Annotated in this window: 115 protein-coding genes, 5 tRNA genes, 1 other RNA gene and 1 other annotated feature (1 of these 122 only partly in view); of the genes, 103 read left to right on the top strand and 18 right to left on the bottom strand. The window is 48.0% G+C overall.

The window, feature by feature from the left end:
* The 23 genes from MUG84_RS06650 to MUG84_RS06540 all read left to right on the top strand — a co-directional run.
* On the top strand, positions 1-65 hold the 3' end of the coding sequence (locus MUG84_RS06650) for a GatB/YqeY domain-containing protein (RefSeq protein ID WP_244722174.1). The gene continues 379 nt to the left of window position 1, outside the view; 65 of the gene's 444 nt are visible here — the last part of the coding sequence; its start codon lies off the left edge, out of view; the stop codon is at positions 63-65.
* A gap of 163 nt (positions 66-228) precedes the next feature.
* Entirely contained in the window at positions 229-1,548 is a 1,320-nt protein-coding gene (locus MUG84_RS06645; RefSeq protein ID WP_244723341.1) for an NfeD family protein, read from the top strand.
* A 36-nt stretch (positions 1,549-1,584) separates the two neighbouring features.
* On the top strand, positions 1,585-2,583 hold the full coding sequence (floA, locus tag MUG84_RS06640) for a flotillin-like protein FloA (RefSeq protein WP_244722171.1): 999 nt from the start codon (positions 1,585-1,587) through the stop codon (positions 2,581-2,583).
* A gap of 13 nt (positions 2,584-2,596) precedes the next feature.
* Complete coding sequence (locus MUG84_RS06635; RefSeq protein ID WP_244722160.1) at positions 2,597-3,139, top strand: hypothetical protein; 543 nt, start codon at positions 2,597-2,599, stop codon at positions 3,137-3,139.
* 211 nt (positions 3,140-3,350) lie between these two features.
* A complete protein-coding gene (gene yqfC, locus MUG84_RS06630; protein ID WP_244722156.1) occupies positions 3,351-3,644 on the top strand; it encodes a sporulation protein YqfC in 294 nt (97 codons plus the stop codon).
* Complete coding sequence (gene yqfD / locus MUG84_RS06625) at positions 3,641-4,837, top strand: sporulation protein YqfD (protein WP_244722153.1); 1,197 nt, start codon at positions 3,641-3,643, stop codon at positions 4,835-4,837. The genes yqfC and yqfD overlap by 4 nt, the downstream gene beginning before the upstream one ends.
* A 6-nt stretch (positions 4,838-4,843) precedes the next feature.
* A complete protein-coding gene (locus MUG84_RS06620; protein WP_244722149.1) occupies positions 4,844-5,815 on the top strand; it encodes a PhoH family protein in 972 nt (323 codons plus the stop codon).
* A 14-nt stretch (positions 5,816-5,829) separates the two neighbouring features.
* Positions 5,830-8,085: an HD family phosphohydrolase gene (locus MUG84_RS06615; RefSeq protein WP_244722147.1), complete on the top strand. Its 2,256-nt coding sequence runs from the start codon at positions 5,830-5,832 to the stop codon at positions 8,083-8,085.
* Between the two features lie 2 nt (positions 8,086-8,087).
* On the top strand, positions 8,088-8,585 hold the full coding sequence (gene ybeY, locus MUG84_RS06610; RefSeq protein ID WP_244722144.1) for an rRNA maturation RNase YbeY: 498 nt from the start codon (positions 8,088-8,090) through the stop codon (positions 8,583-8,585).
* Positions 8,585-8,959 carry a diacylglycerol kinase family protein gene (locus MUG84_RS06605; protein WP_244722141.1) on the top strand — a complete coding sequence of 125 codons (375 nt, stop codon included), beginning with the start codon at positions 8,585-8,587 and terminating at the stop codon, positions 8,957-8,959. Before ybeY ends, MUG84_RS06605 begins: the two co-directional genes overlap by 1 nt.
* Before the next feature lie 39 nt (positions 8,960-8,998).
* The gene (cdd, locus tag MUG84_RS06600; protein WP_244722139.1) at positions 8,999-9,412 is read left to right on the top strand and encodes a cytidine deaminase; all 414 of its coding nucleotides are present in this window, start codon (positions 8,999-9,001) and stop codon (positions 9,410-9,412) included.
* Between the two features lie 138 nt (positions 9,413-9,550).
* A complete protein-coding gene (gene era, locus MUG84_RS06595; protein ID WP_244722137.1) occupies positions 9,551-10,453 on the top strand; it encodes a GTPase Era in 903 nt (300 codons plus the stop codon).
* Between the two features lie 111 nt (positions 10,454-10,564).
* Positions 10,565-10,720, top strand: a complete 156-nt coding sequence (locus MUG84_RS06590) for a YqzL family protein (RefSeq protein ID WP_244722134.1) — start codon at positions 10,565-10,567, stop codon at positions 10,718-10,720.
* A gap of 36 nt (positions 10,721-10,756) precedes the next feature.
* Positions 10,757-11,515, top strand: a complete 759-nt coding sequence (recO, locus tag MUG84_RS06585) for a DNA repair protein RecO (RefSeq protein WP_244722132.1) — start codon at positions 10,757-10,759, stop codon at positions 11,513-11,515.
* A 370-nt stretch (positions 11,516-11,885) separates the two neighbouring features.
* A complete protein-coding gene (glyQ, locus tag MUG84_RS06580; protein ID WP_244722129.1) occupies positions 11,886-12,773 on the top strand; it encodes a glycine--tRNA ligase subunit alpha in 888 nt (295 codons plus the stop codon).
* Complete coding sequence (gene glyS / locus MUG84_RS06575; RefSeq protein WP_244722126.1) at positions 12,766-14,841, top strand: glycine--tRNA ligase subunit beta; 2,076 nt, start codon at positions 12,766-12,768, stop codon at positions 14,839-14,841. The genes glyQ and glyS overlap by 8 nt, the downstream gene beginning before the upstream one ends.
* A 183-nt stretch (positions 14,842-15,024) precedes the next feature.
* Complete coding sequence (locus MUG84_RS06570) at positions 15,025-15,483, top strand: YaiI/YqxD family protein (protein ID WP_244722122.1); 459 nt, start codon at positions 15,025-15,027, stop codon at positions 15,481-15,483.
* A gap of 49 nt (positions 15,484-15,532) precedes the next feature.
* Positions 15,533-17,353 (top strand): DNA primase, encoded by a 1,821-nt coding sequence (gene dnaG / locus MUG84_RS06565; RefSeq protein WP_244722119.1) that lies wholly within the window; start codon positions 15,533-15,535, stop codon positions 17,351-17,353.
* Positions 17,354-17,394: 41 nt separating this feature from the next.
* Positions 17,395-18,531 carry an RNA polymerase sigma factor RpoD gene (gene rpoD / locus MUG84_RS06560; RefSeq protein WP_244722116.1) on the top strand — a complete coding sequence of 379 codons (1,137 nt, stop codon included), beginning with the start codon at positions 17,395-17,397 and terminating at the stop codon, positions 18,529-18,531.
* A 281-nt stretch (positions 18,532-18,812) separates the two neighbouring features.
* A complete protein-coding gene (locus MUG84_RS06555) occupies positions 18,813-19,589 on the top strand; it encodes a tRNA (adenine(22)-N(1))-methyltransferase (RefSeq protein WP_244722113.1) in 777 nt (258 codons plus the stop codon).
* The gene (locus tag MUG84_RS06550; RefSeq protein WP_244722109.1) at positions 19,565-20,686 is read left to right on the top strand and encodes a Nif3-like dinuclear metal center hexameric protein; all 1,122 of its coding nucleotides are present in this window, start codon (positions 19,565-19,567) and stop codon (positions 20,684-20,686) included. The genes MUG84_RS06555 and MUG84_RS06550 overlap by 25 nt, the downstream gene beginning before the upstream one ends.
* 97 nt (positions 20,687-20,783) lie before the next feature.
* Positions 20,784-21,193: RNase P RNA component class A (gene rnpB / locus MUG84_RS06545), an RNA gene on the top strand.
* A 206-nt stretch (positions 21,194-21,399) separates the two neighbouring features.
* Positions 21,400-21,645 carry a hypothetical protein gene (locus tag MUG84_RS06540; RefSeq protein ID WP_244722104.1) on the top strand — a complete coding sequence of 82 codons (246 nt, stop codon included), beginning with the start codon at positions 21,400-21,402 and terminating at the stop codon, positions 21,643-21,645.
* 123 nt (positions 21,646-21,768) lie between these two features.
* Here the strand turns inward: MUG84_RS06540 and MUG84_RS06535 are convergent, their stop codons facing one another.
* Positions 21,769-23,658, bottom strand: a complete 1,890-nt coding sequence (locus tag MUG84_RS06535) for a S8 family peptidase (RefSeq protein ID WP_244722101.1) — start codon at positions 23,656-23,658, stop codon at positions 21,769-21,771.
* A gap of 239 nt (positions 23,659-23,897) precedes the next feature.
* On the opposite strand from MUG84_RS06535, the gene MUG84_RS06530 reads away from it, so the two are divergent.
* The 6 genes from MUG84_RS06530 (at position 23,898) to thiI (ending at position 28,692) form a co-directional block, all read left to right on the top strand.
* Entirely contained in the window at positions 23,898-24,404 is a 507-nt protein-coding gene (locus MUG84_RS06530) for a YpuI family protein (RefSeq protein ID WP_244722097.1), read from the top strand.
* 154 nt (positions 24,405-24,558) lie between these two features.
* A complete protein-coding gene (locus tag MUG84_RS06525; RefSeq protein WP_244722086.1) occupies positions 24,559-24,780 on the top strand; it encodes a DUF1540 domain-containing protein in 222 nt (73 codons plus the stop codon).
* A 52-nt stretch (positions 24,781-24,832) separates the two neighbouring features.
* Positions 24,833-25,264: a DUF5353 domain-containing protein gene (locus tag MUG84_RS06520; RefSeq protein WP_244722082.1), complete on the top strand. Its 432-nt coding sequence runs from the start codon at positions 24,833-24,835 to the stop codon at positions 25,262-25,264.
* A 195-nt stretch (positions 25,265-25,459) separates the two neighbouring features.
* Positions 25,460-26,185, top strand: a complete 726-nt coding sequence (locus MUG84_RS06515; RefSeq protein ID WP_244722080.1) for a lytic transglycosylase domain-containing protein — start codon at positions 25,460-25,462, stop codon at positions 26,183-26,185.
* 128 nt (positions 26,186-26,313) lie between these two features.
* Positions 26,314-27,468 (top strand): cysteine desulfurase family protein, encoded by a 1,155-nt coding sequence (locus MUG84_RS06510; RefSeq protein ID WP_244722077.1) that lies wholly within the window; start codon positions 26,314-26,316, stop codon positions 27,466-27,468.
* Positions 27,469-28,692 carry a tRNA uracil 4-sulfurtransferase ThiI gene (gene thiI, locus MUG84_RS06505; RefSeq protein WP_244722074.1) on the top strand — a complete coding sequence of 408 codons (1,224 nt, stop codon included), beginning with the start codon at positions 27,469-27,471 and terminating at the stop codon, positions 28,690-28,692. It begins immediately after the preceding gene.
* A 62-nt stretch (positions 28,693-28,754) separates the two neighbouring features.
* On the opposite strand, the gene MUG84_RS06500 is transcribed toward thiI, so the two are convergent.
* Both MUG84_RS06500 and MUG84_RS06495 read right to left on the bottom strand, forming a co-directional pair.
* Positions 28,755-29,204 carry a hypothetical protein gene (locus MUG84_RS06500; protein WP_244722072.1) on the bottom strand — a complete coding sequence of 150 codons (450 nt, stop codon included), beginning with the start codon at positions 29,202-29,204 and terminating at the stop codon, positions 28,755-28,757.
* Positions 29,205-29,375: 171 nt separating this feature from the next.
* Complete coding sequence (locus MUG84_RS06495) at positions 29,376-30,071, bottom strand: TerC family protein (protein WP_244722069.1); 696 nt, start codon at positions 30,069-30,071, stop codon at positions 29,376-29,378.
* 132 nt (positions 30,072-30,203) lie between these two features.
* Between MUG84_RS06495 and MUG84_RS06490 the strand changes: the two genes are divergently transcribed.
* From MUG84_RS06490 to MUG84_RS06470, 5 genes are all read left to right on the top strand, one after another.
* The gene (locus MUG84_RS06490; protein WP_244722066.1) at positions 30,204-30,863 is read left to right on the top strand and encodes a TerC family protein; all 660 of its coding nucleotides are present in this window, start codon (positions 30,204-30,206) and stop codon (positions 30,861-30,863) included.
* Positions 30,864-31,034: 171 nt separating this feature from the next.
* Entirely contained in the window at positions 31,035-31,544 is a 510-nt protein-coding gene (locus MUG84_RS06485) for a hypothetical protein (RefSeq protein ID WP_244722063.1), read from the top strand.
* A 157-nt stretch (positions 31,545-31,701) separates the two neighbouring features.
* The gene (gene typA / locus MUG84_RS06480) at positions 31,702-33,543 is read left to right on the top strand and encodes a translational GTPase TypA (protein WP_244722061.1); all 1,842 of its coding nucleotides are present in this window, start codon (positions 31,702-31,704) and stop codon (positions 33,541-33,543) included.
* A 47-nt stretch (positions 33,544-33,590) separates the two neighbouring features.
* Complete coding sequence (locus MUG84_RS06475) at positions 33,591-33,887, top strand: YlaH-like family protein (RefSeq protein WP_244722059.1); 297 nt, start codon at positions 33,591-33,593, stop codon at positions 33,885-33,887.
* Positions 33,888-33,984: 97 nt separating this feature from the next.
* Complete coding sequence (locus MUG84_RS06470; RefSeq protein ID WP_244722057.1) at positions 33,985-35,061, top strand: LCP family protein; 1,077 nt, start codon at positions 33,985-33,987, stop codon at positions 35,059-35,061.
* A gap of 270 nt (positions 35,062-35,331) precedes the next feature.
* On the opposite strand, the gene MUG84_RS06465 is transcribed toward MUG84_RS06470, so the two are convergent.
* Positions 35,332-35,898, bottom strand: a complete 567-nt coding sequence (locus tag MUG84_RS06465; RefSeq protein ID WP_244722055.1) for a YhcN/YlaJ family sporulation lipoprotein — start codon at positions 35,896-35,898, stop codon at positions 35,332-35,334.
* 107 nt (positions 35,899-36,005) lie between these two features.
* Between MUG84_RS06465 and MUG84_RS06460 the strand changes: the two genes are divergently transcribed.
* Together MUG84_RS06460 and MUG84_RS06455 are read left to right on the top strand one after the other, a co-directional pair.
* The gene (locus tag MUG84_RS06460) at positions 36,006-37,337 is read left to right on the top strand and encodes a PhoH family protein (protein WP_244722053.1); all 1,332 of its coding nucleotides are present in this window, start codon (positions 36,006-36,008) and stop codon (positions 37,335-37,337) included.
* Between the two features lie 185 nt (positions 37,338-37,522).
* Positions 37,523-38,779 carry an extracellular solute-binding protein gene (locus tag MUG84_RS06455; protein ID WP_244722052.1) on the top strand — a complete coding sequence of 419 codons (1,257 nt, stop codon included), beginning with the start codon at positions 37,523-37,525 and terminating at the stop codon, positions 38,777-38,779.
* 9 nt (positions 38,780-38,788) lie between these two features.
* Here the strand turns inward: MUG84_RS06455 and MUG84_RS06450 are convergent, their stop codons facing one another.
* Together MUG84_RS06450 and MUG84_RS06445 are read right to left on the bottom strand one after the other, a co-directional pair.
* Positions 38,789-39,892, bottom strand: coding sequence for a coiled-coil domain-containing protein (locus MUG84_RS06450; protein WP_244722049.1), 1,104 nt, complete (start codon positions 39,890-39,892; stop codon positions 38,789-38,791).
* Positions 39,893-40,081: 189 nt separating this feature from the next.
* Positions 40,082-40,318, bottom strand: a complete 237-nt coding sequence (locus MUG84_RS06445) for a DUF2626 family protein (RefSeq protein WP_244722046.1) — start codon at positions 40,316-40,318, stop codon at positions 40,082-40,084.
* A gap of 347 nt (positions 40,319-40,665) precedes the next feature.
* Between MUG84_RS06445 and MUG84_RS06440 the strand changes: the two genes are divergently transcribed.
* From MUG84_RS06440 to MUG84_RS06260, 37 genes are all read left to right on the top strand, one after another.
* Positions 40,666-41,313: an RsfA family transcriptional regulator gene (locus MUG84_RS06440; protein ID WP_244722042.1), complete on the top strand. Its 648-nt coding sequence runs from the start codon at positions 40,666-40,668 to the stop codon at positions 41,311-41,313.
* A 171-nt stretch (positions 41,314-41,484) separates the two neighbouring features.
* Positions 41,485-42,465 carry a ketopantoate reductase family protein gene (locus MUG84_RS06435; protein ID WP_244722035.1) on the top strand — a complete coding sequence of 327 codons (981 nt, stop codon included), beginning with the start codon at positions 41,485-41,487 and terminating at the stop codon, positions 42,463-42,465.
* Entirely contained in the window at positions 42,462-42,860 is a 399-nt protein-coding gene (locus tag MUG84_RS06430) for a DUF3397 domain-containing protein (RefSeq protein WP_342346097.1), read from the top strand. The genes MUG84_RS06435 and MUG84_RS06430 overlap by 4 nt, the downstream gene beginning before the upstream one ends.
* Positions 42,861-43,006: 146 nt before the next feature.
* Positions 43,007-44,668: a peptide ABC transporter substrate-binding protein gene (locus MUG84_RS06425; RefSeq protein WP_244722030.1), complete on the top strand. Its 1,662-nt coding sequence runs from the start codon at positions 43,007-43,009 to the stop codon at positions 44,666-44,668.
* Positions 44,669-44,872: 204 nt separating this feature from the next.
* Positions 44,873-45,805 (top strand): ABC transporter permease, encoded by a 933-nt coding sequence (locus tag MUG84_RS06420; RefSeq protein WP_244722027.1) that lies wholly within the window; start codon positions 44,873-44,875, stop codon positions 45,803-45,805.
* Between the two features lie 2 nt (positions 45,806-45,807).
* Positions 45,808-46,755 carry an ABC transporter permease gene (locus tag MUG84_RS06415; protein WP_244722024.1) on the top strand — a complete coding sequence of 316 codons (948 nt, stop codon included), beginning with the start codon at positions 45,808-45,810 and terminating at the stop codon, positions 46,753-46,755.
* Positions 46,756-46,769: 14 nt separating this feature from the next.
* The gene (locus tag MUG84_RS06410) at positions 46,770-47,765 is read left to right on the top strand and encodes an ABC transporter ATP-binding protein (protein ID WP_244722021.1); all 996 of its coding nucleotides are present in this window, start codon (positions 46,770-46,772) and stop codon (positions 47,763-47,765) included.
* A complete protein-coding gene (locus MUG84_RS06405) occupies positions 47,762-48,691 on the top strand; it encodes an ABC transporter ATP-binding protein (protein ID WP_244722018.1) in 930 nt (309 codons plus the stop codon). The genes MUG84_RS06410 and MUG84_RS06405 overlap by 4 nt, the downstream gene beginning before the upstream one ends.
* 291 nt (positions 48,692-48,982) lie before the next feature.
* Complete coding sequence (bshC, locus tag MUG84_RS06400) at positions 48,983-50,614, top strand: bacillithiol biosynthesis cysteine-adding enzyme BshC (RefSeq protein ID WP_244722015.1); 1,632 nt, start codon at positions 48,983-48,985, stop codon at positions 50,612-50,614.
* Positions 50,615-50,640: 26 nt separating this feature from the next.
* A complete protein-coding gene (locus MUG84_RS06395) occupies positions 50,641-51,912 on the top strand; it encodes an adenosylhomocysteinase (protein ID WP_244722013.1) in 1,272 nt (423 codons plus the stop codon).
* A 217-nt stretch (positions 51,913-52,129) separates the two neighbouring features.
* The gene (gene mraZ, locus MUG84_RS06390; protein WP_244722010.1) at positions 52,130-52,567 is read left to right on the top strand and encodes a division/cell wall cluster transcriptional repressor MraZ; all 438 of its coding nucleotides are present in this window, start codon (positions 52,130-52,132) and stop codon (positions 52,565-52,567) included.
* Between the two features lie 20 nt (positions 52,568-52,587).
* Positions 52,588-53,538 carry a 16S rRNA (cytosine(1402)-N(4))-methyltransferase RsmH gene (gene rsmH, locus MUG84_RS06385; RefSeq protein ID WP_244722007.1) on the top strand — a complete coding sequence of 317 codons (951 nt, stop codon included), beginning with the start codon at positions 52,588-52,590 and terminating at the stop codon, positions 53,536-53,538.
* Between the two features lie 69 nt (positions 53,539-53,607).
* The gene (locus MUG84_RS06380) at positions 53,608-54,036 is read left to right on the top strand and encodes an FtsB/FtsL family cell division protein (protein WP_244722004.1); all 429 of its coding nucleotides are present in this window, start codon (positions 53,608-53,610) and stop codon (positions 54,034-54,036) included.
* A 19-nt stretch (positions 54,037-54,055) separates the two neighbouring features.
* Complete coding sequence (locus MUG84_RS06375) at positions 54,056-56,353, top strand: penicillin-binding transpeptidase domain-containing protein (RefSeq protein WP_244722000.1); 2,298 nt, start codon at positions 54,056-54,058, stop codon at positions 56,351-56,353.
* 86 nt (positions 56,354-56,439) lie between these two features.
* The gene (locus MUG84_RS06370) at positions 56,440-58,392 is read left to right on the top strand and encodes a stage V sporulation protein D (RefSeq protein WP_244721994.1); all 1,953 of its coding nucleotides are present in this window, start codon (positions 56,440-56,442) and stop codon (positions 58,390-58,392) included.
* 53 nt (positions 58,393-58,445) lie between these two features.
* The gene (locus MUG84_RS06365; RefSeq protein ID WP_244721992.1) at positions 58,446-59,933 is read left to right on the top strand and encodes a UDP-N-acetylmuramoyl-L-alanyl-D-glutamate--2,6-diaminopimelate ligase; all 1,488 of its coding nucleotides are present in this window, start codon (positions 58,446-58,448) and stop codon (positions 59,931-59,933) included.
* Complete coding sequence (locus MUG84_RS06360) at positions 59,933-61,336, top strand: UDP-N-acetylmuramoyl-tripeptide--D-alanyl-D-alanine ligase (protein WP_342346101.1); 1,404 nt, start codon at positions 59,933-59,935, stop codon at positions 61,334-61,336. Before MUG84_RS06365 ends, MUG84_RS06360 begins: the two co-directional genes overlap by 1 nt.
* A 20-nt stretch (positions 61,337-61,356) precedes the next feature.
* Positions 61,357-62,322, top strand: coding sequence for a phospho-N-acetylmuramoyl-pentapeptide-transferase (gene mraY / locus MUG84_RS06355; RefSeq protein WP_244721986.1), 966 nt, complete (start codon positions 61,357-61,359; stop codon positions 62,320-62,322).
* 3 nt (positions 62,323-62,325) lie between these two features.
* Positions 62,326-63,747: a UDP-N-acetylmuramoyl-L-alanine--D-glutamate ligase gene (gene murD, locus MUG84_RS06350; protein ID WP_244721983.1), complete on the top strand. Its 1,422-nt coding sequence runs from the start codon at positions 62,326-62,328 to the stop codon at positions 63,745-63,747.
* A 48-nt stretch (positions 63,748-63,795) separates the two neighbouring features.
* Positions 63,796-64,893: a stage V sporulation protein E gene (spoVE, locus tag MUG84_RS06345; protein ID WP_244721981.1), complete on the top strand. Its 1,098-nt coding sequence runs from the start codon at positions 63,796-63,798 to the stop codon at positions 64,891-64,893.
* A 5-nt stretch (positions 64,894-64,898) separates the two neighbouring features.
* Positions 64,899-66,008, top strand: coding sequence for an undecaprenyldiphospho-muramoylpentapeptide beta-N-acetylglucosaminyltransferase (gene murG / locus MUG84_RS06340; RefSeq protein ID WP_244721978.1), 1,110 nt, complete (start codon positions 64,899-64,901; stop codon positions 66,006-66,008).
* Between the two features lie 419 nt (positions 66,009-66,427).
* Positions 66,428-67,711, top strand: a complete 1,284-nt coding sequence (gene murA / locus MUG84_RS06335; RefSeq protein WP_244721976.1) for a UDP-N-acetylglucosamine 1-carboxyvinyltransferase — start codon at positions 66,428-66,430, stop codon at positions 67,709-67,711.
* Positions 67,712-67,771: 60 nt separating this feature from the next.
* Positions 67,772-68,542: a cell division protein FtsQ/DivIB gene (locus MUG84_RS06330; RefSeq protein WP_244721973.1), complete on the top strand. Its 771-nt coding sequence runs from the start codon at positions 67,772-67,774 to the stop codon at positions 68,540-68,542.
* A gap of 321 nt (positions 68,543-68,863) precedes the next feature.
* Positions 68,864-70,141 carry a cell division protein FtsA gene (ftsA, locus tag MUG84_RS06325; protein ID WP_244721969.1) on the top strand — a complete coding sequence of 426 codons (1,278 nt, stop codon included), beginning with the start codon at positions 68,864-68,866 and terminating at the stop codon, positions 70,139-70,141.
* A 61-nt stretch (positions 70,142-70,202) separates the two neighbouring features.
* Positions 70,203-71,318, top strand: coding sequence for a cell division protein FtsZ (gene ftsZ / locus MUG84_RS06320; RefSeq protein ID WP_244721966.1), 1,116 nt, complete (start codon positions 70,203-70,205; stop codon positions 71,316-71,318).
* A 260-nt stretch (positions 71,319-71,578) separates the two neighbouring features.
* Positions 71,579-72,550 (top strand): sigma-E processing peptidase SpoIIGA, encoded by a 972-nt coding sequence (spoIIGA, locus tag MUG84_RS06315; RefSeq protein ID WP_244723338.1) that lies wholly within the window; start codon positions 71,579-71,581, stop codon positions 72,548-72,550.
* Positions 72,551-72,718: 168 nt separating this feature from the next.
* A complete protein-coding gene (gene sigE / locus MUG84_RS06310) occupies positions 72,719-73,441 on the top strand; it encodes an RNA polymerase sporulation sigma factor SigE (protein ID WP_244721963.1) in 723 nt (240 codons plus the stop codon).
* Positions 73,442-73,519: 78 nt separating this feature from the next.
* Complete coding sequence (gene sigG, locus MUG84_RS06305) at positions 73,520-74,302, top strand: RNA polymerase sporulation sigma factor SigG (protein WP_244721960.1); 783 nt, start codon at positions 73,520-73,522, stop codon at positions 74,300-74,302.
* Positions 74,303-74,704: 402 nt separating this feature from the next.
* Positions 74,705-75,019, top strand: coding sequence for a YlmC/YmxH family sporulation protein (locus MUG84_RS06300; protein WP_244723335.1), 315 nt, complete (start codon positions 74,705-74,707; stop codon positions 75,017-75,019).
* A gap of 111 nt (positions 75,020-75,130) precedes the next feature.
* Positions 75,131-75,994 (top strand): peptidoglycan editing factor PgeF, encoded by an 864-nt coding sequence (pgeF, locus tag MUG84_RS06295; RefSeq protein ID WP_244721957.1) that lies wholly within the window; start codon positions 75,131-75,133, stop codon positions 75,992-75,994.
* Positions 75,991-76,683 (top strand): YggS family pyridoxal phosphate-dependent enzyme, encoded by a 693-nt coding sequence (locus tag MUG84_RS06290; protein WP_244721953.1) that lies wholly within the window; start codon positions 75,991-75,993, stop codon positions 76,681-76,683. The genes pgeF and MUG84_RS06290 overlap by 4 nt, the downstream gene beginning before the upstream one ends.
* Positions 76,683-77,129: a cell division protein SepF gene (locus tag MUG84_RS06285; protein WP_244721950.1), complete on the top strand. Its 447-nt coding sequence runs from the start codon at positions 76,683-76,685 to the stop codon at positions 77,127-77,129. The genes MUG84_RS06290 and MUG84_RS06285 overlap by 1 nt, the downstream gene beginning before the upstream one ends.
* A 4-nt stretch (positions 77,130-77,133) precedes the next feature.
* A complete protein-coding gene (locus MUG84_RS06280) occupies positions 77,134-77,403 on the top strand; it encodes a YggT family protein (protein ID WP_244723326.1) in 270 nt (89 codons plus the stop codon).
* Positions 77,404-77,405: 2 nt separating this feature from the next.
* On the top strand, positions 77,406-78,188 hold the full coding sequence (locus tag MUG84_RS06275; RefSeq protein WP_244723324.1) for a YlmH family RNA-binding protein: 783 nt from the start codon (positions 77,406-77,408) through the stop codon (positions 78,186-78,188).
* A 162-nt stretch (positions 78,189-78,350) separates the two neighbouring features.
* Complete coding sequence (locus tag MUG84_RS06270) at positions 78,351-78,854, top strand: DivIVA domain-containing protein (RefSeq protein ID WP_244721947.1); 504 nt, start codon at positions 78,351-78,353, stop codon at positions 78,852-78,854.
* 88 nt (positions 78,855-78,942) lie between these two features.
* Positions 78,943-79,242, top strand: a binding site (T-box leader).
* 480 nt (positions 79,243-79,722) lie between these two features.
* A complete protein-coding gene (ileS, locus tag MUG84_RS06265) occupies positions 79,723-82,815 on the top strand; it encodes an isoleucine--tRNA ligase (protein WP_244721944.1) in 3,093 nt (1,030 codons plus the stop codon).
* Between the two features lie 235 nt (positions 82,816-83,050).
* The gene (locus tag MUG84_RS06260) at positions 83,051-83,326 is read left to right on the top strand and encodes a DUF5665 domain-containing protein (RefSeq protein WP_425313179.1); all 276 of its coding nucleotides are present in this window, start codon (positions 83,051-83,053) and stop codon (positions 83,324-83,326) included.
* Here the strand turns inward: MUG84_RS06260 and MUG84_RS06255 are convergent.
* Complete coding sequence (locus MUG84_RS06255; RefSeq protein ID WP_244721921.1) at positions 83,323-84,072, bottom strand: TraR/DksA C4-type zinc finger protein; 750 nt, start codon at positions 84,070-84,072, stop codon at positions 83,323-83,325. The genes MUG84_RS06260 and MUG84_RS06255 overlap by 4 nt on opposite strands.
* 225 nt (positions 84,073-84,297) lie before the next feature.
* On the opposite strand from MUG84_RS06255, the gene lspA reads away from it, so the two are divergent.
* The 3 genes from lspA (at position 84,298) to MUG84_RS06240 (ending at position 87,073) form a co-directional block, all read left to right on the top strand.
* Complete coding sequence (lspA, locus tag MUG84_RS06250) at positions 84,298-84,795, top strand: signal peptidase II (RefSeq protein ID WP_244721918.1); 498 nt, start codon at positions 84,298-84,300, stop codon at positions 84,793-84,795.
* Positions 84,792-85,715: an RluA family pseudouridine synthase gene (locus MUG84_RS06245; RefSeq protein WP_244721915.1), complete on the top strand. Its 924-nt coding sequence runs from the start codon at positions 84,792-84,794 to the stop codon at positions 85,713-85,715. The genes lspA and MUG84_RS06245 overlap by 4 nt, the downstream gene beginning before the upstream one ends.
* Positions 85,716-85,819: 104 nt before the next feature.
* On the top strand, positions 85,820-87,073 hold the full coding sequence (locus MUG84_RS06240) for an LL-diaminopimelate aminotransferase (protein ID WP_244721912.1): 1,254 nt from the start codon (positions 85,820-85,822) through the stop codon (positions 87,071-87,073).
* A gap of 50 nt (positions 87,074-87,123) precedes the next feature.
* On the opposite strand, the gene ytaF is transcribed toward MUG84_RS06240, so the two are convergent.
* Complete coding sequence (ytaF, locus tag MUG84_RS06235) at positions 87,124-87,732, bottom strand: sporulation membrane protein YtaF (RefSeq protein ID WP_244721909.1); 609 nt, start codon at positions 87,730-87,732, stop codon at positions 87,124-87,126.
* Between the two features lie 161 nt (positions 87,733-87,893).
* Here ytaF and MUG84_RS06230 point away from each other — a divergent pair, with 161 nt between their 5' ends.
* The 9 genes from MUG84_RS06230 (at position 87,894) to pyrE (ending at position 97,960) form a co-directional block, all read left to right on the top strand.
* Entirely contained in the window at positions 87,894-88,535 is a 642-nt protein-coding gene (locus tag MUG84_RS06230) for a helix-turn-helix domain-containing protein (RefSeq protein ID WP_244721906.1), read from the top strand.
* A 141-nt stretch (positions 88,536-88,676) separates the two neighbouring features.
* The gene (tatA, locus tag MUG84_RS06225; protein ID WP_425313166.1) at positions 88,677-88,934 is read left to right on the top strand and encodes a twin-arginine translocase TatA/TatE family subunit; all 258 of its coding nucleotides are present in this window, start codon (positions 88,677-88,679) and stop codon (positions 88,932-88,934) included.
* 299 nt (positions 88,935-89,233) lie between these two features.
* Positions 89,234-89,791: a bifunctional pyr operon transcriptional regulator/uracil phosphoribosyltransferase PyrR gene (gene pyrR / locus MUG84_RS06220; RefSeq protein WP_244721903.1), complete on the top strand. Its 558-nt coding sequence runs from the start codon at positions 89,234-89,236 to the stop codon at positions 89,789-89,791.
* A gap of 2 nt (positions 89,792-89,793) precedes the next feature.
* A complete protein-coding gene (locus MUG84_RS06215; RefSeq protein WP_244721899.1) occupies positions 89,794-90,702 on the top strand; it encodes an aspartate carbamoyltransferase catalytic subunit in 909 nt (302 codons plus the stop codon).
* A gap of 112 nt (positions 90,703-90,814) precedes the next feature.
* Positions 90,815-92,095, top strand: coding sequence for a dihydroorotase (locus MUG84_RS06210; protein ID WP_244721896.1), 1,281 nt, complete (start codon positions 90,815-90,817; stop codon positions 92,093-92,095).
* A 125-nt stretch (positions 92,096-92,220) separates the two neighbouring features.
* The gene (locus MUG84_RS06205; protein WP_244721893.1) at positions 92,221-93,351 is read left to right on the top strand and encodes a carbamoyl phosphate synthase small subunit; all 1,131 of its coding nucleotides are present in this window, start codon (positions 92,221-92,223) and stop codon (positions 93,349-93,351) included.
* Between the two features lie 2 nt (positions 93,352-93,353).
* Entirely contained in the window at positions 93,354-96,569 is a 3,216-nt protein-coding gene (gene carB / locus MUG84_RS06200) for a carbamoyl-phosphate synthase large subunit (RefSeq protein WP_244721889.1), read from the top strand.
* A gap of 15 nt (positions 96,570-96,584) precedes the next feature.
* Positions 96,585-97,322, top strand: coding sequence for an orotidine-5'-phosphate decarboxylase (gene pyrF / locus MUG84_RS06195; RefSeq protein ID WP_280521199.1), 738 nt, complete (start codon positions 96,585-96,587; stop codon positions 97,320-97,322).
* Complete coding sequence (gene pyrE / locus MUG84_RS06190; RefSeq protein ID WP_244721886.1) at positions 97,319-97,960, top strand: orotate phosphoribosyltransferase; 642 nt, start codon at positions 97,319-97,321, stop codon at positions 97,958-97,960. The genes pyrF and pyrE overlap by 4 nt, the downstream gene beginning before the upstream one ends.
* Before the next feature lie 118 nt (positions 97,961-98,078).
* On the opposite strand, the gene MUG84_RS06185 is transcribed toward pyrE, so the two are convergent.
* On the bottom strand, positions 98,079-98,945 hold the full coding sequence (locus MUG84_RS06185) for a YitT family protein (protein ID WP_244721884.1): 867 nt from the start codon (positions 98,943-98,945) through the stop codon (positions 98,079-98,081).
* Between the two features lie 184 nt (positions 98,946-99,129).
* On the opposite strand from MUG84_RS06185, the gene MUG84_RS06180 reads away from it, so the two are divergent.
* The 6 genes from MUG84_RS06180 to MUG84_RS06155 all read left to right on the top strand — a co-directional run bounded on the left by MUG84_RS06180 (position 99,130) and on the right by MUG84_RS06155 (position 100,767).
* Positions 99,130-99,294 carry a hypothetical protein gene (locus MUG84_RS06180; protein ID WP_164766572.1) on the top strand — a complete coding sequence of 55 codons (165 nt, stop codon included), beginning with the start codon at positions 99,130-99,132 and terminating at the stop codon, positions 99,292-99,294.
* 96 nt (positions 99,295-99,390) lie between these two features.
* Positions 99,391-99,467: transfer RNA gene (locus MUG84_RS06175), tRNA-Met, on the top strand.
* 40 nt (positions 99,468-99,507) lie between these two features.
* Positions 99,508-99,584 (top strand) — tRNA-Ile (locus MUG84_RS06170).
* Between the two features lie 21 nt (positions 99,585-99,605).
* Positions 99,606-99,691: transfer RNA gene (locus MUG84_RS06165), tRNA-Leu, on the top strand.
* Between the two features lie 231 nt (positions 99,692-99,922).
* A tRNA-Leu gene (locus MUG84_RS06160) sits at positions 99,923-100,008 on the top strand.
* An 81-nt stretch (positions 100,009-100,089) separates the two neighbouring features.
* Complete coding sequence (locus MUG84_RS06155; RefSeq protein WP_280521198.1) at positions 100,090-100,767, top strand: uracil-DNA glycosylase; 678 nt, start codon at positions 100,090-100,092, stop codon at positions 100,765-100,767.
* A gap of 45 nt (positions 100,768-100,812) precedes the next feature.
* Here the strand turns inward: MUG84_RS06155 and MUG84_RS06150 are convergent, their stop codons facing one another.
* Positions 100,813-101,886: an AI-2E family transporter gene (locus tag MUG84_RS06150; protein WP_244721882.1), complete on the bottom strand. Its 1,074-nt coding sequence runs from the start codon at positions 101,884-101,886 to the stop codon at positions 100,813-100,815.
* A gap of 203 nt (positions 101,887-102,089) precedes the next feature.
* On the opposite strand from MUG84_RS06150, the gene MUG84_RS06145 reads away from it, so the two are divergent.
* Positions 102,090-102,236, top strand: coding sequence for a hypothetical protein (locus MUG84_RS06145; protein ID WP_244721881.1), 147 nt, complete (start codon positions 102,090-102,092; stop codon positions 102,234-102,236).
* 69 nt (positions 102,237-102,305) lie between these two features.
* Here MUG84_RS06145 and MUG84_RS06140 read toward each other — a convergent pair whose 3' ends face one another.
* Positions 102,306-102,467 (bottom strand): mechanosensitive ion channel protein MscL, encoded by a 162-nt coding sequence (locus MUG84_RS06140; RefSeq protein ID WP_244721880.1) that lies wholly within the window; start codon positions 102,465-102,467, stop codon positions 102,306-102,308.
* A 177-nt stretch (positions 102,468-102,644) separates the two neighbouring features.
* On the opposite strand from MUG84_RS06140, the gene MUG84_RS06135 reads away from it, so the two are divergent.
* Positions 102,645-103,379, top strand: coding sequence for a glycerophosphodiester phosphodiesterase (locus MUG84_RS06135; RefSeq protein WP_244721879.1), 735 nt, complete (start codon positions 102,645-102,647; stop codon positions 103,377-103,379).
* 59 nt (positions 103,380-103,438) lie between these two features.
* On the opposite strand, the gene MUG84_RS06130 is transcribed toward MUG84_RS06135, so the two are convergent.
* The 3 genes from MUG84_RS06130 to MUG84_RS06120 all read right to left on the bottom strand — a co-directional run bounded on the left by MUG84_RS06130 (position 103,439) and on the right by MUG84_RS06120 (position 104,345).
* Positions 103,439-103,594, bottom strand: coding sequence for a hypothetical protein (locus MUG84_RS06130; protein ID WP_244721877.1), 156 nt, complete (start codon positions 103,592-103,594; stop codon positions 103,439-103,441).
* A gap of 128 nt (positions 103,595-103,722) precedes the next feature.
* A complete protein-coding gene (locus tag MUG84_RS06125; protein ID WP_244721875.1) occupies positions 103,723-103,917 on the bottom strand; it encodes a hypothetical protein in 195 nt (64 codons plus the stop codon).
* A gap of 355 nt (positions 103,918-104,272) precedes the next feature.
* Positions 104,273-104,345: transfer RNA gene (locus tag MUG84_RS06120), tRNA-Val, on the bottom strand.
* Between the two features lie 199 nt (positions 104,346-104,544).
* On the opposite strand from MUG84_RS06120, the gene MUG84_RS06115 reads away from it, so the two are divergent.
* From MUG84_RS06115 to MUG84_RS06105, 3 genes are all read left to right on the top strand, one after another.
* Positions 104,545-104,718: a hypothetical protein gene (locus tag MUG84_RS06115; protein ID WP_244721872.1), complete on the top strand. Its 174-nt coding sequence runs from the start codon at positions 104,545-104,547 to the stop codon at positions 104,716-104,718.
* Between the two features lie 317 nt (positions 104,719-105,035).
* Positions 105,036-105,482, top strand: a complete 447-nt coding sequence (locus MUG84_RS06110) for a GNAT family N-acetyltransferase (RefSeq protein WP_244721870.1) — start codon at positions 105,036-105,038, stop codon at positions 105,480-105,482.
* Positions 105,483-105,564: 82 nt separating this feature from the next.
* The gene (locus MUG84_RS06105; protein ID WP_244721863.1) at positions 105,565-105,804 is read left to right on the top strand and encodes a DUF3892 domain-containing protein; all 240 of its coding nucleotides are present in this window, start codon (positions 105,565-105,567) and stop codon (positions 105,802-105,804) included.
* Between the two features lie 68 nt (positions 105,805-105,872).
* Here the strand turns inward: MUG84_RS06105 and MUG84_RS06100 are convergent, their stop codons facing one another.
* On the bottom strand, positions 105,873-106,610 hold the full coding sequence (locus MUG84_RS06100) for an MBL fold metallo-hydrolase (RefSeq protein ID WP_244721862.1): 738 nt from the start codon (positions 106,608-106,610) through the stop codon (positions 105,873-105,875).
* Between the two features lie 108 nt (positions 106,611-106,718).
* Here MUG84_RS06100 and MUG84_RS06095 point away from each other — a divergent pair, with 108 nt between their 5' ends.
* From MUG84_RS06095 to MUG84_RS06085, 3 genes are all read left to right on the top strand, one after another.
* Entirely contained in the window at positions 106,719-106,910 is a 192-nt protein-coding gene (locus MUG84_RS06095; protein WP_244721860.1) for a hypothetical protein, read from the top strand.
* Between the two features lie 207 nt (positions 106,911-107,117).
* Positions 107,118-107,627 carry a copper amine oxidase N-terminal domain-containing protein gene (locus MUG84_RS06090; protein WP_244723315.1) on the top strand — a complete coding sequence of 170 codons (510 nt, stop codon included), beginning with the start codon at positions 107,118-107,120 and terminating at the stop codon, positions 107,625-107,627.
* A 93-nt stretch (positions 107,628-107,720) separates the two neighbouring features.
* Positions 107,721-108,029, top strand: coding sequence for a DUF1292 domain-containing protein (locus tag MUG84_RS06085; RefSeq protein WP_244721858.1), 309 nt, complete (start codon positions 107,721-107,723; stop codon positions 108,027-108,029).
* A gap of 83 nt (positions 108,030-108,112) precedes the next feature.
* Here MUG84_RS06085 and MUG84_RS06080 read toward each other — a convergent pair whose 3' ends face one another.
* Positions 108,113-109,588, bottom strand: a complete 1,476-nt coding sequence (locus MUG84_RS06080) for an aminotransferase class I/II-fold pyridoxal phosphate-dependent enzyme (protein WP_244721855.1) — start codon at positions 109,586-109,588, stop codon at positions 108,113-108,115.
* 178 nt (positions 109,589-109,766) lie between these two features.
* On the opposite strand from MUG84_RS06080, the gene MUG84_RS06075 reads away from it, so the two are divergent.
* Positions 109,767-111,050 carry an MFS transporter gene (locus tag MUG84_RS06075; protein WP_244721850.1) on the top strand — a complete coding sequence of 428 codons (1,284 nt, stop codon included), beginning with the start codon at positions 109,767-109,769 and terminating at the stop codon, positions 111,048-111,050.
* Positions 111,051-111,141: 91 nt separating this feature from the next.
* On the opposite strand, the gene MUG84_RS06070 is transcribed toward MUG84_RS06075, so the two are convergent.
* Complete coding sequence (locus tag MUG84_RS06070; RefSeq protein ID WP_244721846.1) at positions 111,142-111,765, bottom strand: DUF1054 domain-containing protein; 624 nt, start codon at positions 111,763-111,765, stop codon at positions 111,142-111,144.
* A 337-nt stretch (positions 111,766-112,102) separates the two neighbouring features.
* On the opposite strand from MUG84_RS06070, the gene MUG84_RS06065 reads away from it, so the two are divergent.
* Positions 112,103-112,699, top strand: coding sequence for a hypothetical protein (locus MUG84_RS06065; RefSeq protein ID WP_244721843.1), 597 nt, complete (start codon positions 112,103-112,105; stop codon positions 112,697-112,699).
* A gap of 173 nt (positions 112,700-112,872) precedes the next feature.
* On the top strand, positions 112,873-114,285 hold the full coding sequence (gene gndA / locus MUG84_RS06060; RefSeq protein ID WP_244721840.1) for an NADP-dependent phosphogluconate dehydrogenase: 1,413 nt from the start codon (positions 112,873-112,875) through the stop codon (positions 114,283-114,285).
* A gap of 19 nt (positions 114,286-114,304) precedes the next feature.
* Here the strand turns inward: gndA and MUG84_RS06055 are convergent, their stop codons facing one another.
* Positions 114,305-114,613: a hypothetical protein gene (locus MUG84_RS06055; protein WP_244721836.1), complete on the bottom strand. Its 309-nt coding sequence runs from the start codon at positions 114,611-114,613 to the stop codon at positions 114,305-114,307.
* Positions 114,614-114,791: 178 nt separating this feature from the next.
* Here MUG84_RS06055 and MUG84_RS06050 point away from each other — a divergent pair, with 178 nt between their 5' ends.
* Entirely contained in the window at positions 114,792-115,307 is a 516-nt protein-coding gene (locus MUG84_RS06050) for a shikimate kinase (RefSeq protein ID WP_244721833.1), read from the top strand.
* Positions 115,308-115,343 lie beyond the last annotated feature (36 nt).

Genomic DNA, 115,343 nt, shown 5'->3' with positions numbered 1-115,343 from the left:
CGAAAGTCAAAGGTCGCTCTGACGGAAAAGTCGTGAACCAGGTAGTTCAACAATTTCTGCAATAAAACATAATGTAAAGCACCCCTTTTTAAGGGGTGTTTTTTCATTTTTCTGAAGATGGTAAACCTTTTCCTGTAAAATCACTGGCATTTACTGAGTAATATATTATAATCATGGGGAAAGGAGGGGAAAACATTGGACTTATCCAAATGGACCAAAAGGCTGACCATGTGGTTTGTTCTTCTTTTACTAGTTGGATGGACATCAGCGGCAGTTCCGGGAATGGCTAATGCGGAAACGGCAAAAACAGGGCCAGTATACGTGATTCCGGTGGATCAAAAAATTGAAACCGGGCTTGAAAAGTTTATGGAACGCGGATTTAAGGAAGCCGAGAAAATGAATGCCGGGTTGATCGTTCTTGAAATCAATACACCGGGCGGCTTGGTTAATACGGCACAGGATATCGGTAAAATGATTCGTGAAAGCAATATAACAACAGTTGCGTACATACGCGGCAATGCCGCCTCTGCCGGCAGCTATATCGCCCTGAATGCGGATAAAATCGCCATGTCGCCAGGCAGTATGATCGGGGCAGCAGCAATGGTGGACAGCACAGGCAAACGGGTGGATGATCCTAAGCTTGTCGCAGCCTGGAAATCCGAAATGACAGCCGCCGCGGAATCGAGCGGAAGAAACGGTGAAATTGCTGCAGGCATGGCGGATATCAATGCTGTTGTCGATATGCCGGAAATAGGAGAGAAGAAGGAAAAAGGCGAAATCATCGCCTTATCAAGCGAGCAAGCACTAAAGGTTGGATATGCCGATACGATTGCGTCGACGCCGGAAGAAGTTGTTTCCTGGATGGGATATTCGCCAGGCGATATGTTTCTCGTGCAGCACACAGGCGCGGAGAAGCTGGCTTCATTTTTAACGAATCCGGTCGTGATGACCATCCTGCTGTTTCTGGGGATTGCAGGCATTGTCATTGAACTTATCGTGCCTGGCTTCGGTGTACCAGGGATCGTCGGCGTGGCTGCTTTTGTTCTGTATTTCTTTGGCAACTATGTGGCGGGATTTGCCGGCAAAGAGACATGGCTGCTCTTTATCGTAGGTCTGATTCTGATGATTCTGGAGATGTTTATCCCGAGCTTTGGGATACTCGGGGTACTGGGCGCTATCAGCTTGGTTGCAGGCGTTGTACGGGCTGCCTATGACACGAGCCATGCGATGCTGTCACTGGGAATCGCATTTGCCGCTGCGGCCGTTGTCGTAATCGTTGTCGCCATCATATTCAAGGAGCGAGGCATATGGAACCGGTTTATCCTCAGCGAATCTCTAACCAAAGAGCAGGGATATGTTCCAACGGCTTCTAAAGAAGTTTTGCTTGGACGGGAAGGCGTCAGCGTAACACCATTGCGGCCTGCAGGAACGGCGGTGATCGGTCAGGAGCGTATTGATGTCGTCACGGATGGCGAGTTCATCGCTCGGGATACGGCGATTGTGGTTGTTCGCGTGGAAGGTGCGAGAGTTGTCGTAAAACCGAAATAAAAGCAATCATATTATAAAAAATGGGGGAATTCATTTATGTCGAGTTCGTTGATCTCGATTCTGCTCATTGCTGTCGTAGTTATTATCGTGCTGAGCGTGTTCTTCAGCTTCTTCCCGCTCACGCTCTGGATTTCCGCGCTGGCGGCGGGCGTCCGCATCAGCATCATTAACTTGGTAGCCATGAGGCTGCGCCGGGTTACGCCAAGCCGGATCGTCAATCCGCTGATCAAAGCGACCAAAGCGGGTCTTGGACTAAATATTAACCAACTGGAAAGCCACTATTTGGCAGGCGGTAACGTGGACCGGGTTGTAAACGCCCTGATTGCGGCACAACGCGCGAACATACCGCTTGAATTCACCCGTGCGGCTGCGATTGATCTGGCAGGACGCGATGTGCTGCAGGCCGTGCAAATGAGCGTTAACCCGCGTGTTATTGAAACACCTGTTGTGGCTGCAGTAGCGAAAAATGGTATTGAAGTGAAGGTTAAGGCGCGTGTAACCGTAAGAGCGAACATTGACCGCCTCGTCGGGGGGGCAGGTGAAGAAACGATCATTGCCCGTGTCGGTGAAGGTATCGTTACTACGGTCGGCTCCAGTGACTCGCATAAGGATGTACTGGAGAATCCGGACCGGATTTCGCGTACCGTTCTGTCCAAAGGGCTGGATGCTGGTACTGCCTTCGAAATTCTGTCTATCGATATCGCGGATGTAGATGTAGGCAAGAACATTGGTGCCTATCTGCAAACGGAACAAGCAGAGGCTGACAAACGGATTGCCCAGGCGAAGGCGGAAGAACGCCGTGCAATGGCTGTAGCACAGGAGCAGGAAATGAAGGCGCGCGTCATCGAAATGAGAGCGCGTGTCGTCGAGTCCGAATCCGAAGTACCGCTCGCGATGGCGGAAGCGCTCCGTTCCGGCAAACTTGGCGTTATGGATTACATGAACATGAAAAATATTGAAGCGGATACCCAAATGAGAGGCTCGCTTGGCAAGATGGGCGAAGGAGACCATAACGGTCCTCAAAATAACAAGTAGGGAATGATGCTCCATGTGGATCTTGGATAATTTTTATTGGATCCTGATCATTGGATTTGCGATTCTTTCCGCCCTGAGCAAAAGCGGCAAGTCGAAGCAAAAGCAGAACTCGCGGGGAATGCCCAGCTTTGACGGGAAGGGCGGTTTCGAGCGCAGAAACAAAGCTCCGGCTACAGTTGAAGCCCCCAGGGAACGTAAGGTCGAAAAGGAGCCGGATTTCGTGGCGGAACGGAAAGCTGCGGAAAGATCCTTTGAATTTCAAGGCTATGGTCCCGATTATGAAACCGGAGAGGGTGTATCCGGTATGTGGGAAGCAGAAGAAAAGCCGGAGACGCTCGCAGATTATGAAAGAGAAATGCAGCAGCATTTGAACCGGGTCAATGCCTCGCTAGACAGAATTGAAAAAGCGGCGACCGAATCATATTCCAAGCAAAAGCGCCGTACGGAACCTGCACAACCGGTATCGCCGCTGGCGAAAGAAGCCAGAAACGGTCTGATCTGGGCTGAAATTCTTGGGCCTCCACGCTCCAAGCGTCCCTATAGCGGGCGGAAATAATGTTGTAATCTACTACATTTTCTTAAGTCATTTAGCAGCAGCCTTTTCAGCTTGGCAGCGGATATTTAATATCCGTTGCCAGGCAGGAAAGGCTTTTTTGCTTGTCCACAGTTAGAGTTCTCTTTGAAAAATGATGCTGATCTTGAAAGCTCTCATAAAACCGCCGGACCGGGCATAAGTTGTAAAGTACAGGAAGGGGGAAGACCTTCGTATGACTCGGATCAGCCGCAGGCTGCGGAAATGGACAAATGAAATGCTGGATTTGCCGCAGGATGTTCTGCTCGATCTGCCGCGGATTACCTTGGTGGGAAACAAAGAGATTTCCATTGAAAATCATCGCGGTGTGCGGCATTTTTCAGAGAATAGGATGATTCTTTCCCTGAGCCAGGGCTCACTGGAAGTCGAAGGCACGGGACTCATGATCCGGGCGATACTGCCTCAGGAAGTCATGATTGAAGGAATCATCACCAATATAAAATATTCAGGAATGGGGGAGAGCTCATGAAAATACCCACACTTTCGGGCATACGCGGCTGTGTACGGATTACCGTCAAAGGAGAGCATGTCGATCATTTGATCAATGATTTGGCGGAGTCGGGCATTCCCGTATGGGATATCCGGCCCACCAGCAATCATACTGCCGATATGAAGCTGCTTCTGAGTGATTTTCATGCTCTTCGCCCTCTCCTTAAGCGGACAGGCTGCCGGATGCATGTCGCGGAGCGGATCGGGCTGCCTTTTCGTATCGTTAAACTGTATAAACGTAAATTTTTTGCTGCAGGCATTGTCCTGTTTTTTATCATGCTGCTGCTGCTCTCATCCTTGGTGTGGAACGTCAATGTAACCGGGAACGAAAAATTGGCGTCGGAGGATATCCTGAAGGTGGCAAGACAAGCTGGTATACGTCCGTTCCAATGGATTTTTCGTCTGGACGAGCCTGACAAGCTAGCACGCGAGCTGAGCATGAAGCTTCCTGGCACCTCTTGGGTCGGTGTGGAAAGAAAAGGAACCACGATTACAATTCAGATTGTTGAAGCCGCAGAGCCGGAGAAGACTCCGCTTGTCAGCCCGCGCCATCTGGTGAGCCGGACGGATGCGGTGGTAACGAGTATTTACGCAGAGCAGGGACGGCCTTTGGTTCAAAAAAACACGCGCGTCAAAAAAGGACAGGTGCTGATCTCTGGCATCTTGGGAGACGGGGCAGCGAATTCGCAGACCGTGGTGGCCAAGGGCGAAGTGAAGGGACTTGTATGGCATGAATACAATTTGCAGGTACCTCTTGTCCAAAAGCAAAAAGTATATACAGGCGAACGAAAAAATAAAAGCTACCTGGTGCTCGGCAATAGAGCGATCCAGCTCTGGGGTTACGGCAAAGAGTCGTTCGAGAAATCCGAGACGCTGACTGAACTTGATCCGCTCACCTGGCGTTCGATTGTTCTTCCGTTTGGCTGGATGACAGAGAAAGTGATGGAGGTTACGGAAGCACAGGAGACGCTGCAGCCGGAAGAAGCTAAAAAACTGGGATTACAAGGGGCTGTTCGTGATATTTTGGCGAAATATGGAAGCGACTCGCAGATTATCAGCCAAAAAATTTTGCATGAGAAGAAAGAGAATGGTAAAGTTTATATGAAAGTGCTTTTTGAGGTGGAGGAGAAGATCGCAGAAGAGCTTCCCCTAGTTCATAGTCAAGGAGAATGAGGCTATTTGTCAGAAAAAAATCACAGCGCGCAAATTTTATTGCACAGTGCAAGTGAAGGACTTTCCATTTTCGGACCTCAGGATACTTTTCTGAAAATGATTGAAACTGAAATCCCTGTCCAGATTGATTCCCGGGAAGCTGAGATTACGATTCGAGGCAGCCAGCACGACGTTCAAGTCGCGGAGCAGCTGTTTGAAGTTCTCCTGGAGCTTGTCCGAAACGGATACATACTTTCTGAGCGGGATGTGGCTTACGCAATCGAACTGGCCAAGGATTTTCGGGCGGATCAACTGCTTGATCTGTTCAAAGGGGAAATTACGACAACGTTCCGCGGCAAACCGATCCGTGTCAAAACGATTGGACAGAAGCATTATGTAACAACCATCCGCAAGCGGGATATCGTATTCGGTGTCGGCCCAGCTGGTACCGGTAAAACGTATCTAGCCGTTGTACTAGCGGTAGCCGCTTTGAAGGAAGGGTCCGTGAAACGGATCGTTCTTACGCGTCCGGCAGTTGAAGCCGGAGAAAACCTAGGTTTTCTGCCAGGTGATTTGCAGGAAAAGGTAGATCCTTATTTGCGGCCGCTTTATGATGCCCTGTATGATGTCATGGGTCCGGAGCAGACAGCCAAAGCGCTTGAAAGAGGACTTATAGAAATTGCGCCGCTGGCTTATATGCGCGGCCGTACGCTGGATGATTCCTTTATCATATTGGATGAAGCCCAGAATACGACTGCCGAGCAAATGAAAATGTTTTTAACCCGTTTGGGTTTTGGTTCGAAAATGGTCATTACCGGGGACGTAACACAGATCGATTTGCCGAAAGGCAAAAAGTCCGGTCTGGTTGAGGCCAAAAAGATTCTTAGCGGTATTGAAGAAATCGGCTTTGTCTTTTTTGCCGAACAGGATGTCGTCCGTCACTCCCTCGTTCAGAAAATTATCATTGCTTACGACAAAGCTGCAGAAAATCAAGATTAGAGGGGATTATCTTTATGACTTCGAAAGAAACGTCATCGGGCAAATCTTTCTCAATTAAATCTGGGGGCTGGAAACATAGCGCTGGAACACGCTATGTTCTCTTTTTATGTCTGACGGTGCTCTTTTATGTCAGTTTGGCTCCTAACCTGCTTCCTGAACGGTATAATATCCAGGTAGGGACACGCAGCGAGAAGGAAATCAGAGCGCCGATGCAAATTCCCAACAATAAGGCAACGTTGCAGGCCCAGGAACAGGCAGCGGAACGCGTGCAGCCGATTTATACGATTGTCACGATTCCTAATGAGAACTTGGTCGTTTCTATCCTGGACCGGATCGACCGGCTGAATCAGGACGACCAGGTATCACGAGAAGATAAAATCTCGATTTACCGGTCGGAGATTCCACAGCGATCCAAGGACTTTATACAAAACTTTGTTAATGCAAACCGGTCTTCAGGAAACTACTCGGACAAACTGTTGGATGAGATGCTGAAGGTAACTAACCAGCAGGCCTATAAAATACCGGAAGAAACATTTATAAAAATTCCCCGGCTGACCTCTCAGGATATCGCCGAGATGAAGCCGGTAGCCCGTGAGATCGTGTCGCGTTTTTCGAATGATCAGGTGGCGGAAGCTCAGGCCGCGCGTGCCAAGGTTGCTGAACTAGTCAGCGCGAGCACCCTGAGCGATCGTACAGCCCGCGAAGTCGTGCAGGAGCTGTCCAAGCTTGCGATTACAGCAAACAAATTCTACGACGAAGAAGCGACCAAGGAAGCCAAGGTTCAAGCCCGGGAAAATACGCAGACGGTTTATATTAAGCAGGGGGATGTACTGGTAGCCAAAGGTCAGCTGATTACAGAAGATTTGTACAATCTGCTGGACGATAATGGACTCCTTAAAAATGAAGTCAACTATAGGCCGCAGCTTGGCCTGCTTTTGCTGTCACTGCTTATGGCGGGTGGACTCTTCCTCTTTATGAGACAGGCTGATTCCGGGAAGTTCAGGTATAACAATTCCCAGCTGCTTATGCTGGTGCTTATTTTTATCATCACGATCATTTCCATGCATTTGGTCGGGATTTTACAAAGCAATGAGAGACCTTATGTAGGATATTTGGCGCCTGTTGCTATTGGGGCGACGCTGGTGACTTTGCTGCTGGATATGTCGCTTGCTTATTTCTGCACGATGGTGTTCAGCATCCTGTCAAGCGTTATACTGAATGTACATCAAGGCCAGATGTTTGACTTTAGCTTCGGTTTCTTTGCACTGGTTGTATCGTCCGTAGCCATATTCACGATACACCGGGCAAGCCAGCGCTCCACCCTGCTGAAAGGCGGGATTATGGTCTGCCTGTTTGGATCGCTGACGGTGTTTATCATGGCGCTGATCAATACCGGCCAGTGGAATCAGATGCAGACATTGTACGGTATTGGATTTGCTTTTGCCGGAGGCTTACTGACCGCCATTTTGGCAATTGGACTCATGCCGTTCTTTGAAGTCACGTTTGGGATTCTGTCAGCCCTTAAGCTGGTTGAACTGTCCAATCCGAATCATCCGCTGCTGCGGAAGCTGCTCACGGAGACGCCCGGCACGTATCATCACAGCGTTATGGTCGGTAATTTGTCCGAAGCCGCTGCGGAAGCCATTGGAGCGGACGGACTGCTGTGCCGCGTAGGCTCCTATTATCATGATATCGGCAAGACCAAGCGTCCAAGCTATTTTATCGAGAATCAGAACAATATAGAGAATCCGCATGATCATATTGATCCGAAGATGAGCAAATCCATTATCATCGCCCACGCACGTGATGGTGTGGAAATGCTGAAAGAGTACAAAATTCCGAAACCGATCAGGGATATCGCGGAACAGCATCACGGAACCACATTCCTTCAATTTTTCTACCATAAGGCGCTTCGCCTTGCGGAGGAGCAGGGTAGGGAGCCTGATTTTACTGAAGAGGACTTCCGCTATCCGGGACCTAAAGCCCAGTCGAAGGAATCGGCTGTGATCGGCATCGCCGATAGCGTGGAAGCTGCAGTCCGATCTTTGCGGAATCCGACGGTGGATCAGGTGGAGGCGATGATCGAAAAGATCATTAAAAGCCGCCTGGACGATCACCAGTTTAACGACTGCGACCTGACGATGAAGGAATTGGATATTGTTGCGAAGACGCTGAAGGAAAGCGTCATGGGGATCTTTCATTCAAGAATAGAGTACCCGGAAGAAATCATAAAGAACAAAACGAATGAAGACACAAGAAGGAGCGGTTAGTCATGGGGCTGCATCTGGCATGGAATAATGAGCAAGAGGAGCTTGCGATCAGCGAGGAGCTGATATCACTACTTGAGCTTGTGCTGCAAAAGGCTGGTGAAGCCGAAGGAGTTAAGGACGGAGAGGTGGCTCTCACGTTTGTTGATGACAAGCAAATTCATGAGCTGAACAAGGAGTACCGTGGAATTGACCGTCCTACAGACGTACTGTCCTTCGCTATGAATGAGTTTACAGATGAAGAGCTGGATATCGTCTATGAGCTGGAGGAAGATGAGGAGCTTCAGGACATGCCGGATATGCTCGGCGATATCATTATTTCTGTGAATCGCGCACAGGCGCAAAGCGAAGATTATGGTCATTCCCTGGAGCGTGAAATCGGATTTTTATTCGTCCACGGTTTCCTGCACTTACTCGGATACGATCATCAGGACAAAGAAAGTGAAGCCGAAATGATGGGCAAGCAGGAAGCGGTACTGGCTGAAGCCCGGCTTTCACGCTAATGCGAAGCGGATCCCTCATATCATCATTCGGGTATGCTATTCAAGGCGTTTGGTATGCACTCCGTACACAGCGTAATATGAGAATTCATGCAGCAGCAGCGGTCGTTGTCATTATAGCGGCAGCGCTGCTGCATTTATCCTGGATGAGGTGGGTGGTGCTTCTGCTCGCCATTACGCTGGTGATGGTTATGGAACTGATGAATACCGCACTGGAATCGGTTGTGGATTTGGCCTCTCCCGAGATTCACCCGCTAGCTAAGGCGGCAAAGGACACAGCTGCAGGGGCAGTGCTGCTGGCATCTGTATTCGCCCTCGTAGCAGGCATTATTGTATTTTACCGCCCGCTGGCAGATTTGCTTGGTTCGGGCGGTTAGTATAATATTGTCTTACTGAATTTGAGGAGGTTTTGAAATATGGAACCGGTACAATTACTACAAGAAGCAATCAAAGCACGGACAAATGCATATACACCTTATTCCCATTTTGGCGTAGGAGCTGCACTGCTGGACAAGGATGGCCATGTGCATCATGGCTGTAACGTCGAGAATGCCGCATACGGCCCTACAAACTGTGCTGAACGAACAGCATTGTTCCGGGCCATTGCGGACGGCCATAAGGCTGGGAGCTTTAAAGCCATGGCTGTCGTAGGCGACACAGACGGCCCAATTAGCCCATGCGGTGTCTGCCGCCAAGTAATCGTGGAGCTGTGTGATCCCGATATGAAAATCATTATGGGAAATTTGAAAGGCGATATGAAGGAAACAACTGTCCGCGATCTGCTGCCGGGCGCCTTTGGCCCTTCTGATCTGGAGAGCGCCAAGAAGTAACTTCTAAATCAACCATAAACATCAAATCCGGGGCCCCGTCTCCGCGGCCGGCATCTGTTTTCCTATTGCCGCTCACGGATTCAGGGCCCCGGGTAGTCTTCCCTAAGGGGAAGAAACATGAGGAGGATAAGATAATTCATGACGAAACCGTCATATAAATCAGGTTTTGTTGCCATCGTCGGCAGACCGAATGTAGGCAAGTCCACGCTTATGAACCAAGTGATCGGACAAAAGATTGCCATCATGTCGGATAAGCCGCAGACTACACGGAACAAAATCCATGGAGTCTATACAACGGACGAAGCCCAGATCGTATTTCTGGACACGCCAGGTATCCACAAAAGGCAGTCCAAGCTCGGCGATTTCATGAATCAGACCGCGTTTAATACATTTAAAGAGGTTGAAGCTGTGCTGTTTCTGGCTGACACGTCTGAAGGTTTTGGCGGCGGTGACCGTTTTATCATCGAACAGCTGAAAGATGTCAAAACACCTGTCATTCTGGTGCTGAACAAAATCGACAAAATCGAGCCGGATGCGCTGCTTCCGATCATTGAGCAGTACAGCAAGCTGCATAATTTTGCGGAGATCGTACCGATCTCGGCTTTAAACGGGAACAACGTAAACCGCCTTTTGGAGCAAGTAGAGAAATATTTGCCGGAAGGACCGCAATATTACCCGGCGGATCAAATCACAGATCATCCGGAGCAGTTCGTCTGCGCCGAGCTGATCCGTGAGAAAATTCTTCATATGACGCGCGAAGAAGTGCCGCATTCCATCGCGGTTACGATTGAGGATATGCGTGTGCAGGAGAACGGGGTAGTGCATATTTCCGCAGTTATTTTCGTGGAGAGGGATTCCCAGAAGGGCATTATCATCGGGAAGCAGGGAGCCCTGCTGAAAGAAGTCGGCAAGCAAGCGCGGCAGGATATCCAAAATCTGCTGGGCTCGAAGATTTTCCTCGAATTGTGGGTAAAAGTAAAAAAAGACTGGCGCAACCAAGAACGCGTGCTTCGTGATCTCGGCTTCCACCGCGACGCCTAATATTCACAATCAGCCGCCGCTGGCAGTATTTGCTTCACATACATCCGGTGCATTCGCCACATCCTATTTTTGAAGATGCAGACGCCATTTCCAAAGAAAGGATGAATACGAATGCGAGATTTTTCGTGGAAGTATTTTGTAATGACTGGAGATGTGGATGCTTATATGCTCTATAAAGAACACGGCGGCATAACCATGGCCGAAACGGCTGCAGCGCCGGAAGTGGCGGCCGGGGAAGAAGTGGAAAATCATGAAGAAAACGAATGATCTTTGGCTGCTCCGGGAATGGCTGGGGGAAGAGGCGTGCTATACAGGGTGGAAGGGATCGTCATCCGCAGCATGGACTACGGCGAAGGGAACAAAATCATTACGATTTGCACCGAAAATGCGGGCAAAATAGGCGTTCTTGTCCGCGGGGCAAAAAAAGTCAAAAGTCGCCATGCTGCCTTGACGCAGCTGTTTACAACAGCAGAATATGTATTTTTCAGAAATGGGACTGGCCTCGGAACACTGAATTCCGGCGAAATCAGCAGCTCACATCATGTGCTAAGGCAGGATCTTATTCTTGCGGCTTATGCATCCTATGCATGCGAGCTGCTGGACCGGGTGCTTCAGGACGAGGAAACAGGGAGCTTTTGGTATCATCAGCTGAAGGCTTGCCTGGATGCGCTGGAAGAAGGCAAAGATCCCGGAATCATTATCAATCTATATGAGATGAAAATTCTTCAATCTGCAGGATATGGACCTGAGCTCCTATCCTGCATTTCTTGCGGAAAGGATCTGTCTGAGGATGACAGTTCTGCAGTAAGCCCAAGGCTGGGCGGCGTGCTGTGCCGTTCCTGCAGACATCTGGACCCTCCGGCTTTGAAAATATCACCGAAAAGCCTGAAGCTTCTCCGTTTGTTCGCTCGTCTTGATCTAAGAAGGCTCGGACATGTCGATGTGAAGGAAGAGACTAAAGCGGAGCTTAAGACGGTCATGCGTGCTTTTATGGACATGCAGCTCGGACTGAACTTGAAATCGCAAAGCTTTCTGGACCAGATGGAGAAATATGGACTTTAAAAGCATTTGACTTCTCGCTGGATATCCGGTAGTATTGATTAAGTTTCTTTCAAATTGTCTGACATGCGTTGAACGGAGAAGTAGTGGATTTGGATTCCTTATAGCGAGCCGGGGAAAGTGGAAGCCTGGTGGAATGGATTCATGAAAGGCGACCGGGAGCATGATATGAAATCGGCTAAAAAGAGGATTGCAGGCTTCCCACTACGGGGCTCGCAGTCAAGTAGGGTGGAACCGCGGGAATAACAGCTCTCGTCCCTATGTCTGTACAGCAGGCATGGGCGGGAGCTTTTTGATGTCCCGGAAAAGACCTGCGGCAGACCAAGCAAGCTGGTAGTGAACATGCTCATTCAAAAGAAAAGGAGAGTCGCATATGAATTTTCAGCAGATGATTTTGACACTGCAGCAATTTTGGGCAGCGCAGAACTGCATTATCGTGAACCCTTATGATACGGAAAAGGGAGCAGGCACGATGAACCCGATGACCTTTTTGCGTTCACTCGGACCTGAACCATGGAAGGTTGCATACGTGGAGCCTTCCCGCCGTCCTTCCGACGGACGTTACGGTGAAAACCCGAACCGCCTGTACCAGCATCACCAGTTTCAGGTGATTATCAAGCCTTCCCCAGACAATATTCAGGAGTTGTACCTGGAAAGTTTGAAGGCGCTTGGCGTGGATGCGCTGCATCATGATATCCGTTTTGTAGAGGACAACTGGGAGAATCCTTCGCTTGGCTGTGCCGGTCTCGGATGGGAAGTATGGCTGGACGGCATGGAAATTACCCAGTTCACATACTTCCAGCAGGTTGGCGGGATCGAAACGCATCCGGTAGCTGTTGAAATTACCTACGGTATGGAGCGCCTTGCTTCCTACATTCAGGAAAAAGAAAACGTGTTTGATCTGGAATGGGTTGACGGAATCTATTACGGGGATGTATTCCATCAGCCGGAGGTTGAGCATTCCAAGTACACCTTTGAAGTATCGGATGTCAAAATGCTCTTTACGCTCTTCAACATGTATGAGCAGGAAGCCAAAAAAGCAATGGATCAAAACCTGGTTTTCCCGGCTTATGATTATGTTTTGAAATGCTCGCATACCTTTAATCTTCTGGATGCCCGCGGCGCTATCAGCGTAACCGAACGGACAGGTTATATTACCCGGGTACGTAATCTGGCCCGCCAAGTGGCCGCAACCTATGTGGAGGAACGCGAGAAGCTTGGATTCCCGCTGCTGAAGAAAGGAGACGATCTGCATGTCTAAGGATCTATTGTTCGAAATCGGACTTGAAGAGGTGCCGGCGCGTTTCCTGCGTGCGGCGATGGATCAGCTGAAGGATAAAATGGTGCAATGGCTGGAGCAATCCCGCTTGTCCCATAGTGAAGTTCAGGCTTATGCAACACCGCGCCGCCTTGCGGTTTTGGTTAAAGGAGTAGCGGAAAGACAGGACGATGTTGAGGAAGAAGTGAAAGGCCCTTCCCGTAAAATCGCCCAGGATGAGAACGGCAACTGGAGCAAAGCTGCTCTCGGCTTCGCGCGCGGACAAGGCGTGGAACCGGAGCAGTTCACCTTCAAGGAACTGAACGGCGTTGAATATATTTATGTAACAAAAAGCAGCACAGGTGTAGAAACAGCTTCGATTTTGGCAGAAGGACTGCTAGGCATTCTCTCCTCGATGACCTTCCCGAAAAATATGCGCTGGGGCAGCTACGATTATAAATTCGTCCGCCCGATCCGCTGGATTGTCGCATTGTTTGGATCGGATATCATCGATCTGGAAGTGACCGGAGTGAAATCGGGCAATGTGACGCGCGGACACCGGTTCCTCGGTACAGATGCTGTCGTATCTGAGGCAGCTGCTTATCCGGAGGTGCTTCGCTCCCAGCATGTCATTGTGGACGTGAAAGAACGCGAAGGCATGATTTTGGAGCAGATTAAAGGGCTGGCAGAGGAGAAGAACTGGAAAATCGCGATTAAGGACGATCTACTGGAAGAGGTACTCTTCCTTGTTGAAACGCCAACCGTGCTTTTCGGTACGTTTGATCCTTCCTTCCTGAATATTCCACAGGAAGTACTGATTACCTCCATGAGAGAGCATCAGCGCTACTTCCCTGTACTCGATGAACAGGGCAAATTGCTGCCATTCTTCGTCACCGTTCGCAACGGAGATAACAATTCTCTGGACGTTATCGCGAAGGGGAATGAGAAGGTGCTGCGCGCACGGCTGTCGGACGCGAAGTTCTTCTATGACGAGGATCAAAAGCTGGAGATCAAGGATGCCCTCTCTAAACTGGAAAGCATCGTTTTCCATGAAGAGATCGGAACGGTCGGGGATAAAGTACGCCGCATCCGCAAAATTGCGGATCAGCTGAGCGAAGCGCTCCACATTTCCGGAACGGAGCAGGAAGCAGTCAGCCGCGCCGCCGATATTTGCAAATTCGACTTGGTAACGCAAATGGTATACGAGTTTCCGGAGCTGCAAGGCGTCATGGGTGAGGATTATGCCCGTAAGGCCGGCGAGAGCGAAGCTGTTGCCAAAGCGGTATTCGAGCATTACCAGCCGCGTTCTGCTTCCGATGATCTGCCGTCCTCGCTGGTAGGATCCATTGTAAGTATTGCGGACAAAATCGACACGATTGTAGGCTGCTTCTCCATTGGCATTATCCCGACGGGCTCGCAGGATCCTTACGCGCTCCGCCGCCAATCGCAGGGCATCGTACAAATCCTGTTGTCCAAGCAAATGTCTGTTACGCTGTCTGAGGTATTTAATATAGCGATTGATGTACATGATCAGTTCCGGGAAATGAAACGTTCGGGCAGTGAAATACGTAAAGATCTTGAGGAGTTTTTCAACCTTCGCGTCAAGAAGCTTCTGTCCGAGAATTTACGCTATGATGTCGTGGACGCGGTCATTGCTGCCGGGTTTGATGATGTGATGTCCGTCGTATCCCGCGGGGATTCCCTGATGAATGCTGTGGGCAGTGGAGATGATTTCAAAACTACGGTTGAATCCTTTAACCGGGTGAGTAATTTGGCAGCAAAAGCCACCAAGGCTGCAGTCAGCGAAAGCCATCTTCAGGAAGATGCGGAGAAGGAATTGTATGCGGCTTGGCTCGAGGTGCAGAAGCCTTATTCTATCGCTCTTGAAGAAAGAGACGGAACAAAGGCGCTTGAGCTTCTGGGACAAATGAAGCCGGCGATCACACATTTCTTTGATTCCGTCATGGTTATGGCAGAGGATGAGAAAGTTCGCGCCAACCGCCTGGGCATGCTGGCTCAGATTGACCAGGGACTCAAACAATTCGCTGATTTCAATAAGCTGGTCTGGTAGAAAACGGGTTCAGTTGGGTATTAACATTCGGAACAGGATGAACTTGGTGAGGTTCTCCTGTTCCATACATTTTCGCTTGCAAATTGTAAAAAGTTGTTAGCTGACAGAAAGAGGATTTTAGGTTCCCTTAAGCGTATATAATAATACGGTAAACCATGAAAACAGGGTGATCTTCTGGCTGAAATGCATACGATACACATTGTCGTTGACGGGGACGCTTGTCCCGTGAAGCATGAAATTGGAGAAGCTGCCAGAGCCTTTCGTATCCCTGTGCTAATGGTTTCTTCTTATGACCATTTTATACAGGACGAAGAAGGTGTGCAGACCATTCAGGTAGACCGTAGCGACCAAAGCGCCGATCTTTATATTGCGAATCATATCAGGCGCGGCGATGTCGTTGCGACACAGGATTACGGATTGGCTGCTCTCGCACTCTCAAAGGGCTGTCATGTCATATCATTTCGGGGACAGAGCTACACAAGTGAGAACATCGAGTTTATGCTGGACCGGCGGCATCACCAGGCCAAAGCGCGAAGAAGAGGCAGCTATGGCAAGGGGCCAAAGCCGATCACACAGGCTGACAAGATTTTTTTTCAACAGAAACTGACAAAACTTTTGCAGAGATTGCAGGAGAATGTTTAACGGTAGCGAATAATATTTTACGTGCCAAAAAGAGATGAAGGTGGTTTAGATGAATGCCGGACAAGGCAACATACCGGAAAAAGTTATCGATGTCGTGCTTCAGCAGCATGATATCGTCGATACGGTTAGCAGGTACGTTCATCTGACCAAGCAGGGGAAGTACATGAAGGGCCTCTGCCCGTTTCATTCGGAGAAGACCCCCTCTTTTACGGTAACACCGGATCGTCAGATTTTCTATTGCTACGGTTGCGGCAAGGGTGGAAATGCCATCAAATTCAGGATGGAAATCGAGGGACTATCCTTCCCCGAAGCCGTTAAGATCATGGCAGAAGAAAGTCATATTGTGCTTCCGGAAGGACAAGGGGCTGTGGTTAACCCTCCGAATCCGGAGAGAGACCGACTGCTTCAGGCCTACGAATGGACTGCCAAGTTCTATCACTTTTTGCTCAAGAATACGGAGCACGGCAAAGCAGCGATGGATTATTTGCGTTCACGCGGCTTTAACGACAAGGTGATCGACCAATTTCAAATCGGCTTTGCGCCGGACCGCTGGGACACGCTGGTTCAGTTTTTAACCAAAAGGTCCTTTGATTTGCACGAGATGGAAAAAGGCGGACTTTTGACCAAACGGCATGACAGCGAGGAGGATTACCTCGATCGTTTCCGCGGGCGCGTCATGTTTCCCATCAGTGACCGCAATGGCAGGATCATTGCTTTTGCGGGAAGAATTCTGGGCGAAGGGCAGCCGAAATATTTAAATTCACCGGAAAGCAAGCTGTTTAACAAAAGCCGGATTCTGTACAATCTCCATCAGGCCAAGCCGTCAATCCGCAAACTGCGGCAAATCGTTTTATTCGAGGGATATGGGGACGTGATATCGGCCTGGGAAGCAGGAGTACAGAATGGCGTTGCTACCATGGGTACTTCCTTGACGGAAAGCCATGCAGCATTGATGAAGACAATGGCTGACGAAATTGTGATCTGCTACGACGGCGACCGTGCCGGGCAAGCTGCCGCCATGAAGACGATTCCGCTGCTGGAAAGTATAAGCTTAAACGTCAGAATTTCTGTTTTGAATGACGGTCTGGACCCAGATGAATTCATACAGAAATATGGAGCTGACCGCTTTAACCGGCAAATCATCGATGGTGCGGTATCCACCACAAAATTTAAGCTTATATATCTGAAAAAAAACCATATACTGCTAGAAGAAGATGGGAAGATCGCGTATACGAAGGAAGTGCTTCCAATTATAGCGGCTCTGGCTTCATCTACCGAGAGAGAAGTTTATTTAAGGGAGCTTGCCTCCGAACTTCAGCTTTCATTTGAAAGCCTCAAGCAGGATTGCAACGAGATCCGCCAGTCCATGCAAAAAAACATGACGGATGGGGATAATAACGACAAAAGGTGGAATAATGGTAGGCAAAAAGGGCAGGTTTCTGCTCCTACATTGCTGCCGGCATACCATACCGGAGAACGGCGCCTTTTGGCAATGATGCTGCAGGATGCCGAAGCCGCAAGCTATGTGGAAAAACGGCTAGGCGACGCATTCAACATTGATGATCATGCAGCGATTGCTGCTTATCTATATGCCTATTACGCACAGGGCAAACCCCCGGATATCAGCCGTTTTATGTCTTCCTTGCACGATGATCGTCTGGAAAAGACGGTTAGCTCCATCTCCATGATGGACACTCCGCCGGAGTGGAACGTTCAGGAGTTGGATGATTGTATCCGGGAAGTACAGAAAGTTCCGCAGAAGCGGCAGATCGATAAGAAGAAAGAAGAAATGATCAATGCCGAGCGGTCAGGGGACTTTTTGCGTGCTGCACAAATTGCAAGTGAGATTATAGCCCTAGAGAGACAATAAAGAACAGGCTTGAATGTTTCTAGGGAGGAGGGAGTCGAGTTATGGCGAATGATCAGCATACTGAACTAGAGACAGAATTTACGCTTGATCAAGTAAAAGACCAGCTGATTGAACAGGGTAAAAAGAGATCTTCTTTAAATTACAAAGAAATTATGGAGAAATTATCGCCATTTGATCAAGACCCTGAACAGATGGATGAATTTTATGAACATCTGAGTGATTTGGGAATCGACGTGGTCAACGAGAACGATGAAGATGAAAGCGGCCTTCACCGCCAGTCCGATGATCACGACAGCAATGATAATGACGACTTTAACTTTGCCGACGACTTGTCCCTGCCGCCGGGTATTAAGATTAATGATCCGGTACGGATGTACTTGAAGGAAATTGGTCGGGTTCCTCTCTTATCGGCCGATGACGAGGTCGAGCTTGCGAAGCGGATCGAGAACGGTGATGAAGAAGCGAAGCGGCGTCTGGCTGAAGCGAACCTGCGTCTGGTTGTCAGCATCGCCAAACGTTATGTTGGACGCGGCATGCTGTTCCTGGATTTGATTCAGGAAGGCAATATGGGTCTGATCAAAGCGGTTGAGAAGTTTGACCACAAAAAAGGATACAAGTTTAGTACCTATGCGACATGGTGGATTCGTCAGGCGATTACCCGGGCCATTGCGGACCAGGCCAGAACCATCCGGATTCCGGTGCATATGGTTGAAACGATAAATAAGCTGATTCGGGTATCCCGTCAGCTGCTTCAAGAATTAGGGCGTGAACCGACGCCGGAAGAAATTGCGGCCGAAATGGAGCTCAGCGTGGAGAAGGTTCGGGAGATTATGAAAATCGCCCAGGAGCCGGTATCGCTTGAAACGCCAATCGGTGAAGAAGACGATTCGCATCTTGGCGATTTTATCGAGGATCAGGAAGCTTTGGCTCCGGCGGATGCGGCAGCTTACGAGCTTCTGAAGGAACAGCTTGAGGACGTGCTGGATACACTGACAGAACGCGAGGAAAATGTTCTTCGTCTCCGCTTTGGTCTTGATGACGGCCGGACGAGAACGCTGGAAGAAGTGGGCAAAGTGTTTGGCGTAACCCGTGAACGGATCCGCCAAATTGAAGCCAAGGCGCTTCGCAAACTGCGTCATCCTAGCCGCAGTAAACGTCTGAAAGATTTTCTCGAATAACCAATCATCTGACCTTCTGCAATGTGCAGCAAGGTCTTTTTTTCAAAGGAAATGTGAATTCGACAAGAAAAGATTTCTTTCTTTTAGAACTATTTCCTTTATTTGTTTTTATTTTAGCTCTTTTTAAAGACCAATGCAAATGATTATTGCTAACTGCTACAGCAGAGAACCAAGAGCTGAACGGGGAGAATTCGTGTTTATTTACATATTTTCCTGCTCATTTGTTAAGATTATTAATTTATAAATTTGCATACAAAATAATAGGGATATGTGGGTGCGACATGAAGTTATCAAGAAGACTGGAAATGATTATGGAGCTGATTCCTGAGCAGAGCAGACTAGCTGATATCGGCTCGGATCATGCATTGCTGCCTGTGGCGGCCGTACAAACTGGCCAGGTGGTGCAGGCTGTTGCGGGCGAGGTAAATCCGGGTCCTTTCAAAGCGGCTGCCAAGCAGGTGGCTGAAGCCGGACTACAGCATCAAATCTCAGTACGATGCGGCGACGGACTTGCCGTCATCGAACCCGGAGAAGTCGATGTGATTACCATCGCAGGCATGGGTGGCAGCTTAATCGCAAGCATTCTGGACAACGGCCAAGACAAGCTGACAGATGTGCAGCTGCTGATTTTGCAGCCGAATGTGGGCGAAGACATCCTACGCCGGTGGCTGATGGAACATGGCTGGCTGCTAACGTCCGAGAAAATTCTCGAGGAAGACGGAAAAATCTACGAAATTCTGACGGCTGTACCGGAGCAGGAAGATGCGCGGATCAGCAGCAGGCTGTTATATGAGAATCAGGAATGGCCAAGCAGCAGTGGAGACGGGAATTTTACCGTTACCTCAGAGCTGCTATTGCGAATGGGACCATGGCTTCTAAAAGAGCCTACTCCGGTTCTGATGGACAAATGGAACAGCGAGCTAGATAAGCTACATAGCATCCTTAATTCCCTGTCAGCTTCGAAGCTGGAATCCGCGGAAGCGAAATCGAGTCAATTGAAGCAGGAAATCGCACAAATTAAGGAGGTTCTTGCATGTTTGCAAAAGGACAGACTGTAATTCAGTATATGGAGCAGCTGGCTCCCAAGCATTTGGCCTATCCTGACGATAAAGACAGAATCGGGCTGCAGCTCGGAAGCTTGCAGAAAGAAATCCGGACCGTTCTGATCGCTTTGGATGTAAACGATGAGGTTGTCGAGGAAGCGATACGCGCCGGGGCTGATCTGATTATTGCCCATCATGCGATTATTTTCCGTCCGCTCAAACAGATCAACACCGATTCCCCCGCAGGGAAAGTCTACGAGAAGCTGATTAAAAATGATATAGCCGTCTATATTGCGCATACGAACCTGGATATTGCCGAAGGTGGAATGAATGACTGGATGGCAGACGCGCTTGGCATTCAAAATGCGGTGCCGATTGAGGAGACTCAGCGTGAGCAGCTGTACAAGCTGGTTGTATTCGTCCCAGCGTCCCATGCCGAACAGGTGCGTGAGGCTGTGCTGGGTGCCGGCGCGGGAGCCATCGGCAATTACAGCCACTGCAGCTTTAATACGGAAGGAACGGGGACTTTTCTGCCGCAGGAAGGAACACAGCCATTCGTTGGATCGGCAGGCAAGCTCGAAAAGGTTGAAGAAATCCGAATTGAAACGATTGTTCCTCAAGGGATTCGAAACAGCGTCATTCAGGCGATGATTAAAGCTCATCCTTATGAAGAGGTGGCTTATGATCTCTATCCGCTTGATCTAAAGGGACGCGTATATGGACTTGGAAGAGTCGGTAAGCTGGAACAAGAGCTGACGCTAGCTGCTTTTGCTGAGATCGTAAAGGAAAAGCTGGATGTGCCATACGTTCGAGTGGTTGGAGATCCTGACCGTGTTCTCAAGAAGGCGGCCGTCATTGGTGGTTCCGGCAGCCGGTATTACCCGGCTGCACGCTTCCGTGGTGCGGATGTTCTGGTTACTGGGGATGTAGATTATCATACAGCTCAAGATGCCCTGAGTGTCGGTATCACACTGATTGATCCGGGACATAATGCGGAGAAGATTATGAAGGTCAAGGTAGCAGAGTGGATGAGTGCAATACTCGAGAAGAACCGGTATGAAACCAAGGTTATCGCATCTACAATTGACACAGAGCCGTTCCGATTTATGTAAATATGAATGGGCTGGAAGGAAAAAACCAGTAACACTGGAAGGCGATAAGGATTGAAACCTTTCTGATTTCCATGTATACTATAAAACAGTTGTCCGGAAAGTTTGACAGACAATCGCTGGCGGCGCGTAAGGCGCCGCGAGAGGAAAGTCCGGGCTCCATAGGGCAGGGTGCTGGATAACGTCCAGTCAGCGCGAGTTGAAGGATAGTGCCACAGAAATGGACCGCCGATGGCCGCTGCTTTAGCGGATCAGGCAAGGGTGGAACCGAGGTGTAAGAGACCCCGAGGAACGCTGGTGACTTCGTTCCTGGTAAACCCCACTTGGAGCAAGACCTAATGGAACGCAGCTTCTTAGAGAAGCAGCCTTAGCCCGAGGCGCGTTCGGGTTGGTCGCTTGAGCCAATTAGCAATAATTGGCCTAGATAGATGATTGTCGCTTATCCGCGGGAGGGTAGTTCCCGTCTGTACCGCGACGAGCACAGAACCCGGCTTACGTAAAACTTTCCTAACTGCAACCGTATTATGAATCATGATAAATAACTTTGAGGCGGCATCCCGGTTAACCGGTAGATGCCGCCTTTTTGCGTTCACAGCTTCTTTATTATCAGACGAGCCTGATTTAGTCAAATAACTGTTAACTAAGGACAAATGTACAAACGAAGGCGTTTCAACCATAATAAACTGTACTAAATCAACGAAAGGAGCTGCCTGAAAATGTATCCACATCCACATTGCTTCCACTGTCCGCCAGCGGACCCTGTTTATACAGATCCAACTGTTGTTGTTCAGGATTATTACCATCCTCAAATCGTTCCTGTAGTTCACACGGTTCAAATCGTAAAAAGACATCATTGCGTACCTGTGCCAAAGCATATCTGCAACTATGTCGTAAAAGAAGAATATGCGGCCCCCGTTACAACAAGCATGAGACGCGGCGGCGTAACTAGAGGAAGACGTTAATGATTCACTAATTAAAGTTCTCCTGTTGATATTTGAATGCTTCAGCTTCGATGGAATCGTATATAATCTGAAAAAAAGCAAAGCAATCCGCCGCAACAGGCTGGATTGCTTTTTTCTTAAAAACTATTTGGCTTTTTGAATCACGGACTCCATTTTCTTCTTTATCTGCTCTGGCCAAAATTGGAGTGGGGCTTCACTTTTACCTGCCTCCTGCAGCGCTTTGTAGATATCGACCTGACCATATCCGTAATATTTGTCCTTCCCTTTTGGGCCTAAATCTATCGTGCTGCTGCGCATAATTTCCATGATCTGTTTATTGGAGAGGCCTGGATTAGCCGACCTAATTAGGGCAGCCATCGCTGCAACATGCGGGCTTGCCATAGAAGTACCTGATAATGCAGCGTATTGGTTGCCCGGGAATGTGCTGGCGATGTTGGTTCCCGGTGCTGCTACATCAATATAATCCCCGAAGTTGGAGTAGGAGGCTCGTTTCATGTTGGAATCAGTTGCTGCAACCGCAAGCACTTCGGGATAAGCTGCAGGATAACCAGGCCGCTCGGTATTGTCATTTCCGGAGGCGGATACAAGCACAACATCCCGATCGTAAGCATACTTCACGGCATCATGAAGGAATTGGGAGTCGGCGTAATTGCCTAAGCTCATGTTGATGACCTTGGCTCCATTATCGGTAGCCCATATGATGCCCTCGGCAACGGCATAGGTTGTTCCGGATCCGGATTTATCAAGTACTTTTACGGGCAGCATTTTATTATACCAGCTGATTCCGGCAACACCTTCGTTATTGTTGACGAGCGCGCCAATGATACCGGATACGTGCGTTCCATGCCCTACATCATCGAGTGGAGCCGAGTCGGGATTAATCACGTTATAACCGGTTAGGAGCTGCCCATGCAGATCAGGGTGATTGAGATCTACGCCGGTATCAACGACACCTACGATTACATCACTGCTCCCCTTGGATAAATCCCAGGCCTGGTTTGTTTCAATCGCAGGCAGGTTCCACTGGTATTTGGCGAACAGCAAGTCATTTGGTACGTTAGGAAGACTGCTTGTTGATTCTTTTACCTTATCATTGGTCATATACAGATAATGGGGCTCAACATAAAGAGGGTTCCAGTTTTTTATGAAATATTGTTTCAGCTGGCTGTAGTCCATATCCTTGGCATGAAACACGTAGGAATAACCCATTTTTCTTTCGGAAGCTTTCAGTTCGCTCTTGATGCGGTTCATTTCCTGTGGAGTCGGATCCTTGCGGAAACGGACCACGATTTCGTTCTCATAAAAATGGCTTGCTTTTTCATTGTCATGTCCGGTTTTTACAGTTAAATCGCGCAGCGTATCGGCATGAACAGATTCAACCTTGTATTTGCCCTCTTTCGGATAAGGGATCAGTCGCAAATTCTTTTTTTGGTGACTTTCCACTTGGGCTAAAATTTCCTGGTTCATCAGAGCGATGACGCCCTGACCTGGTTTTTTCTGTGAAGGCTCAGCAATAACAAAATATTGCTTGTCATCCATTTTAAAAGAAGGGGATTCGTAGGAATGCTGTTTCCCGATGTTTTTCGTCGCCTGATCGATATATCCATCCAGCTTTTTCCGGTCGGCAGAACTCCAGTTGTTTTTCGTTAAGGTGTATTCCTGCCGCTTTCCTTTTTTGGTATCCACCCATATAATCATGGTAAAATGATCGTGTGATTTCTGAAGCTTTTGAACATAATCGGAGATCTGAGCAGGTCCGGCATCAGCCATCTTGTCGAGCATTGATGTCAGATGCTGCTTGGCGTCAAGGCGCGTTAAGTGATTGGTGGATTCAATATCTTGCGCCATCATGCTTTGTTTAGAGATATGTTCTTCTTTCGATTTTGGCTTGACCTCCTGGGAAGCAGCTTGTTTAGGGGGTTGTGTATTGGTGGAACGAGGCACTAGCATCACGATGATTAGCGCAACAATTACTGCTGCGATGCCAAGGCCTACCCATGTGCGACTGGACATAAAATATAACCTCCTGATAATGAAATTACCTTTATCGTGAGGAGAAAGGGCTTATTTTATACCCTGTTTTTAGCCGCCATAGCCCATTCCATTATTTGTCCAAAGGGATTACAGAAAGGGATACAAACTCACAGGGTTTTGTGTTAGGATAGTACATGGAAAAATGATGCTGTAAGCGATTTAATTGTATGATGTCAGCAATCGGTCTGAAGGAACCATTAAGGAGGAGCAAATTAGCGATGTCAGCAGGTAATGTTCAAAAATTGTGTGAGACCACGAAAGAGAAGCTTAAAATTGCGATCGATAAGCTTGAAGGATTTCTGAACGAGTATTCGCTTTCGCAGCTAGCGGCAGAACTGAATGAAGAAACACTGCATTTTTACAAAGGATTTCTTTCGGATTTGCGCCATCTGCTTGTATTTAGCGAAGTATCTTCGGAAAAGCTTGGGGTTGCGCTGCGCCGTGCCAATTTCGATATGGAATTTGCTGAGAAAGCCCTCTATAATGTATATCACCACTGCGTGAATAACTTTTTCTATCCAAAAAGTGAAAGCTATTCCGAAGATGGCCGTTATGCTTATACCGGACAAGATGCGATCCGTTTCAGAGTGAAACCGGTACGCCCGGTACGGGACATCATCTTGGACATTACAAAGGTGTTTGAAGACCTCAGAGATGATCTGACTTATTATGAAAGCGACTATTTGACAGAGCGTAGAATGCAAAGCCAGCGCACTCACGCTTAAGTTAAAAATAACGTAAAACGGGCCTAAACTTAGGCTCGTTTTTTTGTGCCCTTTACTTCCTTTCTTGGATTATGAATCTCCGCCAGCAACTGACATCTGTTTGCGGTATAGAGGAGGGTATGCCAGGAGACAATTGTATATGAGGTGATCCTTAATGAATGACCCAAGAACCATTGTTAAATGCAGCGTCAGCAACTGCAGCTTTTGGGGAGAGCAGAATGTATGTAAAGCAGATCAGATCCTGATTGAGATCGACAAGCATGCTTCCGCTAAATACAGCGAGGAATTCGGAAGCGAACATTTTGCCGAGCATAAGGATTATGCAAACAATTCATCTGCGACATGCTGCCTGACATTCAAACCCAAAACGACTTAAAAAAAGCAGTACCTGATTCTTTACAGACCATCCAATCGAGGGAGGTATTCTGATGGACGATTTCCAAGGACCTGAACAACAGGAAAAAGAAAAGGAAAGTGTACCGATGCGTACCCGTAGTGATTATCCCCGCTGTGATAATAACCACGAGGAAGAGTATTCCGCTGAGGTCGCTCCGACAAGATCAGACCGCCATGAGGAAGAGTATTCCGCAGAGGTTGCTCCGACAAGATCAGACCGCTACGAGTTAGAAGATGATGTGGACGAAGAGAATGATGGAACCGTAGGAAGAACTGCAGGTTATGTCGGGGTCGGCTTGGGCGTCGCGTCCCTGTTTATGTGGTCAATTGTGCTGGGACCGATCGCGGCAGTGACCGGTTACTATGCATACAGCCAAGGAAGTAAGACATGGGGAGCTTGGGGAATGGGTCTCGGCATTCTGGCGACTATCAGTTATTTCGTTCTTATTCCTTTTGCCCGGTAATTTTTGAAATCGACAGCAATGAAGCGTCCTACTCGGCTGCATGACAGCAGGAGGACGCTTTTTGCGTGTGAAAATGTGCTAGCCGCAATCATGTATTATATAAATTCTATGGATATATGGCGCAAACTCCCGTGAACATGTTAAAATGACTAAAATGAGGCAAACCATCACTTTGTAGAAAATGAGGTCTTATACATGCAAATCGATTCGGCAACCGCGAAGCAGCTGGCATCACTTCAGGATAATAGCCGTATTCAAAATAGAGATGAGCTGCTTCAGGATATTCTGAAGAATGGAAGCAGCTCAGATTTTGGCGTCATTTTGCAGCAATACGTTAATTCAAATGGTGACAATTCAGATGTAGATGGTTCAGCTGCACCCACAGTTCCTGGGGTTTCTTACAGCGACGGATTATTGTGGCAGCAGCTAGGAGCAGTTGCAGACAAGGGATCAACTTCCGAAATTCATTTTGAGAACAGCAGTGGTTTCACGACAAAGTCCGGTCCTACGGCTTATGATGATTTGATTCGACAAGCGAGTAAAAAATACGGAGTCGACGAAGCGCTAATCAAGGCGGTTATTGATACGGAGTCCTCCTTTAATCCAAATGTCGTATCATCGGCTGGAGCAAAAGGACTTATGCAGCTGATGGATGGTACGGCCCAGGGTCTCGGTGTAACGGATCCGTTTGATCCTGCGCAGAATATCGATGCGGGGACACGCTATCTTTCCTACCAGATTAAACGATATAATGGTCAGGAGAACATGGCTCTGGCTGCATACAATGCGGGACCGAACAGGCTGGCCAAGCTCGGAATATCCACGGATGAGGAACTGATGGACAAGCTAGATCTGCTGCCTGTGGAGACGAGAAAGTATATCGGCAAAATTGCGAATGCCCGCTCGAAATACGAAGTCTAATTTTATAGAACATTGATCATAGGGATCAAATGGGGAGAATGGCAGCGGATGTAGAGCTTGACGGTAGACCCCCTGTTTGATCTCTTTATATTGTCCAGGAAATCGTTAAGTGGAAGGGTGAATTTGGAATGATATATTGGGATCACGCGGCAAGTACGCCGCCTTATGATGAAGTCATCCAGACGATGACGGAAGTGATGAAAAAACATTACGGCAACCCCTCCTCCATTCACAGAATGGGTGAAGATGCCGCAAGGCTGATTAAAAGAGCTCGCGAGGTATGTGCCGCTTCTCTGCATGTCAAGCCGCCGGAAGTGATCCTGACAACAGGAGCCACGGAAGGCAACAATATGGCCATTAAGGGAACAGCCATGCAGTATGGAAGTCGGGGAAAGCATATCATAACGACACAGATCGAGCATCCATCCGTATATGACAGCTGTCTGGAGCTGGAGAAGCATGGATACGAAGTGACCTATCTGCCGGTTGATAGCAAAGGAATGGTCAATCCCAGCGAGGTTGCTTCAACAGTTCGGAAGGACACCATACTGGTAAGTGTAATGCATGTGAATAATGAAACAGGTGCTGTGCAGCCGCTTGCTGAAATTGGGCAGGCTGTGAAGCAGGCCAATCCCTTAACTATTTTTCATATTGACGGGGTTCAGGGCTTTGGCAAGCTACCGGTTCAGCTTGAGGAGTGGAAGGCGGATTTATATACCTTGTCCGCTCATAAAATCCGTGGCCCCAAAGGTACAGGTGTGCTGTATAAGCGGGAGGGCATTACGCTACATCCGCTCCTGTCCGGCGGAAAGCAGGAATCGGGACTCAGAGCAGGCACCGAGAATATTCCCGGATTTGTCGCGATGTCCAAAGCAATGCGGATGGCTGCGGAACAAACCGATACTTTTATGCGGGAAGTCGGTGCGCTTAAATCAGCTCTGCTTGCGTGGATTCGAAAGACGCCAAGTCTTGAGTTGAACAGCTTCGAGGAAGGGGCGCCACATATCGTCAATGTGTCTTTTCCAGGAATGAAAGCAGAGGTGCTGCTCCATACCTTGGAGGAACACGGAATGCTGGTATCCACCAAGTCGGCCTGCTCCTCGAAGACCGCAGAGCCAAGCCGTGTGCTGCTCGCTATGGGTCGCAGTGGGGATGCGGCCTCCAGCGCGATCCGGATCAGTATGGGAATGACTAATACACAGCAAGATTTAGACCGGTTGCTGGCAGCGCTTGAAACCGCAGTAAACCGGCTGCAGCCGCTTAGACAGGAAGGAATGAAATAAGTGAATTATGATATGCTTTTGCTCCGTTTTGGAGAGTTTACACTAAAGGGGAAAAACCGCAACCGTTTTGAAAAGACAGTACTGACACATGTGAGATCCGTACTCTCCTCATATCCTGCGGCCCAAATCCAGAAGGAATATGGCAGATTGTATGTTGCCTTAAACGGTGAAAACGCCAGCCAATTGATTGAAGAGTTGAAAAAAATATTCGGCATTATTTCAATCAGTCCCGTGGTTGTATGTCCTTCCCAGCTCGATAAAATCGTGGAGACGAGCACATCGTTTTTGGAGAATCTGGATCTTCAAAAGGAAACGACATTTAAGGTAACTGCCAGAAGAGTCTGGAAGGCGTTTCCACATCCCTCCCAGGAAATGAACCATTTGGTCGGTTCGCCGCTTCTGAAAAAATTTACCATGCTCAAGGTCAGCATGAAGGATCCGGAGCTGCAGCTGCGGGTTGAGATCAGGGAACAGGGAACGTACATTTACTGTGAGGTCATTCCCGCTGTAGGAGGATTTCCCCGTGGAAGCAATGGTAAAGGAATGCTGCTGCTGTCTGGAGGAATCGATAGTCCGGTAGCAGGTTTTACCAGCATGCGCCGGGGGCTGGAAGTGGAATGCGTTCACTTCTACAGTTATCCGTTTACCAGCCTCAAGGCCAAGGAAAAAGTCATGGAGCTTGCCAAGGTGCTCTCCGGATATGCAGGCGAAGTCAAACTGCATCTGGTTCCCTTCACGGAGATCCAGACCTCATTTACAGGTCTTGGCCAGGATAATCTGATCATTACATTGATGCGACGCTCGATGCTGCGTATTGCCACTATGCTGGCAGAACGAGAGGGCGCGCTGGCTATTGTCACGGGGGACAGCCTTGGACAAGTGGCAAGCCAAACGCTTTCGAGCATGAATGTGATCGGACGGACGACGGATCTGCCGATCCTGCGCCCGCTGATCATGATGGACAAGAGTGAGATTATCGATATCGCGAAGAGAATCGGTACGTATGAATTGTCGATATTGCCTTATGAAGATTGCTGCACCATATTTGTGCCGAAATCCCCGGCAACGAATCCGAATCTGCGTATTGTCGAGAGCATTGAAGCTTCTCTTGCGAATCTTCAGACCATGCTGGAGGAGGCGGTGGAGCGGACGGAAACCGTTGTGCTTACGCCTGAATCCATGATCGAAGCAGCAGAAGACGGCATCGATGAAGAATGGTTTTAATGAGCAATAAGGCTCTATAATGAAAAAGATGGCTTCTGTATTCATCAGAAGCCATCTTTTTTTTACTTTATGCTATTATATGACATTCGCGCTTTACTCAATTCCTTCATGTATCTATAAAAATGAAGTTCAAAACTAACTCCTGCTACGATAAGCGATGCTCCAAGGCCACTATAGAACATGGCGATAAAGGCATCCGAAACCAAACCTGACAAGCGGAGTGAAGCGCCTAAAGTGATCATAAATGCCATAATAAGATATGAATTCGTATCAAAAAATCGGAACACATTGTGCTTTTGTTCTTCGTAGCTTTTTATTCTGGCAGTATGCTTTTTTACCATTTTACGAAAAACTAAATTATGGAACAGAGAATAAACAACAAGGGCAACCAAAATAAAATACCACTCCCAGATTCCTCTGCCCGCATCCAGACCGATTCTCATAATATTAAAGCCTGCAATGAACCAAACGATACCGGCAATCATAATTAGAAATTTCTTTTCTACTTTCATGATGTTCATCTTCTTTCATTTAACTTTTAATTGCTTTAGTTCATTATGATCATTTGCTGAAGCACTTGTCAGTAATATTTTTTGCAGCAAACACAAAAACCCGCAAGCGCAGGCACTTTTTCTAAAGTGTCTAACTTGCGGGTTTCAGTTCATTGGTATAGGTCCTTTTGGTTAGCTGTATGAATTTTCGTTGTTCCTCTTTTGCTGGTCCGAACGCTTTTTCATATATCCGGCCCCCAGTATCGCAGCGATCACAACGATAATAAATACGATTCGAACTGTTGGGTGTTCCTCGAAGAAAGGTTTCAGATTTTTCTCTTCTGTGATCATATTGGCAGCGGTATATCCAAGAACTGCCGAGCCCAAATAAATAATCCAGGGAAAACGGTCGATCAGTTTAATGAACAGGGTGCTGCCCCAAACAATAATGGGAACACTGATCAAAAGTCCCAGAATGACCAAAATGATACTTTGCTGCGCCGCACCGGCTACCGCGATAACGTTGTCCAGACCCATGGCCGCATCGGCCACGATAATGGTACGTACCGCGCTCCAAAGCGTACGTCCCTCCTTGATGTCGGCATGCTCGTCATTGTCAGCCAGCAGTTTATAAGCAATTCCGATAAGCAGAATGCCGCCCACAAGCAGCAGCCAGGGAATCTGTAGGAGCCATACGACAACGATCGTCGCCACAATACGGAGCAGAACGGCCCCGCCGGTTCCATAAAAAATGGCCTTTTTCTGAGTCGAGGATGGCAGATTCCTCGCAGCAAGGCCAATGACAATCGCATTATCTCCGCCTAAAATAAGATCGAGAAATACGATGTTAGCTAGTTTTGCCAGAAAGGCAATTATGGATGTATCCACATCAGGTCACTCCTTATTATGACTGTATACGGAGTTTAAGCAAATCGGATTCATTATAGGATAATTTTTCAATGATAGTCAAGCATAGCTCGGCCGACAGGAGCATAGGAGTAGTAGTGGGGGTGTTGACTGTTGGAGTCGATTTGGCTGCTTGTACAGATCCTGATGATTAATCTGGTTCTGAGCGGAGACAACGCCGTGGTCATTGCGCTGGCAAGCAAAAACCTGCCGCCGAAACAGCGTAAGCAGGCTGTGTGGTGGGGAGCCTTTGGGGCGGTTGTTCTCAGATGCATATTGACGTTTGTGGCCGTTCTGCTTCTGAAAATACCTTTTGTGCAAGCGGTGGGGGCAATCATGTTGTTCTGGATTGCTTTCAAGTTGCTAGCGGACGATAAGGACGATGTCAGGATGGATGGATCAGCTTCCATCTGGAAAGCCGTGAGGAGTATCTTAGCCGCTGATTTTATTATGAGCCTGGATAATGTGCTGGCGCTTGCCGGAGTAGCTAATGGAGATTTGGCGCTTATTGGGATTGGAATTGCCATCAGCATTCCAATTGTCGTGTTTGGCAGCAACCTGATTGTCAATCTGCTTCACCGCTACCCTCTGCTGGTCTATTTAGGCGCAGGCATTCTTGGCTACACGGCTGGTGAAATGCTGCTTCAGGATTCCAGAATAGGCAAATTCCTGTCCTCCATCCAGCCTGAGATACATAGCCTGATTCCTGTGCTGCTGACCGTACTGGTCATTGCGGCCGGTGGCTTCAAGAAACTCTCGCTACGGCGTTCATAATCATGTCATAACTGCCGGTAAAAACCGGCTTTTTTGGCGTTTATGGGATGGAAAAAAATTCCGCGACGAATATGGTTTTTTCATTCTTTTTCAGATAAACTAAAGATGAAAACATGTCGTATCCTGCTGGAGCAGACGTGTACGGTATAGAGGAAAAGAGGGTGGGGAAAAATGTCCTCCAAGAACGATGTAAGGCTGGGTCTGTTTATCGTTGTAGCAGGTGTTGTGATTTTACTGGGGAAATTGGGTGTGTTTGGATTTCTGGGGCGTATATTATGGCCGATTGCCATATTGGCGGTCGGACTGCTGATTCATTGGATGTTTTTTAGCAAACGGGCACGTGCATACGTGCTCATACCCGGAGGCGTTCTGGTTGTTTACGGCGTGATGCTTGAGATTTGCAACCTATTCGGTTGGGGACTGATGTCGTATTTGTGGCCCGTATTTTTGCTCGGAATTGCGGTAGGGGTGTACGAATACCATTTGTTTTCGTCGCCTAAGCCGGAAGGCGTGCTACTGATTGCGTTATTTCTTGGATTAGTATCGATTATCCTTCTTTTCTTCACGCTGATGCATACCGGTGCCATCTATGTGCTGGCCATCCTGCTAATCGCACTTGGGATTTGGTTTATTTCTGGTAAAGGAAGACCGAAAGGGAGAAAATGGAATGGCGGCTGGTAACGATCGACTATTCTATTTTCTGTAAAAATGCTTGTCTTTTTCTGAAAATTCACTATAATGTAAGGGATATGTTGAAGCGTCGTCGGCAACCGCCCGGCGCTTCTTTTGGTGAAAGATACTGAATTGATTTGAAAGGGAAAGGATCTGGATAAAACCCATGCATTCAAGAGATAAAATTCGCAACATTGCGATTATTGCCCACGTTGACCACGGCAAAACAACACTGGTAGACCAGCTTCTGCAGCAATCAGGCATTTTCGGGAAACATGAGCATTTGCAGGAGCGGGCCATGGACTCCAACGACCTGGAGCGTGAACGCGGAATTACCATTTTGGCCAAAAATACGGCCATTACGTATAAAGATTACTTGATCAATATTTTGGATACACCGGGACACGCCGACTTTGGCGGTGAAGTGGAACGGATCATGAAAATGGTTGACGGCGTACTGCTGGTCGTAGACGCATATGAAGGCTGCATGCCTCAGACCAAATTCGTACTCCGCAAAGCCCTTGAGCAAAACCTCACCCCGATTGTTGTCGTTAACAAAATCGACCGTCCTGCAGCACGTGCTGCGGAAGTCATTGATGAAGTACTGGATCTGTTTATTGAACTCGAAGCTAATGATGATCAGCTCAACTTCCCGGTTGTTTATGCATCCGCTTTGAACGGAACATCAAGCCTTGATCCCGAGAAGCAAGATGACAACATGCTTGCACTGTATGAAACCATTACAGAGCATATTCCTCATCCTACTGAGAAAGTAGATGAACCTCTGCAATTCCTCGTTACATTGATGGATTACAACGAATACTTGGGTCGTATTGCGATCGGACGAGTCAACCGCGGTGTGATCAAACAGGGACAATCGGTTACAGTCATTATGCGCGATGGAAAAAGCAAAACAGCTCGTATTGAGAAGTTGTTTGGCTTCCAAGGTTTGAAGCGCATTGAGATGGAAGAAGCCGGTGCAGGTGATATCGTCGCTATTGCGGGCATCAAAGACATCAATATTGGTGAAACGATTGCTGATCCACAAAACCCTGAAGCACTTCCAGTTCTTAAAATTGATGAGCCAACACTGCAAATGACGTTCCTTGTTAACAACAGCCCTTTCGCAGGTCGTGAAGGCAAATGGGTAACATCCCGTAAGCTGCGTGAGCGCTTGATGAAAGAACTTGAAACAGACGTGAGCTTGCGTGTGGATGAGACGGACAGCCCTGACGCGTTCATCGTTTCCGGACGTGGTGAGCTTCATTTGGGTATTTTGATTGAGAATATGCGTCGTGAAGGTTATGAACTCCAGGTATCAAAACCTGAGGTTATCGTACGTGAAGTGGATGGAAAGAAAATGGAGCCGATTGAACGTCTCCTGATCGATATTCCAGAAGAAAGTATGGGTTCCGTTATGGAAAGTCTCGGAACACGTAAAGCTGAAATGGTCAACATGGTGAATTCCGGTAATGGTCAGGTACGTCTGGAGTTCCTGATTCCAGCTCGCGGTTTGATTGGATACCGTACGTACTTCCTGACACTGACTCGCGGCTATGGCGTGATGAACCATGCATTCGACAGCTATGGACCACTTATTGGCGGCCAAGTTGGCGGACGTCACCAAGGTGTGCTTGTTGCAAGTGAAGGCGGAACGAGTACAACTTATGGTATGATGGGTATAGAAGACCGCGGAACTCTGTTCATGGAACCGGGAACCGAAATTTACGAAGGTATGATCGTTGGCGAGCATACCCGCGATAACGACATTGTCGTGAATATCTGTAAAGAAAAGGCAGTAAACAACATTCGCTCTGCCAACAAGGAAGAAACGGTAAGAATGAAAACACCGATTATCTTCTCAATGGAACAGGCGCTTGAATATTTGAATGACGATGAACTTTGTGAAATCACGCCTAAATCGATTCGCCTTCGCAAGAAAATTCTGAACAAGAGCGAACGTGAACGCGCCGAGAAGCATCGCAAAATGGCTGAAGCCAATCTGTAATGAACGTACAGGCATGTTGACCTGATACCGAAAGGAGTGTACCGCACGTGCAAGCCTGGTTTGCAGCGCATCCGCTTGTGTCTTACATTATCATTTTCGTGTTGATTACGTATGTCTATAACAAGGTGTTCCGCGTCAAACAGAAGCTTCCTTTACTGAAAGAAGTACTGCTTTATATTTTTATGGCGATTGGTTCCGGCATGCTGCTTGTGTTTCAGCACGACAAGCTTCCGATCATCCAGTGTTTGCTCGTTGCGGTCGCTCTAATGTTTATGGTACGCGTCCGCTATTTTGTGGAGGCTAGGCAGAAGAAAAAGGCAGAGACAGCAGCAAAACGAGGATAAGCAGCCGTATGAATCCCGGCTCTCCTTTCGCAACTTTTTGACGATTGGCATCGTTTATAGAGAGAATAACTCAAAATAAATGAAAAAGGTGTTTGAGATGAGTTCAAGCAATTCCAATCTACCTCCACGATCTCAAAGTGGCAGCAAACAGAACAAACAACCGCCAAAGAAGAAAAAAAAGAAGAGCGGATTTAAGACGTTTCTGAAATTAGTACTGATTGTTATTATTTTGGCTGTGTTGGCCGTAGGTGGTTACGCTGGTTACCTCTACTACAAGGCTGAACACGGCATATTGAATACCGGCAATAATAATCCGGTTCCGCCTGAGAAGTCAGCCAAGGTTAAGCCAGTGACCATGCTTCTGCTCGGTACGGACTACCGTCCTCAAACAGGCACACATTTGACCGATGTGATTATGGTAACGGCGTTTAATCCGGATACCCAATCGGTAACAGTCGTTTCGCTTCCGCGTGATACGAAGATTGAGCTAAAAGGCTACAAGTCCAATAAAGCTAACGCTTATTATCCGATTTTCCTCTCGGAAGAGAAAAAGACCGGCAAAAAGGCTGAGGATGAGATGAAGACCATGCTCAGCAAATATATGGATATTCCGATTGACTACGTAACGGTTATTAACTTTCAGGCCTTCCGTGATGCGGTTGACGCCCTTGGCGGTGTGGATGTCAATGTAGACATGAACATGTGTTACAAAGACACAGCTGACGGAACGGACATCAACCTGAAGAAGGGTCAGCAGACGCTCAATGGCAATGATGCGCTGGATTATGTGCGTTACCGCAAATCCAACTGCCATCCCAAAACACAGGCTTCCGATGACTTTGACCGCAATCGCAGACAAAACGAAGTCCTGCATGCCATGATCGACAAAATGCAAACATTTAAAGGTGTGACGAGTCTGGGCGGCGTTCTGGACGCCATGAATAAAAACATGCAGACCGATATCGAAAATGAACAAATGAAGAATATGATTGCGACCTATTGGAAGATCAATAAGGAAAACGTCAAATTCATGCCGGTAACAGGTACATGGAAGAGCCCTTACGTCTATGTGGATAATGCCGAGCTGGATAAGGCGAAGCAGGCGCTGAAGGATGAGATTGCCGGCAAAGGACAGCCGGCAGCGACCGATGGCGCAGCACAAGCAAATCCTTAAACTTGGGTGCAATATTTGTGAAGCCACCTAATATAATAGAGTACACTGGAACCTGTACAGGAGGTCGGGAAGATGTCCGAAGCAGTTGCACCATGCACTCAGTCGTTATATTTCCAATTGAATGCAGCTGCCGACCTGCCGGTTCTTGAGCAGGACGCATATCCATGCGTCCTGCTGCTGTATGACAAAAAGCCTAGTGAGAAACTCACTAGGCTTTTTGTTCATTCTATGCGGAAAGTGTTGAAATATGGTGAAAAGAGGCTGTTTGAATCAGTGCCCAGAGGTTGGTGGAGCCGGTGGAACATTTTTGGGTGCGACATCCTTAGGAAGCTGAGGAACGATTCGCCCGACGATGTCGGCGAGCTCGGATGCAAAGCCGGATACCGGCTCGCCTTTTTGAATATGCTGTCCGATTTCAGCGATTCTGTTCGACAAATCCATATCAGCGGTCACATAAGCGTTCTTGCCTCGCGGATCTTTACGCAGTGCCTCTGCTACGGAATACTTGATGTTTCCAACGCGGGAACGGCTAAGATTGCCATCAACGTCGAGCCCAACGACTGCAGAATTGCCAAACACGACGGCATGAGCGCTATTGACTCCGGCCACTCTCTCGGCCAACGCTTCGAGATGTTCTTTCTCGGACAAATCTGCCGGGTTCTGCGTAGCGTAGACGGTTGGTTTTCCTGCCGATTTTAACGATACCGAGTTGTAAACGGAGGAAGCAACCGAAGGTCCCTGAATACTCTGAGGAGAGGGTGATGCATTTTTATTCTGAGCATTGTTACAACCGCTGATAACAGCCAGTGACAGCACGACAAGCATGAGCATTCTCATATGTGATCGTCCTTTCCAGGTCATAGATTCTAATGGCGTATTGTAATTTAGGATGTCCATGATGGAACAATTTATGTGTTCAATATGAGTTAGTGGAGGGAGAAGGTATGAGAAAAATTTTTGTACTGGATACCAATGTGCTTCTTCATGACCCTGGAGCGATTTATGCTTTTGATGAGCATGAGGTCATTATTCCTGCCGTGGTGTTGGAGGAAATTGACTCCAAGAAACGCAATGCCGATGAAATTGGGCGCAATGCGCGAACGGTATCACGTGTGCTCGATCAATTGAGGGAAAAGGGACACCTGCACAGCGGGGTAGCACTCCATAATGGCGGAAGTCTGAAGGTTGAGCTGAATCATCGAAGTTTTCTCAAGGTTCAGGAGATGTTCGGAGAGATTTCTAATGACAACCGTATACTCGCCGTGGCCTTGAATTATCATATGGAAGAAGCGGATAAAGAGAAGCCAGCTCAAGTGGTGCTCGTTAGCAAGGACGTTTTGGTTCGGATTAAAGCGGATGTGCTTGGACTGAATACGCAGGATTATTTGTCAGACCGGACGGCAGGTCTTAATGAGTTGTATACGGGCAATCTGAAGCTGAAGGTTCATCCATCCATTATAGATGAGTTTTATTCCTACCGATTTCTGTCGGTTAAACCTCTTCAGTTGTCCTTTCCGCTGAATCCACATGAGTTTGTCATTTTGAAGGATGAAATGGGCAGTCAGAAGTCAGCACTGCTCAAAGTAAATACAGAGGCGACCAAGCTTGAGCCGCTGTATTTGAGCAATGATGCCGTATGGGGGATTTGCGCACGGAATGCCCAGCAGCGTATGGCGCTGGAGTTGTTATTAAACGATGATATACCTTTGGTGACGATTACAGGCAAGGCGGGTACAGGCAAGACATTGCTCGCTCTCGCGGCAGGACTTCTCAAAGTGGAGGATGAACATAAGTACAAAAAGCTGCTGATCGCAAGACCCGTGGTGCCTATGGGCAAGGATATCGGGTATCTGCCTGGAGAAAAAGAAGAGAAGCTCCGTCCATGGATGCAGCCGATCTACGATAATCTCGAGTTTTTGTTCGATACCAAAAAATCAGGAGACATCGATAAAATCCTTATGGGGCTCGGCAGCATACAGGTTGAAGCATTGACGTATATACGCGGCAGATCGATCCCCGGGCAGTTCATTATTGTGGATGAAGCGCAGAATCTGTCCCGTCATGAGGTGAAGACGATCGTTTCCCGGGTTGGTGAAGGCAGTAAAATCATTTTGATGGGCGATCCGGAGCAAATCGACCATCCCTATCTGGATGCATCAAGCAACGGCCTGACGTATATCGTGGAGAAATTCAAGCAGGAAGGGATCAGTGGGCATATTACACTGGAGAAAGGTGAGCGCTCTAAGCTGGCACAGCTGGCTGCCGATCTGCTCTAGATTTTTCCTATATTGACTAGAGTCCTGGATACTTCTGCTCAGCCCGGCATGAGGTTCAGGACTCTTGTCCATGATATCGACAAGAATCAAGTTAACATTTTCCAATAAAAAGTAGGACAAGCGTCCTATCCTTTTGATAAAATAATGAGTATGGAATGAAGCCATTGCCAGAGGAGGTCAGAGACTTGAAGCGGAAAAAATATTGGTTCTTGTTTGCTATTCTACTGCTGTCATTAACCAGCCTGTCCCAAGGTCAGAATTTAACTCTGAACAAAAGCAGCAGCGAAGAAAGAAAAACAATGTCCTTAAATCCGCAGCCCTCCTCACCACAGGATCCGATTGATCACCCCATTCGGGTTGTGACACATTTAAATGAATCCAATTACAAGGAACTCCTGAGCATGAATGATTCATTCATGAATAAAACCGGCACTCAGGTTCAAATCACCAATATTCCTGATGCCGATGCTTACCGCCAGCTGACTGAAGCACTTGAAGTAGGGGAAGGTCCGGATGTGATGCTTGTTAACAGCCCCTGGATAAAGTCCCTAGCTGTAGGCGGGTATATATTGCCGGTAGAATCCTATCAAAAGAGTACTAACGGAAGCGATGCGATCAGCTCGATCCTTCAATTGCTGGAATGGAACGGATACCAGTGGGGAATACCACTCGATATGGATCCTTATGTGCTTGTTTGGCAAGAGCATGCTTTGCAGACGATGGGAATTCCGGATATTCCGCAAGCGGGAAAGGCCTGGAAGGACCTCATGGCGAAGCAGGAGAGCAGAAAAGATAAGAAGCTGATTGCTGTACCCGCAGGCGATGCCTATGCTTTTGCCACTCTTATGGGCGTTATGGGTATTAATCCGGCCAATCCTTCGAATGAAGGGCTGGAATCCTTAAGCAAACTGCGGGCAGAACTGCAATTTATTGAATCCGTTAATGTCCAAGATGCGTGGACAAGTTTGAAGGAAGATGAACTCGTTATGCTGACTGTCCCAGCTTCGGCAGCGATGAAGGAAAATAGCAAAAGCGGCATGCTTGAGCTTCGTTTACCGGAACAGCTTTACGTCGAGAATCCTTTTTTGCTCCGGGGAAGATCCTTTGCCGTTTCCGCCCAAACGCAGCATCCGGAGAAGGCTGCAGAGTGGATTGCCTATATGACTTCAAACCATTCCCAGCAGCTTTGGTCGGATGCAACAGGCTGTCTTCCAGTTTTGAAGGAAATGTATGAGGGGGGCCAATTTCAATTCGTGCAGCCTCCAGTTCATCTCGATCAGCTGCTGAAGCCGGCGGAGGAAAAAACGGTGGACAGCCCGCTAGAGGCCAAGTGGGAAACCTTCTCGAAGACTGCAAAGATTTTCCTGAACGGAAAGAGTACCGAACAGGAGTATAGGGAGGCCATGGATGGCCACCCTAAAGAGAAAACATCAAATGAATAATGAATAGAATTATTTCATGGACAGCTTCAGCGTGACACGAAGGATTTTGTCGGTACTGGTCACTTCTGTGGCTTTAACAAAGGATACGATCTGCTCGGGATAAAAGCCCAGATCAAACTCATTTTCAAGCTGGCGGCAGGTTGTGTCCGGAAGTTCCAGACCATTGAACACAAGCTTGTCGACATGGAACAGAATTGAATTTTCAGGTTGGTTTTCGATGCTGTAATGTCCTTCAACTTGCAGACTTAGATTGCCGCTCTCACCGGCAGCTACAACTTTATTATCGCTGAAATGGAAAGCGAAATTGTTGAATAGCTCATTTTTGCTCTTCAGAAAATCGTTTAGGTCATCTTCTTGAATTTTGATGGAATACGTGGTGCCGTTCGTCCGGATGGCTCCTTTTTTGTTTTGAATAAATTCAGGAAGGTCATCCATCGCTGAGGCGAGGGCTGAAAAGTAACGTTTCACCTCATACATGCCCACGTTATCCCAATAGGATGTAAATTCCTTAATCAGTTTTTTCATGGCTTCAGGGTCGCTGCTGCCTGCTATGCTAGTATCCAGCTCCTTTTGCAGAGCCACTACCCTTTCTCTTTGCTTCACAAGATTATCTTTGATCTCGGTTAGCTTAGCATAAGAGCTTTCCATTCTCTGCTGTGTATCTTTAATGCTTTTATATTGGGACTGGTAAGCATCGAGTACCGTCTTGTCCTGATCCATAATCAATTCATAATAGCTGTAAATTTCCAGAAGGTTGCTTAAGTTTTGAGCTGAAAAGAGTATGGCAAATAGATTGTCCCGCTCTCCCATGTAATAGGAACGAATGACAGCCCCGGCACGCTCCTGGCGAATTTTGATCTGCTCTTGCTTCTCTTCAAGCTGAACCTGAAGCTTGTCTATTTCCGTTTGCGTTTCATCCTGCTGACGGGAGATTCGTTCGATTTCATGATCGATTTCTACGATAGAAAGGCTTTTTTGCAGCATTTGCTGCTGGTCAGCGTCTTCCGGTTTGACGGGATCGGCAAGAAGGTTATGCTGAGAATGAAGCATCGAGAGGAGCAGAAGCGGCACAAGCAGATATATCAGGCGCACATGTTTTTTGGCGGCCTTCATAGTTCTTCCTCCCCTCCAAATAAATCTTGGGCAAGGATTGATTCAATCCTCATGTAAATATATGCTTGTTTATAAAAAATATCATCCCTCTCTTATGAAGCCTAGGGGGATTTAATCAACGAAAAAAGACGCTCCGGCAACTGACGGATCGTCCTTTTTTGTAACTCTTCAAGTCCATCTGATCGGTAACTACAGCGGTAGACCCATTTTAAAGACTGTCCAGTAACTGAAACCGGAAAAAGTCACGATCATATAGCCCCAGAAGAGAAGAATGTAGGTTTTTTCCGTAAATTTCAGGTAGCCCAAAATTCCGAAAAATGCTGTCTGTAAGAAGAACAACAGAGCCATTTCCACCATGTTCCCGGCAAAAGCCATCAAACCGATAGCCAGTGTAAAGAAGCCCAGTACTCGAAACATGCGTGCCACGTAATATCCCCCTCTCCTTATGTACGGTCGCTTTACTACAGAACATTATAACGTTTTCACCAAATTGTGTAAACGAAAAGTGTTGAACAATTGTGAATTTTTTGAAAGTAGATGTATTTATTGTGATCATTCTAATTGAAAGTATTCAGGCAAGAGAGGTTTATTTACGCAGTAAGTAGTATGAGCTCTTTAAAATTTGGCAATACAATTTAGTATCAAATAGATTCTATGAACTCTATGAGAAGCATAGAAATGAAATAAGCAGCTGTTATACCTCATTCAAGCCCGGCAGGAAAGGAGGGTTTGGAGACGGTTATTTTAGGATGTTGTTAGGAGGGTTTTGTTGCATGACAGCAGTTAGACAGGATGCATGGAGTTTAGAGGATGATCTTATTTTAGCGGAGGTAACCTTAAGACATATCCGCGAAGGAAGCACGCAGCTTGCAGCGTTCGAGGAAGTGGGCGAAAAAATCGGCAGGACGTCCGCAGCCTGCGGTTTCCGCTGGAACAGCTGTGTCCGCAAAAAGTATGAGGAAGCCATCGGTCTGGCGAAAACGCAGCGGCAGAAGAGAAGCTATTACAAAAAACAGCCAGCAAATCCGCTGCAGGTGGCAGGTCTGGGATTGAATGATGCGGAGGCTGGATATTTTAAGGTAGATAGCGCAACCGAAGAATCACTGTCGATTGATGCGGTCATACGTTTTTTGCGGCAATGGAAAGGGAATCTACAGGAAAACGGTCGCCAGTTGAAAATGCTGGAGAAGGAGCTTCGCGAGAAGGAAGAGGAACTTGCTTCTTTGAGAAGAGTGAATGAGCAGCTGACTAAGGAAGTCAGTGAAGTCCAAACGGATTATCGGGTTGTCAATGACGATTACAAAGCGCTGATCCAAATCATGGATCGTGCCAGAAGGCTTGCTTTTTTAACGGAAGAAGAGGAAGAATTGAAAACTCGGTTTAAAATGGATGCAAACGGCAATCTTGAACGCATTGAATAGAAGACGCCTAGCATCATAAGCCATAACCCGAACACCCGTCCGGATGAGCGAAAGCTACAGCGCGCCGAACGGGTTTTTCCGTGTTCATCAGACATTTTTTCGTATTCGGGCATGAATATGCTATATAATATTTTTAGAATGGCAAGCACAGACAAAAGACAGGTGAAAACGATGATTATTGATTTGATTGGCGGCGGCTCGCTCGGCCTTTTATATGGAGGAAAACTCGCGGCTGCAGGTGTGAAGGTGCGTTTGTGGTGCAGAAGCGCTGAGCAGGTAGAGCAGCTGCAAATGAAAGGAATATTGATTCAAAATACATATGGTGCTGCAGAAGCATTGGCGAAGCCAGAAGCTTTCACCGCAGGAGTGATTGAGGAATTTGCGTCTTACTGGAAACAAGAGCCCGGTCAATGGATTTTCCTGATGACTAAGCAAAAGGATACCGAAGCCGTATGCCAGATGTCCGCAGGACTTCTTGAACAGGACAAGCTTGCGCAAGACCGTCGCCCTGGAGTGGTTGGCTTTCAAAATGGCTATGGGCACATGGAACGGATCGAAAGGATCCTTCCAGGCTGGCCGTTATATGCAGCTGTCACGACAGAAGGAGCGAAACGGACCGCACTTCACGAAGTATTGCATGCAGGCATGGGTACGACATGGATTGGGGTTACAGAACAGAGTAATATTGGAAGAGAAATTGCAGTAAATCCCGATCATTTGGTCAAAATGCTGCAAAAAGCAGGATTTTCGGCTGTTTTATCGAATGACATCGATAGCAGAATATACCGGAAGCTGTTAATCAATGCCGTCATCAACCCGCTCACTGCGCTGTGGGATATATCGAACGGGGAACTGCTTGCCTCTGACAAACGAATGCAGATGATGAGGATGCTGCTCGATGAGGCATTAGTTGTCTATGAAGCTTGCGGCATTTCTTGTGATGAAGACATATGGGAGCAGATTGTAGAGGTGTGTGCTGCAACTGCCGGAAATACGTCGTCCATGCGAAAGGATGTGCAGGATGGGGCGGCTACAGAGGTAGATTGGATTAACGGCAGCATTGTGGCACTAGCCGGGAAGGCGGGAATTCGCGCGGCAGCCCATGAAATGGTGACCGGTATCATCAAAGGCTTGACGATAAGAGAGGAGTGAATCATTTGGATTTCTTGAAAAATTCATTTATCTTCCTAAGCATCCTGCCATTTTTTCCCTTTTTGGTCGTATATTTTATCCATTATTGGTGGAAACATAACAAGAAAGCAGCACTGAAACTTGCCATGGATGTTACCACGCTGTTTCTGATCATTTCGGTTTCAGCATTATTTAATCTAACTTTTGATTCGAGGTTTGGATTTTACTTGATTTTGCTGCTTCTGCTTATCGCGATCGGCCTGATCGGAAGCGCACAAAATCGTCTCAGAGGTAGTATAGATATCCAGAAAATAGCAAAATTAATTTGGAGAATGTCATTTGTCATCATGAGCTTCAGTTACCTACTTTTTACATTTATTGGTTTGATTAAATACATATTCATAACAATGTCTTAATTATTTATACATCATACATATCAGAAAGAGTAAACAGAGTTTGGTTTGTGTCGGGTTTTTTAATGATTTTAGGTGTAGATTTTTTTAACCACTGGTTGTATAATCATTAAAACCGTATATCTAAATAACCTTAGGGGGATTACAGCATGAGAAAGAGGAAATCACTATTAACCCTACTAACGATGCTGCTTGTAGTGGGAACCGTTCTTGCGGGCTGCGGCTCCAAGTCGGATGGAGGCAACGGCTCGAAACAAAACACTGCCGCTGCCAAAGATCAAGTACTTCACATTAACCTCAGCGCTGAACCGCCAACATTTGACCCGGCGCTAGCGCAAGACAGTCAGGCTCATACGGTATTGAACATGATGTATGAAGGTCTGGTCCGCTTGGATGAAAACAGTCAACCAGTTCCTGGTGTTGCAGAAAAATGGGATATTTCTTCTGATGGACTGAAGTATGTTTTCCACCTCCGCAAAGATGCAAAATGGAGCAATGGTGATCCTGTAACGGCGAAAGATTTCGTCTTTGCATGGCAACGGGTTCTTGACCCGAATACAGTGCCAGCCCCACCTTACGCGTACCAATTATATTACATTAAAGGTGCCGAAGATTATAACACCAAAAAAACCACGGATTTCTCTCAAGTGGGCGTCAAAGCAACGGATGACTACACACTTGAAGTAACACTGAATAATCCGACTCCATATTTCTTGGGTCTGACTTCGTTCTACACGTTCTATCCGGTTCACCAATCCGTGAAGGACAATCCAAAATGGGCTGCTGATCCTAAAACCATGATCACAAACGGACCATTCACGATGACAACCTGGACAACAGGCCAAAAAATTGAAGTCGACAAAAATCCAAACTATTGGGATAACAAAGACATCAAGTTGAACAAAATTTCAATGTCTCTGTCCAACAGTGGCGCTACCGAGCTGTCCAGCTACAGAAGCGGACAATTGGATTACGCAGGTATGCCTAACGGTGAGATTCCTACCGACCAAATACCAGCCATTAAGAAAGAAATGCCGGACGAGCTTACAATGAACCCAGTCGGCAGCATTTACTACTATCAATTTAACACAACTGCCAAGCCGTTTGATAACGCAAAAATCCGTAAAGCTTTTGCAATGTCTATTAACCGCCAAGAGATTGTCGACAAGGTAACACAAGGTGGAGAACGACCTGCATTTGGAATGGTGCCACCAGGAATCGCTGGTGCCAAAGATGAATTCCGTACCGAGCACAAGGACGATTACTTCCAAGAAAACGTGGATGAAGCGAAAAAACTGCTTCAAGAAGGTATGAAGGAAGAAGGATACACGACTCTTCCACCAGTCAAATTGATCTACAACTCCAGTGAGAAGCATAAGAAAATTGCTCTGGCTGTAGCGGATATGTGGAAGAAAAACCTGGGCGTTGACGTGCAAACGGAAAATCAGGAATGGGGAGTGTTCCTCAAAAACCGTAAGAGCCTGAACTACCAAATCGCACGTGCAGGCTGGAACCCAGACTACAACGATCCGATGACTTTCTTTGATCTTTGGACTTCGAAGAGCGGCAATAACGACGTAGGTTTCAAAAACAAAGAGTACGATGCTCTTGTTAATGATGCTTTTACTTCCGCTGACAACAACAAGCGGATGGATGATTTCGCGAAGGCCGAAACCCTTTTGGTCAAGGATCAACAAGTTTTGATGCCGATTTACTATTACACCAGCGTGTCACTGCAAAAACCAAACCTGAAAGGTGTAGTTAAAGATTACGCAGGTGGAGTTGACTTTACACGCGCTTACTTCGAGTAATTCGTAAGTGTAGATTTGGATAAGTAAATTCGGGATATATATGTGGGTATTCCATATATATCCCGTTTTTTTTGCATCCTATAATCTTGTGGTAGAAATTTCTTTAATTAGTAATAAATAGATTGGACAAAACTACCCATTATTCCTTAAAATCAAAATATGTCGAATAATGTAGATAATTATTAGCGGGGAGGGTAATCGGGCATGGTTCGTTATGTAGCCAACAAGTTATTTTACATGCTGGTATCATTATTTATTTTGATATCGGCCACATTCTTTCTGATGAAAGTCATACCTGGGGATCCTTTTATGTCCGAGAAAAGTGTTCCGCCTGAAATACAAGCCCGTCTTATGGAGCAGTATGGACTCGATAAACCGATATATCAGCAGTATTTCAAATATCTGGGTGATATTGCCACTGGCGATTTCGGTATATCGATGAAACATCAAGACCAGGAAGTATCGGATATTATTAAAGAAACCTTTTCAGCTTCGCTGAAGCTCGGATTGTGTGCGATCGTGGTTTCGGTCATTGTCGGTATATTCCTAGGGATGCTCGCAGCCCTTTATCACCGGAAGCTGATCGATAACGTGGCGATGGTCCTTGCCGTTCTGGGAATTGCAGTTCCAAGCTTCGTACTCGCTTCTCTGATTCAGTTTATCTTCGCTGAGAAGCTCGGATGGTTTCATGTTATGGGCTTTGATAGCCCTCTGGATTATGTTCTTCCTGTCGCGGCGCTGTCTGCCCAGCCGATTGCCTTTATCGCGCGTCTGACGCGCTCCAGCATGCTTGAAGTGCTACATGCAGATTACATCAAGACGGCTAAAGCAAAAGGTCTGAACTGGTTTACGATTATGTACAGACACGTTATCCGCAACGGCATTTTACCTGTTGTCACCTATATTGGCCCAATGACAGCAAATATCATTACCGGTTCTGTCGTTATCGAACAGATCTTTGGTATCGGCGGAATAGGTAAAGTGTTCGTTGATTGTATCACGAACCGTGACTACACCATGATTATGGGTGTAACTATTTTCTATGGTGTCCTGCTTATGTCTGCACGATTTATAACAGATATTGTTTACATGCTGGTTGATCCGCGTATTAAATTAACCGGCGGGAAGGAGGGCTAACGATGGCAGTTAATGAAACAACTTTGACTAGCGCCAATGTAGAGCTGACGCCCGAAGACTTCCGCAAAATAGGCGTAGATGAAAAAGAGGCTGAAGTCATTCAGCGTGAAAGTATTTCGGCTTGGAAAGACGCTTGGCAGCGGCTGCGCAAAAACAAGCTTGCCATGGCTAGTCTGGTCGTACTTTTAATTATCGTTCTGATGGCAATTTTCGGACCTATGATGTCCAAGTACAACTACTATTCCAATGATTTGCTCAACTCGAACCAGCCGCCTTCCAAAGAACACTGGTTCGGCACGGATGACCTGGGACGCGATATGTTCGTACGTACCTGGATGGGTGCTCGAATCTCACTAGTCGTCGGCTTGGCCGCGGCGCTTATTGACCTTATGATCGGTGTAATCTACGGCGGTATCATGGGCTTCTTTGGTGGACGCGTGGATGCTATCATGAATAAATTTTCAGAGATCTTATACTCCATTCCTTATATGCTGGTAACGATTCTGCTGCTCGTAGTATTTAAACCAAGTGTAGGCACAATCATACTCGCGCTGACGATTACCGGTTGGATTAACATGTCATGGATTGTTCGCGGCGAAATTATGCAGCTCAAAAACAGGGAGTATGTACTCGCTTCCCGTTCCATGGGTGCCGGCTCCGGTCGTTTGCTGTTCCGGCATTTGCTTCCGAATGCAGTAGGTCCGATCATCGTTACGCTGACATTGTCTGTGCCAAACGCAATTTTCGCTGAAGCCTTCCTGAGCTTCCTGGGTCTTGGTGTACAAGCTCCGGTTGCATCTCTTGGTTCGATGATCAATGATGCGCTGACCGGCTGGATGTATTATCCTTGGCGGATGCTCTTCCCGGCTATTCTAATCAGCTTGACAATGCTTGCATTTAATATTTTCGGCGATGGCCTTCGCGATGCACTTGATCCGAAATTGAAATAACAGGAGGTGAGATCATGGAACCGATTTTACAAGTAAAAGACCTGCAAGTATCCTTTAAAGTAAAAGGTGGAGAAGTTAAAGCTGTACGCGGCATGAACTTCGAAATAGGTAAAGGGGAAACGGTTGCGATTGTAGGTGAATCCGGCAGTGGTAAGAGTGTTACCGCGCAAACGATTATGCGCCTCATTCCATCGCCACCTTCTCAAATCAAAAGCGGTGAAATTATTTTTCAGGGTCAGGATATCCTGAAGAAATCAAATAAAGAGATGGAGCATATCCGCGGTAAAGATATCGGCATGATCTTCCAGGATCCAATGACTTCCCTCAACCCTACGATTAAAGTAGGCAGACAAATTACGGAAGTACTGATGAAGCACCAGAAGATGTCGAAGACTGAAGCGAAAGAGCGTGGCATCGAGATGCTGAAGCTCGTCGGCATTAAAAACGCTGAAGAACGCTTCGGACAATACCCGCATGAATTTTCCGGCGGTATGCGCCAGCGGGTTATGATTGCGATCGCTTTGGCATGTAACCCGGCCCTGCTGATTGCGGATGAACCGACGACAGCGCTGGACGTGACGATCCAGGCGCAGATTATGGACGTCATGAAGGATATGCAGAAAAAGTTCGGTACCTCGATTATCCTGATTACGCATGACCTCGGTGTTGTCGCTGGCATGTGTGACCGCGTCATCGTCATGTATGCGGGTGAAGTGGTGGAGACCGGAACGAAATGGGAGATCTTCAAAAATCCACAGCATCCTTACACCAAGGGTCTGCTTCGTTCCATGCCGCGTCTGGACCAGAAGAAGAATGAGCCGCTCATTCCGATCATTGGTACACCACCGGATCTGATTAAGCCGCCGCTCGGCTGTGCATTCTGTGCACGTTGCAATGAGGCGATGAAAGTTTGCGAACGCATCAATCCAGGCACCACGGAATTCAGCGACACCCATATGGCCCGCTGCTGGAGCCTGCATGAGATGGCGAAGGAGGTTCATTCGTCATGAAAGAGAACCGTTTGATTGAAGTTGAAGGTCTGAAAAAATACTTTAACGTAGGCGGAGGCAAAATTGTCAAAGCCGTCGACGATATCAATTTTTACATTCGCGAAGGCGAGACACTGGGCATGGTTGGTGAATCCGGCTGTGGTAAATCTACCGCAGGCCGTACCATTCTCCGTCTGTACGAGCCTACGGCAGGTAGTGTCCGCTTTAACGGAACCGATATTTACAAGCTCTCCCCCAAGAAAATGAAGGCTATGCGCCGCGATATGCAGATGATCTTCCAGGATCCGTATGCATCGCTCAATCCGCGGTTTACCGTTTCCGATATCATCGGTGAGGCGTTGGATATTCATAATCTTGCGGGAAGCCGCAAGGAACGCAAGAAACGGATTGAAGAGCTGCTGGATATGGTTGGTTTGAATCCCGATCATGCCACACGTTATCCGCATGAGTTTTCCGGTGGTCAACGTCAGCGTATCGGTATTGCGCGTGCGCTTGCGGTCAATCCTAAATTCATTATTTGTGACGAACCGATTTCCGCGCTTGACGTGTCCATTCAGGCTCAGGTGGTTAACCTGCTGAAAGAACTGCAGGATCGTCTCGGACTGACTTATCTGTTTATTGCTCATGACCTGTCCATGGTCAAGCATATCAGTGACCGCGTAGCTGTCATGTACCTCGGTAAAATGGTAGAGCTCGCGGAAAGTGAAGAGCTTTATGCCAATCCGATCCATCCGTACACCAAGACATTGCTTTCAGCAATCCCAATTCCGGATCCGGAAATTGAGGAGAACAAAAAGCGGATCATCATGAATGATGACCTGTCTGGTCCGATTCATTCGGCTAAAGATGGAAAAGGATTGGTGCAGGAAGACACAAGACTGGTCGAAGTTTCGAAAGGTCATTGGGTTGCTGCCCCATACGCATAAGCCTGAAAAGGTGACCGCCGGTTTATCCGGCGGTTTTTTTCGTTTAGGCATGGCATACTGATACGTGAAGCGTTATAATAATTAAACTGTAACTGATTTTGAAGCATTTGAGAGCTGGTATAGCTTTTCCCCCTGTGTTGCTTTGACGGCAAAGTCATCTTTAGTTACAATCAAGGAAGATTTCGAAGTGGGAATGATGCAAAATCTGAGTAGAGTGTTTCATACGATTTTTGCAAAATCCTGATACGAATGCATGTGATATAAACAGGTACAGAATAGGAGGCAGACCTCATGAATGTTGTTTCAGATTCGCTGAAGAGCGGCTCCGCTCTTGCAGATAATTATATAAACCATTTTTCGCAGGTACAGGAGCTTTACGGCAACGATTTTCGCCAGAAAGAGTCCTGGAGCAGTCGTGCAGCTTGGTTGGACGAATCCGAAGAAACCCGTGTTAACAGAAAATCGCTGGTAGATTGTCTAAGACAATATAATAACAAGCATAACGACCACAAAGTGGTACATAACTCGCTTGATTTACTCGAGCAGACTGGTACGCTTGCCGTCGTTGGCGGACAGCAAAGCGGACTGTTTACAGGTTCGCTGCTTGTTGTCTATAAAGCTTTAACCATCGTTCTAGCCGCAAAGGAAGCGCAGGAAAAGCTGCAGCGGCCGGTTGTCCCTGTGTTCTGGATTGCCGGGGAGGATCATGACTGGGATGAGGTTAACCATACTTATGTCATGACTCCTGACCTGCAGGTAGCCAAAATAAAAATGGATTCTGTTCCCGGACCCAGAGACTCAGTAAGCCACATTAATCTGACTCCCGGGCAGTGGAACAAGTCGCTTGAGCACCTGGCCAGCCTGCTGCCGGATAGTATGAACAAGCCTGAGATTATGGAGATGCTCCATCAGGCCGCAGAAGAGTCAGGCAATCTGAGCGACGCATTTGCCAAGCTGCTCGGACGTCTTTTCGGCGAAATGGGACTGATTCTTCTGGATTCGGCTGATCCACTACTACGCAAGCTTGAGATCCCCGTATTTGAACGGATTATCAACCAAAATGATGAGCTCGGGCAAACCTACCAAAGGGCTGCTGCCCGCATTACGGGTCAGGGATATCCGCTCCAAGCCGATGTGACGTCTGATGGAGCCAATCTCTTCTATATTTACGAAGGAAACCGATTGCTGCTTCAGAAGCAGGACGGAAGCTTTACGGACAGGAAAGGCATTGTGAGCTTCACTAAGGAAGAACTCCTTACCCAGCTGAAAGATCATCCGGAACGGTTCAGCAATAACGTTTTGACGCGTCCGCTAATGCAGGAATCACTGCTTCCCGTTCTCTGTACCGTGCTGGGGCAGGGGGAAATCTCCTACTGGGCGATTACGAAGGACGCCTTCCCTGTACTCGGCCTAAAAATGCCAATTTTGCTGCCGCGCATGTCTTTTACGCTGGTCAGCGGAACGCTGCGGAAGTATATGGCTCATTTCGGACTGTCGTTTCAGGATGTGCAGCACCGGTTTGAGGACGCGCGCCAGAGCTGGCTGAACGCCGAGGCCGGCCTTCATATCGATCCGAAATTCGAAGAAACGCGCAGCGCCTTGGAAAAGCTGTATGAGCCATTAATCCGTGAGCTTGGAACCATCCAGCCCGGCTTGATCTCGCTGGGGGAGAAAAACAAGGACAAAATTCTCGAGCAAATATCTTATCTTGAACGCAAAACGAAGCAGGCGCTTGAAAAGCAGCATGAAGCGGCACTGCGTCAGTGGGATCAAATCTATGTATCGTTGTTTCCGATGGGCAAACCTCAGGAAAGAGTTTATAATACTTTCTATTATATTAACCGTTACAGCTTCGGCTGGATCCGGGACATTCTCGGAAGCTGCAGCAGCTACACGGCGGAACATCAGATCATTGAGATGTAATCGGACGAAGAAAAAGGAGGCTTTTTATGACCACGTTGTCTTTGGAAAACAGCATCGTTAAAGATATGGCGCTGGCCCCGGAAGGACATTTGAAAATTGATTGGGTGGAGGCGCATATGCCTGTCCTGAATCAAATCCGTAGACAGTTTGAGGCGGAACAGCCGTTCAAAGGCCTTAAAGTTACGATAGCACTGCATTTGGAAGCGAAAACGGCATATTTGGCCAAGGTCGTGCAGGCCGGTGGAGCCGAAGTAACGATCACAGGAAGCAACCCACTTTCAACCCAGGATGATGTGTGCGCGGCGCTGGTGGAGGACGGTGTAACCGTGCTGGCCAAGTACAACCCGGATCCGGAGGAGTACAAGGAGCTTCAGATCCGCGCGCTGGAAACCAAACCGGACCTTATCATCGATGACGGTGGCGACCTCGTAACCATCCTGCATTCGGAGCGTCCGGATCTGCTTGAGAATATCCGCGGAGGAGCAGAAGAGACAACGACGGGCATCATCCGCCTGAAGGCCTTGGAGAAGGAAGGCCTCCTCAAGCTGCCGATGGTTGCTGTTAATGACGGATACTGCAAATACCTGTTTGATAACCGCTACGGCACGGGTCAATCGGTTTGGGACGCTGTGAACCGTACAACGAATCTGGTCGTAGCCGGCAAAACCGCCGTAGTCGTTGGTTATGGCTGGTGCGGTAAAGGTGTAGCGATGCGTGCAAAAGGACTGGGAGCCAAGGTCATCGTGACCGAAGTCGATCCGATCCGCGCTGTTGAAGCGCATATGGACGGCTTTGAAGTGATGCCGATGATCGAGGCTGCGAAACACGGAGATTTCTTCGTGACCGTGACAGGCAACCATTCCGTGATTACCGGTGAACACTTTGATGTGATGAAAGACGGTGCGATTCTGTGCAACGCGGGACATTTTGATGTAGAGGTCAACAAAATCGAACTTTCGAAGCGGGCATCCTCCATCCGCACGGTCCGCCGCAACATTGAAGAGTATCAGCTTCAGGACGGACGCAAGTTGTATCTTCTCGCGGAAGGACGGCTGGTCAACCTCGGTGCAGGCGACGGACATCCGGCTGAAATTATGGATATGACGTTCGCACTGCAGGCGATGTCGCTGAAGTACGTGAATGACAACTACCAATCGATTGAAGCCAAGGTATTGAACGTACCGTTCGAAATTGATCAGCAGGTAGCCCGCTATAAGCTGGAAAGTCTGGGCATTCAAATCGATGCGCTGACCCCCGAGCAGATTAAATATTTGGACAGCTGGACCACTCAAGAATAGAAGGTAATTTTTGGACTTAATTTTATTTCCGAAAAACCCCTTGAATCCTTTTGGATCAAGGGGTTTCGTGCTGTCATATACCAGAATAGGCTGTATAGATTATCCAAAAAAACACAAAATTCAGGAAGGATTTTGATTTTGAATGGCGAATCTAGTATCCTTAAGTGGTGAGAAGTGGTGCAAAGTGGGGATTTAGGGTAAGGAGTTGAGTGGCCGAATGTTTATGGGGGAGTTTCAACACAGCATCGATGATAAAGGCCGCTTGATCATTCCTGCCAAATTCCGGGAGCTTTTGGGCTCATCCTTTGTGATCACCCGTGGCCTCGACCAATGTCTCTTCGTTTACCCGATGAATGAGTGGAGCATCCTCGAGCAGAAGCTGAAATCGTTACCGCTCATGAAATCGGACGCCCGTGCGTTTACCCGCTTCTTTTTCTCGGGTGCAACGGAATGCGAGTGGGACAAACAGGGAAGGGTAAATTTACCGGGGAACCTCCGTCAATACGCGAAGCTCGAGAAAGAATGCGTTGTTCTGGGCGTATCTAACCGCGTTGAGATTTGGAGTAAGGATACCTGGGAAACCTATTTCCAGCAATCTGAGGGAGCGTTTAACGAAATTGCTGAAAAGTTGGTTGATTTTAATTTTGAATTGTAATAAGTCTGGAGGGCTGCAGCTTGTTTCATCACATCACAGTGCTTAAAGAAGAAGCGACAGAAGGGCTGCACATCAAACGAGACGGCATTTATGTCGACTGTACGCTTGGCGGGGCGGGGCACAGCTCCCTGATTGCGTCCAAGCTTGGAGAATATGGCAGGCTAATTGCGCTGGACCAGGATGACTGGGCGCTGAATAACGCTAAGGAAAGACTAGCTCCCTTTGAGGACAAGGTTTCCTTGGTCAAGACGAATTTTAGACATTTGGAAGATACCTTAAAAGATTTGGCTGTTCCTATGAAAGACGGTGTTCCACAGGTTGACGGCATTTTGTTTGACCTTGGCGTTTCGTCTCCGCAGTTTGATGAAGGGGAGCGGGGTTTCAGCTACAACCATGATGCGCCGCTTGACATGCGTATGGACCAATCCTCTGATTTGACGGCATGGCATATCGTAAACGAATGGCCTGAAAAAGAGATTGCGCGAATTCTGTTTCAATACGGAGAGGAAAAGTTCTCCCGCCGCATTGCCAAGTTCATTATCGAACATCGAGAACAGAGTCCTATTCAAACGACTGGACAGCTTGTCGATATTATTAAGGAAGGTATACCTGCAGCTGCTCGCAGAACCGGCGGACATCCGGCGAAAAGAAGCTTTCAGGCGCTGCGTATCGCAGTGAATGATGAATTAGGTGCTTTTGAAGAGGCTCTTCATCAGGCTGTCCGCTGTCTGGCTCCAGGAGGAAGAGTTTCAGTCATTACCTTCCATTCGCTTGAAGACCGGATCTGCAAACAGATTTTCAGCAGCTATGTTGGGAAATGCACCTGTCCTCCTGACTTTCCGATGTGTGTTTGCGATGGGAAGGGCGAGCTCAAGCTGGTGAACCGAAAACCGATCGTTGCAAGTGTTGTGGAACTGGAACAAAATCCGCGTGCAAGGTCAGCCAAGCTGAGAGTGGCGGAGAAATTATAAACTTCTAAACATGACAAATCATTCTATGCTTATGAAAAAGCGTAAGACTACGATGAAGGGGAAGAAGACATGGCCTACACCCGTGGTAACTTGGCAGTAAAGGAACAATCACAGTCTGCAAAGCGCACATCCCCCGGTTATAGGGAGAAGACGATGGTGGTTACCCGCCGTACATCTCTTCCGATCAAAGAGAAGCTTCTGTATCTGCTTACTATTGTGGTATGTGTCATGGTGGCGAGCCTGATCATCTGGCAGAACGCGAACATTTACGGACTGAACAAGGAAACACAAAAGATCGCAAGAGATATCAAAACTTCAAAGTCGGAAATCAGCCGGCTTGAATTACAGAAGCAGCAGCTTGAAAATGGCATCCGTGAGAAAGCGATACAGCTGGGATACAAGGAACCAACCGATCAGCAGGTCATCAATGTGGAGCGTTCTAAGATATCTGCAAATACAGAGAACAATACCACCGAATCGGAAACGGCAAAAAAATAGAGCTTGTGAGGGTTAAAGGATGGTAAAAAGAATAAAACTTCGCACATTGCTTATAGGAGGATTCATCACCCTCCTTTTTGTTGTTTTGCTCATCAGAATGTTTACTCTACAGATTGTTCAGGGATCTTCCTGGCATGAAGCAGGAGTTAAAAAATGGTCCAAGGAATCGGTTATTCCGGCTGAACGCGGAACCATTTCGGACCGGAACGGAGATCCTCTGGCGATTAATGCGCCTGCTTATACCGTCGTTATCAGCCCTAAGGTCATCCATGCGAATGGAACCGAAGATATGGTGGTTGAAGGTCTTCATCGAATTTTAGGCAAAGACGTTGATGAGCTGCGAGCGCTTGTAAATGCGAAGGATAAAAACGGTGAGTACGCCAAGAGCCGTGAGGTCCGGAATGAAGGCTGGAGAATTGATGAAGCCAAGAAGAAACAGATCGACGAGCTGAATGACCAGCTCAAAGCGCAGTTTAAGGATAAGAAGAAAGTTCAGGAAACAGGTCTGGATACTCTGAAAGAGTCGAAACGCTATTATCCGAAAGGATCGCTGGCATCTCACGTGCTGGGGTATACAGACCGTGAAGGCAAAGCGGTAGCGGGGATTGAGGCTCAATTCGATGAAGAGCTAAAAGGACAGGATGGGCATTTGAATTACGAGACGGATGCCAACGGATATAAGCTGCCAAACGGTACTGAGCTTTATAAACCGCCTGTCAATGGTACAAATTACAAGCTGACGATTGACGATACGATCCAGTATTATATCGAAGACGCGATGAAAGAAGCGTATGATAAATACAATCCGATCAGTATGACCGTTATCGCGGCTGATCCGAAAACGATGGATATTCTGGGTATGGCCAATTTGCCTACATTTGATCCCAATAAATATTATGAAGTTAAACCGCAAGATTACGGTAACTTTGTTAATCATGCCATCAAGTCTTTGTATGAGCCGGGTTCAACGTTTAAGATTGTAACGCTGGCAGCAGCCGTTCAGGAGAAGCTCTTCCATCCTAATGACACATACCTTTCCGGTACAATTCAGGTCAAAGGAACCCATCAGATTCTGCATGATATCAAAAGATCCGGCTGGGGCAAAATTTCCTATCTGGAAGGCGTCAAAAGATCGAGTAACGTGGCTTTCGTTAAATTGGAAGAAATGCTTGGCAAGGACAAGCTGACTCAGTATATTAATGATTTTGGTTTTGGAACCAAGACTGGCATCGATCTTCCGGGAGAAGTTTCCAGAAAGGTTAATCTCCCAGGCCCAGTCGAAGCAGCGACGGCATCATATGGGCACGGTGTAGAGGTAACTCCGATTCAGCAACTTGCCGCCATAAGCGCAATTGCCAATGGAGGCAAGTTAATGAAGCCTCAAATTGTAAAAGAGTCGACCGATCCGAATACCGGTAAAACCACCGTGGTCGAACCTACAACGGTCAGACAGGTGATTTCACCAGAAGCAGCCAAGGAGACTGGGGAGTATCTGGAGCAGGTTGTCGCCGACCAGGATATCGGTACAGGCCGTAACGCTTATATTGACGGTTACCGTGTAGCTGGTAAAACCGGTACGGCTGTTAAAAATATTAATGGGCAATATGATTACTCTAAATCCGTCGTGTCTTTTATCGGCTACGCGCCGGTCAATGATCCGAAGATTGCTGTACTCGTCATTATAGACCAGCCTAATAGCGCGACGGTCGGCGGTGGTACGGCTGCCGCACCGGTCTTCAAAAAAATTGTATCTCAATCCCTTCAGTACATGGGTGTACCAAAGACATCCACTAAGCCGGATGAGAAGGGGAACAAAGCTGTCACACAAGCTCCAAGCCGTCCGCTTGCACCGGATTTAGTCAATAAAAACGTCAAGGATGCCGAGAAACAGCTCCTTAAATCCGGTGTTGCGTTTGATACGTTAGGAAAGGGAACATCTGTTATCAAGCAGTTTCCAGCCAAGGGTACACCGATGAGTCCTGGCCAGCATATCTATTTGTTGACCGAAACGGATAGTACGATGGAGATACCTGATCTTAAGGGAGAATCTCTACGGGATGCAATGGATGTGCTGACGCTGATGAAAGTACCGGTGAAGGTCAGCGGCGAAGGTTATGTCGTAGACCAGAAGGTTACCAATCAAGGCGGGAAGCGGACCGTCGAGCTGACCTTAAAGCCTGGAGATGAATCAAATAGCAATACAGATGGGGATGCAACGAAAGACAGCAGTCCAGGAAGTAACGGAGAGAAAGGACAATCCGGTGGAACCGGTAAGTCCTCCTCTGGTAAAACGAACGGCGAGAAAAACGATCAGTAAAACAGCTTGTTCTAGCCCCTGTTTGTCCCGAATATCATGATAGGAATAACGGTCATGAATATTAGGATAAGCAGGGAGGAATAAGAGTGAAGGTTTCGAACGTGACGCGCAGACGTAGACTCTTGGCGAGCTTGATGATACTTTGCTTGCTGTTTGTTGCTATAATAGTAAGGCTCGCGTATGTTCAACTGGGCAAGGGAGCAGAGCTATCGGCCAAGGCGGAAGAAAACTGGCGGAGAGAAATTCCGTCCACAGCCAAGCGGGGAGAGATCCAGGACCGGAACGGCACTCCGCTTGCATACAATATCAGTTCTCCGACCGTTATGGCGATACCCGTACAGGTGAAGGACCCGGGCAAGACGGCCAGGCTGCTGGCACCGCTGCTGGGGATGACAGAGGAAAAGGTTAAAAGCTTGGTTACCAAAAAAGCAATGAGTGTGAAACTTCAACCCGGTGGACGCAAAATTACGATGGAGCTTGCTCAGAAAATTCGTGATTTAAATCTGCCGGGTATCGTTGTTGCGGAGGACAATAAGAGGTATTATCCTTATGGGGATCTTGCAAGCCATATTCTAGGGTTTACCGGAATCGACAACCAGGGCTTAACTGGGGTCGAGCAGAAATATGACAGCAAGCTCAAAGGTATCAATGGCAGTATCTCTTATTTATCGGATGCGGGTGGACGCCTCATGCCGGGTTCATCCGAGAAATACGACGCGCCCAGGGACGGGCTGAATCTGCAGCTTACCATCGATAAATCCATCCAGTCGATTATGGAACGGGAACTCGATCAAGCAATGGTCCAGTATCAAGCCAGAGGCGCCTGGTCGATCGCCATGAACCCCAAAACCGGCGAAATTTATGCGATGGCGAGCAGACCGGGGTATGAGCCAGGGAACTATAAAGAATATGACCAGCAAGTGTATAACCGTAATCTGCCGATTTGGATGACGTACGAACCGGGATCAACGTTCAAGATTATTACACTTGCCGCGGCACTTCAGGAAAAGAAGGTGGATCTCAAGCACGAGCAGTTTTTTGATCCAGGGTACATTAAAATTGGCGGGGCAACTCTGAAATGCTGGAAGCGGGGCGGACATGGCAGCGAAACCTTCATGCAGGTGGTGGAAAACTCCTGCAACCCAGGGTTCGTAACGCTGGGCAACCGATTAGGGAAGGACACCCTGTTTAAGTATATCCGCGATTTCGGCTTCGGCTCGAAGACAGGCATTGATTTGAACGGGGAGGAAAACGGGATCCTGTTCAAGCTTTCCCGGGTTGGCCCTGTGGAACTGGCGACCACTGCTTTCGGACAGGGGGTGTCGGTAACCCCGATTCAGCAGGTGGCAGCCGTATCGGCTGCCATTAACGGCGGTAAACTGTTCAAGCCTTATGTGGCTAAAGCGTGGATAAACCCTGATACAGGCGAGACCGTCAGCGAGACCAAGCCGGAGCTTGTCAGACAAGTGATTTCGGAAGACACATCCAAGCAGGTACGCGAAGCGCTGGAAAGCGTCGTGGCCAATGGTACTGGACGGCCTGCATTCATTGATGGCTACCGTGTCGGAGGCAAAACGGGTACCGCACAGATCGTTGTTAACGGGCGGTATTCTTCGACGGAGCACATTGTTTCCTTTATCGCTTTCGCCCCGGCAGATGATCCGCAGATTGTCGTTTATACCGCAGTGGATAATCCGGCAGGCATTCAATTCGGGGGCGTGGTTGCCGCGCCAATCGTACAGAATATATTGAAGGACTCCCTTCAGGTTCTAAATGTGCCGCCGCGCAAGGATCAGCTGCCTAAGGTATATAAATATGGTGACACGCCGATTGTTACCGTTCCTGATTTGATTGGTGCAACCACGCAGGATTTGTATGAGGAATTGAATATGAACTTCAACCTGGCGAAGTCAGGTACGGGCGATACGGTGGTCAGCCAGGCTCCGAAGGCGGGAAGCCGTGTGGAACGCGGTTCTACCATCCGTATCTATATGGGAGCGGATCCTGAGCTGAAGAAACAGGGTAAAGTCCCTGAGTAAGACTGAATCATCGCAGCAGTGGACGATAATAGAATTAGAGCGAGGGATATGTTATGAAATTGAACGAACTGGCTTCAACACTAACAATTGCACAAATCACAGGAAGCGGGGATATTACCATCACCGGTCTTCAGACCGACTCGCGCAAGGTTGCTCCGGGCGATCTGTTTATCTGCTTGCCCGGACATACCGTGGACGGCCATGATTATGCTGCGCAGGCAGCTGAAAAGGGCGCAGCAGCGCTCGTTGTTGAGCGCCGGCTTGATATTGATTTGCCGCAGGTTATTGTCAAAGACAGCCGTTATGCAATGGCTGTTATGTCAGATGCGTTTTTCGGTTCCCCAAGTTCGCATATGAAAATGATCGGAGTTACAGGAACTAACGGAAAGACGACAACGACGTATTTGATTGAAAAAATGATGAATGATCATGGCGTGAGCACAGGCCTAATTGGAACAATTCAAACGCGTTATGGCGGCCGGACGTTTCCGATGTCTGGAACTACACCTGAAGCTCTTGAGCTGCAGCGCTCCTTGGATGATATGTCAGCGGGTGGCGTGCAGTGCTGCGTAATGGAGGTCTCCTCCCATGCGCTTGAACAGGGACGCGTGAAGGGTACTGATTTCCGCACCGCAATTTTTACGAACCTGACTCAGGATCACCTGGATTACCATCATACAATGGAGGATTACCGAGCGGCGAAAGGCCTCTTCTTCTCGCGGCTGGGCAATAAGTTTGCTCATCAAAAGAATCAGCGGAAATATGCCGTGTTGAATGTGGATGATGAAGCTTCGCAATATTTCGCGAAGGTAACTGCTGCCGAGGTGATTACATACGGATTAGCTGAAACAGCAGATGTCTGCGCATCCGAAATCTCCATCACCGCACAAGGCACGTCTTTTCATGTAGACACCTTCCAGGGCAGCACCGACATCCAGCTGAAAATGGTGGGTAAATTCAATGTGTACAATGCTCTTGCTGCGATCACAGCAGGCTTGCTGGAAGGTCTCGAACTGGAAAGCATCAAACGGAGTCTGGAGTCGGTTCCTGGCGTGGATGGCCGCGTTGAATCCGTGGATGAGGGTCAGCCGTTTGCTGTTATTGTTGACTATGCCCATACACCGGATGGTTTGGAGAATGTACTCAAAACCGTCAATGAGTTTGCGAAGGGCCGTGTTATCACCGTATTTGGCTGCGGGGGAGACAGGGACCGTACGAAGCGTCCGATTATGGGTAAACTTGCGGCGAAATACAGCGACGTTGTTATGGTTACATCGGATAACCCGCGTACCGAAAATCCGGATTTGATTCTGAAGGATATTGAGGCTGGACTGCTTGAAGATTCCGTACCGCAGGAAAAGTATCAACTCATTGTCGATCGGCGGGAGGCCATTCAAAAGGCTATTGAAATGGCAAGCCCGGACGATGTAGTATTGATTGCGGGGAAAGGTCATGAGACCTACCAAATCATTGGACATACGAAGCATGAATTTGATGATCGGGTTGTGGCCAAAGAAGCGATAAGGGGTATGAACAAGTGATTACGAAGAAGCTGGGCGAAGTGGCGGTCATGTGCGGGGGAAACCTTACACATGACCATGATTATGATATACAAGTGAAAGGTGTCTTTACGGATTCTCGTAAGCTGGTCAGCGGCAGACTGTTTGTTCCGCTGGTCGGGGAGAAGTTCGATGGCCATGCTTTTGCTGCGGCAGCACTTGAAGGCGGTGCATGCGGCGTGATGTGGCAGCGTGACCGCGGAATTCCGCCGGAAGGTCCTGTCATTGTGGTAGAGGATACGCTTGCCGCGTTGCAGGCTTTGTCCAAATCCTATCTCTCGGATGTCGGCTGCCGCGTTGTCGGCATTACAGGCAGCAACGGCAAAACGACGACCAAGGATATGATTTATGCACTGCTGGGGACTACTTTCAAGGTTCACAAAACCGGCGGGAACTTCAACAATCATATCGGGCTTCCTCTAACCATTTTGGAAATGCCTTCGGATACGGAAATTGCCGTGCTGGAGATGGGCATGAGCGGCCGGCATGAAATCGAATGTCTATCCGCCATTGCCAATCCCGAGGTGGCCGTCATCACCAATATTGGTGAAGCTCATCTGCTGCAGCTTGGCTCGAGACATGAGATTGCCCGCGCGAAACTGGAAATCATCAGCGGGATGAAGCCTGGCGGTCTTCTAGTTTACCACGGTGATGAGCCGCTGATTCCACTGGTGCTCAGCGAGACGGAAACCGCCCAGCCTGATGGACTTAAAACATTTACATTCGGTATGGATCAGGACAAAAATGACGATTATCCGACAGGCATGATGTTTCATAGCAAGGGCATTATCTTTACCTCGCACCGTCATCCGGGGGAAGGGCTTGAGCTGCCGCTGCTTGGCCAGCATAATGTCATCAATTGTCTCGCAGCTCTTGCGGTTGCGGATTATTTCGGTGTCAGCGAGGACCAAATCTGCGAAGGGATATCAGGGCTGCAGCTGACAGGCATGCGTATTGAACAGATCACCACTCCGAGTGGATTTACGCTGCTGAATGACGCGTACAACGCAAGTCCACTTTCCATGAAAGCGGCGATTGATGCACTGGACAGCCTAAAAGGCCATCGCCATAAAATCGCTGTGCTCGGGGACATGCTGGAGCTTGGGCCGAAGGAACTCGAATTTCATGCTGAAGTTGGAGAATATGCGTCAGAAGGCAAAGTGGATATGCTCTATACTTACGGACCCCTATCGGCAGAGGCGGCAAAAGCCGCTCAGCGGAGGCGTCCGGATCTGCCAGTTTTTCATTTTACCGATAAAAAAGAACTCGCGTCCCACCTCGCCTCGCAGGTGCATCCGAAGGATATTGTACTGATCAAAGCTTCGCGCGGTATGAAATTGGAAGAAATAGTGGATGCTCTTGTCAAGGAAGACTTGCATAATTAAACATACGGAGGGGTGAATCCATGGACTATCAACTACTACTATTAACTATAGGCGTTTCTTTTATTTTGGCTGTCATCGCCGCTCCACTGCTCATTCCTCTTTTGAGGCGCATGAAATTTGGACAGCAGGTGCGCGACGACGGACCGCAGAGCCATTTGAAAAAAGCCGGTACGCCCACGATGGGCGGCGTGGTTATCATTTTGGCGTTTACATTGTCGTTTTTGAAATTCTCAGTCATTAATACCGATTTCTATGTACTGCTTGTGGCGACGCTCGGTTTTGGTCTCATCGGATTTCTCGATGATTATATCAAAATCGTGTTAAAACGCTCGCTCGGGCTGACGGCACGGCAGAAACTGCTTGGCCAGCTGTTTTTTTCCGCCATCATGTGTTTTCTTTTGATTCAGAATGGACACAGTACGGCGATCAGCGTTCCTGGAACCTCCTGGTCCTTTGATTGGGGCCCCTGGTTCTATTATCCGTTTATCGTCATCATGATGCTGGCCATCAGCAACGCGGTGAACTTTACGGACGGACTTGACGGGCTGCTTTCCGGCGTCAGTGCCATTGCCTTTGCGGCTTTTGCACTTGTTGCCATGCAGGCGACGTCGTTATCCGCTGCCGTATGTGCTGCGGCCATGATTGGGGCAGTGCTTGGATTTTTGGTGTTCAATGCGCATCCTGCCAAAGTATTCATGGGCGATACGGGTTCGCTTGGCATCGGTGGAGCAATCGGGGCCATTGCGATCGTGACTAAAACCGAGCTGCTGTTCATTATCATCGGCGGCGTGTTTGTCATCGAAATGTTATCCGTAGTGCTTCAGGTGGGGTCGTTTAAACTCAGAGGCAAACGCATATTTAAAATGAGTCCGATTCACCATCATTTTGAATTGTCCGGCTGGTCGGAATGGCGTGTCGTCATCACCTTCTGGGCCGTGGGCATCATTCTTGCGGGTATTGGACTTTACTTGAACAAGGGGTTGTAGAAAATGAAGCATCCAGAGTCTTACAGGGATCAGGAAGTCATCGTGCTGGGTTTGGCTAAAAGCGGTGTACAAGTCGCCAAAGTTCTTCACAGTTACGGTGCGAATGTAACGGTTAACGATCAAAAAGACAGAGATCAATGTCCCGAAGCCGGGGAACTGGAGGCGCTCGGAATCACCGTCATTTGTGGCGGACATCCGGAGAATCTGGTTCATCCCGGTATTTCTCTTCTTGTCAAAAATCCGGGTATCCCATATAAAGTGCAGCCTGTGCAAAAAGCACTGGAGCTTGGCATTGAAGTCGTAACCGAGGTTGAGGTGGCCTATCATATCTGTAATGCGCCAATTATTGGGATTACCGGCTCCAACGGGAAAACGACAACAACAACCTGGGTTGGAAATATGTTGGATGATGTCGGTATGCGTCCTATTGTGGCCGGAAATATCGGAACACCGCTTTGCGAAGCCGCGCAAAATGCCGATTCGGGCAACTGGATGGTTACTGAACTGAGCAGCTTTCAGCTTAAAGGCACCCAGGAATTCAGACCACGCATCGGCTGCCTGCTCAATGTAGCAGAGACGCATCTCGATTATCATGGAGGCATGGAAGACTATGTTTCCTCTAAAGCTAAAATGTTTGCCAATCAGGGAGAAGGAGATACCGCAGTCCTCAATTGGGATGATTCAACTTGCCGTGAACTCATTCCCTACATCAAGGCGAAACTGCTTCCTTTTTCAACCAATGAAGAATTGGTGGAAGGAGTTTATGTCAGCCCGCCTTATATTCAGGATGTAGAGGATGCATTGCCCCGGACCATCGTATACCGTGATGAGCATGGCCAAGTTACGGAAATCATCCCCGTGGAGGAAGTCGGTATTCCAGGCCGTTTTAACATCCAAAATGCGGTAGCCGCTTGTGCGATTGCGATCGCTGCTGGCGCACCGGTTGATGGTTTAAAAGGCTCATTGTCCTCCTTCCATGGTGTTGAACACCGTCTGGAATATGTCATGGACCATAATGGTGTCGCTTTTTACAACAATTCAAAAGCTACGAACTCCAAAGCGACAACTATGGCGCTAACTTCCTTTAAAGCACCGATTGTTTTGATTGCCGGAGGACTGGACCGCGGTTCGGATTACATGGAACTGGTGCCGGTATTATCTGAGCGGGTAAAGGCAGTTATCGCTCTGGGACAGACCGCGCCAAAAATTGCTAAGGTCTCGGAACTGGCGGGATTAAAGCATATTGTCATAGTCGATAATGAGGAGGACGCCGCCGACACGCTTCGCGCAGCTGTAAAAGAAGCCGCGGCCGCAGCAGAGCCTGGAGATATCGTTCTTCTTTCTCCAGCCTGTGCGAGCTGGGACATGTTTACCTCTTATGAGGTGCGCGGACGCATTTTTAAAGAGGCGGTGCATAATCTTTAAGTAGGGGGGTGGATAAGCCCCTACTTTTTTGCAAAAGGTGGCCTCTTCATGAACAAGACACGCCCGGCGCCGGATTTGTGGCTTTTTCTCTGCATTTTGGGCTTGCTCACAATCGGCATGGTCATGGTATACAGTGCAGGCTCTGTACTGGCCTTTCACGATTATGGTGATTCATTTTATTTCGTTAAACGCCAGCTGCTTTTCGCTGTATTAGGCTTGGTAGCCATGTTTTTCACAGCCAGCATCGATTTTCGCGTGTGGAAAAAATATGCGAAGTTTGCTTTGATTGTCTGCTTTGTGCTTCTGGTCATCGTATTGATTCCGGGAATCGGGGTTGTGCGAGGCGGTGCACGAAGCTGGCTCGGTATCAGTTCCTTCGGCATCCAGCCTTCCGAGTTTATGAAGCTCGGCATGATTCTGTTCCTCTCCAAATGGCTCGGCAGCGAAGAATGGGATATCACTTCCTTCGGGAAGGGACTACTGCCGCCGCTTGGGCTGATTGGACTGGCTTTCGGACTCATCATGCTTCAACCGGATCTGGGAACGGGTACGGTGATGCTTGGAGCAGCCATGATGATTATTTTCACCGCTGGTGCACGCATGAGCCATTTGAGCATGCTGGGATTGGCCGGAGCCGCCGGGTTTGTCGGACTTATTATTGCGGCGCCTTATCGTCTGAAGCGGATTACCGCTTTTCTTGATCCATGGTCTGACCCGCTAGGTGCGGGCTATCAAATTATACAATCTTTATACGCCATCGGCCCGGGAGGGCTCGGGGGCTTAGGACTTGGCATGAGCCGTCAAAAGTACAGCTATGTTCCGGAGCCTCAGACGGACTTTATTTTTTCTATTCTGGCCGAAGAGCTTGGTTTCATCGGCGGGCTGATCGTGCTGCTGCTGTTTTTGATTCTGGTATGGCGCGGAATGCGCGTGGCAATGACGATTCCCGACCGTTTTGGCAGCCTGCTTGCGGTAGGCATCGTCGGCATGGTCGCCGTTCAGGTTATCATTAATATCGGTGTTGTTATCGGGCTTATGCCGGTAACAGGCATTACGCTGCCGCTGATCAGCTATGGCGGTTCGTCACTTACGCTGATGCTTACTGCTCTGGGCATTTTACTTAATCTATCACGTTATGCGAGGTGATCTGCATGCGCGTCGTTCTAACAGGCGGAGGAACCGGGGGGCATATTTACCCGGCTGTCGCTGTTGCGAGGCAGTGTGAAGCAGAAGATCCTGATTCTGCTTTTTTATATATTGGCGGTACTAGAGGTTTAGAGAGCAAGCTTGTACCACAGGAGCAAATTCCTTTTCAATCGATTGACATTACCGGCTTTCGCCGCAAGCTGTCCACAGAAAACATCAAGACCGTCATCCGTTTTTTGAAGGGCGTTAAGACGTCCAAACGAATGCTGGCCGAGTTTAAACCGGATGTGGTGATCGGTACCGGCGGATATGTTTGCGGACCTGTCGTTTATGCGGCGGCCAAGCTTGGCATTCCGTGCATTATCCATGAACAGAACGCGATTCCCGGGCTGACCAATAAATTTTTGAGCAGATATGTCAGCACTGTAGCCGTGAGCTTCGAAGGCTCGGAACTTTCATTTCCAAAAGCCAAGCGGGTCATCTATACAGGCAATCCGCGCGCGACTACCGTACAGTCTGCCAACCGTGAACGTGGCTTCGCGTCTTTGGGTATCCCACTCAATAGTTCGGTTGTGCTTGTTGTCGGCGGCAGCCGCGGGGCCAAAGCCATCAATGATGCTATGATCGACATGGCGCCACAGCTAGAGCAGCTGAAGCATGTTCATTTTGTATATGTAACGGGCGAAAATTATTTCGAAAAGACGCGGGAGGACATCCGCAGCAAGCTGGGCAGCATGCCTAACCATCTGCATGTGCTTCCATATGTGCATAATATGCCGGAAGTGCTTGCAGCTACATCTTTGATTGTGAACCGGGCGGGAGCATCCTTCCTGGCTGAAATAACTTCACTTGGCATTCCGTCCATTCTCATTCCTTCTCCAAACGTCACCAACAATCATCAGGAGGCCAATGCGAGACAGCTGGAGAAGGCAGGAGCAGCCAGAGTGATTTTGGAAAAGGATTTGTCAGGAAATCGCCTCTACCAGTCTATCAAGGAAATTATGAGCGACCAGAAGGTCCAGCAGGGAATGTCAGAGCAGTCCCGCCGTCTGGGTAAACCTGATTCCGCCAACCTGATAGTGGAAGAAATGTGCCGTTTAACGACGGGACGATGAAAGGGCTGGGCGATTGTCACACACCGGGTATGCATTACATAAGATACTCTATAATCGTGACAATCACCATGGAATACCGGCCCTTTGGATTAGACTTATGTTACAGCCTTTAGCCTCTCCAAAGAGGGGAGCTGCTTTAGCGGACGCTCTTACGGTTATATAGAAGACACCAGTTCGTTGCTAACTGGGCCGCTTGCCGCGAAAACTGTATCCATGATTGCCGGAGCCCCCTATGGTCTGATGTGTCACGCAAAAATAAGTCCGCTGAGATTGTACTGGATCACACCGGTCAAACGACAGCAGAGGACGTTCTCATTCCGAAGCATTCCGCTGCAAAGGATTTGTGGCGTTAATACAGGAAGCACGGCTGCTGCCTGTGCCGAATGCGGCGGTTGAGGGGTAAACTCGGAGGTGATACATTGGACAAATTGGTGATTGAGGGTGGCAAATCCCTATCAGGAACCATACGTATCCATGGAGCAAAAAATGCAGCATTGCCTATTCTGGCAGCGAGCTTGCTGGCCGCAGGCAAGGTTCAGCTGAGCAATGTCCCCCGTCTTCTGGATATTGAAGTGATGCTGGACATCCTGGAACGGATCGGCTGCACGACTTTGCATGATCAGGAGACGGTTGTTGTGGATACGTCGTCCGCCAATTCGTTTCATGTACCGGAAGACTTAATGAAGCAAATGCGCTCTTCTATATTTCTGATGGGGCCTCTGCTTTCGAGGTTCGGAGAGGTCGCAGTTTACCAGCCTGGAGGCTGCGCCATCGGCGAGCGCAAAATCGACCTTCATCTCCGAGGGCTTAAAGCGCTGGGTGCTGAAATTGAGGAGCTCGACCAACAAATCATTTGTAGGGCAGACAAACTGAAGGGAGCCGATATCCATCTTGATTTTCCTAGCGTAGGAGCAACGGAGAATATCATGATGGCGGCAGCTATGGCCGAAGGTACAACCACCTTAACCAATGCGGCCAGGGAACCGGAAATTCAGGATTTGCAGAATTTCCTGAATGCCATGGGGGCAAGTATCATCGGGGCAGGGACGGACACAATTACCATTCAGGGTGTCAGCAAGCTATCACCGTGCTCGTATACCATCATTCCTGACCGGATTGTAGCTGGCACCGTGATGATCGCTGCAGCTGCAACCCGCGGCAATGTTACGCTGACCCATTGCAATCCGGCCCATTTATCATCCTTGATTCACGTCCTCAAGCGGGCCGGTGTTCAAATCAGCATCCTCAATGATATAATGAATGTAAGCTGTATGAGCCGCCCCAAAGCCGTAGAGCGTATTGTGACATTGCCTTACCCATCGTTTCCAACGGATTTGCAGTCCCAAGTGATGGTGCTGCTATCGCTAGCTGATGGTTTCAGCGTGATGAAAGAGACCGTCTTTGAGGGAAGGTTCAAGCATGTGGATGAATTGACCCGAATGGGCGCGGATATTTCCATTGATCTGAACTGTGCGTTTATCCGCGGCGTACAGCGTTTGTATGGTGCAACTGTTGAAGCGACGGATTTACGAGCTGGAGCCGCTTTGGTGATTGCCGGACTGGCTGCCCAGGGGAAGACCATTGTTGAACAGGTGCATCACATTGACAGAGGATATGAACATATTGAGCAGCTCTTTCAAAAGCTTGGAGCTGACATTCACCGGCTTTCACCGGTGCCCAAGTCACTAGATTTAGCTAATTAACACCAGGCTTATCCCCTCTTGTGCAAGAGGGGATAAGAGGTATTTTGTGGAGAGAAGCCAATGCCAAAAGCTCACATTCCCGTTTTAAAAGAGAACAAGCCCAAGAGAAGATCCAGCTGGAGAATCATTGTCATTCTGCTGCTTTTGTTTGTCGCGATCCTGGTGATTCTGTTCTTCCGATCGCCTGTCAGCCAGGTGTCGGAGATCCAGTTTACTGGGAATACATTTTCTTCAAGGGAACAGCTTTTGCAGGCCAGCGGGCTGAAGATGGGGAGCCAGTATTTTGGTGTATCGCCGTCTGAAGTTGAAAATCAGCTGTTGCAAATCAAATCCATTCAAAAAGCTGTAGTGGACAAGCATTTTCCCGGTCAAATCAACGTCAGTATTGAAGAATATCCTACGGTCGCCTATGAGCTCGGAGCCGAAGGCAACCTCGATGCTATTCTGGCGAACGGGTCCAAGGTATCCGTGAACAGCAGTGGTATCGCTATAGAGAAGCCCATTCTTACCAACTGGAGCGCTACCGATCCGAATAAAGTGAAGCTGTGCAAGGTGCTCGGGCAAATCCCGAATGAGCTGATTTCAGACATTTCCGAGATTATTCCATCACCTACAGCCTCCTTCCCGGATCGAATCAAGATGTATACAAGGTCACGTTTTGAGGTGATCACAGCGATTTCGCTTTTGAAAGACAAGGTAGAGTATTTGAACCAGGTCATCGAGACGGCTCAGCCAGGAATCATTACGATGCTGGAAGCCGATACGTATACACCTTTTCAGCCTTCAACAGGTGAAGAAGCGGACCAAAATGCTACTACTCATGGCAATTAAAAAATGCTACAATTGATTTTATGGGTTAGTAATATATAAAATGAACTTAAGTGTAATCTCTTCTTTAGTTTGTTTTATTAATATAAAATGAACTAAAATTTGCTTCTCGAAATGCCGATAAACGTTTTCGGTAAGAGAAATTCTGCAGTTCATTTTATTCTGAAAACTCCCTCTTTTTTCTTTTAATTTTTACACTGCTCTACTAAATGTTGGCAGGCGAAAAATTTGTAGAAAAAAGAGGGAAAGTATATCTTATGTTGAATATGTAGAATTGAGTGTTTTTTCATGGAAGTTATTTTATAAAAACAGGAGGTGCCACGGTTGAGCAACAATGACATCATTGTTAGTTTGGACATCGGTACATCCAAAGTTCGTGCTATTATTGGGGAAGTGAATAATGGAACCTTTAATATTATTGGAGTTGGATCTGCCGACTCGGAAGGAATTCGCAAAGGTGCAATTGTAGATATTGACCAGACTGTACAATCTATCCGTAGTGCCGTTGATCATGCGGAGCGTATGGTTGGTATTCAAATATCGGAGGTTTACGTCGGCATTTCGGGGAATCATATCGGACTTCAATCCAGCCACGGTGTAGTGGCAGTATCGAACGAGGATCGGGAAATTGGAGAGGAAGACATTGAACGTGTGCTTAAAGCCGCGGAGGTTGTAGCTCTTCCACCTGACCGCGAGATTATTGATGTAGTTGCCAAACAATACGTAGTAGATGGGCTGGAGGGAATTCAAGATCCGCGCGGAATGATAGGCGTCCGTCTGGAAGTGGAAGCCATCATCATTACCGGCGCTAAGACGCCCCTACATAATCTTTTGCGCTGTGTTGAAAAATCAGGCCTTAAGATCAAAGATTTGGTTCTTATGTCTTTGGGAGCAGGGCAGCTTGCCTTGTCTAAAGACGAGAAAACGATGGGTTCTGTACTTGTTGATATCGGTGCCGGGTCAACAACAATTGCAATTTTTGAAGAGGGCACAATGGTTTCAACTTCAACCCTGCCTATCGGCGGTGAATTTGTAACTAATGATATCGCTTATGGACTCCGGACGCTTACGGATCAGGCAGAGAAGGTCAAGCTGAAATATGGCTGCGCTTTGATGGCCGATGCCGCACCTGACGTGACTTTCAAGGTGGTTCGCATAGGCAGCAACGTGGAAAAGGAATTTACCCAAGAGGATCTGGCAGCCATTGTCGAGCCACGGGTACAGGAAATTTTCCATCTGATACGCGAAGAAGTGAAACGTCTTGGTTACACTGAGCTTCCAGGAGGGTATATTCTTACTGGTGGTACTGTATCCATGCCGGGAGTTTTGCAGGTTGCGCAGGATGAACTCGCAGCATCGGTCAGAATTGCCGTACCGGATTACATCGGTGTTAGAGACCCTGGTTATACCAGTGGTGTAGGCATACTGCACAACGTGATCCGCGGTATCCGCGCGCGCAGCACCAGCAGCGCTAACGTGAGCAGTGCGAATAATAAAAAAACAGTGAACCGCCCTAAAGCGAGTCCTGTTTCGAATCCGGAGGCTGACCAGAAACCGGGCTTTATTGATCGATTGAAAAATATATTCAGTGATTTCATATAAGCAGGTTCATATGAATTAGTGAACGGGCCATCCATGCACAATGAGGGGGAGATGGGAAAATATGTTGGAATTTGATTTTGAAATGGAGAGCATGGCGCAAATTAAAGTAATAGGTGTAGGCGGCGGCGGAAGCAATGCTGTCAACCGTATGATTGAAAATGGCGTTCAAGGTGTGGAATTCATTACCGTGAATACAGACGCCCAAGCTTTGCATATGGCCAAATCGGAACATAAACTGCAAATCGGGGATAAACTGACCCGCGGTCTTGGTGCCGGGGCCAACCCTGAAGTAGGCAAAAAAGCGGCTGAAGAGTCGCGTGATCTGATTATGAATACCCTCAAAGGTGCTGATATGGTATTTGTTACCGCAGGTATGGGCGGTGGTACTGGAACAGGTGCTGCTCCGGTCATCGCGGAAATCGCCAAAGAATGCGGAGCATTGACCGTAGGTGTGGTTACCCGCCCGTTTTCATTTGAAGGACGCAAGCGTACCACTCAAGCCGAGCTGGGTACTGAAGCTCTTAAGGAAAAAGTTGATACACTTATTGTTATTCCAAACGACCGACTTTTAGAAATGGTAGACAAAAAAACGCCGATGCTTGAAGCGTTCCGTGAAGTAGACAATGTGCTTCGTCAAGCTGTACAGGGCATTTCCGACTTGATCGCAGTGCCTGGTCTGATCAACCTAGACTTTGCGGACGTTAAAACCATCATGACAGAACGCGGTTCTGCTTTGATGGGTATTGGTATGGCTACAGGTGAAAATCGTGCGGCTGAAGCTGCGCGCAAAGCTATCATGAGCCCGCTGCTGGAGACCTCCGTTGAAGGAGCACGCGGCGTTATCATGAATATTACAGGCGGCTCCAATTTGTCGCTATACGAAGTCAATGAGGCGGCAGAAATCGTGACTTCGGCATCCGACCCGGAAGTGAACATGATCTTCGGTGCGATCATTGAGGAAAGCATGAAGGATGAGATCAAAGTCACGGTCATTGCTACCGGATTTGAACACCGCGACGTTCCGACAGCATCCTCCCGCAAGCCGGGAGCGGCGCCAACCGAACCTACGGACAACCGCAATGCGAATAACCTTCGTCCGTTTGGCAATTCCGTCAGCAGCGACCAACTGGACATTCCGACATTCCTTCGGAACCGTTCTCGTCAGAATAATGACTAATACCATAAGAGCATACAAAAAAAGACCCGCGTTCCTATACGGAAACAGCGGGTCTTTTTTTGCAGTCTGCATATCCTCTAAAACCCTACGGAACTCGACAAAAAAAGTTGAAGTCCAGCCCCCAATTTTAGACAGACTTTGAGTATGGATCTTTTTATACTAAATACATCTCCCAAGTATAAAGTGCTTTTTGAATACTGTAAGTCGTTTATAGTAAATGTTCCGAAAGATTCCACTAGGGTGGCAGGCAGGTGATGGGGCTGGTAGTTTATATTGATCTGATTTTCATCACCAATCTGTTGATCGACGGTGCTCTTCTGTGGTTGACCGCCTGGATGAGGAAGCAAAGGCTGAGGTGGTGGCGGATCACGGTCTCGGCGGCGGTAGGAGCGTTGTATGTCGTTATGATGTTCCTGCCTGAGCTTTCTTTTATGTATACCTTTATCGTTAAATTTGTGTTATCCCTATTGATGCTCTGGATTGCTTTTGGTTTTGGAAGTCTGCAGAACTATATCCGGAACATGGGGGCATTTTATATTATCAACTTCGCGGCTGCCGGCGGAATTATCGGAATTCACTATTTACTTCAAAATACGGGAGAAATTTTTAACGGGATTTGGTATACAGCATCGGGAGGACTCTCGTTTGAACTCAAAATCGGATTTTGGTTCACTTTTATTATGTGCTTTGTTGTCTTGCTGTGGTTCAAACTTGTTCATGCCTCCCGTCGCAAGCTGGAGAATAGGCAAGAGTATATGGGAGAGGTGAGCGTCGAAATTGCAGGATACCGCGTAAGTTGTACAGGGCTGCTGGATACGGGCAATCAGCTTGCCGATCCCCTGACAAGAACGCCAGTCATGGTGATGGAGGCTGCGCTTTGGAAGGAAAAGCTGCCTGCAACCTGGCTGGAGCGGCTGTCTGAGGGTGAACCGGACAAACTTGTGCTTGAGCTTGATGACGCGGATTTTGAGTGGCGTGACCGGCTGCGTCTCGTCCCCTACCGTGGTGTCAACCGGGGATCGGCATTTATGCTGGCCATGAAACCGGATGCTGTGGAGATTCGAATTGGTGCTCAGACAAGCCGTGCCGTCAAAGTTTTGATCGGGCTTGATGGAGGGAGCTTGTCGGGCGACAAGTCTTACCAGGCGATTATTCACCCGGACCTGGTGCGGGAGTCGGAGAGTGTCATAACAGACATAAAGCCGCCAAACCCTACATCATTAAGCTTATAGCAGCAAGGGCGAGTTGGATGGGACATTTAAGTTTATGCTTACGAGCTCAATATCAAGAACTAATGTCAATATTGAGCATCCTTACGAAGATGGTTTCCCTTCGGGAAATTTAAGATTATGCTTACGAAGATAGTTTCCCTTCGGGAAAAACTTTTAGGAGGACAAAAAATGCTATTTAAATGGCGATTGATAGCGCAGTTGCAATATTACCGAATCCTTTTTTTGCTGGGACTGAAGAGTGAGGAGATTTATTACATCGGCGGCAGTGAGGCCCTCCCTCCACCACTGACACGCGAGGAAGAGGAATACCTGCTGCAGCGGCTCACCACGGGAGATGCGGCGATCAGATCGATGCTGATTGAACGCAATCTACGCCTAGTCGTCTACATTGCCCGCAAATTCGAAAACACCGGCATCAATATCGAGGATCTCGTTTCCATTGGTGCGATTGGTTTGATCAAAGCGGTCAATACGTTTGACCCTGAGAAAAAAATCAAGCTAGCTACCTACGCTTCACGCTGTATCGAAAATGAGATTCTGATGTACCTGCGCCGCAATAGCAAAATCCGCAGCGAAGTGTCTTTTGATGAACCGCTGAATATCGATTGGGATGGCAACGAGCTTCTGCTTTCCGATGTGCTTGGAACCGAAAACGATACCATCTACCGCAATATCGAGGAACAGGTCGACCGCAAGCTGCTTCATAAGGCGCTCGAAAAGCTGTCGGATCGGGAGCGCACCATCATGGAGCTGCGTTTTGGACTTCAGGATGGCGAGGAGAAAACGCAAAAGGATGTCGCCGATATGCTTGGCATTTCCCAATCCTACATATCCAGACTTGAAAAAAGGATCATTAAGAGACTTCGCAAAGAGTTCAACAAGATGGTGTAGCAAATTTTTTCTCAGGAATAAAATGAGCCCCCAGGGAGATAATGTACATTAATGTTTCTCCTTGGGAGGTATATCATCATGACCCGAAACAAAGTCGAAATTTGTGGTGTGGATACCGCAAAATTACCTGTGTTAACCAATGTGGAAATGCGGGAATTGTTCCATTCCTTACAGCAAAACAATGAACGGTCAGCCAGAGAAAAGCTGGTTAACGGCAACCTTAGACTGGTGCTTAGTGTAATCCAGCGCTTTAACAATCGGGGAGAGTTTGTCGACGATTTGTTTCAGGTAGGCTGTATCGGACTCATGAAGGCCATTGATAATTTTGACTTGTCGCAAAACGTGAAATTCTCGACCTATGCGGTACCGATGATTATCGGAGAAATCCGCAGGTACCTAAGGGATAACAATCCAATCCGTGTTTCGAGATCGTTGCGTGATATCGCTTATAAGGCTTTGCAGGTACGAGACTCCCTGACGAACCAAAATTCCAGGGAACCGACGATTTTCGAAATTTCTGAGGTGCTGAACGTACCCAAAGAAGATGTGGTGTTTGCGCTTGACGCCATTCAGGACCCTGTCTCCCTGTTTGAACCGATCTATCACGACGGCGGCGATCCCATTTATGTAATGGATCAAATCAGCGACGACAAAAACAAAGATATTCAATGGATTGAAGAGATTGCCCTCCGTGAGGCCATGCAAAGATTGGGGCAGCGGGAGAAAATGATTCTTTCCATGCGATTTTTTGAAGGGAAGACCCAAATGGAGGTTGCCGATGAGATCGGTATTTCTCAGGCTCAGGTATCCCGATTGGAGAAATCTGCGATTCAGCAAATGCAAAAGCATGTAAAATCGTAATTTAAACTTAAAAATTGAATATTGAGGATTTTGCGGATCAGGCCCGAGGTTTGCACTGCGAAATCCTATGAAAGTTAAAGCGATCCGTTAAGGGTCGCTTTTTTAAGATTATAGAATTAATAATTTTTCAGCGAAGCTGAACAATTCTATAATCGCAAGAAAAACTTCTGCTAAAAGCGGTCTGTCTTCTGTGAAAGTACATCGGTAGACGTTTTTCTTAAGATATTAGAAAAGGTGAAACATTCCTCCGCATTTTTGACGCAAATCCGTAAAAAGAAGGGCATTTTGCCCAGTCCGGACATATACTTATCGTATATGACAGGTTAGCGGATTACAGATGAATAATTCACGGAAAAGGAGCTGCGGCCCTTGATTCCAGATCATCAGGCGGTGGAGAAGAATATGAAAATATCCGATTTTCAGACCAAGGATGTTATTAATATTGTGGACGGCAAAAGGCTCGGCCAGATCAGTGATCTTGAACTGGATCTTCGTCAAGGCCGGATTGATGCGATCGTTGTTCCGAGTTACAGCAAATTTTTAGGGCTGTTTGGAGGCGGGGCCGATCTGATCATTCCATGGCGCAATATCGTCAAGATTGGTTCCGATGTCGTGCTGGTCAAAATGGAAGAGCTGAAAACGTTGCAGGATGAAAAGGATGCTGCGGCTTATGCGGAGCGGCAAGAGCGGGAGCGCCGGAATTACAAGGATTTGTAAACAGAATTACAAGGAATTGTGAACGGAAATAGCAGGATCCTCAGGAATTAAAATGGCTGCGGCTATAATTGTTGCTCCTGAATATGGTACACTGGAAGCTGAGGTGATTGGATGGAACCATTTGTTTTAAAAGATGCCGCAGGAACGCCTGCACTTTTTATGCTGGAGCCTTGGGTAAGTCGTTATGATGGTCTTAGCGCTGGTTTTACAGGAAGAAATGGAGGCGTTGGCCAAACGCCTTATCATACACTGAATTGTGCTTTTCATGTGGGTGACCGTCCGGACGATGTGATCGCCAACCGGGAACGGGTTGCAGCCGCGCTTGGATTTACGCTGGAGGCATGGACATGCGGCGAACAAGTACACCGGGCGGATATTGCAATTATTGACCAAGATAACCGCGGGGCAGGCAGCATGAACCGGGAGTCCGGCATCCAGGATACGGATGGACTGCTGACCAATGAGCCTGGAGTTATGCTTGCTTCTTTTTATGCCGATTGTGTACCGCTATTTTTCTTTGATCCGAAGCAGCAGGTCGTTGGACTGGCTCATGCCGGATGGAAAGGAACAGTCGCCGGAATTGCTGGCAAAATGGTGGAGAAAATGAGGGATACGTTCGGAAGCCAAAGTGAAGACATCGTGGCAGCGATCGGCCCGTCGATCGGTTCCTGCTGCTATGAGGTTGATGAGAAAGTCATGTCCCATGTGCGCGATTTAGAAAATCATTTCCTGGGTAATGAGAAGTATTCCACTTCAGACTGGTACATAACAAAAGATGGTGGCAAATACATGCTTAACTTGAAAGAAATGAATCGACACATTATGATTAAAGCAGGAATATTGCCGACTCATATCGAATGTACAACATGGTGTACAAGCTGTCGTAACGATTTGTTTTTCTCATACCGCAAGGATGGGGGAACGACAGGACGAATGGCTAGTTGGATCGGTTTAAGAGAGGTGAGCCTTCCATGACTTTGGAAGAGCGGATACAGGACGTCAATAAACGGATTGAAGAGGCTTGTCTGCGCAGCGGCAGATCCGCCAAGGATGTGCACATCGTGGCGGTGACTAAATACGTATCGACTGCGATGACAGCCAAGGTATTGGACAGTGGCTTGGAGCATGTAGGTGAGAACCGTTGGCAGAATGCAGAAGGAAAATGGAACGAACTCGGTCAGCGGGGAACATGGCATTTTATCGGTCACCTGCAGACCAACAAGGTTAAGGATGTGATCGGGAAATTCGAATACATCCATTCGCTGGACAGGATGTCCCTGGCCAAGGAACTTGAAAAGTCCGCAGCTGCAAAAGGGCTGGTAATTAAAACCTTCTTACAGATTAATATTTCTGGAGAAGATAGCAAATACGGGTTGGCTCCTGAGCATGCTGCAAATTTTCTGCGCGAAATACAGGGTTTTAACCATATTAAGGTTGTCGGGCTTATGACCATGGCCCCAATTGAGGACCGGGCTGAAGATACCCGCATGGTTTTTAGAGGGCTTCGCGAGTTAAGGGATACATTGAACCTCCAAGGTATGACGAAGGAACCGTTAACGGAGCTTTCCATGGGAATGTCTAACGATTTTGAAGTGGCGGTTGAGGAAGGAGCCACTTGGATTCGTTTAGGCAGTGTTTTAGTTGGGAAAGAAGAGGAGGAGTGATGAGTGTGATGAACAAATTTATGTCTTTTTTGGGATTGCAGGAGCAGGAGGAAATTGTTGAACGGGAGCAGCTCCCCGTTGAAGAAGAAGAATTTGAAACTCCGCCGGTGGAAACACGTAAAAACCAAAGGGGAAATAATGTGGTCAGCATTCACTCGCAAAAAAACGTTAAGGTTATCCTGCATGAGCCGAGATCGTATGATGAAGCGCAGGAAATCGCTGATCATTTGCGTTCGCACCGGACCGTTGTGGTCAATTTGCAGCGGGTACGCAAGGATCAGGCGCTTCGGATTATTGATTTTCTCAGCGGTACGGTGTATGCCTTGAGTGGTGGGATATCCAAGATTGGCGGCGACATATTTTTGTGTACTCCGGATACGGTTGAGATCTCTGGCACCATTTCAGAAATACTAGGCGAAGAACATGAATACAACAGAATGAGGTGAGCCGATTTTGGCCGAAATTGTAACAATAGTGCATTATCTATTTCAAATTTACTTTTACATGATAATTGTTTATGTGCTGATGTCATGGCTTCCGAACTTGCAGGAGAGCTTTATTGGTGAGCTGCTTGGGAAGCTGGTGGAGCCGTATTTGTCTCCGTTCCGCCGTTTCATTCCTCCGATTATGGGGATGCTGGATATTTCGCCGATTATTGCGCTGTTTGTCCTCCAGTTCGCTGAGCAGGGCGTTTACGCAATACTTCGACTTTTCTTCTGATGATGAAGCTGGATATTTACGAGCATTTTCATCCGGATGAGCGTGAGTTTGTTGATCGGGCGTGGGAATGGGTTGAGAACGCAGGGCAATACCATGAAACCAAACTGACCGATTTTTTGGATCCAAGACAGATCGTTATCATGAATTCGTTGGTAAACCGTCATCCAGATGTGCATATGCGCTTGGACGGCGGTTATGAAGGGGCGGAACGCTGCCGTGCACTGATTGCTCCGGACTACCGTGAATTGGATAATGAGGATATGAAGCTGAAGGTACTCCATATTGACTCCATGGATCAGAAATTTCTGACCCTCGAACACGGGGATTACATGGGTTCCATTTTGGGGCTTGGTATCAAACGTTCCAAAATAGGCGATATCCACGTTCTGGACGATGGTTGTCATACGGTTGTGTGTGAGGAGATCAGCGCATTTCTTGATATGAATTTAAATCAGGTGCACCGAATACACGTCCAGAGTGAGATATTGCCGATCGAACAGCTGCGTACGGGCAAGATCTCTTTAGAGACGCTCGATATTACGGTGGCTTCTTTGCGTCTTGATGGCATTACTTCCGATGTATACCGTCTCAGCCGTAGCAAAGTGTTGATCCCTATTCGGGCCGGACGCTGTCGTGTGAACTGGAAACCGGTGGAGGATCCTTCGTCTCAGCTGAAGGAAGGCGATGTGGTATCCATGCAGGGTTTTGGACGTTTTAAGGTGCTGGAGGCAGGAGATGTCACAAAAAAAGGTCGTTTCCGCGTTAAAATAGGTAAATTTGTGTAGACGCTCAGCAGGAAATCGTTTTTTTCTGTCGAAATGAAATATCTACCACAAAGTTAAATCTAAACAAATGTATTTCTTCGGCCGATACATTCCAAGTGGGCTGTATCTACAGATCCGTGTGATAACAGGGAGACCTGAACATTCTTAGGAGGTGCACATCAAATGCCATTAACGCCACTGGATATACATAACAAAGAATTTTCCCGTCGTCTCCGGGGTTATGATGAAGATGAAGTGAATGAATTCCTCGATCAGGTCATCAAGGATTATGAGAGTGTAATCCGCGAGAACAAGGAGCTTCATAACCAAATGATGACTTTGCAGGAAAGACTCGACCATTTCCTCAACATTGAAGAGACGCTTTCCAAGACGATCATCGTGGCTCAGGAAGCGGCAGATGAAGTGAAGAACAATGCCAAGAAGGAAGCGCAGCTGATCATTAAGGAATCCGAGAAGAATGCCGACCGCATTATTGACGAATCCTTGTCCAAGTCGCGGAAAATTGCGATGGAAGTGGAAGAATTAAAAAAACAGGCGTCTATTTACCGCACCCGTTTCCGGACGTTGGTTGAAGCACAGCTGGAGCTTTTGAGCCAAGATGGCTGGGATGCACTGGAATCTGCCGGTCAAGCTCGGAATGCACGAGAAGCAAATGAAGTATACTAGGCTTCTGCTTGGTTGACTTTTGGATCAAAAAGGACTATAACTATAGTCATATCGGTTGTTTTTCGGATGTACCGCATCCATTCGTTATATGTATTCAATGATGGGATAAGTAAGCTTTGGATATGTTCTCCAGAGAGTTGGCGATTTGCTGAGAGCCAATGTTCGGACCAAAGGCTGAAGATCCTCCCGGAGAAGTGAAGCTGAACCGTTAGCTGTTAACGTGCGTAAGCTGAACCGGAATGCCGAACGTTATATCGGCTCCTTGTTGAACTGAGGATTCCCATGTGGAAAGCTTTTTAGGCGAGGATTTGAGGAGTCGTTCTGGAGAAGCATTGTTCTTCATGAACGGAATTAGGGTGGTCACGCGAGCAGAAGCCTCGTCCCTTTATAGGGATGAGGCTTTATTTGTGTTTATTTTCGAAGCTTCTTCGGATCTTTTTTTCGAATCCCCCTAAATCCCCCTTTCCAAAGGGGGACCCCAGATGGCGCTACCCTCTGGACACCCGAAAGTTTGGTGGAATGAGGGGTAGAGAAGTTCTAACGCGACTATGGCGAAGTCCCCGGTTCTTCCTCGGCTTCCTTCGGTTCGCCATCGGGAACCTTCCATGCGCATAAAGCGTTCGAGGTGGGCAGTAACTTTTTCGTTTTATTAGTGCGCATCCGTTAAGCGTGCCCCGTTCTTTGCAAAGCAAAGAATAGGGGCGAAAAGCGGGTATAACATACACAGTTTCAAAGTCCGCACTCTGTGACACCCGAGGAACCATTTCGGGAGTCCAGAGGGCAGAAGCCCTTGGGGTCCCCCTTAAGAAGGGGGATTTAGGGGGATGGAAAATTCCTTCAAAGGAATCACGTGAAAGGATGGATATTTATGCAAAAAGTCGATATCAAAGAAAAAGCACGCACCCGCGATTTGCGTGTGCTGAAGAAATGGAATGAGGAAGATACCTTCCGCAAATCCATGGAAAACCGTGAAGGCAAGCAGAACTATGTATTCTATGAAGGACCTCCGACAGCCAACGGTGCTCCGCATATCGGTCACGTTCTCGGCCGCGTTATCAAGGACTTTATCGGGCGCTATCAAACGATGAAAGGCTTCCGCGTTGTCCGTAAAGCAGGCTGGGATACCCACGGCTTGCCGGTTGAACTTGGCGTTGAGAAGCAGCTCGGCATCTCTGGCAAGCAGGAAATCGAGAAATACGGTGTGGAAGAATTTGTTAAAAAGTGTAAAGCCAGTGTATTCGAGTATGAAAAGCAATGGAGAGAACTCACTGAAGCCATCGGTTACTGGACCGATTTGGATCACCCGTACATCACGCTTGAGAACAATTACATCGAAAGTGTATGGAACATCCTGGCGACCATTCATGACAAAGGACTGCTCTATCGCGGTCACCGTGTTAGCCCATATTGCCCTTGCTGCCAAACGACACTCAGCTCCCATGAAGTGGCTCAAGGGTATGAAGATGTTAAGGATCTCAGTGCGACAGCCAAATTTAAGCTGCATGACAGCGGCGAATATGTGCTGGCCTGGACGACAACTCCTTGGACGCTGCCGGCTCACGTTGCACTTGCGATGAATCCGGATATGGACTATGTACGCGTGCAGCAGAACGGTGAAGTTTACATCGTAGCGAAAAACCTGGTTGAAGACGTACTGAAGGATGAATATCAGGTTTTGTCTACGCATAAAGGTTCCGAGTTTATCGGAAAAACCTATACACCGCCATTTACGTACACCACCCCTGAAAAAGGTAATCTGATCGTCGGCGCTTCCTTCGTCACGGATGCCAGCGGTACTGGTATTGTTCACATGGCGCCTGCACACGGTGAGGACGACTATAAAGCCTGCCGCGAAAACGGCATCAGCTTTATCAGTGTGGTTAATGCCCAAGGCCGCTACACGGATGAAATCACAGATCTGGCTGGACGTTTCGTGAAGGACTGCGATTTGGACATCGTGAAGATGCTGTCTGAAAAGGGACTGCTGTTCAGCAAGGAAAAATACGAGCACAGCTATCCGTTCTGCTGGCGCTGCAAATCCCCGCTCCTGTACTACGCGATGGAGAGCTGGTTCATTGAAACGACGGCAGTGAAGGATCAACTGATCGCCAACAACAACGGCGTGGAATGGTTCCCAGGTCATATTCGCGAAGGCCGGTTCGGCAAATTCCTCGAGGATTTGGTGGACTGGAACATCAGCCGTAACCGTTATTGGGGCACGCCGCTGAACGTTTGGGTTTGCGACTCCTGTAAAAAGGAATACGCACCTCACAGCTTCGCGGATTTGAGAGAACATGCGACTACGCCTCTTCCTGATGATTTTGAATTGCATAAGCCATATGTAGACGGTGTAAAAGTAAAATGCCCGCACTGCGACGGCGGTCTAATGGAACGTACATCTGAAGTCATCGACGTATGGTTCGACAGCGGCTCGATGCCGTTTGCGCAGCATCATTATCCGTTCGAGAACACGGACACCTTCGAAGAGCAGTTCCCTGCAGACATGATCTGTGAAGGGATTGACCAGACACGCGGTTGGTTCTACAGCTTGCTTGCGGTTTCCACGCTTTTCAAGGGCGTAGCGCCATATAAAGCGGTTATCGCTACGGGGCATATTCTCGATGAAAACGGACAGAAGATGTCCAAATCCAAAGGCAACGTTATCGACCCTTGGGAAATCATCAACGAGTTCGGTACGGATGCATTCCGTTGGGCTTTGCTTGCAGACAGTGCGCCATGGAACAGCAAACGCTTCTCCAAAGGCATCGTTGCTGAGGCTAAATCCAAAGTCGTAGATACGCTGGTGAACACCCATTCATTCCTGACGCTTTATGCGAACATCGATGGATACGATCCGACGGAGCATCCGTTCAAGCCATCCGAAAATAAACTGGACCGCTGGATTCTCTCCCGTCTGAACAGTCTGATCCAATTGGTCGACAAAGGTCTTGCGGTGAATGATTTCCTAAATTCCGCGAAGGGTATCGAAGGCTTTATCGATGAGCTGAGCAACTGGTACATCCGCCGTTCCCGTGACCGTTTCTGGGGCAGTGGCCTGACCGAAGACAAACTTGCCGCATATGGCACTCTGACGCATGTACTGCTCACCCTTGCCACAATGATGGCGCCTTATACGCCGTTCCTGTCCGAAGATATCTACACCAACCTCGGCGGCGGCACAAGCGTGCATCTGGCCGACTTCCCGCAAGCGGATGAGTCCCTCATCGACAAATCGCTTGAGGCGGATATGGAATCAGCCCGTCAAATCGTCGAGCTCGCACGTAACGTCCGCAACGAGACGGGTATCAAAACCCGCCAACCGTTGTCCGAATTGATCATTTCGATGGATCGATCCTTTGATGTGGCAGGCTATCAGGAGATCATCAAGGAAGAGATCAACGTGAAGGAGCTTGTGCTGGCAACCAGCGACAGCGGATTTGTAGACTTCACTTTGAAAATGAACCTGAAAGTAGCTGGTAAGAAATATGGCAAAAATATCGGCTTCCTTCAAGGCTTCCTGAAAGGTCTATCTCCAGAAGAAACAAGAGCTGCCGTGCAATCCGGAAGCATCAACGTAACCTCACCGGAGGGTGAAGAGCTTCAAATAACGGCTGATGAACTGCTTGTAGAGAAGCATGCCAAGAGCGGATTCGCTTCGGCATCCGGATATGGCATCACGGTTGCCCTGAATACGGAAATCACCCCTGAGCTCGAGCAAGAAGGCTGGGTCAGAGAAGTAGTCCGTGCCGTTCAGGATTACCGTAAAAAGCTGGATCTGCCAATCGAAAAACGTGTGACGCTTGTTCTGGACGCAGACGAAGAGCTGGCAAAAGCTATTCAGGCTTATGATCATGTGCTTCGTGAGAACGTATTGGTCAAGGACCTTGTTTTCGGTAAGGAAGTGGCCATGGAAACCGTTGATTTGGCAGGCAAAACGCTTGGTATTCACATCGCTGAATAAGATTTTTACCGAGGTTTGCCCTCTTGAAAGAGCATTGTTTGAATGAGTGCCGCATTTTAGGCAAATAATAGCAGTCAAAAGGAATAAACGAGCCTTCAAGCACAGATGAGAGTCTGCGCCCTTGGGCTCGTTTATTTCTTTCAGATATGTGGTTATGAATTCAAAAGGGGAAAAACTCATGGTGAATGATCAGAAAAACGGTGATGCTGCTGCGGGCGAAGACCAACTGAGCCTAATGTATAAACTTACGGTCCAAATAGCGGATCAGCTGGAAAAATCCCGTATTGCCGACTACACCCAGCTCCTTCACAAGCCTTGGCGGATTATTTGGCTGAATATGCTGGCCGGAACGGCCAAAGGAGTCGGCATTGCGATCGGGTTTACTTTTTTCGCGGCTACCATTATTTATTTCCTGCAGATCCTTGGGGCGCTTAATCTGCCGATCATCGGAGATTACATCGCGGATATTGTACGGATCGTCCAGCGCCAGCTTGAGCTTAAGTCGTATTAAAGATCAAAGAATTCGTCATCATCGTCTTCTTCAGCAAGTTGCTGCATGTCGATGAATTCGCCTTTGTCCATGTACCTGCGGTATTCCTGGCTGCGTACGATATCAATGAGGTTGCCGTAGATGTCGGTAGCTACAAAGGCTTCGAGTGGCTCGACGAAACCTTCCAGTTCATCCGAGGCTTCGATTTCCATATCGTCATAACTGTGAATCTCGTTGCTATCGGCCATGGCCGGTGTGTTGGAAGATCCAAAGTTCTCTAGTACCTGCCATGTGTCTTCACCATCAAAGCCGTTTTGATCTTCACGTTCATCCAGGCTTGTGCGGCCGAAAGGAGGCATAAGAAACTCTTCTTCCACCGGAGGGTAATTGGAAACATTCTGCTTGGGAGAGTGCTCAATACAATATGCCGTTGTCGGGACAGCCTCAAGACGGGCATAAGAAATCGGCTTTCCACATTCTCGACATACGCCGTAAGTTCCTTGATCCATCCGCTCTAAAGCCTCACTGATGTGGGTTAACCGGTGATCATCGTGATCCTGAAGCATGAGGTCCATCTCACGGTAATATAATTCAGTGGCCACATCGGCAGGGTGGTTATCAATAAGCGAGAGCTCGCCGATTCCATCACGCATGGATTCGTCAAGACCGTAACTGTCATTGTTCACATCTTTTTGCTGTAAGGATTGCTGCTGCTCTTCCAGCAGGGAACGAAGATGTTTAAGCTGTGTAGCGGTGAGTTGCTGCATGGATACGGTCCCCTTTCCTTTTACGGCAGACAATTGCCGCCTAAAGACAATTCCTTCAATTCTAGGATGCGCGGAAAACGGGGGTTTTACATGAGGAAAATCTTCTCGTGGCTGGACGTTAATGGACGATTTCTGACGTGCTGTGCTACAATATACAGGTCTTTATATGACATGGAGCCGTCATGTTCTACGGCCTATATGATAAGAACGGAGTGACTTTGTGCTGTGTGGTACTACATCCTCGCTTTAATCGCATTTTTAGTCGATCAGGGAACGAAGTTTATCATTACTAAACAAATGGAGATTGGTCAAGAAATTCCGGTCATCGGTAACTTCTTCGTAATTACGTCCATCCGTAACAAGGGCGCTGCTTTTGGCATTTTGCCAAACCGAAGATGGTTTTTTGTCGTCATTACGATTGTGGTTGTCATTGCCATCATATGGTACATGGAAAAAGTCAGAAAAACCTCGTCGCGCAAGCTGCTGCCGATTGCCCTCAGTCTCGTTATGGGGGGAGCGCTCGGTAATTTCCTCGACCGGGCTCTGTATGGAGAAGTCGTTGACTTTTTGATGTTAAATTTTGGAAGCTATACGTTTCCAATCTTCAACATTGCCGATTCCTGCATCTGTATTGGCGTCGCGCTGATTTTTGTGGATTCATTGATCGATTTGAATAATACTACACCAGAGAACGAGAGCAAGGAAGGGAATGAAATTGTGTGAGTGAGACCGAAATCAGGGAGTGGGTGATTGACCAGGCCTATGCCAAGGAGCGGATCGACAAGTACATTACCGAATCCTGGGAAGAGGAAGTATCCCGGTCGCAGGTACAACTGTGGATCACCTCCGGTCATGTCAAGGTCAACGGACATCCTGTCAAGGCCAATTACAAGCTGGCGGAAGGGGATCATTTGGAAGTTGCCGTACCAGAGCCGTCCGCGGTGGAAATTGTACCTGAGGATATCCTGCTGGATGTCGCTTATGAGGACCGAGATGTGATTGTGGTGAACAAACCGAGAGGCATGGTCGTGCACCCGGCTCCTGGACATTCATCGGGAACGCTTGTTAATGCGCTGATGTATCATTGCAAGGACTTATCGGGTATTAACGGGGAACTTCGTCCTGGCATCGTACACCGGATTGATAAAGACACTTCGGGACTTTTAATGGCTGCCAAAAATGATAAGGCGCATGCTTCTCTTGCCGCCCAGCTTAAGGATCACAGTGTCACGCGCAGATATGTTGCTCTTGTCCACGGCAACGTGAGCCATGATCAGGGAACCGTAGATGCGCCGATCGGCCGCGATCCACAGGACCGCAAAATGTTTACCGTTACGGAAAAAAACAGCAAGCATGCCGTCACGCATTTTGTTGTGCTAGAGCGTTTCGGGGACTATACCCTGCTTGAACTGCAGCTTGAGACGGGACGGACTCACCAGATCCGTGTCCATATGAAATTTATTGGGCATCCGCTTGTTGGTGATCCTGTGTACGGGCGCAGCAAAGGGATTAAAATGGACGGACAGGCTCTGCATGCGAAAGTGCTTGGGTTTGTTCATCCATCCAGCGGAGAGTATATGGAATTTACGGCTGAAATTCCTTCTGACATGGAGGAGCTGCTTACAAACCTGCGCAGTCGATGAAAGTACAAATGATACGATAATTAGTCCATGGCTTTCAGCCATGGATTCCTTCATATTTAGGATAGATTTTTGGAATGATTCCTAAATAGGAGATGAACTGCTAAATGAGTATTGAGAAATACCAAAATACGTATATTCAAAACATTTTTGCGGACCGGATTGGCGGTTCCAATTATGGTAAAGATACGGCGATCTATAAGTTTGAAAAAATCAAACGCGCCAAAGCACAAGCGAAGAAGGATTTTCCTGATGTCGAACTGATTGACCTGGGCGTGGGCGAACCCGATGAAATGGCGGATGCCGGAATCGTCGCGAAGCTTGCCGAAGAAGCGGCCAAGCCTGAAAACCGCGGTTATGCCGATAACGGCATCGCAGAGTTCAAAGAAGCTGCAGTCCACTATATGAAGGAAGTATTTAACGTTGATGGTATCGACCCTGACACGGAAGTGCTGCATTCCATCGGCTCCAAGCCGGCACTGGCGATGCTCCCATCATGCTTTATCAATCCGGGGGATGTCACAATCATGACGGTTCCTGGTTATCCGGTGATGGGTACGCACACCAAATACCTCGGCGGTGAAGTCTACAACGTTGAACTCAAAAAAGAGAACAACTTTCTGCCTGACCTAAGCTCGATTCCGGAAGACATTGCAAAGCGGGCCAAGCTTTTCTACCTTAACTATCCGAATAATCCGACGGGTGCTAGCGCGACTGTGGAATTTTTCACAGAGGTTGTTGAATGGGCTAAAAAGCATGATGTTGTGATCGTGCATGATGCTCCATATGCCGCATTGACATATGACGGATTGAAGCCGCTCAGCTTCCTGTCTGTTCCGGGCGCAAAAGACGTAGGCGTCGAGCTTCATTCCCTGTCTAAATCCTACAATATGACCGGCTGGCGGATCGGCTTTATCGCAGGCAACCCGCTTGTGGTCAAAGCATTCGGCGATGTTAAGGATAATAATGATTCCGGTCAATTCATCGCGATTCAAAAAGCCGCTGCATACGGCCTTTACAATCCACAAATTACGGAGAAAATTGCCGCTAAGTACTCCCGCCGTCATGAAATGCTGGTCGCAGCACTGAACGAGCTGGGCTTCAAGGCAGAAAAGCCGAAAGGTTCCTTCTTCCTGTACGTGGAGGCACCAAAAGGAATCAAAGGCGGAATCCGTTTTGAAAGCGGCGAGGATTTCTCCCAGTTCCTAATCCGCGAAAAGCTGATTTCCAGCGTGCCTTGGGATGATGCCGGCCACTTCGTACGCTTCTCCGTAACGTTTATTGCTAATGGGGAAGAAGATGAGAAGCGCGTTATCAACGAAATCAAGGGTCGTCTGAGTGACGTGGAATTTGAGTTTTAATTGAATATCCCTTAAAAGGAACGGGCAGCCATGAGGCAGCCCGTTTCTTTTCAAATCACTTGATGCAGTCCGATGGCGATCAGGATGATCCCGGCGATCCAGCTGGCGCTTTTTTCAAGGCGTTCACCGGCGATTTTGCGGCCAAGCAGCGAGCAAATACCGATGCAGAGATAGCTGAATACGCCCGAAAATATTGAGGTTTCCCATATATTGATATGGGTAATGCCTGCATCGAATCCACCGGCGAGATTATTGATTGAAAGCGCGATGCCGAGTATGACCGACTCCTTAAAATCAACGGTTTTCGATTGGTTGAAATCCGCGGTTTCCGGGTTCTTCAATATATCTTTGATTAACCCTTGCGGATTTTCGCGTTTTACTTCTTTTTCCTGAAGAAAAGGTTGCAGCATAACCCATAGTCCAATCGCCACCAGAATAATCATTCCGATAATATTGCATATCAGAGGAGGCATCCATAGGGCAATCACTTTCCCGAAAATTCCTCCGATCAATGTCAGCAGAAAGCCCATAAAAGCGATCACAGTGCTTGCCAAAAAAGGAATTCTAATTTTTCTAACGCCGTAAGCTGCGCCTACCCCCGCATTATCCAGATTGGAAGCAAGGGCGATGGAAATGGATGATAACCATGGTGCAATCATTTGTTAGCACTCTCCTTGATGAAATTTAGAAAAGTCATTCAGGAATTTGCAAAATCCTCATATATCTTATTGAAGACGTTGAGAAAAAGTGACATTTGGGGTCATATACTGTTGAGAAATTTTCAACATGTTGAGATAAACTTGAGAGGGGCGGCCGTATTATGGCTTTTGAGGAAGATGAAGCTCAGGAACGGAACAGGATTGGCCAACTGATCAAATCAGCCTTAACAGCCAAATCCATGTCCATGCGAAAATTATGCAGGGTAATCGGGATCGACACAGCAACCGTATCCCGCATCGTGAATGGCAAGCAGCAGCCAAAACTGGAGCATCTGAAATTGTTTGCGCAGCATTTGGACATTCCACTCTTGGATCTTCTTGCTACCGCCGGGTTAGAGCCATTGGAACAGAAGGACGGCATCGGCGAATTAAGGGCCGCCCTACAGGGGATCGGAATCAACGTGGATGATATGGCCAGCCAAGTTCGCAAGGAATTGCATAAATATGAGGCGTATGCTAGAACGGAGGAAGGCAAGGAGATTATTGAAAAGTCTTTTTTGCCTAAGCTGGAGCAGCTGCGGAGTGCGGGCTACTATATAGAACAATTAAAGGATTTGTACAAGGAGTATTCTTCCGGGCAATTGCCTGAGGCAGAGCAGCATGTCATTGGCAGCGCGCTTTTGTATTTTGTACTGTCGGCGGATGTCATACCAGATTTCAGCTTTCCTTTTGGATATATCGATGATGCGATCGCGGTTCGGATCGTGATTGAGCGGCTAGCGAAAATGAGAAGACCTTCGTGATTTTTGAAGGCAAAGATGGTAAAGTGGTATGTATAGAAATGAGACGAGATATGATGACCAGATGAACTATGGGTTGGTATAAGTAATCGATGGAGTATCTCTTGGATATGATTTGCAATTAGAATTGGATGAAGGAGGTTTATGGACAACATGCTAAACGATATCGGCGTACCGGGATTCATTTTGTTGGCTGTACTAGCTCTGCTCCTGTTTGGTCCAAGCAAGCTGCCTGGACTGGGCCGCGCCGCAGGGAAGACTGTCCGTGAGTTCAAAAAAGAAATGAATGATATTTTCGGCGATTCACCGCAACCCCCGCGGTCCCGGTCGACAGCACAGACGACGGAAGAGCCTGCATTGGTACATAATGAACCACAACCGTCTCGTCAATTGCCGGAATAATATTCCATTTATAAAAATGGCCAGCGTCTGTTGACAATGCGATGCCCGTCTGTCATAATTCTCTGTAGTTAAATATGCACCTTTAATTCAGTCCCGTGAGGCTGGCAAGGTAACGTGAACCGAGGTTCACTTTCGCGGCATACGCATGTCTTTTTCGTGCGGTCCCGGAGAGATACCCTCGTGTCCCATTATGTCTAGCGACGTTGACTCCTTGCCTTTTGCGGCAAGGAGTTTTTTGCATGTTCACGGGTGATAATGTAGTCAAAATCAATATCCCTAAACAAAAAGGAGTGTGGAGCATGAGTACTGAAGTGCATGTCATTATGGATGAAGCGGCGATCCGCCGCGCACTGACACGTATTGCACACGAAATACTGGAGAGGAACAAGGGGATTGAAAACTGCGTTCTGATCGGCATTAAAACACGTGGAGAGTATCTGGCTGAAAGGCTCGCCGCAAAAATACTGGAAATTGAAGGAACGCCGGTGACATGGGCATCGATTGACGTGACTCCTTACCGGGACGATCAGAAGGATAAGAACTCGAAGGCAGCCATAGATGTGAACAAAGAGCTTAGGGCTCTCGATATAGAAGATAAAAAAGTGATTTTGTTCGATGATGTTCTGTACACCGGGCGGACGATCCGGGCTGCGATGGATGCGCTCATGGATTGTGGCAGACCGCAAATGATCCAGCTGGCTGTGCTGGCAGACAGAGGTCACCGTGAGCTCCCGATAAGGCCGGACTACATCGGCAAGAACGTTCCGACCTCAAAGCAGGAACAAATCGAGGTTCTACTAACAGAAACGGACGGCAAGGACGAGGTTACGATTTTCCAAAACCGGGAGGAGAAATAAACATGATGACGATGACGAAGCTTAAGGAACGCAGCTTGCTCGGATTGAAAGACCTTAGCCGCAGCGAGATCGAGTCCATACTCGACCGGGCAGCATACTGGGAAGCACAGCAGGAAAAAGTCGTACCGGTGCTGAGCTCAAGCTTTGTAGCGAACATGTTTTTCGAGAACAGCACAAGAACGCGGTTTTCCTTCGAAATGGCCGAAAAGCGGCTTGGAGCACAGGTGTTGAACTTCGCGGCCGCAGCCTCGAGCGTTGAAAAAGGTGAGTCGATCTACGATACAGTCAAAACCCTTGAGTCCATGGGAATTGACGCTGGCGTCATCCGGCTCAAGCCGGCAGGCGTGCTAGAAGAACTAGCGTCCAAACTTTCGGTGCCGCTGATCAATGCGGGCGATGGAAACAATGAGCACCCGACGCAGGCGCTGCTGGATCTGTTCACGATGAAAAGAAAGTTTGGAACTCTTCAAGGTCTGACCGTTTCGATCATCGGCGACATCTCTCACAGCCGGGTGGCCAGATCGGACCTGTGGGCGCTTAGAAAATTCGGAGCTGAAGTCAAGTTCTGCGCACCGCAGAATATGGTGGCACCGGATCTTGAGCCTTACGCCGCCTACGTCTCCATGGAAGAAGCGCTGAAATCGGATGTCGTCATGATGCTGCGGGTTCAGCTCGAACGCCACGAAACGGGCATGTTCAAATCGGCTGAGGAATACCGGGCGCAATACGGATTGACAGAGGAGCGGGCGGCAAGGCTGTCCAAGCACACGCTGATTATGCACCCGGCTCCGGTCAACCGGAACGTGGAAATTGACGATGCGGTCGTCGAATGTGAGCAGTCGGCCATTTTTACACAGATGAGCAACGGGGTTCCGGTACGGATGGCGGTTATGGAAAGAGCGCTGAGATAGTCCGGAACAAGATTATACATGCAAATGAATTAATAAATATACACAAACTTGAATTATTATTATACAATAGATTGGAAGCCACAGCGCCAATCAACGAGCGGAGGTAAACAACGTGCAGATTATTACGAATGCCAGCGTGTTGAATGAACAAGGTGAACTGGTCAAAAAGCATATCATCCTGGAGGACGGAGTCATCCGGAGTCTGATCGATGGAGACTCGGCATGGGAGCCGCAGGCAGGAGCCGAAGTGACGGATGCTGCAGGCAAGCTGGTGACGCCAGGGCTGATCGATATGCATGTTCATTTGCGCGAGCCTGGCTTTGAACATAAGGAAACGATTGAAACCGGAAGCCGTTCGGCTGCTAAGGGCGGATTTACAACCATCGCTTGTATGCCAAATACCAAACCGGTAACAGACAATCCGGAAACCGTACAGCTGGTGCTGGATAAGGCTCGCGAAGCTGGACTCGTAAAGGTCCTTCCTTATGCGGCCATTACGGTCCGGGAGCTTGGACGGGAATTGACTGATTTTGCAGCCCTCAAGGCTGCTGGTGCGATCGGATTTACCGACGACGGCGTAGGTGTACAGAACGCGCAAATGATGAAAAACGCCATGCGGATGGCTGCCGAGCTGGATATGCCGGTCATCGCACACTGCGAAGAGAATTCCCTGGTGGAAAAGGGAAGCGTTACGGAAGGCAAATTTGCAGAAAAGCATGGACTAGTGGGGATACCGAATGAATCGGAAGCGATCCATGTCGGCCGGGACATTCTTCTCGCCGAAGCGACGGGAGTCCACTACCATGTGTGCCACGTGAGCACGGAGCAATCCATAAGGCTGATCCGCCAAGCCAAATCAATCGGCATCAAGGTAACTGCAGAGGTATGCCCGCATCACCTGCTGCTGTCCGATGAAGATATTCCAGGCCTTGACGCCAATTGGAAAATGAACCCGCCGCTTCGCTCTCCGCGTGACGTTGAAGCTTGTATCGAAGCACTTCTAGACGGAACGCTGGACATCATCGTAACGGATCATGCTCCTCATACCGAAGAGGAAAAAGCAAAAGGGATGGAAATGGCGCCATTCGGCATCGTAGGCTTCGAGACAGCTTTCCCGCTTCTCTACACGAAATTCGTAGAGACGGGAAAATGGGATCTCGCCATGCTGGTGCGCCGTATGACTGCTGACCCTGCTAAGGTGTTCGGACTGGATACAGGAAGACTGGAAGAGGGAGCACCTGCTGACCTGACCATGATCGACCTGGATACGGAAAAAGAGGTCAATCCTGCAGAGTTCGCGACGAAGGGACGCAATACTCCATTTACCGGATGGAAGCTGAAAGGCTGGCCGGTGAAAACATGGGTGAACGGCAAGGTTGTATGGGCTGATTAAGGCTTGGAACGAAACCAAAGACAGATTCATGAAAGCAAAAGATACAGAATAGATGAATGCTGCAAAAGAACGAACATGAATTGCAGCATCACCAAACATACGTATTTGACAGAGGAGTGAGAGGAATGCAGGCAAGATTGCTTCTGGAGGATGGAACACTGTTTACGGGCAGTGCTTTCGGTGCGGAAGGTGAAAAAACGGGTGAGGTTGTATTCAATACGGGGATTACTGGTTACCAGGAGGTGCTGTCTGATCCATCTTACTGCGGACAGATCGTAACCATGACATATCCGCTGATCGGTAACTACGGAATTACACGTGATGATTTTGAATCTGTGGCGCCATTCGTGCACGGCTTCGTCGTACGCCGTCATGAAACGGTGCCAAGCAACTGGCGCGCGGAATACAGTGTGGACAGCTTGCTGAAAGAATACGGCATCGTGGGCATCAGCGGCATTGATACCCGTATGCTGACCCGCATGATCCGTCAGCACGGAACGATGAAGGGAATTCTCACGACGTCGGCCCAGTCGGTTGAAGAACTAAGAGAGCGTCTGGCGGCAAGCCCGATCTTGACAAATCAGGTTGCTACGGTTTCTACCAAACATGTGTACAGCAGTCCAGGCTCGAGAGAGCGGATCGTTCTGGTAGACTACGGTGCGAAAACAGGCATCCTGCGTGAACTTACGGCCCGCGGTTGTGATGTGGTCGTTGTACCTCAAGATACGACGGCAGAAGAAATCCGCCACCTGAATCCGGACGGAATTCAGCTGTCCAACGGTCCTGGGGACCCGAAAGACGTACCGCATGCGATACGTACCATCCAAGAGCTTCTCGGCGAATACCCGATCTTTGGGATCTGCCTTGGACATCAGCTGTTTGCACTGGCTTGCGGCGCCGATACCGAAGCGCTTAAATTCGGACACCGCGGCGGCAACCATCCGGTTAAAGATTTGAGAACAAATCGCTGCTATATCACTTCCCAAAACCATGGCTATACGGTGAATGAGGAATCGATTGCAGGTACAGAGCTTGAAGTAACACATATCAACAATAATGATAAAACCGTCGAAGGTCTGAAACATAAAAAATATCCGGCCTTCACCGTACAATATCATCCGGAAGCAGCACCAGGTCCGTATGATAATAGCTATCTCTTCGATCAGTTCCTGGAGATGATCAGAGAACACAAACAGCAGAATCCGGCGAACCCGCGCCAGGCTGAGCTTGCTGCAGCCGCGAAAGGAGAACGTTAATCATGCCACTGAATAAACAACTTAAGAAAATCCTCGTTATTGGCTCGGGCCCGATCGTCATCGGTCAGGCGGCGGAATTTGACTACGCAGGCACTCAGGCCTGCGAGGCACTCAAAGAAGAAGGCGTTGAGGTTGTTCTCATCAACAGCAACCCTGCAACGATCATGACAGATACCAATATGGCTGACAAAGTCTATATTGAACCGATTACTCTTGATTTTGTAACACAAATTATCCGTCAGGAGCGTCCAGACGGACTGCTGCCGACACTCGGCGGACAAACCGGCCTGAACATGGCGGTAGAATTGGCGAAGGCAGGCATCCTGGAGCAGGAGAACGTCAAGCTGCTCGGAACCCAACTGACATCCATTGAAAAAGCCGAAGACCGCGACCTGTTCCGCGAGCTAATGCGTGAGCTGGAGCAACCAGTACCGGAAAGTACCATCGTAACGACTCTGGATGAATCGCTTGTATTTGCGGAAGAAGTCGGATATCCGGTCATCGTCCGTCCGGCCTACACGCTTGGCGGAACGGGTGGCGGGATCTGCGCGACCGAAGAAGAACTGCGCGAAACCGTGTCCTCTGGTATCCGTTACAGCCCGATTGGACAATGTCTGATCGAGAAGAGCATCGCCGGTATGAAGGAAGTCGAATACGAAGTAATGCGTGACGCGAACGACAACTGCATCGTGGTCTGCAACATGGAAAACTTCGACCCGGTTGGCGTACACACAGGCGACAGTATCGTCGTGGCACCAAGCCAGACGCTGTCTGACCGCGAGTACCAAATGCTGAGATCGGCCTCCCTGAAAATCATCCGCGCTCTTAACATCGAGGGTGGATGTAACGTACAGTTTGCGCTGGATCCGCAAAGCTACCAATACTATGTTATTGAAGTTAACCCACGGGTAAGCCGCTCTTCGGCCCTTGCTTCCAAAGCAACAGGATACCCGATCGCCAAAATGGCGGCTAAAATCGCCATGGGCTACACACTTGACGAACTCATCAACCCGGTAACCGGGCAAACTTATGCATGTTTTGAACCAACGCTGGACTATATCGTAAGCAAAATCCCGCGCTGGCCTTTCGATAAATTTATCCACGCCAACCGCAAGCTGGGAACGCAAATGAAAGCGACCGGCGAAGTAATGGCGATCGGACGAACATTCGAGGAATCTATCCATAAAGCGATTCGCTCCCTGGAAATCGGCGTACACCGCTTCTACCTAAAAGGGACGGAGGAGCTGAGCGAGGAAGTGCTGAAGGAACGTCTGGTTAAAGTCGACGACGAGCGCATCTTCCTGATCGCCGAAGCCTTCCGCCGCGGCTATGATTTACAAATGATCCAAGATCTGACCAAAGTGGACTGGTGGTTCCTCGACAAGCTACAAGGTCTGATCCATTTCGAAAAGCAGATCCAGCAAAAAGAACTTACTTATGAAACACTGTACGAAGCAAAGCGCATGGGCTTCACGGACCGTGCGATTGCAGAACTGCGCGCTGAGGTCCATGCGGACAACTACACGACTGAAGCTGAAGTGCGCGAGTACCGCATCCAGCATGAGTTGCGTCCGGTATACAAAATGGTAGATACCTGCGCGGCTGAATTCGAAGCTTCCACGCCGTACTACTACTCGACCTATGAAACAGAGAACGAAGTGACAAAATCGAATAAAGAAAAAGTGGTTGTGCTGGGCTCCGGTCCGATCCGGATCGGCCAGGGCATTGAGTTTGACTACTCGACTGTACATGCGGTATGGGCGATTCAAAATGCCGGGTATGAAGCAGTCATCATCAACAACAACCCTGAAACGGTATCTACCGACTTCAGCACCTCAGACAGACTGTACTTCGAGCCGCTGTTCTTCGAAGATGTCATGAACGTCATCGAGCAGGAGAAGCCGATCGGAGTTATCGTACAGTTCGGTGGACAAACTGCCATCAACCTGGCAGCACCGCTGAGTGCAGCAGGCGTTCCGATTCTCGGAACCAGCCTGGAAAGCATTGATGAAGCTGAAAACCGCAAAAAGTTCGAAGCACTGCTCTCTCGTCTTGATATCGCGCAGCCAAAAGGCAGCACGGTGACATCGGTTGACGAAGCGGTAGGTACGGCGCAGTCCCTCGGATATCCGGTTCTTGTGAGACCATCCTATGTCCTTGGCGGACGTGCGATGGAAATCGTATACTCTGACGCTGAGCTGCTGAGCTACATGGAAGAAGCCGTGAAAATCAATCCAGAACATCCGGTACTGATTGACCGCTACATGCTCGGCAAGGAAGTCGAAGTCGATGCAATCTGTGACGGTGAAACGGTGGTCATTCCGGGAATTATGGAGCATATCGAACGCGCAGGTGTGCACTCCGGCGACTCGATCGCGGTTTACCCACCGCAGCATCTGGAGCAGCACCTGAAAGACAAGATCATAAGCATCACGACCCGCATTGCGAAGGAACTGAAAACGATCGGTCTGGTCAACATCCAGTTCGTCATCTACAAAGATGAAGTTTACGTCATCGAAGTTAACCCGCGCTCTTCCCGGACGGTTCCGTTCCTGAGCAAGGTAACAAGCATTCCGATGGCCAATCTGGCGACACAAGCAATTCTCGGCAAAAAGCTGAAGGATCTGGGCTATGAAGAAGGCATGTGGCCGGAAAGCGAATACGTATCGGTCAAAGTACCGGTCTTCTCCTTTGCGAAGCTGCGCAGAGTCGAGCCTACGCTCGGACCAGAGATGAAATCGACAGGCGAGGTTATGGGACGCGATCTGCAGTATGCCAAAGCCTTGTATAAAGGCTTGATCGGGGCAGGCATGAAGATTCCTTCCACCGGAGCGATCATCATCACGGTAGCCGACAAGGACAAAGCCGAAGCGGCCCAGCTGATGAAAGGCTTCAGACGCCTTGGATACAAAATCTATGCGACAGGCGGAACGGCGAAGGCGCTCAGCGATGCTGGAATCCTCGTAACGACGGTTCAAAAGCTCAGCGAAGGCACGCCCAACATTCTGGATCTGATCCGCAACGGAGAAGCGCAATTCGTCTTCAATACGCTGACCAAAGGTAAAACGCCTGAGCGTGACGGATTCCGGATTCGCCGTGAAGCGGTTGAGAACGGGGCTGTATGTATGACCTCCCTCGATACGGTCAGAGCGCTGCTGAACATGCTCGACACGATCAATTTCTCATCCTCCGCGATGCCAGCATTCGCCGATCGCTAGGAGGTACGCACTCATATGAATGAACAATATAAGGAAATGGCGGGCCGCTTAATCGTGGCCCTCGATTACCCGGATGCGAGTCAAGCCAAGAACCTGCTTCAGGAGCTTGAGGGCATTCCATGTTACATGAAGGTGGGCATGCAGCTGTATTATGCTGCAGGCCCGGATTTTGTGCGGGAACTGAAAACCCGCGGCTATAAGGTATTTCTTGATTTGAAAATGCATGATATCCCTAACACGGTGAAGGGTGGAGCTGAAAGCATCACCCGTCTTGGTGTGGACATGTTTAATGTTCATGCGGCTGGCGGCAAGGACATGATGAAGGCTGCTCTGGATGGTGTGGACAAGGCCCTTCAGTCCGATTCAGCCTTGGAAAAGCCACTTGTCATCGCCGTTACGCAGTTGACCAGCACAGGACAGAACGTGCTGAATCAGGAGATTGGCATTCCAGGAACGGTGAAGGACGCGGTCATCCGTTATGCGGAGCTGACCCAGTCAGCAGGTCTTGACGGCGTGGTGGCATCGGCACAGGAATCCGCTGATATCATGAGCGTCTGCGGGAAGGATTTTGTTACCGTAACCCCGGGCATCCGTCCGGCAGGAAGTGATCAGGGCGATCAGAAGCGCGTTCTGACGCCGGGAGAAGCCATTCGGAACGGAAGCAGCTACATCGTCGTCGGACGGCCGATAACGGCGGCTGAGAAGCCGAGAGAAGCTGCTGAACAAATTATTAAGGAGATGTTGGAAGCATGACGAAACTAGCAGAAATCCCTGGTCAAATCGCAGCGTATTTGCTGCAGATCGAAGCGGTGGCGTTGCGTCCGAAGCAGCCCTTTACCTGGACTTCCGGCATCAAGTCCCCAATTTACTGCGATAACCGCCTTACGATGTCTTATCCCGAGATCCGCGAGTATATCGCCGAATCGTTTGCTGCAGTGATCCGCGAGCAGTATCCGGATACCGAAGTGATTGCCGGTACGGCAACAGCAGGTATCCCGCACGCAGCATGGGTTGCGCAGAAGCTGAACCTGCCGATGGCCTATATCCGCGACAAAGCGAAAGGACATGGCAAGGAAAATCAGATCGAAGGTATGATTAAGCCGGGTCAGAAAGTGATCGTCATTGAAGACCTGATCTCAACCGGCGGAAGTTCCATCAAAGCTGCGCTTGCCGTTAAAGACGCGGGAGCTGAGCCTCAAGCCGTACTCGCTATTTTCAGCTATCAGCTGGACAAGGCCGTACAAGCATTCAGCGATGCGGGTATTCCGCTCCAGACGCTGTCAAACTACAGTGCGCTGATGGATGTAGCCTTGGAGCAAGGCATGATCCAGGAAGAGGATGTGGCTGCGCTTAAAGCATGGAGAAAAGATCCTTCCTCTTTCGGCGTGTAATATTTACAATTTATGAATGGCTTCCGCTTCGCTGAAATTTATAAATTCTATAATGTTAACAAAAAGCAGCCCTCGGGCTGCTTTTTGTTATATATCACTTTATTGCGACTTAACGGTTTTAGTGAATCGCACTCTTCTCGAAATTTCCCCCAAGCACGTCCGAAACATGCTCAATCGCGATAAAGGCTTTGGGATCGATTTCATGAACAAGGGATTTCAGCTTCGAAAGCTCAAGGCGGGTAACGACGCAATAGATCATTTGCGTTTCTTCTCCAGAATAGCCGCCGCGTGCATATATGAAAGTCGTTGTGCGCCCAAGACGGTCACGAATTGTTTGGGAAATCTCTTCATATTCGCTAGAGATGATGGTAACCGATTTGGATTCGTTGAGACCCTCTACGACGATATCCATGACCTTTGAAGCCATATAATACGCGAAGATAGAGTACATGGCAGAATCCCATCCGAACACAAACCCGGCGATGATAAAAATAAACACGTTCATGATCATGATGATCTGTCCGACGGGAATGCGGGTCTTTTTTGAAAGCAAAATGGCCACGATTTCCGTTCCGTCCAGCGAGCCGCCAAATCGGATGACGAGGCCGACGCCAAGACCTAAGATCAGACCGCCAAACAACACGGCCAGTATTTTTTCATTGGTAAAGGGCTGAACATCATGTAGGATCTGCGTCATGACTGACATGACGACGATGCCGTACAGTGTAGAGATGGCAAAGGTTTTGCCGATCAGTTTGTAGCCCAGGAACAAAAAGGGAAGGTTGATTATAAAGAGGAAAATCCCGAGAGGGAGCGTTGTAATTTTGGATAAAACAATGGAGATACCAGTGATGCCGCCGTCAATGATATCGTTCGGTACGAGAAATACCTCGAGCGCAACAGCCATTAAGACTGCACCGGCAGTGATAAAAATAAATTTCTTCAATAAGTCGGCGGGAGAGTGCTTCCTGTGTGTTTTTGCCATTCAAATTCCTCGCTTCCAGAAAAGTTTAATATTAAACAACTTAGTTAATATTATTAATATTATAAAATAATTCATAAACAATCTCAAAGAAATCTTAAAGAAAATCCCAAAATGCATGATGTGTGCCTCATCAGGTAACAATAGCCAACGACACCATTTATCATGGCAGAAAGGGGTTAGAAACATGCAATGGGTTTATTTTGGGAAGTTGTATAAGACGAAATTTCAAGCTGGATGCCTCGCGAAAAGACTTGAACAGAATGGCTGGATTTACGGCTATGACGATCCTCATCTGGTCGAAATTTTCCGTTCGCGTAAAGGGAGATATGGTGTTCGCTTTATTCCTTGAAAAACATGAGATATTTTATTCCATAAAAAAATACTTGACGCAGAGCGTGTTTATACTGTATATTAATTCTTGTCGCTATTTACTACTGATTAATGACGCGGGGTGGAGCAGTCCGGTAGCTCGTCGGGCTCATAACCCGAAGGCCGCAGGTTCAAATCCTGCCCCCGCAACCAATTTTACAGTCATTATTTTGATCGATAACATATTTGATCAGGGCCCTTAGCTCAGTTGGTTAGAGCGGTCGGCTCATAACCGACTGGTCGGGGGTTCGAGTCCCTCAGGGCCCACCATATTAGGTATCAAGCGCATTTGCCGGGGTGGCGGAATTGGCAGACGCACAGGACTTAAAATCCTGCGGTAGGTGACTACCGTACCGGTTCGATCCCGGTCCTCGGCATTTACAAGAAAGTGCATTGAAATATGGCTGTATTCGAAAAGCCTCCTTTTGATTCTGATGATTTCCATCAGTGATCGAAAGGAGTTTTTTGTGTTCTAATACAAACGCGGTCTATCTCCTATGAAAGTACGCCGATAAATGTTTTTATTCATTTTTTAGTTGCAAGCTTTCTATAAACGTGATAAATTAAATTTTGTCTGCTGAAACAGCTTATGAATAAATACTTTGCGTGCCGGGGTGGCGGAATTGGCAGACGCACAGGACTTAAAATCCTGCGGTAGGTGACTACCGTACCGGTTCGATCCCGGTCCTCGGCATATCAAGCACATATTTTGAGAAAGTCCGGTGCATAGGGTTGCACCGGACTTTTTTTCGAAGATTTCACACCGGAGAGGAGAATGGTAGAAATGTTTGAAAATGATTGGGATGAGCAGCTGAAGGAGGAAGTGGAGAAGCCGTATTTCAATGATTTGCGTTATGCGCTTGCCAAGGAATATAAACTGCATACGGTTTACCCCGCGAAAGACAATTTGTTTCAAGCGCTGAAGCTGACTTCCTATGAACATACGAAAGTCGTCATTTTAGGACAGGATCCTTATCATGGACCGGGACAGGCGCATGGATTGAGCTTTTCCGTGCTGCCGGGCGTCAGAATACCTCCTTCCCTAAGTAATATCTATAAAGAGCTGCACAGTGATCTTGGAGTGCCTATTCCGAACAACGGATACCTGGTTCACTGGGCGAAGCAGGGGGTTCTGCTGCTGAACACGGTTCTGACTGTCCGCGAGGGACAAGCCAATTCTCATAAGGGACTCGGATGGGAGCGATTTACCGATGCGGTAATCGAAAAGCTAAACGAGCGGGACAAGCCGATGCTCTTTATTTTGTGGGGAAGCCATGCGCAGAAGAAAGGTGCATTCATTGACCGCAAGAAGCATCTGGTACTTGAGTCAGTGCATCCAAGCCCGCTGTCGGTGCATCGCGGATTTTTTGGCAGTCGGCCTTTTTCCAGAACCAATGCGTTTCTCGAGTCGCATAATATGGAACCAATTGACTGGACAATACCTAACCTATAGCATAAACAAAAAAAAGCGGGCCGAGTGGCCCGCTTTTTCATTCCTTTAAGTCTCCATTTTCTCTGAGAGGAACAGCTTGTAGATCCGTACAAAAATGATTTTGGCGATCATATAGACCGGAATGGCGAGAAGTACACCAATAATACCGGCGATGCCGCCGCCGATCAGCAGCAGTACGATCGTTGTCAGCGGATGGATCTCCAGTGATTTGCCGTAAATATACGGAGCGAGCAGGTTATCTTGAACCTGCTGTGCGACTAAGATGACCACAAGCGACCAGAGGGCTGTAGAAGGCGAATCGATAAAGCCGACGATGACGATCGGTATGCCAGCAAGAAAGGCGCCTACATAAGGGATAAAATTAAGGAAAATAGAAATAAACGCCAGCAGCATGGAATACGGTAAGCCAATAATTAGAAAACCGATATACATTAGCACGCCTAGAATGATATTTAGTACGACGCGGCCGACAATGAAGTTACTGATAGCCGAATCGATTTCCAGCAGTGCCTCTTGGCCCTCTTTGCGGTATTTGCGCGGCAGAAAGTGTAGCAGGGACGGTATCAGCTTGCTGCTTTCCTTCAGCATGTAATACAGCACGATCGGCACAGTCGCAAAAATGACCAAGACATTGGAGATGACCGCAATCGCATTGGATATGGAATTGGTCACGGATGCAATTAATTTATTGAGATACTGGATAATCTTCGAAGTCAGTTCCGATTCGCTTGGTAATATTTTTGAGAGTTGGCTGTTTTGCTGTAACTTCTCGAACTGTCTCTGCAGGTCTTGCACAAAATGAGGAGCGTTATTGGCAAAATTGATCAGCTGCTCACGAAGTGTAGGCCATATAGAAATGGAGAACAGGACAATAAGTCCTGCAAATACCAGATAAATCAATAGAATGGAGATGGGCCGAGGCCAACGGTGTTTTGCCAGGAAATTGACGAGCGGCCGCAGGAGGTAATACATAAATCCCGCCAGCATTACCGGAATGATCATGATATTAACCAGTAAAACGATCGGCTTAAAAATAAAACTAACTTTAGTGCCTAGGTAAATAATCAACAATGCGAAAATAATCCCCAGGCATGTACGAAAATATTTGCTCTGCAGCAATTGGAATCCCCCTAGCTTTAATATGTACATTTTAATCTATATTTTTTATATATATACCCCATTAGCCCTTATAACGGTCTTCTGATCATCATGACATCCGTAAGATCAAGGCGTATTTAGCCCTGGAACTCAGGTAATGATCCTTCTGTCCAATCATTCGGCAAACGATATGAATGAGTACAAGGCGAAGGAGGGGAATATCTATGAGTGAAGTGGTTGGTAGCGTTGGATACGGATATGGTGGAGTATTTAACCTATACCTATTGCATAAGAATAACACAAATTATGAGGAAATACGATTCTGGGGAAAACAAAAAGAGCCGTCATTATCAGTCATGATACATGGCTGAAAAAATGGAGTCCGGCTTTGGTAATACAAGGGGCTGTTTGGTGAAATTTAAAAATATGATTACCCGTGTTTAGTAGATAATTCGGCGATTGACCTGAACGGGTGTGCCATAGACTTTGCTGAGCCGCCGCGCTTCTTCAGTGACTTGTGCAAGCATTGCATGCAGGCGCTGGCTTATCGGGTGTATGGTTTCCTTAACTTCTCCGTGTACAATCACATCAAAAACGATCATATTTCTCCACTCCTTGGAATCTATTTTTATTATCTTTGGTTATATTCATGATAAAATAGGGTTGTTAACTGGAGATGAATTTTAGCTTAGAGATTTGTTAATTTTGCTGTTAACATGGCTTTGACAATTAGGAAATATAATAGCTTTTGAGAAGGTACATAAGGGAGGTTGGAAAGATTGGGAAATATCATTAATTTTGCACACCGGGGCTCATCCAAAATTTGTCCGGAGAATACGATGGCTGCTTTTCGAAAGGCTCTGGAGCAGGGCGCTACAGGCATCGAAACGGATGTACAGCTTACCAAAGACGGACAGCTCGTGCTGATTCATGATGAAACGCTTGAGAGAATAACCAGCGGTACCGGATGGGTAAAAGATCATACCCTGAAGGAACTGAAGAACCTCGATGCGGGCGGCAAATTCGATTCTGCTTTTCAGGATGAGCGGATCCCTCTTCTGGACGAGCTTCTGGAGCTCGTAAAGGACACCGAGACGATTGTGAACATCGAGCTGAAAAATGGTGTCATTCTGTATGAAGGCCTGGAGCAGAAGGTCATCGATCGCGTAAGAGCCTTTAACATGAGTGAGCGTGTCGTGATTTCCAGTTTCAATCATTACTCCCTAGTTCTCTGCAAAAAGCTGGCTCCGGAGATCCGGACAGGCATACTGTATATGGAAGGCCTCTACGAACCTTGGGAATACGCTAAAACGATTAAGGCGGACGCTTTGCATGCCTATCATTACGCGGTGCTGCCGGAGTTTGTGCAAGGCGCCAAGACTTCTGGCATGGTGTATCATCCATTTACCGTCAATGACGTTAAAGAGATGCAGCGGTTACTGCAGGCCGGGGTGAACGGAATCATCACCGATTATCCGGATCGGCTCGCAGCACTTTTGGCAGCGAAAGTATAGCTCAGCAGTTGTAAACGAAAATAAACCGGGCCTGCATTAGGCAACCGGTTTATTTGTATTTAGTCACTGTTTTCCTTGCGTTTACGTGCTTCCTCAGAGCCTTCCTCCAAAATATCCTCAATCATGCTGGTGGAAGAGGGATTTTCCGTACCTGGAACAGGAATCGGATCCACTCCAGGGAATCTATTTTCTTCATGGTCATTTTGCTTTTCCATCGCAATCCATTTCCTTTCTGCATCGGTTCCACATAGGTTGAACCAAAGTCTTTCTTCCTATACGGAATCAGCATCCGGCAGACCGCGGGAGGCAAGAAAAAAACCGCTGCAGCATGCAGCAGTTTCAGTTATTTGAATGTAATTAGGCGCGATACATAGCTGACTTCCTCCATGGGAATCCAGAAGGAGCCGAGAGCGGTTCGCATTTTTAGCTTTTCAGGATTACTGGATTGTTCCGGGAAGCCTGTGAGAGTGCTGCCATCCACGCTTTTCACGAAAACCTGATGTCCACGTTTAATGGCAAGTTCAATTTCTTTTTCCATGTGACTATTCTCCTGTTATAAAGACTTTGGAATCATTTTCTATTCCTATCATACGGGAAAAGAAGCTAGATATAAAGTACTTATTTGTTACAATCATGAGAAAATAGACCCAAAAATTAACATGGAATTTACATACTATTTTAAGAGGAAATGCTTGTGTTATACTGGGATCGAAGGAAATATTAGGTAAGTATTGCGGGCATGTAAAATGGTTAGGGCGGACAAGGAGGTTGAACTGCTTACTGCTTGCACAGCGATGATGATTGTTAGTAGAAATGTAGAGGTTAATCGCAATCAAGGATTTCGATATATAACAAAAGAACCCCCACAGCAAGCTGTAGAAGTTTCGGTGTGATGATCTGCAGTGGGCTCGAACCACTGACCCCCACCCTGTCAAGATGGTGCTCTCCCAGCTGAGCTAGCAGATCATAATGGATAATGAAGTATACTTAATATTTTATCAGCGAGCAGAATGGGTGTCAATTATTATTTTGTTTTTTTAAACAAATACATATCAGAATGAGCCCCAGAAGATCGTCATAAGGGGATTTTTGAGGCACCAAAGTAATAGAATCATGTAAAAGCGTTTAAAATGGCTGGTATACCGATTTAAAGGAGTGGCATGGAATGCCCCGAAAAATGTGGTTTCTAGTCTTGGGATGCTGTCTGATGGTAATGCTTGCAGGCTGTTCGAATCAGTCCGATGCAGATAAAGACCTCAGTTCCCCGGTCATGAAGGATGTATACAGCCAGTCGGTCCCGGGAGATGCTTATTCTAAGGGACAAATCTCACCCCCATAATGATATGATGATCATTTTACAAAAAGTAAAAGAGCCAGCTTTTCGCTGACTCTTTTTGTTTTTTTATTCTTCATCCCACTTACGGGAATATCCCTTTTTCGTTACATAAACAAAAGAATAAATTAAAGCTGCAGCGATGACCGCACATATGATAATGGTGGCTCCCATACCCATTTTGTACAATGGACTCCTCTCAGACTTAGATTACTTTGCCTAAACTATACATGAAAATCTTTTTTTTGTATAATAATTCAACCGTATGTTTACTTAGGAAAACAGTAATTTGATATTGAGTGACGAAAGAGAGGACTTCGATCATGGCTGCCGAAATCATCAATGTAACGACGAAAGATCAGCTGCATTATGGACTGGATATACGCAAAAAGGTATTTGTTGAGGAGCAGAAGGTTCCTGTTGACCTAGAAATAGATGAGTACGATGTCATTAGTGAGGACGCACATCATATTCTGGTACAGGATGAAAATGGCGAATATGTCGCTACGGGGCGTTTGATTTATTACAGCAACGACACCGCCAAAATGCAGCGGATTGCCGTGCTTCAGGATTACCGTAAAAGTGGGTACGGACGTATTCTCCTCCTAGCGATGGAAAAACGTGCAAGAGAACTCGGTTTGGCGTATTCCATTCTGGATGCGCAGTGCCAGGCAGAGCCGTTTTATGCCAAGCAGGGTTACGAAACCATCTCTAAGGAGCCGTTTGATGACGCCGGAATTCCGCATGTTCGAATGAAAAAAACCTTGTAAGCCGCATAAACTTATTCCTGTCAGGGGATGCTAATCAAAGCCCAGTGAATGGGCATCTCACCTGACAAAGGAGCGGATGACAATGGGAACTGCAGGCCGTGAGCAATTTATCGCTGTGCAAAAAAACGGTGACGGGGACTTGACCGCCTTCAAAACTTCTTCGGGCCGCGTACTCAGTTATGATGAAGCGATGCAGGAAGTGAAAGCCGGCGCGATTGCCGGTGTCAATGTGTTCAAAGGAAGAGATGGTGGCATGTACATTCGCGGTGATGCGGATGGAGATCCTTCCAACAATTTGGATCAACTGCCCCGTTTTGAATAGAATGATCTAAAGCTTCAGTCGGAGAGCAGGCAGTAATGCCTGCTCTCCGGCTTTTTAATTTTCACTGCCTAAAGCAAGTAAATGTGACCCTGCTCGATAAAATCCATTTCACCGATCTTTCCCAGAAATTCGTTTTTGTTATCTCCATAATGCATTAAGTATGTAATCTTGCGGATATCCTCCGGTAGTGTCATCAGCTCCTCCAGCGTGGTATGAACCTCGCCTCGTCCTTCAAGCTGGCAGTCATGAAAAATCTTGCCGCAGCTCCGTTCTTTCACAAGATATTGCAGTAGGTCAGGATTGAAAATCATGTCGGAGCTGTAAAAAAATCGATCATTGAAATACAAGGAGTAGCTATTTTTGCCCGGGATATGCTCGGTTGGGATCAGCTCGACCTGGATATGCTCGGATATGGAATAAGGCTGATGTGGAGTAAGCGGACATACCTCAAACAGATCCTCCAGCGAGGTAATCTCGCCAGCCTGATACAAACCGCCCTTAAGGGAATGCTCCCAGAGGATGGCAGTCAAGGACTCGGCAATGTAGAGCTTGATTTTACGGTGGAAGGTGAACTTCATCTTAAAAGCCAGCTCTTCGAGTCCCCCGACGTGATCCGCGTGAATATGGGTAATGAGCACCGCGTCCACATCCGCAAAGGATTTATCCAGCTGGTGAAGAGCAAGCGGAGCCGTTACTCCGCAGTCAATCAGCAGCGTGAAATCCCCGTCCTGCAGCAGGGCGTTGTTATTAAAATACTTCCTGGCAAAGGCACTGCCGGTTCCGATCATCTGTAGCTTCAAATTCAACAGAAGCACCTCCTGATGTATTGTCATAATCATTATATACCACGGTTCCACATTGTCATAAAACCCCATACAATGCAGCATAGGCTTTTATGAAATGGGGTTTGATGTATGGTTAAGAAAGGCAAAAAGCCGTCGAAAGCCAAAAGTGATAAAGTCTACAAAGGGATGAGACTTGTCACGTCAGATGTATGTGAAGTCTGTAAAACGCCATGTGCGCGTGGGATGGCTTATGCGGCACGGATGAGGGAACCGGGAGCCGTAGGCAAGGGAGTACCTTGTATTTTGACCAAAGTGAAATAGGGTACGTTTAACGTAAAGAGCCTGTGCGGATGAAGCCGGGCTTTTTACATTTCAATAAGAATAAAAAATCATAATCGAATGTGGAGAAGGACCGCAACTTGCTAACTTACTTTTCGTATATATTTACAACAGCATGAAGGAAATGGAGGGAATTATAGGGTGAAAAATTGGAAAAAGATTGCGGCATGCGTTATTGCTTTCTCTCTGATGGGCGGTACCGTCATGTTCGCGGATTCGGTTTCCCAGAAAATCAGAGTTTGGATCAACGGTCATGAAGTTCAGGACGGCGGCTACGTAATCGATGGTAAAACTTATGTTCCGATCAGAGAATTTGACGGTTTAGTGAATTGGGACGGTGACGCCAACAAGGTGAATTATATCAAGCCTAACGTACATATTTTCCTGTTTAAAGGCGATACCGTATTTGGCAATGTGAATAAGGGCAAGTTGAAATTCAACGTATTCTGTCAGGTGGACAGCCTTTCCGAGCCTGTATCCTCCGTGAAAGTCGCAATTACGGATCCGACAGGTCATGTGAAAGATATTCAATCTCAGGACCTGGGCAGCAATCAAAAGGATAATTTCTGGTTCCGTACGTATGATTTTACGTATGATTTCAAAACGTCTGGTAAATATAAAGTAGGGTTCTATATCAAGGCTTCGAAAAATGATGACTATACATTGGTATCGGAAAAAGTGATTACGGCTCTGAATTAGTCTTTAACGGGCAGCAGGATAAATTGACCAGGACTCTGGTACATGATACGATACGAAGGTATGACTAAATAACCTAAAGTGAGGTTTTTTGTAATGAGCGATCACAACCACGTGCATGACGAAAATTGCAATCATGATCATGAGCATGAGGAATTTGTTCTGGCAATGACTGACGAGAATGGCAACGAGGTGGAGATGGTTCTCGTCGAAACATTTGATGTAGGCGAGAATCTATACGCAGTGCTGCTGGAGCGTGAGAACCCAGAATCAGACGGCATTATTTTACGCATCGAAGAAGAGGGCGACGAAATGATGCTTTACAATATTGAGGACGAACAAGAATGGAACGAAGTTGAAGCGGCTTACAATGAGCTCGTCGCTCAACTGGATTCTGAAGACTAAGATTTTCCTAACAATAAACCCGGTACCGCATGAGGCGGCGCCGGGTTTATTTAGTGTATTCTGGAACGCAAAAGCGGCTCAGATTAGAATATCGGATTGGTTTCCACGATCACCTTGACGTTGTTGATGTAACGGTCTTCTGGGCCTTTCACTGGCAGCCCTACGTCTACGTGATCTACAATGTAATCGATATTGTCCTGGGAGATGACTTCGCCTGGTAGCAGGATCGGAATACCGGGAGGATAGACGTAAATGAACTCGGCAATGATCCGTCCCGCCGATTCCTTGAAAGGAATGACTTCGGTATCCCCGTAAAAAGCGTCTCTCGGAATGAGGGACAGCTGAGGGATTTCCGGAATTTTGACGATTAGCTCATTAGCAGTGTTGACATTATAATACGTCGCGGCAAGCTCCCGAAGAGCCGTCAGCAGGGTGGACACTGTTTCCTCATTGTCGCCCGGCGTTACCAGGCAAAGAATATTGTACATATCGCTGAGTTCCACTTCGAGATTATAATGCTCACGCAGCCAGTTTTCCGTTTCATATCCGGTAATGCCCAGATGACGGACATGAATGGTCAGCTTAGTCGGATCGTAATCAAATGTGGCTTCACCTCCGAGAATCTCATCCCCGAAGCAGTAGAGCCCTTCGATTTGATTGATGATGCGGCGGGCGTTTTGAGCCAAATCAATTGTTCTTTGAGCCATTTCATGGCCGTTGATCGCCAGATTGCGTCTTGATGAATCAAGTGACGCGAGCAGGATATACGAGGTGGAAGTTGTTGTCAGCATACTGATGATCGTCTGAACGCGCTGCGGGTTCACAAAACCGTTTTTCGTATTGAGATTGAGTACCGAGCTCTGCGTCATGGAGCCTCCGAGCTTGTGTACGCTGGTCGCTGCCATATCGGCACCGGCTTCCATTGCAGACATCGGAAGATCCTGATGGAAATGAATAAGCACACCATGGGCCTCGTCGACGAGGACAGGAACATGCCGGCTGTGGGCAAGATCCACAATTTCCTTCAGGTCGGCGCATACGCCAAAATAGGTTGGGTTGATCACCAGTACTGCCTTGGCATCCGGATGGCGGTCCAGAGCACGCTGTACGGATTTGGTGGTGATGCCGTGATCGATACCCAGGTTCTCATCGCGTGCCGGAGATACGAATACCGGCTTCGCACCGGAGAAAATAATGGCGGACATGACCGACTTGTGCACGTTGCGCGGTACAATGATTTTGTCACCAGGCGAGCACATGGAGAGGATCATGGTCATAATGGCACCACTTGTCCCCTGTACGCTGAAATAAGTATAGTCAGCACCGAAGGCGTCGGCTGCAAGCTTCTGCGCCTCTTCAATGACGCCTGTCGGTTGATGGAGGTCATCCAGCGGCGCAATATTGATCAAATCTATGGATAGGGCGTTATCACCTATAAACTCTCTGAATTCGGTGTCGGTTCCCATGCCCTTTTTGTGTCCGGGAATGTGAAATTGTACGGGATTGCTGGCCGCATGTTCCTTCAGAGCAGTAAAAAGCGGCGTACGGCGGTGGTCCATTTTATGCTGTCACAACCTTTCCTCTGTTAAAATTACAAGGATGAGTATAGCAAAATGGGGGGCGATTGCAAGCGTGCATTTCGTTAAGGGTGAAAATATGGAAGGATAATGGGGCACAATATAAATAGGCATCATTACATAAAGGGCTTGCCATTACGAGTAGAGGATGTGAAAAGAGATGCCGCAAGCAGAAGGAGCAGCTGCCATAAAATGGTTTAAATCTCCGTTTTTTATCGGACTGCTCGTTATCATTTTTCTTGTTGAGTTCATGAAAGGAGCGCTGCTCGTGGCGGTGCTGCCCGTATATATGAAGAATTCGCTCGGGCTGTCGGCACACACGATCGGTATCGCATTTTCCCTGCAGTACATAGGTGACAATCTCTTCCGAAGTCCCTTCGGCTGGATCGGAGAGAGACTGGGTTACCGCAAAACGATGGCCGGGGCCTTGCTCATGACGGTCATTGCTGTGTGCATTATTGCGTTTTCCTCCGGCGCCTTTTGGCTGACGGTTGCATGTTTCATCCTCGGCCTGGGCACTTCCCCGCTATGGCCGACCGCGATGTCGGGAACGACGGAAATCTCGGGACCGAATAACAGCAACGGGCAGGCGATGGGAACGCTTGAGATAGCTTTGCTCGCTGGTACGGGAACGGGACCTATCGTTATGAATTTTTTATTGGAGTGGACGAGTAATAATTATCACACGGCGTTTCTCGTTTTAATCGGGGTTGGAGTGATTCTGGTGATGGTGGCGATGATGCTTCCTTCCAAAGTCAAAATTCCGCTTCAATCAGCGGCTGTATCCGCAGCGGAGGCCGGCAAGGGCTTTTTTGCTGTGATGAAACACAAGCTTGTTCAATTATGGGAAAACGTGAAGAAAACGCTGCATGAGGTTAGGCATACGCTGAAGGTAAGCTGGATGGTCTATCCGGCGCTGTTTCTGCAGTCCTTTGTCATTGGACTTCTCAGCCCGGTCATTACTCTTTACGTGCAAAATGAGCTTCATCTTTCGCCCAATATGTTCAGTCTGTTGCTTGTTGCTGGTGGAGGAATTACGGCGCTGGCGCTCATACCATGCGGGAAGCTGGTCGATCGTTTCGGCACTACGCCTTTTTTGAATTTCGGATTTGTGCTGGCTGCATTCTCGCTCAGCGTCTTTTCGTTTGTCCACTCCTTGGGCATGGTATTTGTCTTTGTATGTATTACCGGTATCAGCTACGCGATGATCCTGCCAGCCTGGAACACCTTTGTGGCGCATTTGGTTCCAGAGGGTGAACGCGGTGCGGTCTGGGGATTTTTTCTAACGCTGCAGGGCTCCGGCATGGTTGTTGGACCCATCGTATCAGGCCAGCTCTGGGATCACGCCGGGCACTCAACTCCGTTTATTGCCAGCGCGATCGTTATGGCCCTGCTGTTCGTCATCCACTTTGTACTCTCGCGCAGAATGAAGCCTGCGGTTTGAGAAACAAAAGCTGCATGTATGGTTAAAATGCAAAAGCTGTGCCCGAATCCGGGAATGAACCCGGCGGGTACAGCTTTTTTCGTATTTAAATTTAAAATGCCATTTTGTACAACGGAAGCAGTTTTTCAAATGTAGACTGGATGACGGATAAGAGCTCCGGTCCGTTTTCCAGAACGGCTTCTCCTCTAGGAATGCGTAGTCCGCATAGAACCTCGGATTTTTTGACTTTGTCGAGTTTTACGGCCATTTGGGTAAAATCTTTGGAACTCATTTTAGAATGCGGCGTAAAGCCGGGATCCATATGGTCCATGGACCAGTAGAAATCCTCCGGAAGGCTCTTTTTCACCTTGCTGAGGTTTTTCTCCAGATGCTTGGCGAAGATCGCCTTGTTCGAACTCTCATAGATCACGGCAAAAATAATAAACAGGTGGGATTCGAACATTCCGACCTGGAAATGCGGCAGTGCTTTATAGCCCCTTTTGTTCGCTGCCCAGGCAACCCAGGTGTCATTGGGCGGATTAATGGTGCGGCGGGCATGCTTCGCGACATGGGGAAACATTTCTTCGCCGCAAAGTGCGGAAAGAAATGGAGCGATCTCTCCTCCCAGCGTTTCCAGCTTGGGTCTTACGTTCTCAATCAAAGCCTCCATTCGGGGCTCCAGCCCGGGTACGGTGAATACGTCAAAATCCTGCGGCTTAAATCCTTCAAACGGCATGCAGCGGCCTCCTCTGTCAAATACGGTGCAAAGTTTGTCCTATTATAGCATACCCCGGGTGCCTGTTTGGCCAAGGTGTAGAAGAGGTAAAAATAGTCAATAAACCAAGTTACCGTTACATAAGATAAAGTATAAAATAGAACAAAGCACTTAATCAATTCAATCAGGATTTTAGCGGAAAATCCGAATTTAGCCGCTCCGAGGTGTATATAGACGAACGAACAGGTTTTTACCTATATATTGCTTCGTGGGACTCACTCTCTATGGATTGTTGCAAAAAATCCTCTATACCAGGTTTATTCGGAAAGAGCGGTCCAATACTGAAGGAGGGAGTGCCGTGAACAAGAGCTATGAAGTGGAATACTGCAATTTGGAGCTTCGGTTTAATCGGCGGCATATTCAGGACCTGATTAAGGATTTGATTCAAGAGGGGTATTCCCTGTACTGGAGCGAGAACGAATCAATATTCATCGTTTCCGTCAGAACGGGGCGTAAACTTGTCAAGCTGCGGTTTAATCGGACCAAAAACGGTTATAAGATGGTTGGGGATTATATGATCCGTGATGCTAAGCTAGGGGAATGGATGGAGAAGCTGATCGAGGATACCCGTGGACATGCGGTTGTAAAGCGATTTAAGGACCGTCAGATCCTGGTGGAGAGCATTTTATTCGGCGAAGTTATCCGTTTGGTTGAAATATCCGGATATCAGCAGCGGGTGCTGTATCAAAAGGGGCCGTTCATGACGGAGCAGGAAATTTCCAAGCTGTATTTTTCTAATGAGGGTGAAATTCGCCTGCAGCTCCTGCGGCTTGAGGTCGATGACGAACTGGAATGTCTGTACGATGCGCTTCAAAACGGGGATGCCGAAAAGGCGGAGCTTTGCCGGAAGAAACTCTCTGATCTTTCGAAGCAGCTGCTCATGCTTGAATGGTAAAGACCTATTCGTATTACAATATACAGCAGTGATGTAAGCACCTCAGCCGCGGCGGGGTGTTTTGTCACGATATCATTTGAAGACTGAGGGGTTCACTTTCACACGTAAACACGCTAAAATAGTTGTATTCTAATTTTCAAACACAAATATAGAGGTAAAGGATGGAGAACCATATGTCGAAGCAACAAATCGGTGTCATTGGCCTTGCCGTTATGGGCAAAAACCTGGCTCTCAATATCGAAAGCAGAGGCTTTACTGTTTCCGTGTTCAACCGTTCCCCGGAGAAAACAGAAGCTCTTCTCGAAGAAGCGAAAGGCAAAAAGCTGACAGGTACTTTCTCCATTGAGGAATTTGTCGAGTCCCTTGAAAAGCCGCGCAGAATTTTGATCATGGTACAAGCCGGTAAAGCAACCGACGCAACCATTGAGCAATTGATTCCGCATCTGGATCAAGGTGATATCATTATCGACGGAGGCAACGCATACTTCCCAGATACGCAGCGCCGCAGCAAAATGCTGGAGGAAAAAGGCTTCCGCTTTATCGGTGCAGGGGTTTCCGGCGGTGAAGAAGGAGCTCTTAAAGGACCTTCCATCATGCCTGGCGGACCAAAAAGCGCTTATGAGCTGGTAGAACCAATCCTGACTTCGATTTCCGCCAAAGTGAATGGTGAACCATGCTGTACATATATCGGACCTGACGGTGCCGGCCATTACGTTAAAATGGTGCATAACGGCATCGAATACGGCGACATGCAGCTGATCGGCGAAGCCTATCACCTTCTGAAAGACGTGCTGAACCTTGGCGCTGAGGAACTGCATGAAATTTTCAGCGACTGGAACAAAGGTGAGCTTGACAGCTACCTGATCGAAATTACGGCCGACATCTTCGCGCAAAAGGATGAAGACACAGGTAAACCGATGGTTGACGTTATTTTAGACGCAGCCGGACAGAAAGGAACAGGAAAATGGACAAGCCAGAGCTCACTGGATCTCGGAGTGCCTTTGTCCATGATTACCGAATCGGTATTCTCCCGCTTCCTGTCCGCTATGAAGGAAGATCGTGTAGAAGCAAGCAAAATTCTGAGTGGTCCGAATGCGGAAGCATTCCAAGGCGACAAAGCCGAATTCATCGAAAATGTCCGCAAAGCATTGTTTGCGAGCAAAATCGTATCCTACGCTCAAGGCTTCGCTCAGCTGCGTGTGGCATCCGACGAGTACGGCTGGGATCTGAAATACGGTGAGCTTGCTAAAATCTGGCGCGGCGGCTGCATTATCCGCTCCCGCTTCCTGCAAAACATTACCGATGCTTACGAGAAGGACCCAGGCCTTAAAAACCTGCTGCTTGATCCTTTCTTCAAAGATATTATTGAAAATTACCAAGGCGCATGGCGTTCTATCATATCCGCAGCTGTCAGCCGCGGCATTCCGGTACCGGGCTTCTCCAGTGCACTTGCTTATTTCGACAGCTATCGCACAGAAAGACTGCCTGCGAACCTGCTCCAGGCGCAGCGAGACTACTTCGGTGCCCATACTTTCAAACGCGTGGACAAGGAAGGCGTCTTCCACCACAACTGGATTCAGGAATAACAGGCAGAAGCTGCTCTCGTTATTCTCGGGTAACCGGCGGGATAAGGCCATGCATGGCTTCTTGCAAGCATGTGCGGATCCGCTCATCTTGAGCATGACCAGTCGTGGCGCGGCTGAGCAGTAGCAGCGCCGCCTCGCCAAAGTACTGAAAATTCTGTAATAACCGTGGCTTAGTGAGTTCCAGCAGCGCTGGTTCTCCCTGAGCCACTTTTTGTTGTACATAATGCAATACCCAAAGCATGTCTTCCCTACAAAGTATATGCCTTGGATTTGCAATCTCATTGATCCTTGCAGTGGTTTCGGGTGAATAGGAACGGGATTCTGGCATGGCGGATACTTTCCACTCCTCACGTACTCCTGATTTTCTATGATGTATATGATAGACTTGCAGAAAATAGAATTCTTTTCTTTAGAAGAGAGGCATTTGCGAGATTGTCGAAAGTTTTTGGGCTGTGTTATGATATGAAAAAGCTTGAGGAATGCATGGAAACAAGAGGGGTGTAGCATTGAGCCAGACGAAACAAAATATCATATTAATCGGTATGATGGGGACCGGAAAATCGACGGTTGGCGGGATATTGGCGGAACATCTCGGCTATACGCTTGTAGATCTGGATGCAGCCGTTGTGTCCGAGGCGGGGATGACAATTCCGGAGATATTTGAGCTGCATGGGGAAGCTTTCTTCCGTAAGGTAGAAACAGATATGCTCTGCAAGGTGTTGTCATCCGGCAATCGTCAGATTGTAGCTACAGGCGGAGGAGCGGTACTAAAGCCTATCAATTGTGAACTGATGGTTGATGGAGGATTTGTTGTTGCACTAACCGCAGAGGCGGAGATGATCATCGACCGGGTGAAAGGCGACAGCAACCGACCGTTGCTCGCAGGAAACGCCGAGGAACGGATCCGTACGATACTTGAGGAGCGGAAACAAGCCTATCAATTCGCCCATTGCACGGTGGATACGAGCCGCTTGGGTGCGGATGAAGTCGCGCAGCAAATTTTAACGCATTACCGCGTCTAAGCTTTTTATGGTAATATTAAAGGAAAGCCTAATTGC

This window comes from Paenibacillus mangrovi (genome assembly GCF_022898935.1).
Classification (GTDB): Bacteria; Bacillota; Bacilli; order Paenibacillales; family Paenibacillaceae; genus Paenibacillus_AQ; species Paenibacillus_AQ mangrovi.
Note: the sequence above shows the minus strand (reverse complement) of the source record. Positions and strands in the feature narration are given on the sequence as shown.

Bases quoted from the DNA above. Each gene is read 5' to 3' on its own strand.
- MUG84_RS06515 (WP_244722080.1), top strand. From the start codon at position 25,460: ATGCAAATCGATTCGGCAACCGCGAAGCAGCTGGCATCACTTCAGGAT.
- MUG84_RS06395 (WP_244722013.1), top strand. From the start codon at position 50,641: ATGACCACGTTGTCTTTGGAAAACAGCATCGTTAAAGATATGGCGCTG.
- MUG84_RS06095 (WP_244721860.1), top strand. From the start codon at position 106,719: ATGGTTAAGAAAGGCAAAAAGCCGTCGAAAGCCAAAAGTGATAAAGTC.
- MUG84_RS06590 (WP_244722134.1), top strand. From the start codon at position 10,565: ATGCGAGATTTTTCGTGGAAGTATTTTGTAATGACTGGAGATGTGGAT.
- glyQ (WP_244722129.1), top strand. From the start codon at position 11,886: ATGAATTTTCAGCAGATGATTTTGACACTGCAGCAATTTTGGGCAGCG.
- carB (WP_244721889.1), top strand. From the start codon at position 93,354: ATGCCACTGAATAAACAACTTAAGAAAATCCTCGTTATTGGCTCGGGC.
- MUG84_RS06460 (WP_244722053.1), top strand. From the start codon at position 36,006: ATGAGAAAAATTTTTGTACTGGATACCAATGTGCTTCTTCATGACCCT.
- MUG84_RS06530 (WP_244722097.1), top strand. From the start codon at position 23,898: ATGTCAGCAGGTAATGTTCAAAAATTGTGTGAGACCACGAAAGAGAAG.
- MUG84_RS06085 (WP_244721858.1), top strand. From the start codon at position 107,721: ATGAGCGATCACAACCACGTGCATGACGAAAATTGCAATCATGATCAT.
- MUG84_RS06605 (WP_244722141.1), top strand. From the start codon at position 8,585: ATGCGAAGCGGATCCCTCATATCATCATTCGGGTATGCTATTCAAGGC.
- MUG84_RS06075 (WP_244721850.1), top strand. From the start codon at position 109,767: ATGCCGCAAGCAGAAGGAGCAGCTGCCATAAAATGGTTTAAATCTCCG.
- MUG84_RS06435 (WP_244722035.1), top strand. From the start codon at position 41,485: ATGATTATTGATTTGATTGGCGGCGGCTCGCTCGGCCTTTTATATGGA.
- MUG84_RS06055 (WP_244721836.1), bottom strand. From the start codon at position 114,613: ATGCCAGAATCCCGTTCCTATTCACCCGAAACCACTGCAAGGATCAAT.
- MUG84_RS06645 (WP_244723341.1), top strand. From the start codon at position 229: ATGTGGTTTGTTCTTCTTTTACTAGTTGGATGGACATCAGCGGCAGTT.
- MUG84_RS06215 (WP_244721899.1), top strand. From the start codon at position 89,794: ATGATGACGATGACGAAGCTTAAGGAACGCAGCTTGCTCGGATTGAAA.
- MUG84_RS06155 (WP_280521198.1), top strand. From the start codon at position 100,090: ATGGTAGAAATGTTTGAAAATGATTGGGATGAGCAGCTGAAGGAGGAA.
- MUG84_RS06130 (WP_244721877.1), bottom strand. From the start codon at position 103,594: ATGGAAAAGCAAAATGACCATGAAGAAAATAGATTCCCTGGAGTGGAT.
- MUG84_RS06510 (WP_244722077.1), top strand. From the start codon at position 26,314: ATGATATATTGGGATCACGCGGCAAGTACGCCGCCTTATGATGAAGTC.
- sigE (WP_244721963.1), top strand. From the start codon at position 72,719: ATGCTATTTAAATGGCGATTGATAGCGCAGTTGCAATATTACCGAATC.
- MUG84_RS06465 (WP_244722055.1), bottom strand. From the start codon at position 35,898: ATGAGAATGCTCATGCTTGTCGTGCTGTCACTGGCTGTTATCAGCGGT.
- MUG84_RS06145 (WP_244721881.1), top strand. From the start codon at position 102,090: ATGAGTGAAGTGGTTGGTAGCGTTGGATACGGATATGGTGGAGTATTT.
- MUG84_RS06570 (WP_244722122.1), top strand. From the start codon at position 15,025: ATGCATACGATACACATTGTCGTTGACGGGGACGCTTGTCCCGTGAAG.
- spoVE (WP_244721981.1), top strand. From the start codon at position 63,796: ATGAACAAGACACGCCCGGCGCCGGATTTGTGGCTTTTTCTCTGCATT.
- MUG84_RS06535 (WP_244722101.1), bottom strand. From the start codon at position 23,658: ATGTCCAGTCGCACATGGGTAGGCCTTGGCATCGCAGCAGTAATTGTT.
- glyS (WP_244722126.1), top strand. From the start codon at position 12,766: ATGTCTAAGGATCTATTGTTCGAAATCGGACTTGAAGAGGTGCCGGCG.
- MUG84_RS06380 (WP_244722004.1), top strand. From the start codon at position 53,608: ATGGCCTACACCCGTGGTAACTTGGCAGTAAAGGAACAATCACAGTCT.
- MUG84_RS06255 (WP_244721921.1), bottom strand. From the start codon at position 84,072: ATGCAGCAACTCACCGCTACACAGCTTAAACATCTTCGTTCCCTGCTG.
- MUG84_RS06330 (WP_244721973.1), top strand. From the start codon at position 67,772: ATGCCAAAAGCTCACATTCCCGTTTTAAAAGAGAACAAGCCCAAGAGA.
- MUG84_RS06110 (WP_244721870.1), top strand. From the start codon at position 105,036: ATGGCTGCCGAAATCATCAATGTAACGACGAAAGATCAGCTGCATTAT.
- era (WP_244722137.1), top strand. From the start codon at position 9,551: ATGACGAAACCGTCATATAAATCAGGTTTTGTTGCCATCGTCGGCAGA.
- MUG84_RS06140 (WP_244721880.1), bottom strand. From the start codon at position 102,467: ATGATCGTTTTTGATGTGATTGTACACGGAGAAGTTAAGGAAACCATA.
- MUG84_RS06290 (WP_244721953.1), top strand. From the start codon at position 75,991: ATGACTTTGGAAGAGCGGATACAGGACGTCAATAAACGGATTGAAGAG.
- typA (WP_244722061.1), top strand. From the start codon at position 31,702: ATGCATTCAAGAGATAAAATTCGCAACATTGCGATTATTGCCCACGTT.
- MUG84_RS06635 (WP_244722160.1), top strand. From the start codon at position 2,597: ATGTGGATCTTGGATAATTTTTATTGGATCCTGATCATTGGATTTGCG.
- MUG84_RS06185 (WP_244721884.1), bottom strand. From the start codon at position 98,945: ATGGCAAAAACACACAGGAAGCACTCTCCCGCCGACTTATTGAAGAAA.
- MUG84_RS06440 (WP_244722042.1), top strand. From the start codon at position 40,666: ATGACAGCAGTTAGACAGGATGCATGGAGTTTAGAGGATGATCTTATT.
- sigG (WP_244721960.1), top strand. From the start codon at position 73,520: ATGACCCGAAACAAAGTCGAAATTTGTGGTGTGGATACCGCAAAATTA.
- MUG84_RS06275 (WP_244723324.1), top strand. From the start codon at position 77,406: ATGAAGCTGGATATTTACGAGCATTTTCATCCGGATGAGCGTGAGTTT.
- MUG84_RS06615 (WP_244722147.1), top strand. From the start codon at position 5,830: ATGACTTCGAAAGAAACGTCATCGGGCAAATCTTTCTCAATTAAATCT.
- yqfC (WP_244722156.1), top strand. From the start codon at position 3,351: ATGACTCGGATCAGCCGCAGGCTGCGGAAATGGACAAATGAAATGCTG.
- mraY (WP_244721986.1), top strand. From the start codon at position 61,357: ATGGACTATCAACTACTACTATTAACTATAGGCGTTTCTTTTATTTTG.
- MUG84_RS06410 (WP_244722021.1), top strand. From the start codon at position 46,770: ATGGAACCGATTTTACAAGTAAAAGACCTGCAAGTATCCTTTAAAGTA.
- ileS (WP_244721944.1), top strand. From the start codon at position 79,723: ATGCAAAAAGTCGATATCAAAGAAAAAGCACGCACCCGCGATTTGCGT.
- MUG84_RS06285 (WP_244721950.1), top strand. From the start codon at position 76,683: ATGAGTGTGATGAACAAATTTATGTCTTTTTTGGGATTGCAGGAGCAG.
- MUG84_RS06415 (WP_244722024.1), top strand. From the start codon at position 45,808: ATGGCAGTTAATGAAACAACTTTGACTAGCGCCAATGTAGAGCTGACG.
- MUG84_RS06375 (WP_244722000.1), top strand. From the start codon at position 54,056: ATGGTAAAAAGAATAAAACTTCGCACATTGCTTATAGGAGGATTCATC.
- mraZ (WP_244722010.1), top strand. From the start codon at position 52,130: ATGTTTATGGGGGAGTTTCAACACAGCATCGATGATAAAGGCCGCTTG.
- MUG84_RS06485 (WP_244722063.1), top strand. From the start codon at position 31,035: ATGTCCTCCAAGAACGATGTAAGGCTGGGTCTGTTTATCGTTGTAGCA.
- dnaG (WP_244722119.1), top strand. From the start codon at position 15,533: ATGAATGCCGGACAAGGCAACATACCGGAAAAAGTTATCGATGTCGTG.
- ytaF (WP_244721909.1), bottom strand. From the start codon at position 87,732: ATGATTGCACCATGGTTATCATCCATTTCCATCGCCCTTGCTTCCAAT.
- MUG84_RS06260 (WP_425313179.1), top strand. From the start codon at position 83,051: ATGTATAAACTTACGGTCCAAATAGCGGATCAGCTGGAAAAATCCCGT.
- cdd (WP_244722139.1), top strand. From the start codon at position 8,999: ATGGAACCGGTACAATTACTACAAGAAGCAATCAAAGCACGGACAAAT.
- yqfD (WP_244722153.1), top strand. From the start codon at position 3,641: ATGAAAATACCCACACTTTCGGGCATACGCGGCTGTGTACGGATTACC.
- MUG84_RS06070 (WP_244721846.1), bottom strand. From the start codon at position 111,765: ATGCCGTTTGAAGGATTTAAGCCGCAGGATTTTGACGTATTCACCGTA.
- murG (WP_244721978.1), top strand. From the start codon at position 64,899: ATGCGCGTCGTTCTAACAGGCGGAGGAACCGGGGGGCATATTTACCCG.
- MUG84_RS06550 (WP_244722109.1), top strand. From the start codon at position 19,565: ATGTTTGCAAAAGGACAGACTGTAATTCAGTATATGGAGCAGCTGGCT.
- floA (WP_244722171.1), top strand. From the start codon at position 1,585: ATGTCGAGTTCGTTGATCTCGATTCTGCTCATTGCTGTCGTAGTTATT.
- murD (WP_244721983.1), top strand. From the start codon at position 62,326: ATGAAGCATCCAGAGTCTTACAGGGATCAGGAAGTCATCGTGCTGGGT.
- MUG84_RS06450 (WP_244722049.1), bottom strand. From the start codon at position 39,892: ATGAAGGCCGCCAAAAAACATGTGCGCCTGATATATCTGCTTGTGCCG.
- MUG84_RS06240 (WP_244721912.1), top strand. From the start codon at position 85,820: ATGAGTATTGAGAAATACCAAAATACGTATATTCAAAACATTTTTGCG.
- MUG84_RS06300 (WP_244723335.1), top strand. From the start codon at position 74,705: ATGAAAATATCCGATTTTCAGACCAAGGATGTTATTAATATTGTGGAC.
- MUG84_RS06180 (WP_164766572.1), top strand. From the start codon at position 99,130: ATGCAATGGGTTTATTTTGGGAAGTTGTATAAGACGAAATTTCAAGCT.
- MUG84_RS06405 (WP_244722018.1), top strand. From the start codon at position 47,762: ATGAAAGAGAACCGTTTGATTGAAGTTGAAGGTCTGAAAAAATACTTT.
- MUG84_RS06425 (WP_244722030.1), top strand. From the start codon at position 43,007: ATGAGAAAGAGGAAATCACTATTAACCCTACTAACGATGCTGCTTGTA.
- MUG84_RS06090 (WP_244723315.1), top strand. From the start codon at position 107,118: ATGGGCGGTACCGTCATGTTCGCGGATTCGGTTTCCCAGAAAATCAGA.
- MUG84_RS06555 (WP_244722113.1), top strand. From the start codon at position 18,813: ATGAAGTTATCAAGAAGACTGGAAATGATTATGGAGCTGATTCCTGAG.
- MUG84_RS06270 (WP_244721947.1), top strand. From the start codon at position 78,351: ATGCCATTAACGCCACTGGATATACATAACAAAGAATTTTCCCGTCGT.
- MUG84_RS06365 (WP_244721992.1), top strand. From the start codon at position 58,446: ATGAAATTGAACGAACTGGCTTCAACACTAACAATTGCACAAATCACA.
- bshC (WP_244722015.1), top strand. From the start codon at position 48,983: ATGAATGTTGTTTCAGATTCGCTGAAGAGCGGCTCCGCTCTTGCAGAT.
- gndA (WP_244721840.1), top strand. From the start codon at position 112,873: ATGTCGAAGCAACAAATCGGTGTCATTGGCCTTGCCGTTATGGGCAAA.
- pyrR (WP_244721903.1), top strand. From the start codon at position 89,234: ATGAGTACTGAAGTGCATGTCATTATGGATGAAGCGGCGATCCGCCGC.
- pyrE (WP_244721886.1), top strand. From the start codon at position 97,319: ATGACGAAACTAGCAGAAATCCCTGGTCAAATCGCAGCGTATTTGCTG.
- MUG84_RS06125 (WP_244721875.1), bottom strand. From the start codon at position 103,917: ATGGAAAAAGAAATTGAACTTGCCATTAAACGTGGACATCAGGTTTTC.
- tatA (WP_425313166.1), top strand. From the start codon at position 88,677: ATGGACAACATGCTAAACGATATCGGCGTACCGGGATTCATTTTGTTG.
- MUG84_RS06205 (WP_244721893.1), top strand. From the start codon at position 92,221: ATGCAGGCAAGATTGCTTCTGGAGGATGGAACACTGTTTACGGGCAGT.
- MUG84_RS06520 (WP_244722082.1), top strand. From the start codon at position 24,833: ATGGACGATTTCCAAGGACCTGAACAACAGGAAAAAGAAAAGGAAAGT.
- MUG84_RS06470 (WP_244722057.1), top strand. From the start codon at position 33,985: ATGAGTTCAAGCAATTCCAATCTACCTCCACGATCTCAAAGTGGCAGC.
- MUG84_RS06080 (WP_244721855.1), bottom strand. From the start codon at position 109,588: ATGGACCACCGCCGTACGCCGCTTTTTACTGCTCTGAAGGAACATGCG.
- MUG84_RS06525 (WP_244722086.1), top strand. From the start codon at position 24,559: ATGAATGACCCAAGAACCATTGTTAAATGCAGCGTCAGCAACTGCAGC.
- MUG84_RS06105 (WP_244721863.1), top strand. From the start codon at position 105,565: ATGGGAACTGCAGGCCGTGAGCAATTTATCGCTGTGCAAAAAAACGGT.
- MUG84_RS06500 (WP_244722072.1), bottom strand. From the start codon at position 29,204: ATGAAAGTAGAAAAGAAATTTCTAATTATGATTGCCGGTATCGTTTGG.
- ybeY (WP_244722144.1), top strand. From the start codon at position 8,088: ATGGGGCTGCATCTGGCATGGAATAATGAGCAAGAGGAGCTTGCGATC.
- MUG84_RS06230 (WP_244721906.1), top strand. From the start codon at position 87,894: ATGGCTTTTGAGGAAGATGAAGCTCAGGAACGGAACAGGATTGGCCAA.
- ftsZ (WP_244721966.1), top strand. From the start codon at position 70,203: ATGTTGGAATTTGATTTTGAAATGGAGAGCATGGCGCAAATTAAAGTA.
- MUG84_RS06115 (WP_244721872.1), top strand. From the start codon at position 104,545: ATGCCCCGAAAAATGTGGTTTCTAGTCTTGGGATGCTGTCTGATGGTA.
- MUG84_RS06540 (WP_244722104.1), top strand. From the start codon at position 21,400: ATGTATCCACATCCACATTGCTTCCACTGTCCGCCAGCGGACCCTGTT.
- pyrF (WP_280521199.1), top strand. From the start codon at position 96,585: ATGAATGAACAATATAAGGAAATGGCGGGCCGCTTAATCGTGGCCCTC.
- MUG84_RS06420 (WP_244722027.1), top strand. From the start codon at position 44,873: ATGGTTCGTTATGTAGCCAACAAGTTATTTTACATGCTGGTATCATTA.
- rpoD (WP_244722116.1), top strand. From the start codon at position 17,395: ATGGCGAATGATCAGCATACTGAACTAGAGACAGAATTTACGCTTGAT.
- pgeF (WP_244721957.1), top strand. From the start codon at position 75,131: ATGGAACCATTTGTTTTAAAAGATGCCGCAGGAACGCCTGCACTTTTT.